The organism is Nocardia sp. NPDC020380 (genome assembly GCF_044386975.1).
Taxonomy (GTDB): Bacteria; Actinomycetota; Actinomycetes; order Mycobacteriales; family Mycobacteriaceae; genus Nocardia.
Genome location: NZ_JBIRVQ010000007.1, coordinates 515947 through 630290, shown reverse-complemented (window position 1 = coordinate 630290; position 114344 = coordinate 515947). Strand labels below are relative to the sequence as shown.

Genomic DNA, 114344 nt, shown 5'->3' with positions numbered 1-114344 from the left:
GTCGTATTCGAGTGCCTCGCAGTGCTCTTCGATCAGAGCATCGAGGCCTAGGATTCCCCCAGGCTGATCCCCGAGTGCGCGCGCCAGGCTTCCAGCATGTCGTGGTAGCCGTCCGGATCCATATCGTCCAGGGCCGCGAGCGCTTCGGGAGTCAGAGAGAGTTCCAGCAAGGTGTACATCGCGTCGACGTCGCCCAGGCGCCGGATCCGGCGGACCAAGCCCGGCTTCAGATAGGTCAGCGACGGCAGCTGGATTTCGACGCCGTTCACGCGGTAGAAGAAGTCGTCCTTCACGGTGATCGGCTTGGCGATCGTGATCGGAGCCTTCGGGGAAGTCATTGTTACGCAGACCCTTTCATAGAGTTGTCGGATGCACAGGCAGATGGAATAGAGGCCCAGCGGCGGCGGGCGGGCCTGCGCATAGGTTGAAAACCCGCCGCCGCTGGGGGCTTAAATGAGCCGCGGGCGGCTCGGATCAGGCAGTCTTGTTGCCGTCGTCGAAGTAGCGGTAGGCCTTGACGCCGAAGTCGTCCTTGAAGGCTTCGACATTGATGGTGAAGCCGGCCAGCTCCTTGGAAACGAACTTCTTCTCCTGAACGGAGGTGATCTTGGCGTTCGGCAGCACGATCCGCAGTTTCTTGCTCTCGTTGACCATGTCGAACACCCACGAACGACGCGGCAGCACCGAACCGGTCTCCTTGACCTGGATCAGGGTGCCGCTGTTGGCGGTTGCGGGGGTCGGGGTCACATTGCTCTGACCGAAGACCTCGTTCAGAACGTCCTGATCCCACACGGCGTACAGCGTCAGACCGAATCGCACCGAGTGCTCAGTCTGCAGCTGCGCGATGATATCGGCGTTCCAGTCCTTGACGGTCTCGATCTTCCGCTCACCGAGCGATTCGATGCCGTCCTCGGAAACGTAACCCAGCGCCTTGAACGCGGGGTCGATAGCGCCGGCCACATCGGTCGGCAGCTTGGTAGCCAGCGGAGCGACCAGAACGCCGCCGGTGACGGCGAGGCTAGGAGTGCCGACGCCGATGTACTTGCTAGAGGGCTGACCCATCTTCAGTTTCTCCCTTAGGGATTGTTGCGCAGGCCCTAGGGATTGGAGCTATTAAGTTGTCACTCCCGCACTTTCGGGGGAGTCAGGCGAGGATCTTCCCCCGCACGATCAAATCGGCGACAATCGAATACCGCGGAGCGGCAGTCACCGGGTCGGTATCGTTCTCTTGGCCGGCATCCTCAACGTGGTCACACCACACGCTGCCGATATACCCCGGCGCAGCACTGTTGACAAAAGACCGCACCAACGAGGCAAGCCCCGCCGCACCCCCACCATCATCAGTACACTCAAAAACCACCCGAGGCCGATCCAAAATCAAATGCGCCCCCCTCCGCCCCTCCCGATCCTCAGCATCAAACCGAGCCTTACGGTCGTTGCGGATCACCCGCACCATCCGCACCGGTCTCGGGTCGGGCACCCTAGCGACAACCTTGGCGTTATCAGACAAAGCCGAAAGCTTCGAAGTCAGGTAATCGACCAGAGCCTTCTCAATATCAGAGAATACAATTTGTTCCAGCATCGCATCGCTACTACCTTTCAATATATCCACACCCCACCGACATATAGTCTCTCACAAAAAGTAAGATGGCTAACCTAATTATCCATGCGAGATACGTATCACGATTATAGGCAATGCGGCAAGCCATCCGCATCAAATATTACACACAGACCTACTGACATCGTCGCAGGTATCGCCCATCAATATGGATTATTCATAACTATGCGATGAGTAGTTTGACTAAGAATCTGCATATGCACATCCGCGTCCACAATCTCTACATGGCTGGGAAGCATTGACCCACCCAGAGCCAGGGTTGGCACGAATCCATACATAGTGTCGGGGCCGACCGGCCCAAGATCCTTTAGAAGCCTTTTGAACAGAGGCTTATTATCATCTCCCGTCGGATCGAATGTGTCCTGATCTTTTGACAGCAGTGACGCAAGGATCTGCAGATCGCGGTCGAAATCATCCGACATCTCACCCGAACCGTCCACTGGAAATATCCATCCACGATAAGGTGTCACCGTAAGGCTGAGCCCCGTTCGCTCACCCCATAGAGTCATGTCACCGAACGCGGAACGCGTCACCGCGACCCATCTATCCTGACCAAATGGTAGATCAATACCCGAAGTCCATTCGTCAACCGCTGGTTGCCACTTCTCTGGGTCGCACAGCCAAAGCATCCCCTTCTGGAATCCTGCAAAACCCAGGTGGCGCCACAGATCCAGAAGGTAATCAGGGACTTGCCCCGCATATTTCCTAAAATGCTGCGGCGGAACAGGTGTCGAATGGCTCGGCTGGCCCCATTTATTAGTTACCTCACTGACCTGAAATGACATTCGTTACCTCAAGCTCCATTCGACATTCAATAGATGATCGCCTTGCCCTGCGCGAACAAGGTCTTCAGCATACCTCCTCAAGTCGTTGGCCAAGCCACGATGTGCCCACTGGCTTCCCAATGACGAGTTTACGTACCTGTCCCCCATCCTGGGCATACCATTAACGTCAAATGGTATGACATCCTTGCCGCCGGCAACTATATCCGGCTCATGCAACGCAGCGAAGCCTTTGGTTCGCTGTTTCATCTGCGCCTCGGCGAATTTCTCTGGAGTCTTGCCACCGAGCTTCGCTGGATCGGTTCGCAAAAGCCGTAGCGCCTTCTTCAATTCCTCTTGCTTAACAGCAGCCTTGAATATCTTGTTCGCATCCTTCTGAGCCTTTCCCTTCCGGGCGACTGTTCTGAGATTGTGTAACAGCTCATTTGCGGTCATTTTATTTATGCCATCGACCTGACCGCTAATCTGGTCAATCGTCTCGGAAACGTTGTTCTGCGTGTTTGCAGTTCTACCCATCTTGAAATCTACTTGATGTGAACGATTAGCACGCGGTCGCACAGGCCCGAAAGCTGGATTTGGTGGAGCGACGCGCCCGCTCAGTCTTCGAGGGATCGCACTGACTGCGGCGAATCTAGTCCGCAGAATGTCGGCTAGAGAAATTTCGTCGAGCCCACGGAGGCTTCGATCACCCATAACCAGCTGGGGTAAGTACCCGGATTCACTTCGGGTAAATATCCGTTCATACCCGTCCTGGGTATTGCTTAGAAAGTTCTTGGCCCGCACCTCCACCTGTATTACTGAATCTATTGCCGCATCAATCTTTGCGTCTCTCCATACTTGGAATCGTTCGGGAAAAGTCCGGAGCCCGCCTAAGCTTGCTGCAAGGTTCCCAGGAATGTTTCGCATCGCGTCTATTCCGACGGAGATTCCAGGAAGCGTCTGAAGGGATTCGATTCCATTCGTCGCAAAGCCGGGCATCTTTCGCAGAGCGTCAAAGCTAATACCGCGACTCAATAGCGACGGTACGGATTGCCGAGCGGCTGTGGCGGTTGCAGCTTCACCAAGTGCAATCTCAGTGCTGCGCAGTAAAGTGGTTCCCACGCGGGTCGTTGCACCGCCGACAGGGAGAAATGTTGTAGCGGCGAGGAGCGCTTCCCAGTCAGCTGGAGCCTTGTCCATATATTGCTGAGCTAACTGAAGCTGAGCCCGCCCGTATGGGGTATAAGGGTCGCCAGTCAACCCGTAGAGGGCACCGACTATTCTGTATCTCCACCAGTCGCCCAAAGTCCCTGCGGATGACGCAACTCCATCCACCAGCAGGCGGCCAGGCGCAGCAATCGCATTCGACGTCCGCTCATAGTGATCGGCAGCCGCTGCTTGAGCGGCGGGATTCAATGGGTTGGCAGCGGCCTGTAACCCTGGTGCAAAGTTAAGACTGGAAAGGACATCTACACCCCAGGTCTTCAGGCTGTTTCCAGCTCCCTCTATCCAGTCCCACCCTTTTTGAGCCGCATTGCGGCTATCCGGCGGAGGATTTACCGACTTTATCTTGTTGTCAACTATGACAAGGGAGGTGCCGTCACGATATCTTCTGCTGATCGACTTGTCGGGATTGTAGATATCTGTATATGACTTGTTGGGACCGATACCGTAGAAAGTATCAAATATGACATTTTTATCGTTCATGAAGTACACATGAGTGCCTTCTGCGGTCTGCTCGGAGCGACCCATTGTGACGTGACCTTGTAGATCCTTACCGACCTGCCACGGCTTTCCATCCGGACCTACTTGCCAACCTTCTCCATGTGGATCGAATTGACCTACAAAGACGCTTTCGATACCACCTTTACCGTCGGGTCTGGCAGTCGAGATTGTCAGATTTTGGAACTTGTCATAGTGATAATTGTCGTACAGCCCGTACTCGTTCGGAACTGCGACGTCAACGCCGACCAGGTTTCCGTCCTGGTCATAAGACGGATTTTTGATTCCCTTATAGTCCGGTGTCGAGACGTATGCATGGTCGGGAAGTCCAGACGTAGACGAGCCTGGATTGAAGTTCTGCGCGTACATGTCGGAGTCGACGGCGTACTTCGTTCCATAGAAAGCAGAGCCGTCAGCATTCAGGTTCCACCGCTGCCACCCGCTGTCATCATTGGCTGCGACGCGCGAGTAGGTGATTCCGCCATTGCCGTCGGGAATCCATTGGTCAACTGACTGATTTCCATTTCCGAACGGGATACGGTTATGGACGATTCGCCCGTCAGGCAACGTCGAATCCCATTCATCACCCTCGACCCGACCAGAAGTGTCGGGCAGGGCATAAACATCCGGTTGAGCGCTTTTTTCCGGCTGCGACGGGAGCTGACTTACGGGCTGCTGCCTGTTGTTCGCGAGTTCGGTCTGCGATGTCGGCGGTACGGGAATCCAGTCCGGGGTGAAGGGGACGTCCTGCTGCGCAGGCGCCTGTTGCGGTGCCGGGTTTGTTTGAGAGCTTTGCGCAGGCTGCGGATTCTGCTGAACAGGCACTGGATTCGAAGCCGATGGTTGGTTCTCAGAAGGCGGAGAGTTCTTTTCCCTCTGCCATGTAGGCACGGGTCCCGTACTCGACTGTGGCGGGAGATGATCCGTTTGGTAATACGCTCCTCCCCACCTCGGATCGTCCAGATCTGGATTGCTGATCGGTGAGGCCTTCAGCGGTACATCGCTCACGGCCTTCACGAGGTCCTGTGTCCTCCAGATGCGTTCAAGCCTGGACGCAGAGCTGGCCTCGGTCATCCCGTTGAAGGTGTAGACACGACCGTCGATTTTGCTGGCAGGCTGGCCTGCGATGCCCTGAGGAGTGATGCCCGTGAACCAGGCAGATCGCGGTGCTACCCAAGTCGGGGGCTGGGGCGCAGGGAGAGAAGTGTTGGGCATCGTCAGTCCTTCGGCATGAAAAATCCCGAGTCCTGCATGGACTCGGGATTGATGCATGTGTTGGTTCTGGCGGCCGCCGGGGTGTCAGAGGGCGTTGTAGGCGTCCATTGCGGCCTGGCCCAGGGTGTTCTGGGCTGGGGTGGGCAGGTGGGGGTGGAATTCGTTGGCGGCCATGATGATTTGTTTTTCGCCGTCTTCACTGGTCAGGAAGAAGGTGAAATAGCCGAGCGTGGTACCAGTGTGTTGCCATACCGGGCCGCTGGCGGTGTCTACGCGGAGGATGCCCAGGCCGTAGCCGACTCGGTCCTTGATTGGGACAGTCGTTTTGAGGGCCTGCTGCTGCCTTGCAGGGAGGAGGTCTCCGCGGATCAGAGCGCGTTCGAACTTTGCCAAGTCGTCGAGACTTGAGACCAGGGCGCCAGCTGCACCGTGGGAAGTGACCTGAGAGGCGGTGACCTGGCGGTAGATGCCCCAAGTGATGGAGTGGCCGTCGAGGAAGTTGCCCGACAGTTGGGGGTCTGTGGTCGGGAAGGTGGTGCCGGTCAGGCCGAGTGGGGTGATGATTCGGGTGGTGATCTCGGCGGCAACGGTGTTGCCCGTGACCTTTTCGATGACCATGCCCGCCAGGACGTAGTTGGTGTTGGCGTAGTGGAACTTTTCGCCGGGGGCACCGACTGGTGGTTGCGTGGTAGCGAGGTCTACGAGCTGTTTCGGGGTCCAGGTGTGGGTGGGGTCGAGGTTCAGTTCGTAGGTTGTCGCGAAGTCTTGGGTGGCGGCGTAGTCAGGGAGACCTGAGGTTTGGTTCAGGAGGTGGCGGAGGGTGAATTTGATGCCGTCGTTGCCGTTGGCCGACACTGCGCCTGGAAGATGCTTGTCGAGCGTATCGTCAAGTGACAGTTTGCCTTCTGCCTCAAGCTGGAGCATGACTACTGCCGTGAAGGCTTTGGTGTTGCCGCCGATTCGGAACTTGGAGGTGCGTTCCACGGGGGCGGTGGTTTGGAATTTCTTGCAGCCGACTTCTACGTAGTCGGTGTTCGAGCCTTTGCGGATGAGGCCGATGACACCTGGATAACCGGCGCCTACGCCGGACTGTGCTCCCTTGCACAGGATCTCGACGGGAGTCGGCACGGGGGCCGGCTCTGCGACGATCGGGCCACCGATGCCGGGCACGATCGACGGGGGGCTATCCAGATGGAACATGAAATCTCCTGGGATCGGTCAGTTTTCGATGCGGCAGGTGGCGCAGTGCGCGTCGGGGGAACAGCGCGGATCGGGGAGCAGAGCCTGAACCGGGCAGTCGAGCGTGGCGGCGATGAGGATGAGGTCGGCCGCTTCGAAGGTGGCGGGGGCTGCCATGCGGGCCGCGAACACGAGGCGGGAGATTCCGATTCGGTGAGCGAGCTCCGATTGCCCGACACCCGCCTCGGCCATCGCCTGCTCGATTCGATTGCCGACGCACTTACCCATCCAGTCCACGAGACCGCCTTCCACCCCAGGCCCAGCGGTGACACGCACCCGCTTCGTCGCAGGATGTGGCACCATTTCAGCTAATGTTCGAACGTATGTTCTATTATTCGAGTCGGTGGGGCATTGATTCAACGCTTCGCCTCCGCACAATCCGTGACCCAGATTGAATACAGAACGCAATACAAAAACTTGAAGGAGGCGAGAACGGTTGACGGACAATCCCTTTGGTGACTTCATTCGTCAACGTCGGAGAGATCTGGGGCTGACGCATGCCGAGCTCGCGCGCCGGGCCAATTTCTCGGTCTCACTGATCGAGAAGATCGAGGCCGGCACGCGGCCACCCACCTTCGACACCATCCAGGTGCTGTTCGACCGGCTCGATGTCCCGCAGATGTTTCGCAAACACATCCTCGGGCTGAGTGTGCCCGGCATCTATGGGGCCGGCGCGCCGGGACAGCCGAGCGCCGCGGACCTCACCGACCTCGACAGCCTGCATCATCCGGCCAGCTTCTACGTGGTCCCGACTTTCACCGTTGTGGCTGCCAATGCCGCGTTCCGGCATACGTTTCCGGGGGGCGGGCCCGGGACGAGTTTTGTCGAATGGATGTTCCTGAACCCGGATGCACGCACTGTCGTCGTCGACTGGCAACCCGAGGCTCAACGCCTCATTCAGTGCTTACGCATGTTCGCACCTGCCCCCGCGGCCAACCGGGAGCTCCGCGAACTCATCGGCCGATGCCAGCAGTCCGCAGACTGGGATGGCCTGTGGAACAACGCCTTCCCCATTACCGCGCCGGATACCGGCCGGATTCAGCTGCGTGGCATCGGGAACGGCCGGACGCGAAGCATGGGAATTCGTTTGTACTCTCCGGAGTATCCGGCCCGCCCGTGGTGGATGTGCCGGCTCCTGGCAAGCCCTGCGTAATGGGTGGGTCCCGCCCCCGGATGAGGGGAGTCCGGGGGCGGGACCCGTTGCGCCCCTTGCGCTGCGACCGGTGTCTGCTACCGCGGACCACCTGCGGGAGACGGGCGCGCTGGAAGGGGCGGGCATGCGGCAAGCTCTGAACCCGCTGTCGAACCGATGGGATGGTTTCGGGGGCTGGCCGCATGGGTCGGGACGGCGGGGCGCCGTTAGATTTCTTCCTCCAGGGTGGCGGGGATTTTGTAGGTCGCCGGGGGTGGGTCCTGGCCGGGGACGTGGAGACGGAGGAAGGCCAGGAGTTCGTCTATGTGGCTTTGGAGGGCTCGGATCAGGCGGATCGCGTCTCGGAAGCGGCGTTGATCGGTCAGGGCCTGGTCTTCCAGGGCCGCTACGCGTTCTCGGAGTTTGGCTACCTCGCGGGCCTGCCAGGCGGTCACCGCGCCGATGATGGTGGCGATGGCGACGCCGGTGGCTTGGATGAGTTCGGGGCTGACGGACATGGGATCAGCCCTCACCGGCCGGTTTCGAGAGGGGGGTGACGGCAGGCCTGATCGCGGCGCCGGCGATAACCGGGGTGAAGAGGCCGTAGAGGGTGAGGACGGCCTCGATCCAGTCGGTGTTGACCTGGCGGCCGAGGACGTAGGCCACGATGCCGGTGACTGCGACCAGGATCGAGCGGACTAAAGCAGGTTCAGGAACCTTGGTGATACGCATAGTGTTTCCTTCCAGCGGGAGGCGGGCGCGGTCATTGCGCCGCCTGCGGGCCGGGGTTGGCGAGGTGATTCGCCAGTCCGGCTACGGCATCCACGAGGGTGAGGTTCTCGCCCTGCGGATTCGTGCCGAGTTGGGGCCAGCCGTGGCCGTTCGGGCCGTGCAACTGGGTCCAGATTTCGGTGACCTTGCGGTAGAGGTCGGATTGTTCGGAGTCGGTCAGGGCCATGAGTCCTCCATCGGTGGGGTGCGGCGTGCCCAGCAGGCAGCACAGGTCGTCGAGGGTGCCGCGGAAGGCGTCGGCGTCGACCGAATGGCCTGCCACCAGGGCGGAGTCGGTGAACTGGAGCAGGTCCACGGCCTTGCCGCCGAAGCCGTTCCAGAACGACGAGTCGTCGCCGGGGTAGAGGTCGGTCGCGGCGCCGCGGCCGTCGACGTAACTGGATTGGATGAGGCCGGGGACCTGGGAGAGGTCGGGGCTGCCGATCTGCTGCCAATACCAGCGGGGAATGTAGGACAGGTCCAGGCGGCGGCCGCGGGCGTTCAAGGCCTCGACGAAGGCCCAGAAGGTCGAGATGTCACCGGAATCGGCTTCGAAGTCGACCATGGTGGGGACGTCGCCGACGTGTTCGAGGAACAGCTCGGCCTGGGCCGCGACATCGCAATCGCCGCGCAGATAGTGGTAGCCCGCGATGAAAAGGCCGTTCGCGCAGGCGGCTTCGCGGTAGGCCGGCCAGGTGGCGTCTACGAAGTAGTCGCCCTCGGTGACCTTGGCGAAGACGAAGGCGAAACCCTCGCGGGCCACCTCGGCCATATCGATATCGGGGCCGTTGTTGTTGGAGATGTCGATGCCGAAGATCGTCACTACGGGCCTTTCACGTGGTGGCAGCCGGATCGGTCGGGGAGTCACAGCCCGAACAGCGGGAGCAGCAGCGGAAGCAGATCACCGACCAGCTTCACGATGTCCTGGAGAACTACGAGCATTGCGTCTCACCTCCTCTCGAATGATCGGGAGTCGGGTAGCAAAAAGGCCCGCCGGCAAGCGATTAGCCTGCGGGGCGAGCCTTGAAGGTTTCCCTCAGGGGGGAAGAAGGCGCAACTGTGGCGCTGCAATCAGTCTCACCTAAGCGATCTTGAAAGTCAAGCCCTGGTTGCGGAATTCGCCTTGACCAGCACTGATTCCCGCGAATGAGACTGGGCTACAGACTTTTTCGAGCCGCGCCGCTGACGGGTCGGATAAGCCAGGTGCGCGTCCAGGACCTCGCCGACGACATAGAGTTCCGGCCAATCGATCGCCCACGGGCCCGGGACCGGGCGAATGCGGCCGGCATCGCGCAGCGTCTGGAGCCTTCGGACCGTCACGTTGTGGAACTCCTCCCCCAGCTCCTTCGCCAGGGTGGCGATGCCGGAGATATTCAGGCGCGCGCGACGGGCGGCCGCGAGGCCTGCGGCGTCGACCGTGATGCGTTGCGGTGGCGGGCAGACGATCTGCTCGGCAGCTTCTGCGGCGGAACGGATTTCGTCGGGGGCCGTTTCCGCGCCCTCGGTCAGGGCCAAGGCGATGATGTTGCGCTCGAGCCAGCGGGCCAGGCCGGCTGTGGAGGTGGGGCCCGAATAGTCCAGGGCGCGCTGTTCGCAGATCAGTCGTACCCAGGAGACCAGGACGGCGTGCAGCCGGTCGCGGACGGCGGCGGCCTTCGGGCTGAACGGGAGCGGCTGGTCGCTGGTGCGGGAGTGCAGGCGGTAGTTGGGGTCACCGAGGCGGGCACGACCGGCGACCGCATCCTCCAGATCGGCTGCCAGTTCGGGGATTTCGCGCAGGAGGGCAACGAGGTCGCGGAGGGCGTCGGTGCGCAGGTACAGGTGGTCCGACTCGTCGTACTGCATCACGCGACCTCTCGATTGATGGTTTCGGCGAGCCGGGCGGCATGCCCGGAACGCACGTAGTCGTCGGTGTGGCGGCCGTCGATCAGATAGCCGCGCGCATACGCCAGGGCGCCGGTCCAGGCGCTGACGTTCCTGGGGGTCCACCAGCGCTGGAGTCGCCGGTGGCGGGCGATGTCGATCAGTCTGCGGCCCCACCGCAGTGCGGCGTCGGGGCTGGTGAGGCAGAAGTATTCGGACAGGTCCGCAATCAGGCGGAGGGCATTTCCTGCAGGTAGAGCGGTGATCGGATCCCCTGGGGCCGCAGCCCAGAAGGCGGGGACGTTGCCGATCCAGCGCTGGCCGGCGATGCCGTAGCCGCCGGGGTCGACGCCGACACATTGACCCGCCGGGCGGAGCGGATCCGCGATGAGCGCGCAGGCTTCGATCTCCAGATCCGGCCACAGGCCGCGGCCGATCTCGGCGGCCACATCGCCGGCGATTGCGGCGCCTTGCGAATATCCAGCTATCACAATTCGCCCGGGCGTGGCGGCGATGGCGTCGAGTAGCGCGGCCTTCCCCGCGGCGCTGCTCTCCGAAAAAGACACGGCCCGGCCGTAATCCGCCGGGTAGGGAATCATGCGCGGCGCGAAGCGGGCGAGATCCAAGGTGCGCGCGAAGGTTTCGGTGACCGGATCGCCCTGCGGCGCCCAGGTGCCGCCGAGTATCAGAACCTCGATCATGCGGCGGTGCTCCGCCCGCGGCCGCGGCGCGATCCGGTGTCCTGCGGCAGGAATTCGTCGGGGCTGCGGTTCAGGGCGTACGCGACGATCGCCAGCTCGGTGACCAGGAAGGCGGCCGAGCCGGTGAGCTTCGAGGCCAGGACTGCCGTGGAGAGACCGGTGTGGGCCGAGAGCCGCACGAGGCTCATATCGGCCATGATCATCGCCTGTGACACACGTAGGGCGATATGTCTGTTGAGCAAGTCCATACGGGCCACACTAAGGTCCGTATGGACCTGTCTCAAGTCCGTATGGGACCTTTACCGGATCGTTATGCTTTATAACGATCCGCTGTGAACCTGCTTAGAGGTGTTTGCAAGAATGCCGTTCGGACTTCATGATGGTCCGTATGGAATTGCAGGACCTCCACGACGGCATCAACCGGGCAGTGGGTGATGAGCTCCGGGCCGCGCGCGCACGACGCAGCCTCACTCGACCCCAGCTGGCCGCTGCCTCTGGCGTGGCGGTCAGTACGATTCAGCGCTTCGAAAACGGGGAGCGCTCACCCGATATGCATCAGCTCTTCGCGTTATGCAGTGCACTCGGCGTCTCGCCATTGGAAATCATGAACCGAGCCGTGCAGTTCGTCGAACGAACCCGGTAGCAGATCCCCGAACTCCCAGCCCAGCGCATTCGCCGCCAGGAACAGGTCCGCAATCGTCGCCTCACCGCGCACGATTCGCTGCGCCGTCTCGATTCCCAACCCCTCGGCCACGATCGTCAAGGCCTCGTGATCGAAAATTCGAACGAACCACGCCACCAGAGCGTCTGCGGACACCGTGCAACTCCCCTTCGTAAAGATCCGCCAGCGCGGACTGCCAACCGACCCGATCAAGTCATGAAAAGACCGCCGACGAGTCGATGGTGGCAACCTGGCGCAACGCCGAGCCGGCTCGATCCCCATCGGACAGCAACACCCCACCGCGCGACCTCCCGACAATCGCCACGGCACGCCCACACTCAACGCATACTTCCACCTGTCCGTGATGCCCTGCGGTGCATCACCTTCGGGTAATGCTGCCGGGCGGAAGTATACACAAACGGACATTGAATTCTTGAGTTCCGCTCTTGCGCAACGGATCTAGCCATTCCACCTGCGATAGCAAGTTAACCGCGAGTTATCGCCCGCTGGAATATGCCGGACGGAACCTTCACCAACTGTTTTCCACCTCGGCAAATGGGTTCTTCCGACCGTCAGCAGGCTTTCACCGCGTTTTGACCACGGCGTGATCAGTAGCGGGTGTTGGGCTCGGCGGGTGGGGTGGGCGTCGATGCCGTGCTCGGGGCGACAGTGCCGGGCGGGACCGGCTGGACCGGGACAGCGGGAGACGCCGGGTCCGGAGAGCCCTTGCGGGAACCCAGGATTCGGAAAAGGTTGTTGAGCAACGGGGTCAGGTTGGGGGGTGTCGGGGCAGGGGTGCCGACACGGGTGCGGGGGTTGGGCCTGACGGGAGCTTGGCCCGGAAGGGGAGGAGCGGCCGGATCCACCGTGCCTGGGGAATTCGGAGCGGCGAGGGCGGGATCCGGGGCGGTGCGCGGTGATGCCGGGTTCGCCGGGGCGTTGGGGTCCACCGGGACAGGGGGATTCGCCGGGGCGCTCGGGTCCAGCGGGGCGTTCGGGTCGGCCGGCGCAGCGGGACCCGCGGAGGCGTTGGGGTCGAGTTGGGTGTTGGGGTCCAGGGGGGCGTTCGGGTCCGGTGGGGTGGTGGGGTCGGGTGGGGTGGGGGCGGCGGGGTTTGGCGGGGGTGCGAGGTCCGGAAGGGTTGGGAGGGAGGGCATTCGGGGGGCGGGGAAGTCGGAGATTGCGGGGCCGACTTCCATTGCCGAGGCGGGGGTGGGGGTGCTGCCGTCGGGAGCGGCGGAGTATTCGGTGCGGAGGATGTGGTTGTCGTGCACCAGGACTCGGCCGGTGGTGGCTTGGACGGCGGTGGTGGTGCGGGGGTCTTCCTTGTCGGTGCCGGGGTACATCTGGCAGTCGGTGGTGTCGCAGGTTTCGGCGTAGGGGTAGCGCTTTTCGGCTAGGGCGTAGGAGCGGGCGGCTATGGCTTGGGCTTTCAAGGCTTCGGCGCCGCCTTGGTCGGCCCAGTCGGGGACCATTTCGGCGGGGACCACGCCGCGGAGGTAGTCGTCTATGTCGACGTCGTTGACGGTGCGGGCGGCGCCGTTGTCGAGGGCTACGCCGAGGTCGCCGCGGTAGGCGTTGCCGCCGCAGATTTCGAGTTGTTCGTTCGCGGGGCGGTCGGTGCCGTCGGCGGTGGGGTAGGCCCAGGGGTCGTCGGTGTCGCCTTCCCAGAGGGTGTTGCCGTCGCAGCCCTGGGTGATGGTGACCTTGGCGCCGGTGGCGGTGGGGTCGAGGTGGGCGGCCTGGCCGGGGATGACACGGCGGCCGGCGACGAAGAAGGGGGATTCGGAGATGATGTCGAGGGTTTTGTCGTCCTGGCCCTGCAAGCGGACTCGGATGGTGGCGGCGCCGATGGTGGCGAGGTCGGCGCCGGGGTAGTAGTTCGCGAGGATGCGGTCGACATTCCAGCCCTGACCGGCCAGGTCGAAGGCGCCGTTCTGGCTCATGCCGCGGCCGTGGCCGACGCCCGCGGTGACACGGAAGGCGCCATCCGGCCAGGCCCACAGCAGGCCCGCGGCGCCGCCGGTGAAGGTGACGGCGGTGACGGATAGGACGATCAGGCGGCGCCGTCGGAGGCGCCCCTGTAGGTAGCCGTTCGGCATGTCATACCCGTTCTTTCTGAGGTCAGGGCTACATTCGAGTTACTCACAAACCTAATCCTCAACCATACGTTCAGATTTTGTGACTGTTGGGACTAGTGTGATCGTTGACGCGTCCGGAATCAACATTGACGGCCCGGCGATGTTCATGAGTTTCAGCTGAATGAGGGAGATGCTCGTGCCGTACCGCAGACCGAAACGCCCCTACGTCCTTCCGGTTGTCACCGTGCTGGCCATAACGGCGCCGTTCGGCCTACTGGCCCTGAGTGACACCCGAGATGTCCAGAACGCGGATGAGAGCAATCTGGCAGCTATACCAGCGGAACTCGCCGAGGTGGCATTGGCCTCGGCGCCGGACATCACGCTGCCGTTGCGCGAACTGACCGGGCTGAACCTGCCGGACCTGCACCTGTCCGATCTGCGAATGTTGCCGCTGCCCAAGTCGATTCCCGTACCGCAGGGACTACCCCTGCCACCGGGCGTGCGACTACCCAGCGAGATTCCACTACCCCGACTAGGGCAGAACCAGCCCGGATTCATCGCGGACCCGGCACCGGCCGCCGACTCCCCCGCCGCACCGAGCGATCCCGCCGCACCGCAGGGGCAGGTCGTACCCGGGGATCCGAACGCGCCCGCACTCAACTCCGGGGCCGTGCCGCGCGACCTCGTCGACAAGGTCGGCGCGCAGGTCAAACTGCTCACCCGGGACAAGCCGTTCAGCATGGTCGCGCTGACCGCCAAGGACATGATCGGGACCACCGCCATGATCCGGGCGCAGCGACCCGACGGCACCTGGGGGCCTTGGTATTCCGCCGAACCGGAAGAAGGCCGGGATACGCCGGCCAAGAAATCCGGCACCGAACCGATCTACGTGGGCAACACCAAGGCCGTGCAGGTACTGACCACCCGCAAACCCGCGGCGCCCGTGGACGATGCCGCGCCGCTGGTCGGGCAGTCCGATCCGGCGCAGGTCGATCTGCAGAAGCTGGCCGCGGTCCTCATCGATCCGGGCCGCGGCTCCATCGACGAGAACCTGTCCGCCGTGGCGGCGCCGCTGCCCGGCGGCGGGCCCAAGGTGATCACGCGCGCGCAATGGGGCGCGGACGAATCGCTGCGGTGCGAAGAACCCACTTACGACGATGCCGTCAACGCGATCACGGTGCACCACACCGCGGGTCGCAATGACTACACCAAAGCCGAATCCGCCGGCATCGTGCGCGCGATCTACGCCTATCACGCGAAAACACTGGGCTGGTGCGATATCGGCTACAACGCACTCGTCGACAAGTACGGGCAGATCTTCGAAGGCCGTTACGGCGGAATGGACAAGCCCGTCGAAGGCGCGCACGCGGGCGGATTCAATATCAATACCGCGGGCGTCGCATTCATGGGCGACCACGAGGACGATCCGCCGACCGATATCGCCGTGCAATCCATGACCCAGTACATCGGATGGCGCGCCAAGGTCGCGGGCATCGACCCCGAAGGGTCGACCACCATGTACTCCGAGGGCAGCGACTACACCAAATACCCGCTGGGCCAGGCCGTGAAATTGCCGAACATCTTCGCGCACCGCGACGTCGGCAACACCACCTGCCCGGGCGACGCCGCCTACGCGCTCATGGACAAGATCCGCGCCATGGCCGAGACCGCCGCGGGCGGAGTGTCCGCACCGGCCACCACCCGGCCGCGGCCGGTGCCCGGGCAGAATGCGGGCAACCCCAATCCGCAGACCGCGCCCAGCAGCCCGGACGCCGGCTCCGATCTGGCGGCGCTCGCCGATCTGACGCAGAAGCTGCTCGGCATGCTGGGCCGGAGCTCGGTGGCGCGCTACTGGAACCAGGAAGGCGGCGCGAACGGGCCACTGGGACAACCGAAATCGGAACCAGTGGCCACCGCCGACGGCGGGCAGTACGCGCAATTCGTGAACGGCTACGTGTACTCGACGCCGGACGGGCAGGTGTTCGCGGTGGTCGGCAAGATCCTGGAACGGTTCCTGCAACTCGGCGCGGGCGCGGGCGTGCTCGGCTTGCCGACCAGCAACGAGTACCCGGTGCCGAACGGGGCGCGGACCGACTTCCAGCACGGCGCACTGCTTTTCGACAAGGTCACCGGGATCGTGACGACCGTGCTGCAGAACTTCGGCGCGGTGCAGAACCCGGCCACCCCGGTAGCACCGGTCACTCCGGTGGCGCCGGCCACCTCGACCGTGCCGAGCATCGTCGCCGTACCGCCGGCCGCGGGTACGCAGGCACCGGACAAACTGCCACAGGCTGCCGGGCGCTAAGACCCGGAAAGCACGGCACCTCGGTCCGCCACACGCACGACGCGCCGCATCCGTACCCCGGAGGCGGCGCGTTCTGCTGTAACCGGCTGCGCGGCAGCGGCTCTCACACCCACCAGCGTTCGAGGATGCGAGCGACGCCGTCCTCGTTGTTGGCGGCGGCGATCTCGTCGGCGGCGGCCTTGGCTTCCTCGTGGGCATTGGCCATGGCCACGCCGTGACCGGCCATGCGGAGCATCGGGACGTCATTGGGCATGTCGCCGAAGGCGATCAGGGCGGAGTGCTGGACGCCGAGGCGCTGAGCGACGGTGGCCAGGCCGGTCGCCTTGGAGACGCCGGGGGCGGATAGCTCGATGAGGCCGTTGTCGGTCGAATAGGTGAGGTCGGCGCGGCCGGTCAGATGCGGTTCCAGGACCTCGCGCATGTAGGCGCTGGACGCGCCCGCCAGGCGGATGAGCATCTTGATGGCCGGGGCGGCGATCACCTCGGCGCGGGAGACCTGGGTGTCGTCGGGGTTCAGCCAGGCGTGCTGGTACTCCGGGGAGCTCACGAACTGGGGGGTCGCCGCATCGTGGGCGGTGGCGCCGACGCGTTCGGTGGCCAGGCCGCAGCCGGGGAGCAGGGACTCGGCGAGATCGCCCGCCCAGGCGAGGGTCTCCACGTCGAGGGTGCGGGATTCCAGAATGCGGTCCGAGGCGCTGTCGTAGATGACCGCGCCATTGCCGCACACGCAGAGCGGTGCGTAACCGAGTCCGTCTACGACGGGGTCGATCCATCTCGGGGGTCGGCCGGTGGCGAGCACGAACGGCACGCCGTCCGCGATGAGTGCATCGATCGCGGCCTTGGTGCGCGCGCTCACCTGCTCGCTGTGGTCGATCAGCGTGCCATCGACGTCGGAGGCGACCATCTTGGGTTTCGGCAGGTGGAAGAGTGTCACCCACTCCATGCTATCTGGCCCTCCGCTGCGCTCCGGGCCGGTTCGCGGCCCCGAAGTCTCGATTCTTCCCTCCCTCCGCTCCACTCAGTCCAGAATCGAGCCGGCCGCGAACATAACGGCCGGTGCCCCGCGCGCGTGCTGGGCGGATGCCGCACGCTGTCCCTATGATTTGGGGCTAGTGACTCGACCCGGAAGGGAAAGATGGCCGGATTTCTGCTGCGACGTGCCCTGAACTATGTCGTATTGCTGTGGCTGGCATCGATCCTGGTGTTCACTGTCGCGTCGCTCACGTTCACCCCGCTGGATTATCTGGAGCAGCGGAATCCGCGGCCACCGCAATCGGTGATCGATTCCAAGCGGGCCGAACTGCATCTCGACGATCCGATCCCGCAGCGGTACCTGGCGTGGGCCGGCGGCGTCGTGCACGGGGACTTCGGGAAGACGCTCGCGGGACAGCCGGTGAGCGACGAGCTCGGCCGGCGCATCGGGGTGAGCCTGCGGCTGCTGGTGGTCGGTTCCATCGTGGGCACCGTGCTGGGTGTGCTCATCGGTGCGGCGAATGCCATCCGGCAGTACAAGTTTAGCGACTACTTCAGTACCGTGCTGTCGCTGCTGCTGTTGTCCACACCGGTCTTCCTGCTCGCGACATTGCTGAAATACGGTGCGCTGGAAATCAATCTGGGCACCGGAAGACAGATCTTCCTGTACACGGGCGAGACCTCCGCGACCGCCGTGCAGGGGCTCTGGAATCAGATCGTGGACCGCTTCCAGCACATGGTGATTCCGACGCTCGGCCTGGCGCTGGGCGCGATGGCCGGCTACAGCCGCTATCAGCGCAACGCCATGCTGGACGTGCTGGGCGGCGATTTCATCCGCACCGCCCGCGCCAAGGGCCTCACCCGCAGCCGCGCACTGTACAAGCACGGCCTGCGCACCGCCCTCATTCCGATGGCCACGCTGTTCGCCTACAGCTTCGGCGGTCTCATCACCGGCGCGACCTTCACCGAGAAGATCTTCGGCTGGCACGGCGTGGGTGAGTGGCTGGTCGACGCCATCAATGCGCAGGACATCAATATCGTGCTGACGGTGACCATCTTCACCGGTCTGGTGGTGTTGCTGTCCGGCCTGCTGTCCGACATCGTGTACGCGATCCTCGACCCCCGGGTGCGTGTCTGATGACCGATGTGGAGACCATCGTCCAGGGCGCACCGCAGGTCGCGTCGGGGCGGCGCAAGCTGGTGTGGCGGCGCTTCCTGCGCAACAAGGTCGCGGTCACCTCGCTGGTGATACTGATCCTGCTGTTCGTGGCGGCCTACACGCTGCCGCATTTCCTGCCCTACTCCTACACCGATCTCGATACCGCGAACACCTATCAGCCGCCGGGGCCGAAGCATTGGTTCGGAACCACCTCGATCGGTGAGGACGTGCTGGCGCAGACGCTGCGCGGCCTGCAGAAGTCGCTGGTCATCGGTTTCGGCGCGGCCATCATCTCGGCGCTCATCGCGACCCTCGCGGGATCCATGGCCGGGCTGCTGGGCGGCTGGCCGGACCGGGTCATCATGTGGCTGGTCGACATCCTGCTGGTGGTGCCGAGTTTCATCATGATCGCGCTGTTCGCGCCGAAGACCAAGGGCAACGGCAACGTACTGCTGCTCATGGTGCTCATCGCCGTGTTCGGGTGGATGGTGTCGGCGCGCATCGTGCGCGGGCTCTCGCTGAGCCTGCGGGAACGCGAATTCGTGCGGGCCGCACGGTATATGGGCGCCTCCACCTGGACCATCATCACCACGCACATCGTCCCGAACATCGCCTCCATCCTGATCATCGACACCACGCTGGCGGTCGGATCGGCGGTCATGGCCGAAACCGGGCTGAGCTTCCTGGGTTTCGGCGTGCAGCCGCCGGACGTGTCGCTCGGCTCGCTGATCGGCAAGAACGCGACCTCGCTCAACTATCCGTGGATGTGGGGGTTCGCGGGTCTGTTCCTGGTGACCATCGTGTTGTGCGCCAACCTCATCGGTGACGGACTGCGGGACGCCTTCGACCCGACCGCCAAGCGGGCCCGGGCCAGGCAGACACGAAAGGCCGGGCGCCTGAGCGGTCAAGCCCGAAGGCGCCGCTCCGCCTCCCCGCGCCTGCGAAGCGTATCCACGCAGGGCTCCGGTCAGGCGCGAAAGGGCACAGCATGAGCCAGGATTCGGCCGAGCAGACGCGGACCGAAGAAGCCGTCAAGACCACCGCTCCGCTGCTGGAGGTCTCCGACCTGCGGGTGTCCTTCCCCGGGGAGGAGGGGCGGGTCGACGCCGTCCGCGGGGTGAACTTCACCGTCAACGACGGCGAAGTGCTGGCCATCGTGGGCGAATCCGGGTCCGGCAAGTCGGTGTCGTCCATGGCCGTCATCGGGCTGCTGCCCGAGCAGGCCCGCATCCAGGGCTCGATCCGGCTGCGCGGCCGGGAACTGCTGGGCCTCGGCGACAAGCAGATGTCGAAACTGCGCGGCAGCAAGATCTCCATGGTCTTCCAGGACCCCCTCTCTGCACTCACCCCCGTGTTCCGCATCGGCGACCAGATCGCGGAAGCCCTGCTCGCACACGGGAACATGGGCAAGAAGGAAGCCGCCGCCCGCGCGGTGGAACTGCTCGAACTGGTCGGCATTCCGGATGCGGCGCAGCGCGCCAAGGCTTTTCCGCACGAATTCTCCGGCGGCATGCGTCAGCGCGTGGTCATCGCCATGGCCATCGCCAACGATCCCGAACTCATCATCTGCGACGAACCCACCACCGCGCTCGATGTGACGGTGCAGAAGCAGATCCTGAATCTGCTGCGCAAGGCGCGCGACATCACCGGCGCGGGCGTCATTTTCATCACCCACGACATGGGTATCGCGGCCACCCTCGCCGATCGGGTGGGGGTCATGTACGCCGGGCGTATCGTCGAAACCGCCCCGGCCACAGAGCTTTTCCTGCATCCCCGGATGCCCTACACGGTGGGCCTGCTCGGCTCGATCCCGCGCATGGACGGCCCGCCGCGGGCGCCGCTGATCCCCATCGTCGGCGCACCGCCCGCCATGCACGCGCTGCCGCCCGGCTGCTCGTTCGCGCCGCGCTGCCCGATCGCCATCGACGACTGCCTGGTCGCGGAACCGCCGTTGCAGGGCACCGGTCCCGGGCACAGCGCCGCCTGCATCCGCACCGCCGAGGTCGGCAGCGACGGCCTGTACACCGCCTTCCGCCAGGAGATCGCTACCCCGGACGTGGTCGCGGAGGTCGACACCTCGCAGGTCGTCCTGCAGGTGAGCGAGCTGTGCAAAACCTTCCCGCTCACCAAGGGTGTGGTGTTCCGCCGCGTCGTGGGCGAGGTGAAGGCGGTGGACCACATCAGTTTCCAGGTGCGCGCCGGCCGCACCCTGGCCCTGGTCGGCGAATCCGGATCCGGGAAGTCGACCACACTCACCCAGATCATGGATCTGGTGCGGCCGGAGAGCGGCAACATCGAGATCCTCGGCACCGACGTCACGTCGCTGACCAAACAGCAGCGGCGCGATATCCGCCGCAAGATGCAGATCGTGTTCCAGGACCCCTCGTCCTCACTGGATCCGCGGCTGCCGATCTCGGATGTGCTGGCCGAACCGCTGCGCATCAACGGGCGCTCGCACGAGGAGATCAACCGGCGGGTGCCGGAACTGCTCGAACAGGTCGGCCTGCGACCCGAACACGCCGACCGGTACCCGGCCGACTTCTCCGGCGGGCAGAAGCAGCGCATCAATATCGCCCGCGCGCTCGCGCTGGATCCGCAACTGCTGGTGCTCGACGAACCCGTGTCCTCCCTGGATGTCTCGATCCAGGCGGGCGTGCTCAACCTGCTGCGCGACCTGCAGGCCGAGCGCGGGCTGTCGTATCTGTTCGTCTCCCACGACCTGTCCGTGGTGCGTAACCTGGCGCACGATATCGCGGTCATGTATCGCGGGCAGATCGTGGAATACGGTCCGGCGGAACGCATTTTCGCCGCACCCGAACACGAGTACACCCGCGCACTGATCGACGCGGTGCCGGTTCCGGTGACGACCCGATAGGAGGATGTCGGATGCGCCTCGGACCAACCTGTGCGGCACTGATTCTCGCCGGCGGACTCGCACTCGCCGCCTGTAGCGGCGGCGCGCCCACACCGACCGGGAACGGCTCCCTCGGCAGCACCGCGGACATCAACACGCATCCTCGCGACGACCTCCAGGACGGCGGCAACCTGCGGCTGCCCACCCCCGAAGTCCCCGTCAATTGGAACGCCCTCCAGATCGACGGCAACGACGGCGATTACGCGGAAATCGAATGGTGGATGATGCCGCGCGCCTTCAGCACCGACGCCGCCGGTGACCTCACCATCAACCACGACTACTTCACCGACATCCAACTCACGTCCACCGATCCCCAGGTCGTCACCTACACCATCAACCCGAAAGCGGTGTGGTCCGACGGATCGCCGATCACCTGGCAGGACCTCGCCTCCCAGGCGAACGCGCTGAGCGGCAAGGACAAGACCTTCCAGATCGCCATCGCCAACGGCTTCGACCGGGTGTCGAAAGTGACACGCGGCGTGGACGACCGGCAGGCCGTCATCACCTTCGACAAGCCGTACGCCGACTGGCGCGGCCAATACGCCGGCAACAGCATGCTGTACCCGAAATCGGTCACAGCCACCTCGGATTCGTTCAACAAGTCGCTGGTGAACGGGCTCCCGCTGTCCGCCGGACCGTTCCTGCTGAAATCCGTCGACCGCACCGGCGGCCTGATCACGCTGGCCCGCAACCCGAAATGGTGGGGCAACACCCCCAAACTCGACACCGTCACCTTCCGGGTGCTGGACCGCAGCGCCTGGACCCAGTCGGTGCAGAACAAGGAACTCGACGCCGCACTGCTCAGCACCGTCAACGATCTGCAGAGCCTGCGCGGCATCCCCGGCGTCACCATCCGGCACGCGCCGCTGAACCGGTGGCGGTACTTCGCCTTCAACGGCGCACCCGGCTCCATCCTCGCCGATCCGCAACTGCGCGTGGCCATTTCGAGGGCCATCGACCGGCAGACCATCGCCGACACCATGCAGAAAGGGCTCGTCGACAAGCCACAGGCCCTCGACAACCACGTCTTCCTGCGCGGCCAGCACGGCTACCAGGACAACAGCCTCGGCTTCGATCGGGAGGCCGCCGCCAAGGAACTCGACGCGCTCGGCTGGGTGAAACAGGGCGACAACCGGTTCAAGGACGGCAAGAAGCTGACCATCCGGGACGTCTTCTACAACGACCCCACCTGGGTGCAGATCGCCCAACTCATCCAGCAGGACCTCGCCCAGGTGGGTGTCGAACTGACCATCGACACGCGGCCCGCGCAACGCTTCTTCACCGACGTCATCCAGCCCGGCGACTTCGATGTCTGCCAGTTCGTGCTGTCCGGGGACGCGTTCGTGTTCAGCAGCATTCCGCAGGTGTTCGCGCTGAACCCCAATGACCTGCAACTCAATTACGGTCGCATCGGATCACCGGAGCTGAACACGCTCATCGACCAAACCCTGTCCGAACTGGATCCGGACAAGGCCATTCGGATGGCGAACCAGGTGGACCGCAAGGTCTTCGAAGAAGGCCACTCCCTGCCGCTGATGCAGGACGAGGGCAACTTCGGGGTACGGTCCGACTTGGCCAACTTCGGATCCGCGGGGCTGGCCTCGTACGACTACACCAGCATCGGGTTCCTGAAATAGCCCGAGCGCGAAGCAACGACAGCCGTAGCGGCGGAAGGAGCGGTCCATGCGGATACGTTCGACCACGATTCGATTGGCGATCCCGCTGGTCGCCCTCGGGCTGATCGTGACCGGGTGTAGCTCGAGCAGCGGGCCGACCAGCAGCGGAGTGCTCGGCACCACCAACGACATCAATCCGCATCCGGTCACCGACCTGAAGGACGGCGGCAATCTGCGGATGCCGCTCACCTCCTTCCCGGCATCGTTCAACTTCCTGCAGGTGGACGGCACCGTCGAGGACACCAGCGATGTGATCGCGCCACTGCTCGGATCGCCGTTCGTCACCGACGCGGCCGGGCAGCCCAGCGTCGACCACAACTACTTCACCGACGTGCAACTGACCGGCACCAACCCGGAAGTGGTCACCTACACCATCAATCCCAAGGCGGTGTGGAGCGACGGCAGCCCCATCACCTGGGAGGACATGCGGTCGGAATGGCAGGCGCAGAACGGCACCAACAAGGACTTCCAGGCCTCCTCCACCACCGGCTACGACCACATCTCGAAGGTGGATCGCGGCGTCGACGACCGGCAGGCCGTCGTCACCTTCTCCAGCCCGTACTCGGAATGGAAGGGCCTGTTCGGTCCGCTGTACCCGAAGGCCGCCACCGAATCGCCGCAGGCGTTCAACGATTGGGCGCGCAATACGCTGCCGGTCAGCGCCGGGCCGTTCATAATCACCAACCTGGACCGCACCCAGAACCGGATCACGCTGGGCCGCAACCCGAAATGGTGGGGTGACACCCCGAAGCTGGACTCCATCACCTTCAGCGTGCTCGACTACAGCGCCATCATCCCGGCCATCCAGAACAACGAACTCGACGAGGGACCGGCCTCCGGACTTCAGGCGGTCACCAGCGCCCGCAATACGCCGGGCGTCGAGGTGCGGCACGCGCCCTCACCGGGCTACTCGTTCATCGCCTTCAACGGCGCGCAGGGCTCCTTGCTCGCGGACGTGAAACTGCGGCAGGCGCTGGCCAAGGCGGTCGACCGGCAGACCATCGCCGCCGCCTACCTGCACGGCATCGTCGACAACCCGCAGGCGCTGAACAATCACATCTACGTCGCGGGACAGAAGGGCTACCAGGACAATTCGCAGGTGGTCGCCTTCAACCTGGACCAGGCCGGCAAGGAACTCGACGCGCTCGGCTGGGTGAAGAACGGTGACATCCGCGAAAAGGACGGCAAGAAGCTGGAATTGCGGGATGTCATGTACCAGCAGGACGCCTGGGTCGACATGGCCAAGATCATCCAGTCCGACTTCCAGAAGATCGGCGTCAAGCTCGATATCCAGACCATTCCCGGCCAGGGCCTGTTCACCAATGTGATCGACCCGGGCAATTACGATCTCGCGCAGTGGAGCATCGGCAGCAGCGCCTTCCCGCTCGGCGCGCTCAAGCAGTTCTTCTACTACGACCCCAACAACTGGCTGGACAACAAGACCAAGATCGGGTCGCCCGAACTGAACTCGGTCATCGACCAGGCGCTGTCCGAACTCGACCCCGACAAGGCCATCGAACTCGCCAACAAGGCCGACCAGATGATCTGGGCCGAGGTCTACTCGCTGCCCATCAACCAGCCGCCGGGCATGACCGCCGTCCGCAAGGAGGTCGCCAACTGGGGCTCCTTCGGGCTCGCCACCCCCGACTACACCAAAGTCGGCTTCCTGAAGTGAGTTTCCGGCTGGGTCATCCCCTGGCCTACCCGCTGCTCGTGACGATCGGCGCCCTCGCGGTATGTCTCGCCTGGGCGCCGTTCGGCGATTCGGAGCAGGTGGCCATGCTGGCGGCGGTAGCGGTGGTCATCGTGGGGTACAGCGGGTTCCGGTTCGCGGTTGGGGCGGGGGTGCTGCCTGCGGGACTTTCGGACGCGCGGACTGGGACGCATACGACGGAGGGCGGGCGGGCCGTCGCGGTGCGGCGGGTGCGGCAGCAGCATCGGCTGGTGAGCCGATCGTGGCTGGAGTTCACGCTGGGTGGGAAGAAGCGGTGGCTGCCGGTGTATTTCGAACCGGCCCTGGCCACGCTGGATCAGGGGACCGCCGAATTGAGCGGGCGGACAGTGCGTATCGATGGGTTGCGGGTGTATCCGGCGGGGCGCGTGCGGGATTCGGAGCCGGTGGGGCGGCTGATCGACAATCCCGCGCGGCCCGGGGTACAGGCCGTGACTGCCGCGGCTCGGGCGGCGGGTATCGGGCGGCGGCTGTTGCTGGATGCGCAGTCGGCCATTGCCGGGCCGTTCGCGGGATTGCTGTGGGTTTATGTGGCGGGTGGGGGGCTACCGGCCTTCGCGGGCGCGACCGTCGTCGCAGGCGTCACCGCCACCTGGCTGGCGGCGGTGCGCGGGTCCGACCCGAGCTGAATTGCCGGTCAGCGGATGTCGCCCCTCGCGGGCTGGTGGATACGAGTGTGCGCCCGCGGATGCGGCACCTCGCCGCTAGCGGATGAAGCGCCAGGCGAGCAGGGCCGCCAGCACGTAGCAGCCGGCCATTACGCCGAAATCGTCTGCGGCGCCGCCGTACCAGCCGGCGATGGCGAACAGGGCACCGGCGACGGCCACACCTACCAGGGTGCCCATCTGGCGGTTGGCGTTCAGGGAGGCGCCCGCGATGTTCGCGTGGCTCGGGCCGGCGGCGGACATCAGGCCGGTCGTCATGGCCGGGACACTGATGCCGACGCCGAGGTGCACGACGCCCATCACCACGACGATCAGCCAGTACGGCGTGCCCGGGGACAGGAGGGTCAGCGATACCGCGCCCAGGGCGCCCGCGGGCAGGCCGATCAGCATGACGCGGCGGGCGCTCACCCGATCGCCGATCCGGGCGAAGATCAGATTGCCGATCAGGAATATGCCCATGATCGGCAACAGCTCCAGGCCCGCGGTGAACGGCCGGGCGCCGCGCGCATTCTGGAAGAACAAGCCCAGCAAGAAGATTCCGCCGAAACAACCGAAGTTGATGAGGAAGCCGATCGCGTTCGATGCGGTGAAAACGCGGTCCCGCAGCAATTCCCGCGGAATGATCGGCAGCACCGCGCGACGCTCACGCAGCACGAACACGGTGGCGGCACACAGGGCGAACACCGCCGAGCCGATGATCGGCGCGGAACCCCAGCCGTAGACCGGGCCCTCGATCAGCGTGAAACACACTGCGGCCAAGGTGAGAATGCCGACGGCGTGACTCAGGACCGTCACGCGCACGGGGATCGCGGGCGGCGCACTGACAATGCGCTGCGCCAGCAGGAAACCCGCCAGGCCGATCGGGATATTGACCATGAAGATGCTGCGCCAGCCGAGGGTGTCGACCAGAATGCCGCCCACCACCGGACCCAGCCCGGCCGAAATCGACACGATGGCCGCCCACAGACCCAGCATGCGGGCGCGGCGGCCGGGCTCCGGGAACGAAAAGACCAGCAGGCTCAGGGAACTCGGCATGAACATGCCCGCACCCACGCCCTGCAGCATGCGCGCGCCCACCAGCATGCCGCCGCTGACCGCGAATCCGCAGACCGCCGAGGCGATGGCGAAAACCGCCAGCCCGGCCAGATACATGCGTTTGGCGCCGACCCGATTAGCGAGGGAGCCCGACAGCAACAGCAGCGACGCGAAGGTCAGCGTGTAACCGTCGATGGCCCAGGTCAATCCGGACAACGAGAGATGCAGGCCGGCGCTGATACCCGGGCCCGCGATATTCACCACGGTGGCGTCGAGGGTGGCCATCACGAAGCCCAGCGCCAAGGCGCCCAGTGTGACTCCGGCGGGATGACGCTTACCGGTGCGTTCGACCGAAACCGCTGTCGACGAGCTCATTTCACACACGGTAAGAGCTGGAGCACACTCCAGCTCAACCGTTTTATCAGCATGTGAGATGCCTGTTCAGGGTGTCTTCTCCCGGTGCTGGACACCTGCCCCGAACAGGCTCCGCGCTGTGAGCAATTCCATACGAGCGCCGACCGGAGCCGGCGCTCGACCGGATTATTCGGCGGGCTTCTGCGCGCGGCGCGCGGCCTTCTCCTCCGCTTCGGCGGCATCGAGGGCATTCGCCTCTTCGAGGGTGGGAGCACTACCGCCCAGGCGCGCCGGAACCCAGTAGGCGCCGGGCTCGTGGACGTAGTCCTTCTGCAGGTCGAGGAGCAGTTCCGCCATCGTCGAATGCAGTTCCGCGGTCAGTGCGGACGCGGGCTCGTACGGCTGGATGAGCTTGCCCACCGAGATCGAGATCGGAGTATTGGTGCGGCCCAGGCGCTTCGGATGACCCTTGGTCCACACCCGCTGCGCGCCCCAGATCACCATCGGGATGATCGGGACGTTCGCCTCGATGGCCATGCGGGCCGCGCCCGACTTGAATTCCTTCAACTCGAAACTGCGGCTGATGGTCGCCTCGGGATAGACGCCGACCAATTCGCCGGAACGAAGACGGTTCACCGCCTCGTGATAGGACTCGGCGCCGGCGGCACGGTCCACCGGAATGTGCTTGAGGGCCCGCATGATCGGACCCGACACGGCGGAATCGAACACTTCCTTCTTGGCCATGAAGCGGATGTAGCGCTTCGTCGTACGCGCGGGCAGACCCGCGTACGTGAAGTCCATATAGCCGGTGTGATTGATGGCGACGACTGCGCCACCGGTCGCCGGGATGTTTTCGTCGCCCTTGACGGTGAACTTCAGGCCCTGCGCAGCGAAGATCGTGCGCGCCAGCCCGATGACGGGGAAGTAGACGGGTTCCACAAGTCCGCTAGCGTAGTCGCTGCCCGCGCGGCATCCAGTGATCCAGGCAACACCTGTCAGCAGCAGTGACGTCTCGACACGAAAGAGGTTCGCCCGAGTGGTAAACGACCGGACAGCATTGCGTGAACACCTCCGCACGGGGCTGCTCGGAAGTCTCCTGATCGCCACGGCCTGCCTCGTGAGCGGCTGTGATCACTCCAAGGTCGGATTCCAGGGCACCGATTTCTACGCCACCGAGGAACCGGCGGCCACCGTGGCCGGGACCGCGCCGGCCATGCCCGCGGAGGTGGCGGCGGTCCTCGGGCAACCCGAGGCGGCCGGCGCGGTCGCGCGCTGGGCCACCGACCTGCGCACCCACGGGCTCGACGGGATGACGGATCGCTGCTGGACCATGGCGCCGCGCAATGTGCAGGCCATGTACGCCGATCCGGGACCGATCCTGGACGCGCTCGCACTCGCGGGCACGGCCGACGGCAGCACCGCCAGCTGGCGCAATGACGAGGTCACCGTCGTCGCCGCGGACAGCGATATCGCGTCCGGGTACGCCTGCCCGCGGGTCTTCCCGTCCGGCACCGAGCCCGCCTTCGACGATGCCGACGCGCGGCACACCGTGCGGCGGTTCCTGTCCCGGCTGGCCGGGAAACCGCTCGATCCCGCCGATGTCGAGAGCCGCTATCCGCTGCTGTGCGACGGCTCGGCGCCGGAGCGGTATCCGGCCGCCATCGCGGCGTTCGAGGATCAGGCCATCAAGTCCGATTGGCAGCGCGGGGACTCGATCACCGTGTCGGTACCCGTCACCAGCACCGCCGGAATCCAGAAGAAACAGACATACACCCTGAAGTCGGGCGCGGAGGGTTACTGCATCGGCGACGTCTCGGGCTAGCCAGTACTCTGGGTGGCTGGTAACGGTCAGGGAGGAAGAAGCTCGTGCAGATCACCAGCGTCGGACACGCCGGATTCCACATCCGCACCACGGCCGGCACGATCCTGTGCGATCCGTGGGTCAATCCGGCTTATTTCGGATCGTGGTTCCCGTTCCCCGACAACACCCAGCTGGATTGGGACGAACTCGGCAACTGCGATTTTCTGTACGTCTCGCATCTGCACCGTGACCACTGGGACGCGAAGCACCTCGCCGACAAGATCAACAAGGACACCACCGTCCTGCTCCCCGACTACCCGGTGCCGGACCTCAAGCGCGAGCTGGAGAAGCTCGGCTTCCACAAGTTCGTGGAGACCGAGGACTCGGTCAAGCACACGGTGACCGGTCCCGGCGGCGACCTCGACATCATGATCATCGCGCTGCGCGCGCCCGCCGACGGGCCCATCGGCGACTCCGGACTCGTGGTCTCCGACGGCGAAACCGTCTGCTTCAACATGAACGACGCCCGGCCCGTCGACATGGACGTGCTGCACGACTCCTTCGGGCACGTGGACATCCACCTGCTGCAGTACTCCGGCGCCATCTGGTACCCGATGGTCTACGACATCCCCGCCAAGACCAAGGCCAACTTCGGCAAGCAGAAGCGCCAGCGCGGCATGGACCGCTGCCGCTCCTACATCGAACAGGTCGGCGCCACCTGGGTCGTCCCCTCCGCGGGGCCGCCCGTCTTCCTCGACGACGAACTGCGCTACCTCAACGACGACCGCGGCGACGAAGGCAATATCTTCCCCGACCAGATGGTCTTCCTCGAGCAGATGCGCATCCACGGCAACGAGGGCGGCCTGCTCATGATCCCCGGCTCCACCGCGGATCTGCGTGGCAAGGAACTGAACTCGCTCACCCACCCGGTCGACCCGGACACCATCTACGGGGACAAGGCCGCCTACATCGAGGCCATGGCCCAGCGCATGGCGCCCGTGCTCGCCGCCGAAAAGGCCACCTGGGCCGAGGAAACCGGCGAACCGCTGCTGCCCGCGGTGAAGGCCAAGTTCGAGCCCATCATGGCGCAGAGCGACCTCATCTGCGACGGCATCGGCTACGCCGTCGGACTGGTCATGGGCGACGAGACCGTGGTCCTCGACTTCCCCAAGCGGGTCGTGCGCGAACCCATCGAGGGAGAAGGCAAGTACCGCTACGGATTCCGCATCGACCCGCAGCTGGTGCGCACCGTGCTGCGGGATGACGAACCCGACTGGGTCAACACCATCTTCCTGTCCACCCGCTTCACCACCTGGCGGGTCGGCGGCTACAACGAATTCCTCTACACCTTCTTCAAATGCCTCACCGACGAGCGCATCGCGTACGCCGACGGCTGGTTCAACGAGGCGCACGACGATTCGGCGTCCACCGAACTCGACGGCTGGGAAGTACAGCGGCGGTGCCCGCACCTCAAGGCGGATCTGTCGAAATTCGGTGTGGTGGACGGAAACACGCTGACCTGTAATCTGCACGGCTGGCAGTGGGATCTGGAATCCGGGCGGTGCAAGACCTCCAAGGGCCACGAACTGCGCTCACGGAAGCTCGACGCCCCCGCCTGACAGACGATTCCGGCCGGCGCCCGTGGCGGCGCCGGCCGGAGTTGTCCGCGGTTGGCTAGCCCTGGACGTCGGAATCCTTCAGCTCACGGGTGAGCCGCGAGGACCACGGGCACCACATGCAGCCGGGCAGGAACGCGCCGCACGCCTCGTCGAGATTGTCCTCGAGATATTCGATGCTCGAATCGCAGACTTCGATCGCCATGGTGAAGAACGAGATGGTGTCGGGGATGAGCGAGAAACTCCAGCCCGGGTTGTAAGGCTCCGGCCGTTTCCGGATCCGGCCCATCACATGGGTCGACATCGTTTCTTCACCGGACAGAATGCGGCGCGCTTCATCGATGCGCTGCTGGTTGGTCAGCTGGAAGACGAATTCTTTGCCGGAATAGTCGGTCAATGCGAAGTAGGCCATGATATTTCCCTCGCTTGCGCGGACGGGTGGATAGAGCCTTGCCAATCGATGGTAAGCCTCATAAAACGGCCATATCGCTGAATTCGGTTGCGTAGCAATAGATTTAGAGAACCGACCCGTTTGTTGCGGATTTCGACGGTCCGGCAGTTCGCTTTGTCCGAATTATCAAGTCGCGCACCGCCATAGCGCCGCGCGCCACCGGAGCCGACACCCGGCCCTCCGCATCGATCAGCACACCCGACGGGGTACCACGCACCCGATAGCGCAGGGCCGCCTCGTTACCCTGCTGCACCAGCACCGGAATATCACCCAGGCCCTGCGCCAGGCCCCACTCCGCATGCTCGTCCACATCGCCGTTGCCCAGCACGGCGATGGTCAGCACCTCCGACGTCCGGGCCTGCCAGCGCGGCAGCTCGCGGGCCAGCGCCGCGCACATCTCGCACGCCGGATGCACGAAGACCAGCAGCAAAGCCTTACCCGGCAACAGCAACTCGTCCAGGCCCGCCCGGCCGCCCGCCGTGTTCAGCACCTCGAACTCCGGCGCCACCGCACCCGGCGGCAGCCCTTCGCCGCCCAGCGTCGACAGCACCTGCTCATCCACCTTGCGGCGCAGCGTCCGCAACTCACCCCACAGCGACACCAGCACCGCGCCGAACGCCGCCGCCACCGCCATGGCCACCGCGCGATCCACCGGCAGCTCGCCCGGCACCCGCGGATCCGCCAGCGTCGCAACGACGGTCGAGCCCGCCAGCGCGATCAGCACCACATTGCGCACCACCGTGCCGCGGCCGATCGGCGCCGAACTGGACGCCCCGAAACACGAGCACGACGGCCGCTTGCCCTGCCGCAGCAAACGCACCACCGCGCCCGTGAACATGCCCAGCAGCAGAATCGCCAGAAAGGCTGCCGCGGCGGCGGTCCACGGCGGCAGCAGGGCCACCGCTACCACGGCTTCGACCGCGGGCAAGCCCCACGACACCGCCGGCACCCATGAAATCGGAATCCCGAACTCCCCCACCGCCTTCCGGGTCCCCACCCCATCGGCGAACTTCCCCCAAGCCGAGAGCCCGAACACGACGGCAAGTACCAGACGCGCGCACCACACCCCGTAATCGATAGCCATGACCGCACCATTGCACACTCATATGGACAGCGAATTACGAATCCCCCGACCGGCTTTCGATACCGAACAGCCGGTTGGTTCCATTCACCGGGAATCCCCCGCTAGAACGCGTGCCCACCGAACGGCACCGCCGTACCAGGCATTCGAAACTGGACGGTGCAGAATCGGGCGGTGATGGTGCGGCGATGGCTGGGGTTGGGGTTCGGGGGGTCCATCGGTGCTGCCGTGGCAACGCAGGCCCGGATCAACGGGGAGCTCGGCGAGAAACTCGGGGACGGGATCGCCGCGGCCACCATCAGCTTCGGGTCCGGACTGCTACTGCTCGGCGTGCTCTACGCGGCCGGCGGACGGCTGCGCGCCGGGATCGGACAGGTGCGAGACGCCCTCGCCGCGGGCGAACTGTCCTGGTGGCAGCTGCTCGGCGGACTGTCCGGCGCGTATTTCGTGGCCTGCCAAGGACTTACCGTCGCCACCATCGGGGTCACCGCGTTCACCGTCGCGGCCGTGGCCGGACAGCTGGTCAGCAGCCTGGTCGTCGATCGGATGGGGCTCGGGCCCGGCGGACGGACACCCATCACCGGATGGCGGATCGGCGGCGCATTGCTCGGACTCGCGGCCGTCCTGCTGGCCGTACTGGGACGCGGCGGCAATTCGACCGGAGCCCACGGCGGTTCGGCCGTGCTGCTCATCGTGCTGCCGCTCGCGGCGGGCGTACTGGTCGCCTGGCAGCAGGCGGTGAACGGCCGCATCGGAGCCGTCGGCGGACCGCTCTCGGCGACACTGGCGAACTTCGCGACCGGAACGGCGGCCCTCGTGCTCATCGAGGCGGCGGTGCTGGCCCGGCGGTCACACCTGCCCCACTTTCCCACCGCACCATGGCTGTATCTCGGCGGGCTGATCGGGATCACCTTCGTCTGGCTGGCCGTCCTGGTCGTGCGGTGGATCGGCGTCCTGCTACTCGGACTCAGCTCCGTCGCCGGACAGCTCCTGGCCTCGGTGGTGCTCGACACGATCGCACCGACCGGAACCGGACTGTCCGCCGCGGCCGTCACCGGCTGCGCCCTGACCTTCCTCGCCGTCGCACTGGCCACCCGCTCACGCCACTGAACGCTGACGCGCGCTGCGGCAGCCGATCACCTGGTCATCGCGGCCGCTACCACCTCCAGATAGCCAGTAGTCCACCCGCGAGCAGCAGGGGCAGGCCGAGCAGCGCGACCACGACCGGAATCGGGAGCCATGCCGACACCACGGCCACGAAGGCGAACACCAGGAGCGCGATCACCTCGGTGACGAAGCCCGAGACCGAGGTGATCGTGGCACGAGCCGGACCTTCGATCGCGTCCTGCAAGCGGGCCGAGGCGAGGACATCGGCATTGAAGTCCATGCCGTAGGCGATGCCGACGCAGGAAAAGCCCACGGCCGTCAGGACATACATCGCGGCCGGGTAATGGACGGCCAGTCCTGCCAGTAGCGAACCGCCTATGAACAGGCCACCGGCGACGCACAGTGCCGCCGCCATCGTGCGCGGCCGGACGCCCTCCGTCCGGCCCGCCAGCGCGGCGCCCGCGAGCGCGCCCACCATGGTCAGACCGACCAGCACCGCAGCCAGGGACGGCCTCGCGCCGGCATGGCCCGCCAGCAACGCGAAGTACTCATCGAAAGCGGTGACGCCGTTCAACAACGCCACCAGGATCACCCCGCGGCGAATCACCCGGACCCGCAGCGCTTCCCGAACACCGGCCCGCAGCATGCCGACATACCGCGCCGCACCGGACACCGCGGACTGCGATGAGACAGGCAGCAGCAGTGCGACTTCCGGCCGCGGCTCGTCGATCGATTCGGGAAGCGCGGCATCGGACATTGTCGGTCGTGGTGCGGCCGCATCCGTCCCGGGTTGCGGCGCGGCCGCGGGTGGGTCGTCCTCCAGGCTGTCGACGGCGGCCATGGACACTGCCTTCGGTGCGCTCGGGAGGGTCAGGGCGGTGGTCGTGTGCAGGGCGGCTATGGCGATGCTGGACCAGGAGACGAGGGGGTAGCCGCCCCAGGCGTAGAGCGGGGCCGCCGCGAGAATGCCCAGGAGGGCGGCGAATTCGGAGGCGGCGCGGATATGGCCGAGGAGACCTGGGTAGCGGTCGGTTGCCGATCGGGCGGCCAGGTCGTCGTAGATCAGGGCTTCGAAAGTGCCGGAGCGCAGAGAGCTCGACGCACCCCACAGGACGAAGCCCAAGGCGAACCCGGCGAACGAGGGATAGACGGTCCAGGCGGTGAAGCCGGCGGTGAGCAGGACGCCCGAGAGAACCAGGAGGGCGCGGCGGGAGACCGTGTCGGCCCACGGGCCGGTGGGGATCTCCAGGAGGAAGCCGGTGGCCGACCAGATGGCCAGCAGGGCCGAGATCCCGGCCGTGGACAGGCCGTGCGCCGCGAAGAGCAGCGCGTAGAGGGCGTAGAGGGGGATCAGGTCCGCGGTGAAGGCGAACAGGAGGGTGCGGGCGGTCAGGCCGCGCACCGGGCGGGAAGATCAACAGTTGTAGGTCAGGAGGCGCATGTGATCAATTCTGCGCGCCCGCGGGACCGCCGTCGAGAGGATTGTCGAGGGGGATCCAGCCGTTGGTGTTCGGTTCGTGGTCGGCGATGGCGGCGCCCACCAGGCCGTGACGTTCGTTGAGGTCGTTGATGAGTTCGGCCACCGGGTGCGAGTCGCTGTAGTGGTAGCCCTGGGCCAGCGCGAAACCCAGTTCGGTGAGGACCGCGGCCTGATATTCGGTTTCGACGCCCTCGGCGATCACCTGTAGGTCCAGGGACTTGCTCAGCGCCGCAATCACACCCAGCAGCGGCGGCGCGGGCGAATCGGAGCGGATGGCGGCCACGAAGGACTGGTCCACCTTCAGGATGTCCGAGGGCAGCGTGGCCAGGCGGCTCAGCGAGGAGTAGCCGGTGCCGAAATCGTCGATGGCGATGCGGACGCCGCGCTCGCGCAGCTTGTGCAGGTTCGCGATGGCGGTATCGGATTCGGCGGCCAGTTCGCTCTCCGTCACCTCCAGCACCAACTGATCCGCGGGCCAGCCCGTTTCGCTGAGAATGCCGGAAACCCGGTCCGCGTACTCGGTTTCGGCCAGTTCCAGGCCCGAGACGTTCACGTTCAGGGTCAGGTCGAGTTGCGCGAAGGTCTCCTGCAGGCGGGCCGCATCCGCGCACGCGCGGCGCAGCACCAGCTCGTCCAGATCCGAGATGAGGTCGTACTCCTCCGCGACCCGGATCAGGCCCTCCGTCGTCACCTCCGGCTGCGCGTGAGAAGACCAGCGCAGCAAGGCCTCCACACCCACCGCACGGGTCGCGCCGTCCGACAGCGACACGATCGGCTGATACTGCACGTCCAGGGTGCCGCGGTCGATCGCCTCGCGCAGTTCCACCGCCAGCGGCAGCTGCCGCGACGACTCCAGCACGGTGCGATTGCGGCCCGCCTGCTTCGCCCGATACAGGCCCACATCCGCGCGGCTCACCAGCAGTGATCCGGATTCGCCCGGCTGCCAGGAGGTCACGCCCGCCGAGCAACCCGTGGTCACCGCGGCCCGCAACTGCTCGGTCAGCAGAATCGCGGCCTGCTCGGTGGTACCCGGCAGCAGCAGCGCGAACGCGTCACCGCCGTACCGGGCCAGACGCTGGTCCGGCGCAAGCAGTTTCGACCAGGTGTCCGCCACCCGCTGCAGGACCGCGTCACCGGCCCGATGGCCGAGATGGTCATTGATCTTCTGGAAGCGGTCCAGGTCCACCAGCACCAGCGCCAGGCCCTGATCCGAGCGGGTCGCCTGCGCGATCGCATTGTTCAGCGCGCGATCGAAACCGCGGCGATTCAACAGACCCGTCAGCACATCGATATCGGCATCCGACGCCATCCGCGTCAAAATGCCCACCACGATGCCGATCCCGAACGTGATACCCGCCGGAATCAGACCCGACCACCAGGGCAGACCCCGCGACGGCACCACCCACAGACAGCAGGCGATGGCGAACGCCAGATGCGCGCCCAGCCACCGCCACGAGAAGAAGATGGCCGCATCACAGGCCACGAACACATAGAACGCCGCCAGGCTGATCGCGCCCACCGTATTCGGAAACCAGTGCACCGCAATGGTCACCAGCACGGTCGCCGCCGCCACATACCCGTGATGCACGGAATGCGGCAGCCGCGGACCCCAGATCAGCAGACTCAATCCCAGCAGCAGCGCGACCAGCGCCGCCACTCCGACCAGCGGCCGATTGCCCTCATCACCCGGAGCAACGGCAGTGAGTATGAGACCCAGCACCCCGCCCATGACGTAGAACGCCCCGGTGGTCCGAGCCATGACCATTGCTGTCGCCAGCGCCGATGCCGCCCGCACCCGCGTTCGGGTATCGCCGCGAGACCCGATTCCTCGCACGGGCACCAGCCTAAACAAAAGGTTTGCCGACGGTAGACACAACCGCCGGAAATGACCGCACCGAGCGCGAACGATCGGTTAACACAGGGATTCCGAAGCTCAGCGCGGCGTCAGGACGTCGGTTCCGACGAACGGCACCAGCGCCGCCGGCACCCGCACCGAACCGTCGGCCTGCTGATGGTTCTCCAGAATCGCGACGATCCAGCGTGTGGTGGCCAGCGTGCCGTTCAACGTGGCCGCGGTCTGCGGCTTGTTGTTCTCGTCGCGGTAGCGGACGTTCAAGCGACGCGCCTGGAACGTGGTGCAGTTCGACGTCGAGGTGAGTTCGCGGTAGGTCTGCTGGGTCGGAACCCACGCTTCACAGTCGAACTTCCGGGCCGCCGACGAACCGAGATCACCCGCCGCCACATCGATCACGCGATACGGCACCTCGACCGCGGCGAGCATGTCCCGCTCCCACGCCAGCAGCCGCTGATGCTCGGCATCCGCGTCCTCCGGGCGGGTGTAGACGAACATCTCCACCTTGTCGAACTGGTGCACGCGGATGATGCCGCGAGTGTCCTTGCCGTAGCTGCCCGCCTCCCGGCGGAAGCACGACGACCAGCCCGCATAGCGCTTGGCGCCGTTGCTCAGATCCAGGATCTCGCCCGAGTGATAGCCCGCCAGCGGCACTTCCGAGGTGCCGACCAGATACAGGTCGTCCTCTTCCAGGTGATAGATCTCCGCCGCGTGCTGCCCCAGGAAACCGGTGCCCGCCATGATCTCCGGGCGCACCAGCACCGGCGGGATCATCATGGTGAAACCGTTCGCCATCGCCTTCTGCGCGGCCAGCTGCAGCATGCCGAGCTGCAGCATGGCGCCCAGGCCGGTGAGGAAGTAGAAGCGCGAACCCGAGACCTTCGCGCCGCGTTCCATATCGATGATGCCCAGCGCCTCACCCAATTCCAGGTGATCCTTGGGCTGGAAATCGAAGGCGGGCGGCGTGCCGACGGTCTCCAGCACGATGTAGTCGTCCTCGCCGCCGGCGGGGGCGCCGTCCTGCACCACGTTCGACAGGGCGCGCTGGGCGGCGTCGAGGTCGGCATTACCGGCGTTTTCGGCGGCCTCCGCCTCCTTCACCTTCGCCGACAGCTCCTGGCCCTGCGCCAGCAGCTGCGGGCGCTCCTCCGGGGAAGCCTTGCCGACCTTCTTGCCGAGAGCCTTCTGCTCGGCGCGCAGCGTATCCGCCGTCGCGACCGCGGCGCGACGAGCCGCATCCGCCTCGAGCAGGGCATCCACCAGGGCCGGGTCCTCGCCGCGAGCACGCTGCGACGCACGGACCACATCCGGGTTTTCCCGCAGGAATCGAAGGTCGATCATAGGAGCAAGCCTATCGGCGGCCTCCACTGGATTTCTCACCGGGCGGACGTGCCCGGCCCGCCGCTGCGGACACCTTCGAGTCGGGCCCGATGAACGGTCCGAACGGACAGTTTTGGCCGGATCCCGCTAATTGTCGACTCGTTCATGAAGGTCAGGCCATAGTGATGGGCAGCTGCCGTGGTGAAGTCCGAGGAGTCCCCATGCCCCAATACATGCCGAGCACAGCCGATTTCGTCGTCGTGGGAGCGGGGTCCGCGGGAGCGGCGGTCGCCGCGCGACTGACCGAACGGCCCCGGACCAGCGTCGTTCTGTTCGAAGCCGGGGGCGAGGACAAGGACAAGTTCGCGCATATCCCGGCCGGGTTCAACCAATTGTTCGAGGGCGCCAACGACTGGAACTACCGCACCGAACCGCAGCCCGCGCTGGCCGGACGGCGGATCTACTGGCCGCGCGGCAAGATGCTCGGCGGGTCGTCGTCGATGAACGCCATGATGTGGGTGCGCGGGTTCGCCGCGGACTACGACGAGTGGGCGATGCACGCCGGGCCCGGGTGGTCGTACGAGAGCGTGCTGCCGTACTTCGAGCGCATGGCGACCGTCGAGGGTGGCAGCCAACCCGGCGAGGGCACCGAAGGGCCGCTCCACATTTCCAAGCAGCGCAGCCCGCGGGCGCTGACCCGGGACTTCCTGCAGGCGGCCACCGAGGCGGGGTATGCGGTCGAGCGCGCGAACGGTGAACGGCCGCAAGGGTTCACCGAGACCATGGTGACGCAGAAGCGCGGGGCGCGGTGGAGTACCGCCGATGCGTACCTGCGGCCGGCGTTGCAGCGGCACCGGGATCTGACGGTGGTGACCGATGCGCATGTCACGCGGGTGGTCTTCGACGGGAACCGGGCGGTCGGTGTCGAATACCGGATCGGCGACGAAACCAAGATCATGTACGCCAAGCGCGAGGTCATCCTCTCCGCCGGCGCCATCAACACCCCGCAACTGCTCATGCTCTCCGGCATCGGACACGGCGAAGACCTGCAGGAACTGGGAATCCCGGTGCTGCACCACAATCCGGCCGTCGGCCGCCGGCTGCGCGACCACCTCGCCGCGCCCATCGTCTACCGCACCCGCGGCGGCACCCTCTACGGCGCCGACAAGAACCTGCTCGAACTCGGCAACTACCTGCTGCTGCGGCGCGGGCAGCTCACCTCCAATATCGGTGAGGCCTACGGCTTCGCGCACAGCAAGGCGCAGGCCGGCGAGGATCTCGGACTGCCGGATCTGGAACTGATCTTCGCGCCCGCCCCTTATGTCGGCGAGGGCCTGGCCGAACCCGACGGGCACGCCATCACGCTCGCGGCCGTGCTGCTGAAACCCGAATCGACCGGACTGGTCGCCCTGACCTCCCCCGACCCCTTCACCCCGCCGCGCATCGAACCGCGCTACTGCACCGAGGCCGCCGACCGCGAAGCCCTGCTCGCCGGACTGCAACTGTGCGTGAACATCGCGAATCAGCCTGCGCTCAAAGGACATATCGGCGACATCATGCAGCCGCCCGTCCCCGCCGACACCCCGATGGAAGAAGTCCTGCGCCGCTGCCTCGAAGACCACTCGCACACCCTCTACCATCCGGTCGGCACCTGCCGCATGACCTCCGACGACAGTGGCGTCGTGGATCCCGAACTCCGCGTGCGCGGCGTCGAAGGCCTCCGCATCGCCGACACCTCGGTCATGCCGGTCATCACCCGCGGCCACACCCACGCCCCCGCCGTCCTGATCGGGGAGAAAGCGGCCGACCTGATCGCGCCCTAGGGGTGCGAAGCTGATCAGTTCATGGCGAGGGCTTGATCGCGCTGCAATGATGGGACGCGATGTCAGACGAACAGTTGCCTCCGCCTCCGTTCTCGCAGCCCGGTCCCGGCATGCCCGGCGGGCCTCGCGGCCGCGCCCGGAAGAAGGGCGGCGGGCTGCTGGGTCCCCTGCACACTCTGCGCGGGAAGCTCGACTCCGACGGCCCGCTCTCCGCGCCCACGCTGCGCTGGGGGCTGCTCGCGGTCGCGGTCGGCGCGGTCGTGGCCGCGCTCATCACGCTGCTCATCTCCGGATTCGATTCCGGGCGCGTGGAAGCGCACACACCGGGCGGCGCCCAGCCCACCGGCGCGGTCGCGGGCGCGGCCTTCGGCACGGCGCGGCAGGGCGACTGCCTCAACTGGTCCAAGCCCAATGCCAGCGACCTGAGCAAGGTGGACTGCGGCAGCAAGCATCTGTTCGAGGTGACCGCCGACGTCGACCTGAGCAAATACCCGGGCAAGGAATTCGGGCCCGGCTCACGCTTCCCCGACTCGCTGCGCTTCTCCGAACTGCGAGATGAGCACTGCGTCAGCGCCGCCCAGGTCTACCTCGGCGGAAAGCTCGATCCGCGCGGCAAATTCGCGGTCGGCCTGATCAACCCGGGCGAGGCCGGCTGGAAGGCCGGCGAACGCACCCTGCGCTGCGGGCTGCAGGTCGCCGGCAGCCAGGGCGTCGCCACCCGGCCCATCACCGGCAGCGTGCGCGACAGCAACCAGTCCAAGGTCTACGACGTCGGCACCTGCATCGGCATCAAGGGCAACCTGCCCACCGACCCCGTCGACTGCACCCAGCCGCACGCCTACGAGATCGTGTCCACCGTCGACCTCGGCAAGCAGTTCCAGGGCGGGCCGCCGTCCAAGGACGACCAGGACAAGTTCATGGAAGACCAGTGCGGCAAGGACGCCGGCGACTACCTCGGCGCGCCCGACGCACTGCGCAACAAGACACTGACGCTGTTCTGGGACTTCCTCGACGCCCGCAGCTGGCTGGCCGGCAGCCGCAGCCTCAACTGCATGGTCGGCAAGGGCGCGGACCAGGACGGGTTCGCCAGCATCACCGGCACCGCGCGCGGCGACATCCAGATCGACGGGCAGGCGCCGGTGCCGCCGCCCAACAACGGGCGCTACACGCCGCCGCCGCTGCCGGGCGCCGCCCCGCCGGTCATCCCGCCGTCGCGGTAGGGCGGGACCCATGCCGGTCCGGATGTCCGACGAGCGCTTCGAAGAGCTCGTCGGGGACGCCCTCGACATGATTCCGAAGGAATTGGCCGAGGCCATCGACAATGTCGTGGTGCTCATCGAGCCGCGCAGTGCCGACGACCCGCATCTGCTGGGGCTGTATCACGGGATTGCGCTCACCAACCGGGACTTCTCCCATTACGGGGGCGCGCTACCCGACACGATCACGATCTATCGCGAGGCCATCCTGGAGATGTGTCACAGCGAAGAAGAAGTGGTCGAAGAGGTGGCAATCACAGTGATTCATGAGATAGCTCACTATTTCGGGATTGACGACGACCGCCTGCATCAGTTGGGATGGGGCTGACGCGTCAGCTGGGAACCGATCAGCAAACCTCTGCGTCCAATCTTCATAACCGGGGGAAACCCAACTCTCGGAACTCGCGGCCCCACCACCCAAGGCCGTGGTCAGCCCCTGAAACCCCGGTGGAGCTGGGAAGTTGAACGTAGAAGGGAGTCTCATCATGGTCGGTCACGTTCTCGTGCAGCCCGAGGTCGTCCTCGCGGCGGCGCTGGAGCTGGATCTGCTGGCCGAACGCCTGACGGCGGCTTCGACTTTCAGCGGACCCACCACGCATGTCATCCCTTCGGGCACGGAGGAAGTTTCCTTTCTAGCCGCCGCCCACTTCAATCAGGCCGCGCTGACCCATGATCGGGCCGTTGCGCAGGGCATTCTCGAACTGCACCACGCAGCAGCGACGCTGCGCATGCAACTCGCGCAGTACCTCGCGCAGGACGCCTTGCGCGCCGCGGGTATCGACGCCATCCAGGTGTAGAGGGGAGATACACGATGACACTGGGGATCACCGGGGTGTTCTGGCTGCCCCGCATGGCCGAACTGAACTCCGTCACGCTGAACGCGGGGGCGCATGCCATTCCGATCTCGGCGGCCGGCACCTCGTGGGGCGTGCTCACCGCCGCCTGGGTGGACGCCACCACGACCGTCGCGCGGGTAATGGCCGAGGTGGGGGTGGGTCTACAGGGGTTGAACGGGCTCAATGTGCTGGCCCGGCTGGGCGGCTTCACCGTATGGGCCGAACAGCAGGCCGTAATGGCGGGAGTGATGGCCGGCAAGGCCTCAGCAAACGTCATTGCGTACACCGTCGCCTCCATCGCCATGCCCAGCCTGCCCGAGATCGCCGCGGTCGAAGCCGCGCGGGTCGCGGCCTATTCCAGCGGTGGCGCGCTCAACGGCAGCGCCGAAGCGGCCGAGGCCGCCAAGCTGGCCCTCGACATCCGGGCCGCGCTGGTCATGGAAACCTACGAGGCCGCAACGACTCTCATGGTCACCACGCCCGGCACCTTCCTCATGCCGCCGCCCATCGCGCTCGGCGCGGGCTCGGCCAACGGCGGGCCCGACGCCTCCAATGCCGGCGACCCGGTGCAGGCGGCCCTGGCGGCCGCGGCGGCGCTCGCCCAGAACCCGGCCGTGACCAGTGCGGTCTCGCAGGCCGCGCAGGTGGCGGGCTCGGTGGTCACCACCGGCGCCAGCAGCGTGGGAAATGTTGCGGGCAGCGCGATCTCGGCCGTCACCCAGCTGACCACCCAGGTCGCCGCGGGCGGCGGGCATCCGATGCCGATGATCGCCGAGGGCGGCCTGGCCGCCGCGGGCGTGGGCGGGGCCGCGCTCAGTACGCAGGCCGTGTCCTTCGGCGGCGGGCTCGGCAGCCTCGGGACCGTGAACATCGGAAACGGCGGCGGCACACTGAAACTCCCCGAGGGCTGGGGTGCCGGGCCCGGATCCGGCGGCGGCGCACCGGCGCCGGCCGCGGCGGTCGCACCGATCGCGGAACCCGTTGCGGTCGCGCCGAATACGTCCACGTCCGGGCCCGTGCGCTCGGGCAACCCGCTGCTCGGCGGTCAGGACGACGAGGACGAGACGCACCGCGGGCACGACTACGGACGTTCGGTCGAGCATTTCGCCGACGGGCGGGCGCTCGCGCCCTCCGTCATCGGCGGCGACCCGCTGGGTGAGCGGTGACCGTACTCGGCACCGGCCGCGGGCCGTCGCTGCTGGGCGCGGTCACGCTGTCCCTCGACGAAATGCAGTGCCTGCTCGAGACATTGGAGATCGACGAGCTGCCCGTGGTGCTGAATGCCATGGGCCGCTACGACAATGCCGACGAGCACGATGCCGCCCTGCGCGCCGCCGCCGGGACCCTCGCCGAACGCGGCCTGCTCGACGACGGGCAGGTGCATCCCGAACTGGCCGAGCGGCTGCGGGTACTGAACCGGCCGCACTGGGTGCTGGCATTGCGCTGGTATGTGCACGGCCAGGTCAACCGCCTCTGCCTCGCCAAGGGCGACGACCTGGAAGTGATCGCGCTGCGCGGCCCCGGCTCCTACGTGGTCGACACGGCCGGCCACGACCTCCCCGGCACCGTCATGGCGGCCATCGGCACCGCCGACCCCCTCGAACTGACCGGCATGAACGCGCCCACCGAAGAACTCACCCCCATCTTCGACGACGCCGGTGATGTCACGACCACCGCGAAAAACCTTGCCCGCGTCGGCAATCCGGACCGCGACGCGGCCGCCCTGGCCTCGGCGCTGATCCAGATCGACGCCCACGCCGAGATCACCGGCATCCGCTACGGCGACGGCAGCCGCGACGTGACCGACAATCACCTCGCCGTCTTCGACACCCGCCACGGCCGCTTCCTGGCCACCACCAGCCGCGCCGACGACGGCACCAAATGGACCTCCCTCGCCACCGGCACCCCCGCCCGCCTCCGCACCGCCCTCCAGGACCTCATCGCATCGCTACCGCTGCGCACCGACTTCCCGGCGACAGCCCACGACTGACGAAACACGGCCGGTCGCGCGAATCAGCCTGTGCCGGGGGCTAACCCATGGGGTCGTCGCCGGTGGGGGCGATGGCGCCGGTGAAGGGGGCCGGGTAGCGGCCCCAGCGGAGGCAGTCCCAGGTGCCGTCGGGGCCGGGGACGAGTTCGATGGTTTCGGTGTTGTCGAGGTGGTTGTTGGCGGCGAAGAGGCGCGGGACGCCGGTCAATTCGCGGGAGACCAGGCGCATGGCGGCGCCGTGGCTGACCAGGATGACATCGGGTGCGTCGGGGGTGGTGAGGAATTCGTCGCGCAGGCGGTACAGGGTGGGGATGTAGCGGTCCAGGACCTCGAGGCCGGATTCGCCGCCGGGGACGCGCGTGGCGAGTTCACCGAAATGCCAGGCGTGGTAGACGTTCTGGAAGGTTTCGTGCGCCGCTCTGGTGTTGAGGCCCTCCAGGTCGCCCAGCTGCACTTCCTGCAGATCGGGGAGCACTTCCAGGCCGATGCCGGTGGCTTCCTCGATGTAGCCGCCGGTCTGTCTGGCGCGCAGGGCCTCCGAGGAGAACAGGCGCTGCGGCGGGGTGGTGAGGTTCGCGCCGAACGATTTCGCTTGCGCCACACCGCGTTCGGTCAGTGGCAGGCCCGGCAGCCGGGTGTCGAGGATCTTCCCGACATTGCCCTCCGTCTCGCCGTGCCGTACCAGGATGAGTTTGCCGGTCACAGGTCGGCTACTCCCTTCTTCAAATCCGCCAGCCAGTCCGCCGCCGGTTCGTCGGGCGGCGGCGGGGTGCCCGTAGCCGCCGTGGCCGGCCAGGATCCGAGGTAACGGATCCGGGCGGCGGTGCGGTGCAGGGCTTTCAGGGCCTCCGCGACCGCGGTGTCGTCGATATGTCCGACGCAGTCCAGGTAGAAGCGGTAGGTGCCCATACCCGTGCGGGTCGGGCGGGATTCGATGCGGGTGAGATCGATACCGCGGGTGGCGAATTCGGCGAACGCCCGCATGAGCGAACCCGGCTCGTTGGCCAGTTCCAGCACGATGGAGGTGCGGTCGGCGCCCGTGCGCGGCGGCGCCGGTCGCGGCGGCGCGACCAGTACGAAACGGGTGATCGCCTGATCGACATCGGCGACGCCGTCGGCCAGCACACTCAGACCGAGGCGCGCGCCGGCGAGGGCCGTGGAGACCGCGGCGTCCGCGTGCCCGGCCGCGACATCCTCGGCGGCGGCGGCGTTCGACGCGGAAACGTACATCCCGGCCTGCGGCAGCCGCTGCGCCAGCCACAACCGCACCTGCGCGGCGGCCACCGGATAGGCGGCCACGCTGCGCACCTCGGCGAGCTCGAGACCCGGCCGGCCGAGGATCGTGAAGGCCACGTCCAGATCGGTCTCGGCGATGATCTGCAGGCGCGGGCCGACGGCCAGCGCGTCCAGGGTGGGTGCGATCGAGCCCTCCACGGAGCTTTCGATCGGCACCACCGCGCCCTCCACCTGGGCGGCTCGGACCAGTTCGATGGTCGCGCCCTGGCTGGGGGCCGGGACACGCTCGACCGGTCCACCGAATACTCCGGCGGATTCGAGTTTTGCGAGGGCCATTTCCGTAAAGGTTCCCGACGGCCCGAAGTAGGCGATGCGCGGCACGGTTACGACATTACTTGCGTGCGCCGGATCACCTTGTCCTTTGTGTGACTGAGCGGTAAACGCTTCCCAGACGGGGCGAGTTATGCATCGAAGACGCGGAGCGAGTGGGTGATCGCGTCGGGATCAGCGGATTCGATGGCGAGCAGGACCTCGTGCAGGGCATCGATCGCCGGTTGCTTGAGACCGGTGAGGAAGGCGATGTCCGGGGCGGCCAGGGCGGCGCGGATGTCCTCGCCCATGAGGGCGGCCACGGTCGCGGCGACGATGGCGACCGCGCGCTCGCCGGAATCGGTGCGGGCGATGAAACCGGTGTCGCCGTGGGCGATTCGGACCAGGAATTCGGAGACGGTCTCGTCGCCGGCGGTCAGCTCGAGGATTTCCGCGGCGCCGGTATCCGCGCTGATGGGACGCACCAGGCCCGCGGTGAGGGCGCGCTGTTCGGACCGGATGGGCACGGACAGCTGCATGAGGACCGGTTCGGACGCGGGGGCGGAATCGTGCGGCACGGGTTTCACCGTATGCGAGTGGCAGGGTTGCGCGAGATCACACCGTCACTTAGCTTAGGTTTACCTAATTCCCCTTGGAGGTGTGTATGCAAGAAGCGGCCCCGCTCGTCGCACCCAATACCGCCGAACGCGTGCACAGCGCCTGCGCTCACGCCGAGAGCGCACAACTCGCACTACCCGGGCTGGACCCGGCGCCCACCTCCGTGCACTTCCTGCGGCAGTGCGGCGACATCGTCATCGCCGTGCCCACGCACTCCGCGGCGGCCGGACTCGTCACCGGGTGCGGCGCACCGGGATCCCCCGCCGTCCTCGAACTCACCGACCACGCACCGCTCCCGCTGCGCGAACCCGTCCGCGCCCTGGTGTGGCTGCGCGGCTGGGTGCACGCCGTACCCGGGCACGCGCAGCGGGCGCTCGCCACCGCGGTCGCCGAGGATCACCCGCATCCCTCGCTGCTCGATGTCGGGCACACCTCGACGCTGCTGCGGCTGGTGATCGACTCGGCCGTGGTCGCCGACAACTCCGGCGCCGACTCCGTCTGCCGCGATCAGTTGCGCGGCGCGCGGCCCGACCCGTTCGTGGCACTCGAAGGCGCGTGGCTGCAGCACCTGCACGCCGATCACGCCGATGTCATCGACCGGCTGGCGCGGCGGCTGCCGCCGACCATGCGGCGCGGGGCGCTCATCCACCCGCTCGCCATCGACCGCTACGGCGTCACGCTGCGGGTCGAAGCCGTGGACGCCGATCATGATGTCCGGATCCCCTTCCCCTGCCCGGCCGACGATATCGAATCGCTGAGCCGCGCCGTACAAGCCTTGGCGCGCAATCCCTTCCGCGGCGGACTCGAACGCATCTGACCGACCTGGTGTGCTGTGCACGGACTCGGCGTGCTCGCCGCGACTTGCCGGGCTGCCGCTACGGCACGCGCCGAACCGGATCACCTGACCACCTCCGCACGCGCACAGTGCGGTAGTTACCGAACCTCATCAGGTCGCGCGCATACATTGGCTGCCATGTGTGCGGCTGCAGAGTCCGGTCCCGTGTGGCCGAAACCCGAATCGTCCGAGCAGGAACGGCGGGGCATCCGGTTCGAGATCGCGGTGGTGCTGGTCGTCACCTTCGGGCTGAGCGGGGCCAGCGCGGCGCTGTCGCTGCTGGAGAGCGCGCTCTCACCCGGGGGCGTGGGCGGGCAGACGGTCGCCTTGAATCCGTCCCGGGCCGCGCAATCCACCATCGACCTGTTCTTCCAGCTGCTGAGTGTGGCGCGGCTGCTGGGGTGGGCGGCACTGGGCCTGTACCTGTTGTGGCGCAGCGGGATCGCGCCGCACGCCATCGGACTGGTGCGGCGGCTGCGCCGGCATGCCGATGTGCTGCCGGGGCTGGTGCTCGCGGCGGTCATCGGAATCCCCGGGCTGGGGCTGTATCTCGTGGCGCACGCGCTGGGTGTGAGCGTGACCATCGTGCCCAGTTCGCTCGAACACTGGTGGCGACTACCCGTACTGGTGTTGTCGGCGTGGGCCAATGCGGCCGCCGAGGAGGTGCTGGTGGTCGGGTACCTGATCACGCGGCTGCGGGCGCTGGGCTGGTCGGAGAATCGGTCGCTGCTGGCGTCGGCGCTGCTGCGCGGCAGCTACCACCTCTACCAGGGGCTCGGCGGGGGTGTCGGAAACCTGGTGATGGGGCTGATCTTCGGGCGCTACTGGCAGCACACCAACCGGCTGTGGCCGCTGCTGCTGGCACACGCCCTCATCGATTCGGTGGCCTACATCGGGTACACCTTCCTGCACGGGCACGTCTCCTGGCTGCCGTGATACCCGTCTCCTACCGGGCCGTCATGCGATCGGAATGAACCACACCGCCACTCGGATAAGTACAGTTTCCAGTGATGAACGGCGACGACCCGCGGCACGACGGACCGATGCGCCGGGAGCCGCCGCCGGACCGGCCGGGCGGGCCCCCGGCGGCCCGAGCTAACCCCGGGCGACCGAATCCCCCAGCGCGCGGCCAGGACCCCGAACCGGACTGGTTCGGCCGCGACGGCCAACCCGACATCGAACCGACCAGCATCATCCACCGCAAGGACCACACCCCCGAACTCGCCTGGTCCCGCGAACCCGAACCCTGGGAACAGGGCGGCGGCCCCCGCCGCCCCGACCGCCCCCGCAATCCCCTCCCCCCACAAAGAAACCCACAGGCCGACAGGCCACCCCTCGGCAACAGACCACCCCCGCAAGCCAATCCGGGGCCCGGCGGCAACGGCGGCCCCATCCGGGGCATACCAAGGCCCACGCCGGGTAGTCCGCCCGATAGCAATCGCGGCCCCGCACGAGGCGGAGCCGCCTATCCGGGCGCTGCGCAGCACAATCCGCTGGACGGGAACCGACGTCCCGCAGCGGGCGACCCTGCAGGCGGCAATCGGCGCCCCGCTCAGGATGATCCAGCGGGCGGTAACAGGGGCGTCATGCAAGGCAATCCGGCAGGCGGGAATCGCGGCCCGGTGCAGGGTAATCAGGCCGGCGGGCATGGCGGGGCGGCGTACGGGAGTCCGGCGGGTGATCGGGTGCCGACGAATGCGACTCGGCGGTATGTGGCCGGGGAGTACGCGGCTGAGGGGGCCGGGCAGCGGGCCGGGGGGAATCAGGGTGGGGCGCCGCCGTTGTCGCCGCCGCGGGTCAAGCGGGCGCGGGTGGCGCGGAAGCCGCGGGGGCGGCGTAGGTGGCGGTTTCGGTGGGGGCGGGTGTTGCTGGCGTTGGTGTTGTTCGTTTTGATTCTGCCGATCGGGGCGGGGATCTATGTGGATACGCATCTGACGCGGACCGATGCGCTGGCCGGCTATCCGGGGCGGATCGGCGACACGCCCGGGACGAATTGGCTTCTGGTGGGTTCGGACAGCCGGACGGGGCTGAGTAAGGCGCAGGAGCAGCAGCTGTCGACCGGTGATGCGTCCGATGTGGAAGGGGCGCGGACGGACACCATCATCCTGGTGCATATTCCGAAGTCGGGGCGGCCGACTTTGGTGAGCCTGCCGCGGGATTCGTATGTGAGCATTCCCGGCAATGGCACGGACAAGCTGAATGCGGCCTTCGCCATCGGCGGCGCGAATCTGCTGGTGCAGACCGTCGAAGGCGCGACCGGGTTGCATATCGATCATTACGCGGAAATCGGATTCGGCGGATTCGCGAATGTGGTCGATGCGGTCGGCGGTATCGATATGTGCCTGGATCAGCCGATGAACGATCCGCTCGCCGGTATCGATCTGCCTGCGGGGTGCCAGAAACTCAATGGCGCGGAAGCGCTGGGATTCGTGCGGTCACGCGCCACGCCACTCGCGGATCTGGATCGCATGCAGAATCAGCGCAAGTTCTTGAATGCGCTGCTGAAGAAGTCGACCAGCCCGTGGACGCTCATCGATCCATTCCGTTTCTGGCCGCTGCTGACCGGCGCCACGAACGCCTTGCAGGTGGACAAGGGCGCGCACGTCTGGAATCTCGCGACCCTGGGCCGGGCACTGGACAGTAACCCCGTGGCGACCACGGTGCCGGTGGGCGGCTTCGAGGACACCGCGAGCGGAAACGTGCTGCTCTGGGACAAGGACAAGGCGTCCCGGTTCTTCGACGCCCTCGCCAAGGATCAGCAGGTACCCGCCGATCTGGTGACCACAGTCGGCACCTAGCTAAAATTAGGCAATACTTGCCTCATTTAGGCTGCACTCAATAAGGCTGCACTTGGATGACACGCGTTGTGACCAGGGCTAATGTCTTCCGCATGTCCACCCGAACCCAAACCAAGAGCAGCAAGTTCCACGCCCTGCTGCAGGACCAGATCCGCAACGAATTCAATGCCGAACACCAGTACCGCGCGATCGCGGTGTGGTTCGACAATGCGGACCTTCCGGTGCTGGCCAAGTATTTCTACAAGCAGGCCGTCGAAGAGCGCAATCACGCGATGATGATCGCGCAGTACCTGGTCGATCAGGACCTGGGCGTCGAGTTCACCGATATCGACGCCGCGAAATCGCAATTCGCGAACGCCAAGGAGCCGATCGCGCTCGCGCTGGCCCAGGAACAGACGGTCACCGAGCAGATCATCCAGCTCGCCAAGACCGCTCGCGAAGAAGGCGACTACCAGGGCGAGCAGTTCATGCAGTGGTTCCTCAAGGAGCAGGTCGAGGAAGTCGCGACCATGAAGACGCTGCTCACCGTCGCCGAGCGCGCCAGCAGCAATATGTTCGACCTGGAGAACTTCGTCTCCCGCGAAATGAGCGGCCCCAAGGATGCCTCGGGCGCGCCGCACGCCGCCGGCGGTTCACTGTAATTCGGCACGGCGCTCGGCGCGGATTCCGAGCGCTCGGTTGGATATTCAGAACTCGACAGGCCCGAGTCCACACGGTGGACCGGGCCTGTCGAGTTTCGTGCACACCGAAATCGGTGCAGTGCCAATGCGACTCAGCGCAAGGTGCAGCGGCGACTCGGCGCAGTAGCGGTGGCGGGACTCAGCGCAGGGTGACCTGGCGCGAGCGCAGGCCGTCGCGGGAACGCCGCTCCTCGGAGGTCAGCGGGGCATCCACCTTCAGCGCGTCCGCCAGGCGGGCGCCGAATTCGCGTGCGCCAGCTTCCCATTCGGTGGCGTGCCGTTCCGGGTCCAGGTCGAAGACCGGCACCAGCAGGCCGTGCGTGCGGAACGAGCCCGCGAAACGCGAACCCTCACCGAGGTTCAGGTTGCCGGCCGCGTGCAGGCGGGCCAGCGCCAGCATGAGCTGATCCTCGTCCTCCGGGCGGACCCAGCGCACATGCGCCTTCTCGCCGGCATCCACCCACCAGGCCGCGCCGACCGCGTCCGCGCCCAGTTCCAGGCGGGCGGACGGCATGATCGCCTGGTTGGCCTGCTCGATGGTGGCGGCCACCTGCGGATCCGGGGTCACGCCCTCCGGCACCCACCAGTCGAAGTTCTGGTGCACGGTCAGGTCCAGTGCGGCGCCGGGATCCAGCACGTCCGAAAGACGCGGCGCGGCATCCACATCCGCGGTGGTCAGCGACTCGCCCGGGGTGGCGGACTGGGTCCACAGGATGGCGGCGGCCAGATCCACGGACGGATCGGCGGACTGGAACTGCACCTGCGTGCCGACGAAACCGGTCGGCTCGTCCCCGGCCCGCACCAGCGCGGCGACCGCACCCGGCAGCACGGTGGCGAGCGTGACCGGACGCTCGGCGGCCACATTCGACGACAGCTTCAGCGTCGCGGTCGCGGACGGCACGAACTCTCGTAGCGCGACCAGATCGCACTCGGCGGCCAAGCCCTCGAACGGCCGCGTGACGGTCTGGGCCGCCTGCTCCTGTGCGGCGCGGCGGGCGGCCAGCTTCTGCGCGCGGTTGCTGTCCGGCTTGGGACTGTTGCGCTTGCTCTTACCCATAGCTGGCAAACCTACCGTGCCTTTGGCCCTCCGCTTCGCTACGGGCTTGTTCGCGGCCCTGCTAGCTCGGTCTTCCCTCCCTCCGCTCCCCCGCTGCGCTCCTCCGCTCCACTCAGTCCAGACCGAGCCGGGCCGCGAACTTGAAGGTAATTGGCTTATGCCGGTGGAAGTTTCGCAGTTCAGGCCGGGGTGAGCAGGCTCTTGGTGCGGCCGGGGAGGTTGGTGGCGACCCAGTCGACGCCGAGGTCGTCGCAGAGGCGGACGTCGTCGGGTTCGTCGACGGTCCAGACGTAGGTGGCGCGGCCGGCGGCGGCGGCCTTGTCGACCAGGTCGGGGTGTTCGCGGAGGGTGCGGACCGAGGGGCCTACGGCGGTCGCGCCGACGGTGTGGGCGGCGCCTCCTGCCAGGTAGAGAGAGGATTCGCCGAGGAGGACCGTCGGGAGCAAGGGGGCCGCGCGGCGGATGCGCCAGACGGCGGTGGCCGCGAAGGACATCACCACGGCGCGGGAGTGGTCCGCGGAGGCGGGGGCCGCGATTCCGTAGCGCTGCAACTCGTTCAGGAGGGTGGTCTCGACCAGGGCGCCGTAGCGGACCGGGTGCTTGGTCTCGATGAAGAGTTTGGTGGGGCGGCTCTTCCAGTCCAGGACCAGTTCGATCAACGCCGCCAGCGTGAGGACGCCCTCCGGCTGCTCCGCGGTGCCGAAGTTGACGGCGTTCAACTCGTCCAGGGTCAGTTCGCTGACGGCGCCCGATCCGGTGGAGGTGCGGTCGATGGTGCGGTCGTGCACGCAGACGAGATGCCCGTCCTTGGTCAACCGGATATCGCATTCGACACCGTCGGCGCCCTCCTGCAGGGCGAGTTCGTATGCGGCGAGGGTGTGTTCGGGTCGCGCCGCCGACGCCCCCCGGTGCGCTACCACGAACGGCGCACGACTGGCCCGGCTCACTTCGCCAATACCTCCTCTTGCTCGGCTTGCGGCGCGCCGTCGGCGACGGCGGGGCCGTCGTCCGGAATCGGTGCGGTGAGCTCATCATTCCCGACGGCGGCCGCGGGCGCGCGCCCGGTGGAACCGGATTCGTTCCGGGCCGCCCCGGCCTGCACCGGTTCGATGACCGGACGAGCCGGTCCCGTCGACATCAGCCAGCGGTGCACGACCCGCGGGCGGCCGCGCAGATCCAGGCCGGCGAAGGCGCGCACCAGGGCCAGCGACAGCACCGCGACACCCGCCGCGACCAGGTTCGTCAGGATGGTGACCTCGACGCCGTTGGCCTGCGCCTGCAGCGTGTTCGTCAGCCGGAACAGCGAGGCGATCACCACCAGGACCGCGTTCAGTACCCAGACGGCCCACCAGATCCGGACCGCGCGCAATAGTCGCGGATCGCCGAGCAGCGCGTAATCGCCCGTGGCACCGGCTGATCCGGCCGCGGGCGATCCGGCGGCGGCTACGCGGCGCTTGCCCATGACGGCCCGGCGGGCGGCGGCACGCTCCCCCACCTGCACGATCTCGGTGAGGAAGACGCCCGGCCACACCAGATTCACCACGGGCACCACGCAACCCAGCACCAGCATGCGCAGGGATCGCGGATCCTCTTCACCCGCAGCCGCATACGCGCCCTGACGGGTTTCGGCGAGCCAGCCCACCAGCGCGACGGCCGTCACCAGCGCGAGCACCAGCGACAACGCGGACGTAATGATCACGGAGACATCGGAAGTCCACAGCACCGCGGGTTCGACGAGCCGGGACCGGTTGTACAGCAACACCCCGTAGCGCCCGAATTCGGCCAGCGCGGCCAGGCCGAACATGATCGCGGTGGCGATCAGCAGGCGCGGCATGCGCGTGGTCAGCGGCGCCAGCGGCCGCCGCGGTGCGGGTGCCGCGGCCGGCGGGCGATCCTGCAGGCCCCAGCGCGGTGTCTGCGTGTAGCGGGGCATGCCCGGATCGGGCTGCGGCCGTGCGCCATTGCGGTCGGCGGTGCGGCGGCCCGGCGGGCGCGCGACCCAGCGGTAGTTGCGCCGTTGCGGTGGCGCGTCCACGGGTGCGGGCGAGAGCAGGACACCGTGGCAGCGGGGGCACCAGTGCAGCGGTTTGTTCTGTACCGCCCAGCGGGCGCCGCAGCGGGCACACGGCTGTACCACCGTGGTGCGCGAGTCGCGTACCCCAGCCATCGGCTCCATCTCCCTGCGTCAGTAGATCTTCGGTGCGTCACCGTCGCCGGTGAGCGGCCGGCCGGTTTGCTGCCAGGCCACCATGCCACCCGTCACATTGACGGCCTCGAAGCCGACATTGTTCAGGTACTGCACGACCTGGATGGAACGGCCGCCCTGCCGGCAGATCACGTAGACCTGGGCGTCGATATCGATCTCGTCGATACGGGCGGGCACATCGGTCATCGGGATGTGGATCGCGCCGGGCGCGTGACCGAGCCGCCATTCGTCGTCCTCGCGGACGTCCAGGAGCTGGGCGGGTGCGGGCTCGTCGGCAGCCCAGGGCTCGGGGGCATCGAATTCCGCAGGCACGGCGTCGATGGGTACCGAGGGGATATGCGGGCTAGTCACGGTTTCGATCCTGCCACGGGCTTCGCGCGGGCGTGGTGTGCTGGGCCACCGCAGCGGAGTTATCCACATAATCCACAACCTGATCCACAGGTCCGGACCGGTCCGGATCGGCCGATCCGGAAGTCCCCTCCAGGTTCCGGAGCGGCCGGCCGACAGGGCCCTGCGGAGTGGCCCTACCAACTCTGACGCCGCAGGTGAGCGCACGGTTCCGGGGCACCCGAAAAAAGACGACAACACTACCGAAAAAAGGAAATACTGGGTCCTGCCGGGCAAGATCGGTAGCCTGGCGCTATGACAGTGAGCAGGGGGCTACTCGACGGACTGGACATCACCGGACTCAACACCGCGTTGTCGGAGGCAACATGCCTCGGCATCGACGTCGATACGGCAGCGGGCACACTCCGGCTGGAACTCGACGTACTGACGCTGCCGGTCGACGGCCCGCCGCCGGACGACTGCGATATCTACCTGACCCTCACCGGGATCAGCCGCGTCGCCGCCTCGCTACGGCGCCAGGCCTGGGACGATCTGGAGCCGGTCGTGCTCCCCCTCGCCCTCGACGGCCTGCACGACGCCGTGAACAGTTTCGGCGGCGGCGGCCTGCACGGCTGGGAGTTCTTCGACCTCGACGACATCGCCTGGGAGCAGTGGAAGAAACTGCTCAGCTTCGACACCGTGATCAGCGAAACCCCCGCCGCCCACATGCTGGAGATCTCCCAGGAGGAGGGCGTCGACCCGCGCGAACTCGACGTCCGGGTCTGGTTCGAGGGCGTCGTCGTCACCGACAAGCAGGGCAACGAGATTCCCGTCGAGCAGTTCATCGCGGGCGGGGTGCGCTGGTGGCAGGCGCACGACGCGGGCGACCCGCGCACCATGCGGCCGAATATCGTTCCGCCGCTGTAGCAGCAGACATCGGGGGGCCGGCGCCCCCCGATCCCGGATCCGGAAGGCTCAGGCGCCCAGCCCGATCGGGCAGGCCACCCCCGTACCGTGATCCGGGCAATAGCCGCCGGGATTCTTGGCCAGATATTGCTGGTGGTAGCTCTCCGCGTAGTAGAAGGCGGAAAGGTCCGGCAGCGGCGCGATTTCGGTGGTGATCTCGCCGAATCCGGCCGCTGTCAAGCGTTCCTGATACGCCGTCCGCGACTCCGCCAGCAGCTTCGCCTGCTCGTCGTCGAATGTGAAGACGGCGGACCGATATTGGGTGCCGCGGTCATTGCCCTGCCGCATGCCCTGCGTCGGATCGTGGTTCTCCCAGAACTGCCGCAGAATTCCGGCGTAGTCGACGACCTGCGGATCGAACACCACCAGCACCGATTCCGTGTGCCCGGTGCGGCCCGAGCACGTCTCCTCGTAAGTGGGGTTCGGCGTGAATCCGCCCGCATAGCCGACGGCCGTGCTGTAGACGCCGTCCAACTGCCAATAGCCCTGTTCGGCGCCCCAGAAACAGCCCATGGCCAGCACCGCGAGCTGCATTCCGGCCGGGAACGGCGGTTGCAGCGGATGGCCGTTCACGAAATGTTTCTCCGGCACGAGCAGCGCTTCGGCCCGGCCGGGCAGGGCTTGGTCCCGTTTCACCATGGTCGGCTCGGGTAGTCGTAAACGGCCGACGAACTCGTCGAAGAACGACATGAATTCGATGCTACGGGACGGCATACCGCGGGCGACGATGTTGCGATCACCGCGGGTCCAACAGGTGAGAAAGATATACATCCGCCGGAATATGGGGGCACGCAGCCCGGTTGCCGGGAAGCGGGTGTACGAATGATGGTTGGGTGACTCTCGGAACACCGAGGGCGCACGGCCCCGACACTGAGGAAGGGACATCGTGGCTGTTTACACGCTGCCGGAACTTGATTACGACTACAGCGCTCTGGAACCGTTCATCTCCGGGCAGATCAACGAACTCCACCACTCGAAGCACCACGCCGCCTACGTCGCCGGCGCGAATGCCGCGCTCGAGAAGCTGGAAGAGGCCCGCGACAAGGGCGATCACGCCGCCATCTTCCTGAACGAGAAGAACCTGGCGTTCCACCTGGGTGGCCACGTCAACCACTCCATCTGGTGGAAGACGCTGTCCAAGGACGGCGGCGACAAGCCGACCGGCGACCTGGCGGCCGCCATCGACGACCAGTTCGGCTCGTTCGACAAGTTCGTCGCGCAGTTCTCCGCCGCCGCCAACGGCCTGCAGGGCTCCGGCTGGGCGTGGCTGGGCCTGGACACCCTGTCCGGCAAGCTGCTCACCTTCCAGCTGACCGATCAGCAGGGCAACGTGCCGCTGGGCATCATCCCGCTGCTGGGCCTGGACATGTGGGAGCACGCGTTCTACCTGCAGTACAAGAACGTGAAGGCCGACTACGTGAAGGCGTTCTGGAACGTCGTCAACTGGGCCGAGATCGAGCAGCGGCACGCCAAGGCCGTCAGCCAGGGCAAGGGCCTGATCTTCGGCTGATGCCGCCGGGGGCGCACGCCCCCGCACGGGACGGACGGGGACGCAGCCCCCGAAAACCCCGAGATGGACGGTGAACCCGGCGACACGCCCGGGTTTCCGGGCCCGCGAACCCATGGAGGTTCGCGGGCCCTTTGTCGTTTCCGGGGCCGGAGCGGCGCGTTGTGCGTCGTGCAACGCGGCTGCTAGCACTCTCTGGTACTTGTGTGCCAGTTCTGTTCGGGCGCATCTTGGTGTTCCCAGCAGCAGGACGGGCAAAGCCGCCCCGGGTTCGATTTTCGGGAGGCACACGATGAGTGAGCAGATCGGCGTCATGCCGTTCCACGCACACGGATCATTGCGGGGATTCGTGATCTCCGGCCGCTGGCCGGATTCCACCAAGGAATGGGCACAAGTGCTGGTCCTCGCCGTGCGCGTGGCCGGCCTGCCGGGCCTGCTACCGACCACCACGGTGTTCGGGGCACGCGAGGAACTGCCCGACGAACCACAACCGGGCATGGTCGGCCTGGTCATCGCCGAAGGCACCATCCTCGGCCAGGAAGGGTTGCAGCCCGGGAAGTTTGCCGGACATGTGCCACCCGCCCTGATCATGCTGCATCCGCCGCGCGAGACCCGGCCCTCACTCCCCGAATGCTCCGGCGCGGCCTCCGGCTGCCTGCTGCTGCCGGGGCTGCCGCACCTCGGGCTGGAACATCGGGCGGCGTGGGTGGAAACGGACAGTGACGGCACGGTGACCTCGATGGTTTCGCGGGTCGGGGTCGACCCGATCAGTGACCCCGACACCGCGGTTCTGGCCATGCTGCTGGCCGCGTAAGGGTTCCCGAACTCTCACCGGCAGTACATCCAAACTTATTGCGCGCATTGTGATTTCGACGCGCCGCGTTTGCATGCGCCCGGTTTGCCGGAGTAGCATGGCGGCGAGCGAAGGGGAGTAGCCCCCAATCGTGCAGTCGACATACTGGTCCCGCCCGGGATCCGGCTGTACGAACCGGACATCCGGTGGGCGAGACCTTCGGCCGAAGAAAAACCAAACCGTTTTACCGGTGCGGTGTCGGCTGAAGCGCCCCGCATTCAGTCGACAGGCCGGAGACCTGGAGAGCTGACCCACATGATCACCACGATTTTGCTGACATTCGGCGTGCTGTTCGTCGCCGAACTCGGTGACAAATCGCAACTCATGGCATTGACCTTCGCGCTGCGCTACCACTGGGCCACCGTGCTCAGCGCTATCACCGTCGCCAGCTTCGCCGTCAACCTCATCGCCGTCGGTGTCGGGCACTTCCTCGGGGCGGCACTGCCCACCACCGTCATCGCGCTCTTCGCCGCCGCCACCCTGCTCATCGTCGGCCTGTTCACACTGCGCGAAACCCTGCAGCCCGAAACCGGCGAGGACACCGAAAAGGCTGCGCCGCAAGCCAAGACCCGCAACGCCTTCCTGGTGGTGCTGTCCGCCTTCCTGCTCGCCGAACTCGGCGACCGGACCATGTTCGCCGCCATGGCGCTCGCCACCAAGAACGGCTGGCTGGGCGTCTGGATCGGGTCCAGCCTGGGCATGGTCGCGGCGGGCGGGCTCGCCATCCTCATCGGCGTCACCGTCGGGAAGCACATTCCGGAACGGTTCATCGCGATCTGCTCCGGGCTGCTGTTCCTGTACTTCGCGGCCATGACCCTGCTCGACGCCTACGCCGAGCACCTCGGCACGGTCGTGATCGCCCTGGCCTCCGCCGTGCTGCCCGCACTCGCGGGGCTGGTGATCGTGCTGCTGCGCCGGCGGGAGAACACGACGGTCGCTACGGGCGGGATCGACAGCGGCAGCATTCCGGGCACGAGGCCCGCGCCGGAACACACCGCCTGAAGCGTCAGTCCCCGAACGGCAGGCCGAACAATTCGCCGCTGCGGCGGATCAGGGCCAGCAGGGGTTCGCGCAGGGCACGCAAGCCGTCCAGGTCGCCCACCGCGATCCGGGCGGTGACCATGGAACTCAGTGCGGCGACCAGCATCTGGCAGGCGAAGAACTGTTCATCGGTGTCCGCGCCGAGAATATCGGCGACCATCGCCACGAAGGTTTCCTGCAACTGACTGCGGCGGGCGATCGCCTCGGTGCCGACCGCGTACACCTCCACCAGGAACAGGCGGGCGTAGGCGGGTTCCGCGGAGAGAGCGTCCAAGTAGGCGGTGAGCAGGCGTTCGATGCGGTGGGCATGCGTCTCGTCCTCGAACTCCTCACCGGTCGCGGCGAGGATACCGGTCAGCATGAGTTCCGCGGCCCGCTCGTAGGCGGCCTCGAAACAGTCCTCCTTGGAACGGAATTGCTCATAGAACGTCTCGCGGGAGACACCCGCGCGTTTGATGACCGCGGCCACCGGCGTTCCGACATAACCGTTCTCGGTCATCGCCTCGGCCATGGCCAGCAGAATGCGGTCACGCTGCGCCGCGACCACGGTCTCGCGGGGCAACCCGTGGCGGCCACGGGGCAGCTGACGGGCGGTGACGGCCGAATCGGTCATGCGATGGACTCCGTTGTGCCGGGGTGGTCAGGCGAGCTTCCTCATTCTGCGGGGACGAGCGGGCTGATCGGTGGTGAACGACGCCGGTTCGGTACGGGCGATATCCAATCCGGACGCGACGCCGCCCCGCAACGCATAGTCGATCACACGTTGCGCCAGCGGTCGACACCAGAGCACCGCACCCACCCAATACGGGGACACGATGCGGCGGGAACGCCGGGCCAGGGCCTGCTCCATGGCATCGATGGCCGGGCCCAGCGGGGCGATACCGGAAACCGTGGAACGGCCCAGGATGTCGCGCGCGGCCGCCGTGCCGAAACCGCGGCTCGTCATCTCCGTGTCGAGTTCCGCGAAATAGGCCATGCCGACGCGAGCGCCGGTGTGCCGCAGTTCTATTCGCAAGGTGTTGCCGAGCGCTTCGACCGCGGCCTTGGAGGCGCTGTACGCGCCCGCCAACGGCAGGTGCACGGCCGCGGCGAGCGAAGTCACCAGCAGCACATAGCCGTTCGGGTGCGCGATGTGCGGGCCCGCGGCGCGCAGCGTGTAGTAGGCGCCGAGGACATTGACGGCGAGCGTCTCCTCCATGATCGTCGGATCGCCGCCCAGCAACGAGAGCTGCCGGGCGATGCCGGCATTCGCGACCACCGCGTCCAGACCGCCCAATTCGGCTGCGAGAGAATTGATCACGCGCTCCACCTGCGCCGGATCACCGATATCGCAATAGCGCCACGGGGCATCACCGCATTCGGCGGCCACCTCCGCGAGCAGGTCCTGCTCGATACCGAGCAGGGCGACATGCGCGCCGTGCGCGTGCAACTGGCGGGCCAGGGCCGCGCCGATACCGCGGGCCGCTCCCGTGACCAGAATGCGTTTCCCGGCCACCTGCGGAGCCGGTCGTAGGAGACCACGGCGCGGACGTCGGGCCGTGCGGGCGTTCATGGAAGTCACCGTACCACTAGACGAACACACATGTTCGCAGAAATTCGACCCATGAGCGGGCGAATGCTCGCCGAGTTCGCATGAGCCGCACGCCCGGAGCGATCTTGTGAAAGGTGCACAACCGCAGCTCAGGAGTCATCGCCAGTACTCCTACATGGCCCGCGACACAACCCGGCCCCCGAATGTCCGTATCGGCAGGCCCGTTATGGTGCTGTTGACGGAAGGCCAGTGAGAGGGCCGTCCACGTCAGAGAGGACCAATCACCGTGGAGATTTCGGGCTCCGCCGCCATCATCACCGGAGGCGCATCCGGGCTGGGCGCGGCCACCGCCAAGCGGTTCGCCGATGCGGGCGCGACCGTGTTCGGACTGGACCTGCCGCAGTCCATCGAACGCGCCGGCGACAGCGTCCCGGCCGGCGTCACGCTGATCCCGACCGATGTCACCAGCGGTGACGAGGTGGCGGCCGCCGTCGCCACGGTCGTGGAATCCGGTGTGCCGCTGCGCATCGTCGTCAACTGCGCCGGCGTGGGCTGGGCGGGACGCATCCTGTCCAAGAACGGACCGCACGACCTCGAGCTGTTCCGCACCGTCATCACCGTGAACCTGCTCGGGTCCTTCAATGTCATGCGGCTCGCCGCCGACGCCATCTCCAAGACCGACCCGGTCGACGAGTACGGGCAGCGTGGCGTGGTCATCAACACCGCCTCCGTGGCGGCGTTCGAAGGCCAGATCGGGCAGATCGCCTACTCCGCCTCCAAGGGCGGCGTCGCCGGCATGACCATCCCGGCCGCGCGTGACCTGGCGCAGTTCGGCATCCGCGTGAACACCATCGCGCCCGGCATCATCGACACCCCGATGCTCGCGGGCGTCACCGAGGAATACCGCAAGGGCCTCGAGGCCGGCGTGCCGTTCCCGTCCCGCCTGGGCCGGCCGGACGAGTACGCGCAGCTCGCGCAGTACATCACCGAGCACGACTACCTCAACGGCGAAACCATCCGCATGGACGGCGCCCTCCGCATGGCGCCGCGCTGACGCTGGGTCCCGGGGGCTTCGCCCCCGAACCCCCCGTAAGGGAAGGGGAATGTGGGGGCCAAGCCCCCACACCCCCATAGAGGAGGGTGGGACCCCCAACCCCGGCGGCGTAAGGGTGAGCCCCAACCTCCACGCGGGGCGGGATCCCCAATCCCCCTGGCCCACAAGGCAATGCCCCGCTGAGGTCGGTGGGTTACAGACCTGAATCCTCTGGAACGAGCAAAGCCCGCACCGAATCCCGGTGCGGGCTTTGTTGTTTCGAAGCGGGGCGGCGCTCGCTAGGCGGGCGTCCGGACCGAATCAGTGAGGGCGAGGGGCCTCTTGTCAGTGAGGACGCACTGCGGCGGCCTGCGGGCCCTTCTTGCCTTCGGTGATCTCGAAGGAGACCGCCTGGCCTTCCTCGAGCTGACGGTATCCGTTGCCCTCGATCTCCGAGTAGTGAACGAAAACGTCGGGGCCGTCCTCGCGGGCGATGAAGCCGTAGCCCTTCTCCGCGTTGAACCACTTGACGGTGCCCTGAACCATTACCTTCTCCTGACGAGGTGTTTCTCTTTTGTTGCGTGGCGGCCGCGGTAGCGGCAGCCGGGTCGAATCAGAAGGCGGCTGACAACTTGACTTGCAAGGTGTAGCGACGCCCGCACAATGTTCCGCGCGAGCAGTTGAACACAAACACGAAAACGTACGACCAAGACGTACAACGTACGCGCGGGCGTGAAGTTCCCGAGATCCACTGGTCATAACCGGCATCACAGTTGTGATTTTCCAAGCATGACCAATTCCCGCTTGCTATGAGCCGGGCCCCCGCGGTGACACCGCGAGGGCCCGGACAAGCGTCCAGCTCAGAGCGGGTTCGTCAGGCGTTCCGCAGGGTGCTCGTCAGGCGCTCCGCGAGGATGCGCGCGAACTGCGCGGGATCCTTCAACTCGCCGCCCTCCGCGAGAACCGCTGTGCCGTACAACAGTTCGGCCGTCTCGGCCAGACCGGTGGTGTCGCCGTCCTTGCGTTCGGCGTACGCGTCGCGCAGTCCGGTGACCAACGGATGGGCCGGGTTCAGCTCCAGAATCCGCTTGCTGTCGGGCAATTCCTGCCCCGAGGCGCGGTACATGCGCTCCAGCATCGGAGTGAAATCGAACACATCGCCCACGATGCAGGCCGGGGAAGTGGTGAGCCGTGCGGTCAATCGCACTTCCTTCACCGAGGCGTCGAGGGCCTGCTGCATCCAGGTGAGCAACTCGGAGAAATCCTTCTCCTGCTGCTCCCGCAACGCCTCCGACGCCTTCTTCTCATCCTCGGACTCCAGATCGATCTCGCCCTTGGCGATGGACTGGATCGGCTTGCCGTCGAACTCCGGCACCGAACCCACCCACATCTCGTCGACCGGGTCGGTCAGCACCAGCACCTCCAGGCCCTTGGCCCGGAACGCCTCCATATGCGGCGAATTCTCGATCTGCTGACGGGATTCGCCGGTCAGGTAGTAGATGGACTGCTGGCTCTCCGGCATCCGCTCGACATACTCGGCGAGGGTGGTCTGCTCGGTCTCCGAATGGGTCGACGCGAAAGACGAGACCGCCAGGATGGTTTCGCGGTTGTCGGTGTCGGAGAGCATGCCCTCCTTGAGCACCCGGCCGAACTCGCGCCAGAAGGTCTTGTACTTCTCCTGGTCCTCGGCGTTCTTCAGATCCTTGACGGTGGACAGCACCTTCTTCACCAGGCGCTTGCGGATCGCCCGGATCTGCCGGTCCTGCTGCAGGATCTCGCGGGAGACATTGAGCGACAGGTCCTGTGCGTCGACCACGCCCTTCACGAAGCGCAGGTACTCCGGCATCAGCTCTTCGCAGTTGTCCATGATGAACACCCGCCGCACATACAACTGCACACCGCGCTTGTGCTCGCGGGTGAACAGGTCGAACGGGGCGGTCTGCGGCAGGAACAGCAGCGCCTGATACTCGAAGGTGCCCTCCGCCTTCATCGGGATGATCTCCAGCGGATCGTCCCAGGCGTGCGAGACGTGCTTGTAGAACTCCTTGTACTCCTCGTCCGAGACCTCGCTCTTCGGGCGCGTCCACAACGCCTTCTGCGAGTTCAGGGTCTGGGTCTCGGTGAGTTCCTTCTCGACCTTGTCCTCGCCCTCACCGTCCATGACGGTGCGGGTGACATCCATGCGGATCGGCCAGGCGATGAAATCCGAGTACTTCTTGACGATTTCGCGGAGCTTCCACTCCTGCGTGTAGTCGAAGAGGTGATCGTCCTCGTCGGCCGGCTTCAGGTGCAGTTCGACGGTGGTGCCCTGCGGGGCGTCCGCCAGCTCCTCGATGCTGTAGGTCGGGCTGCCGGCCGCGGATTCCCAACGCGTACCGGTCGTTTCACCGGCCTTGCGGGTGCTCAGCGTGACCTTGTCGGCCACCATGAAGGTCGAGTAGAAGCCGATACCGAACTGGCCGATCAACTCCTCGGCCGCGGTGTCCGGCTTGGTCTCCAGCAACTGCTTGCGCAACTGCGCGGTCCCCGACTTGGCCAGGGTGCCGATCAGATCCACGACCTCGGCGCGGGACATGCCGATGCCGTTGTCGCGCACCGTGAGTACGCGCGCCTCCCGGTCGGTGGCCAGCTCGATGTGCAGATCCGAGATATCGGCCTGCAGGTCCTTGTCACGGAAGGACTCCATGCGCAGCTTGTCCAGCGCGTCCGAGGAGTTCGAGATCAACTCGCGAAGAAAGGTGTCCTTGTTCGAATAGACCGAGTGAATCATCAGCTCGAGCAGCTGATGGGTTTCGGCCTGAAACTCCAGGTGTTCGACGTGTTCGGTCACGACGCGATATTACTGTCCGCTCCCGACGCCGCGGGGCGGCGGGCGAAATCCGCGATGGCCGGCACCTCCGCGTCGGCCCGATCGGTCATCCAATCCCGCAGCGTCTTGGTGGCCAGCACATCGTCCTCGTTGTATTCGAGGATGCGAGTGCGCTGCGACATGTCCGGCTCGCCGCCGTCGTAACCGACCGCCAGCCGATACCAGGACATGGACGCCTCACCGCCCGCCTCCGGATCCCGCCACGCGAAACCCGCCACCGGCGCGATCTTCTTGAGGCCCTTGCCGTTCGGGCAGATGAACTGCTCCGACACCGCCTGGAACATGTCCACCCACTGCGGGCCGTCCACGAACTTCTGCACCTCGCGCTCGGTGGGCACGCCCGGCCGGCCCGCGAAACGCCGCGCCGACTCGTACAGCCACTTGTCCTCGGCGGTACGCGAATAGCAGTAGGCGGCAAAGGTTCTGCCCGTCGCCGCCGCGTCCGCGCGCACTTCCATGAGCCAGGTCCAGAACTCGGCGAAGGAGCGGCCCTCGTCCTCGGTGGGCAGCGGATCCCAGGTGACGAACGGGCGGTACACGCCGTCGAGCAGGGTGCCCCACAGGTAGGCGCCGTGCTCCTGGAAACTCTCCAGGTCCACATCCACCTCGACATCGGCGCGCGTCACCCGGACCCGGTCCACCCGCCGCACCAGCGGGGCGCCGGTGGCCCAGGCGCGGGCCGTGACAATGGTTTCCGTGAACGGCTCGTACTGCCAGTCGTCCGGATCGTCGCCCGTCCAGGCCGCCAGATCGTCGATGGTCTCCACACCGTGCCGGCGCAGCACCTCCGCGCGCGAACCCGGCGCCACCAGGCTCACATCCCGATGCTCGGACAGCCACTTCTCACAACTGAGACCGCCCTCCTCGGGAGCGCGTGTCCACCACGGGCATTGACGGCACTCGGGCACCTTCGACGGGACCGTCGGCAGTTCCCCGCGCACCACCGCGATGCGCTCCGCGTAGCGGCGGTCGTAATCGTCGAGGACCGGGCCCAGATCGTGCACCAGGATCCGGTCGAAGTGATAGCCGATCGCGCCGCCCGCCAGCGACGGACTGGCCTGCCCGTGCCGCTGCAGCATCCGATACAGATGCGCGAGCCGCTGCTGGTCCCGTGGCTGCGGGCGGGTACGGACATGCTTGTCCGGCTGCGGATTCCAGCGGTACAGGTCGCTGGTCAGCGGATGATGATCGGCCGGATCCGGCTGCCGCGGATCGGTCACCTTGTGGTTCACCACGATGACCGGGATATAGCCGCCCCGATCCGTATCCCGCCACAGGATCTCGCACCCGCCACGCCGGCCCGTATCGGTCTCCTGCGGCAGCAGGCCACCCCAGATGCGTTCCGCCCCGGCCTCGATCGCGGCCATGGTGGCCGCCGCCCGCTGCCCCGCCGGCTGCCCCGGCTCGACGATCGTCCAGCGCTCCGGATCGGCCGCGACCAGCGTGTCCCGCACCTGTAACCGATGCTGGGCCGCCGCCTCCCGCCGCTGTTGCACGCCGGCGTCCTCGGCCACTCCGGTCAGCACCCCTGGGTGGTGGGCGTCCAGGAAAAGCCGGTGCCGGCACCCGATCAACGCGCGCGCGTCCAGAAACGCGGCCCGCTCGCCATGGTCACCGATGCCCGAATACACGCCTAGAAGTATGGCCTCAACCCCCGACATACCCCGTCCCCCGCCCCCAACCGGTGCACTGATGAGTCGAATTCGCGACCTCGAACAGGGGTGTGCCGGTGTAACCGCCACCCGTACCGTTAGGGTGATTCGCACACTGTGTTTCATGGGCGGACAGGCATTTCCCCCGGCCCTGTGCTGCCATGGCGAACCAGCATGACGGAGGCCACCAATGGGGTTGTTCACCAAGCGCAAGAAGCGGGTCAGCCGCCGAGCCGAGGCGAAAGCCCTCAAGCACAAGGCCTCGGTGGAGGCCAAGCTCGGGGCTCGCAACGAGCGGAAGAAGAATCGCGCCAGCGCCCGCACCGAGCGCCAGGTCGCCAAGGCCGAGATCGCCAAGCTCAACGCCGAGGAGAAGGCCGCGCTGAAACTCGCCGCCAAGGCCGAACGGGATCTGTTCAGCGTGGCGTCGGTCCGCAAGTACCTCGGCGTGGCGCGCCTGCTGCTGCCGGTGCTCGCACCCCTCGCCTACCGCGGCGCCACCCTGCTGCGCGGGCAGCTCGACACCCGCCGCGCCCAGCAGCTCGGCGTCGGCCTCGACCAGCTCGGCGAATTCTCCGGGCCCGGCGCCAAACTGCAGGCCCGGCTGGCCGGCATCGAATCCACGCTGAACGATCTGGAACGCAAGAACTCCGACGTGGAGACGAAGAAGTTCACCGCCGCCACCCGCGACCGCCTGGACAGCCTGGCCGCCGCCATCCGCACCGCCGCCCAGATGCCGGTGCCGCGCCGCCGCGCCGTGCACGCCTCCATCTCCAACGAGCTCTCCGGCATCGAAGCCGACGTGCTCGCACGCCTCGGCGTGAACTGAGCTCGTCCCCCGATGCACCACCGCGCACCCACGACCGGCCAGGCCTCACCGCCGCGCCCGGTCGGCGTACGCGGAAACGGTCACACCGCGAAGCCGATCTCAGCCCGCTGGGCAAGGCACTCGGGCGCGGCCGACGCGCACGAAGTCCGGGCGGTGCGCGGCGGGCTGACAGGGCTTGCCATGGCGGCCCTCGCGGTCGCGGCGCACGGGCTCGCGGGCGGCGGGTATCCCGACACGTCCGGGCTCACGCTGCTGGCGCTGGCTGCCCTCGCGCTCGGGGCGGGCGCGGGGACACTGCGGTCGGCGTGGACGCTGCCCGCGCTGATGACGCTCGGGCAGCCCGCCTGCCACACCGTGCTGAGCGGCTCCATGTCGCACGAGCACGGCGCGGGGACGATGGGTTTCGGCGCAACGGGATTCGCGATGGACGGGATGATGGCGGCCGCACACGCCGCCGCGGCGGTTGCCTGCGCGCTGCTGATCCTCATCGCCGAACGGCTGTATGCGCTTGTGTCGCAGGCGGTCCGGGTTGTGCTGACCCGGCCGCGGGCGCAAGCGGCGGGCGGAGTGCGGGCGCCGTGGACGCGGTCGGCCGGTACCCCGAAAACCCTTCTCGGACTGGGCGCGATCGGGCCGCGCGCGCCACCGGTTACGGCGTGAACCCTGCTCACTCCCCGTAACCTTTCGTCAGAGAAGGCAATTCATTCATGCACACCTCCCTTTCGCGCGCGCTCGTCACCGGCGGCGCAGTCACCGGTCTCACCCTGTTCGGGGCGGGCATCGCGTCCGCGCACGTCGTCGTGGACGCGCCCGGTGCGACACAGGGCGGCTACGCGGTCGCCACCTTCCGGGTGCCGGACGAGTCGGCGACGGCCACCACCACCAAGGTCACCATCGCGCTGCCCAGCCTGAAGAGCGCTCGCACCGAACCGATTCCGGGCTGGACCGCCGCACTGGAGAAGAGCCCGCAGGGCGACATCACCGGCGTCACCTGGACCGCCAACCCCGGCAACCCGGGCATCGCGCCGGATCAGTTCCAGCGCTTCGCCATCGCCGTCGGGCCGCTGCCCAAACAGGACAAGGTCACCTTCAACGCCGTCCAGACCTACAGCGACGGCAAGATCGTGAACTGGAACGAGCCCATGGGCAAGGACGGCAGCGAACCCGAGAACCCCGCGCCCCTGCTGACCCTCGCCGCGAGCAAGGGCGGTGACGACGACGGCGGGCCCGCCCCCGAAGCCGCCGCCGACAGCAAGAGCACCGACGACACCGCTCGCTGGCTCGGCGGCATCGGCCTCGCGCTCGGTGCGCTGGGCGCGGCGCTCGGACTGGGCACCGTCATCCGAAGCCGCCGGTCGTGAACATGCGGAGACTGCTCGCCGGATTGGTGACCGGGCTGCTGGCGCTCGGCTTCGCATTGCTGGGCGGCGGTGTGGCGAACGCGCATTCGGTGCCGGTGAGCTCCAGCCCCGACAACGGCGCGCAGATCGACGCCTCGCCGGCGCAGGCGAGCATCACGTTCAACGAGAACCTGCAGACCGCGTTCCCGTCCATGACGGTCAGCGGGCCGGACGGCAACCTGTGGTCGAAGGGTGAACCCACCATCACCGGGCCGACCATCAGCATCCAGGTCGGCGAGCTCGGGCCCGTCGGTGAATACAAGGTCGCCTACCGGGTCACTTCCGCGGACGGGCATCCGGTCAGCGGCGTGCGCACCTTCACGCTGACCAAGGCGGGCAACGGCACTCCGGGCCCGAAGGCCGACAGCGCGGCCAAGTCCGAGGGCGGCTCGAGCGGCGGCGGCGTGCCGCTGTGGGTGTTCATCGTGGGCGCGGTCGTGCTGTTCGGCGGCGGCCTGGCCTTCGCGCTGTTCGGCGGGCGGGGCAAGCAGGCCAAGTGAACCGGTCCGACCGCACCGATCGCCGCCGGGAGCGCGGGACGACCGGCGGCAGCAGCTCACTGCGGTGGACGCTGCTCCTGGTCGTCCCGCTCGGCCTCGCCGGTGCGGCGGTGGGCTGGGCACTCGCCGGTAATGATCCGGTGCAGGACGAGGCGGCGGTGCGGGCCGGCGCCGACCTGGCGGGCGCGATCGTGCTCGGCCTGGCCGCGCTGCCCCGGCTGTCCGTGCGACTGCAGCCGCGCTGGCGGTTGCTCACGGTGATCGCGGCCCTGTGGACGGCACTGGAATTCACCATGCTGGTGCTGGAAGCCGCTGAAGTGCAAGGCATTCCGGCGCATCGGCTGAGCGCGCCGCAGCTCGGGGACTACCTCTCGACCGCGAGCGGCGGGCAGATCGGGATCGCACTGCTCATCGGGTGCGGCGCGGTCACGGCGTACAGCGCCTTCGGTTTCCGCAGTCCCGACCGGGCGACTCCCGATCTGGTGCTGGTCTTCACGGCGGTGACGCTGGCGCTGCGGCCCATCACCGGGCACATGTCGCAGCAGACCTTCGGGTCGGTGCTGGGGGCCGTGCACGCGCTGGCCGCGGCCGCCTGGTTCGGGCTGCTGCTGGCACTCGCGCTGACCGTGCGCACCCGCGGCGAATGGGCGGTGCTGCTGCCGCGGTTCTCGCAGTGGGCGCTGCCGCTGGCCGCCACCGTGACGGTGACCGGGGTGATCAACGCGCTGGTGCACGAGCACGGACTGACCCCGTTCGTGACCACCGGGTACGGGCGGATCCTGCTCGCCAAGACTGTGATTCTCGCCGCACTGCTGGGGCTCGGCTGGTGGTTGCGGCGCCGCTGGGTGCCGATCGCCGAGGACCATCGGATGAGCGCCGAATCGTCGTTGCGCCGTGCGATTTTCGAGGTGCTGGTGATGGCCGTGGCCTTCGGGCTGGCGGGCACCCTGGCCGTCACCGCCTGACCGTGAACCGGCCGGTCGGGCGCACAGTGGCCTCCACCACGTCGTCTGCGGGTGGAATTGGAACCCGTTACTGTCTCTGCCATGACCGAAGTCAAGATCGTCGCGGATTGCGCCGCCTCGGCCGAATCGGCCTTCGCCTACGTCAACGATTACCGGCACCTGCCGAAATTCATCAATGAGATCAGCGCCTTCACGCCGCTCACCGAACAGACCGAAGGCGTGGACGCCACCTTCGACGGCACCATCTCGCTCGGGCCCGTCACCCTGCACTCCACCATCAAGATCGTGCGGCACGAACCCGGCTACGCCATCGCCGTGAAATCCATCAAGGGCTTCGAGATCGAATCCACCTTCCTCTTCCACGACAAGGGCGAGGAATCCTGCACCATCGACGCCATCGTCGACTACCGGGTGCCGGGCGGCTTCGCGGGCAAGATCCTCGGCAAGACCATCGAACCCTTCGTCAAGCTCGCCGTGAAGGGCTCCACCCACAACCTGGTCACCCAGGTCAGCGCCTACCACGCCGAACGCACCAACGCCTGACCACCGGCACCCTCCCTTGCCCTCCGGGCGGGGCCGCCAGAGCCGCCGGCCCCGAGGTTGTCCGCCCCGACCCGCACCAGGGATCCTGGACGCATGCCCGAACGCAGTGCTCCGACACCCCTCCAGCGGCTGGGCTACATCTGCGGCCGCACCCTGCCGCCCTCCCTCTCCGCCTGGGTACTCGACGACATCACCGGCCCCGGCGCCACCCGCCGCTACATGCTGCGCATCCTGCTGCCGATCATTCCGGTGCTGTGCCTGTTCCTGCTCATCCCCGGGCCACTCTGGATGGGCCTCGCCATGATGGCGCTGCTCTACATTCCGCTCATCTACTTCACCGCCGCACTCACCTATGTGTTCCGGCGCAACCGGCTCATCAAGCACGGGCTCGATCCGGCCCTCGCCGACCTCGACCGCCGGCAACGCGAAGCCGCCGCCCGCGCCGCCTACCGGCAACAGCATCCACCCAGCGGAAACCTGTAATCCGCATCTCGATTCGAGCGTCGCACCCGCGCAAAGGAATACGCTGGGGCAAAGCAATTCCGGCCTCGGTTCGACGGAGAACCATGATGGAACCTCACTGGGCGAGCGGGCATTTCTACGCGGGCGACGCGGATCGGGAACGCGCGATCGAAGCACTCAAACAGAATTTCCAAGCCGGGCGCATCAATGCGGACGAATTGTCCGAACGCATCGGATACGCGCTCAATGCCCGCACCTTCGCCGACCTCGACGCGGTCATGACCGGATTACCGTGGCAGCGCGCGGTTTCCCCGACGTTCTACCAACCGGCCGCTCCGCGCACGCACGGTATGGGGATCACCGCCTTCGTGCTCGGGGTACTCGGCTTCCTCTGCGGACTCACGGCAGTCCCGGCCGTGGTGCTCGGGCTCATCGCCCTCACCGTCGACCCGGATCGCCGCGACGACAAGGGATTCGCCATCGCCGGACTCGCGGTCGGCGCCATGTGGATGCTCATCTTCGGCTGGCTCTACATCAAAGGCGCCGGCGTCTTCCGATGAACCGGCGCCGACACCGCGCGCTCGAAGGCCCGTAGATCCGCCTCCGTCTGCCGGAACAACCAGTAGTCGCCGAGGAAACCCAGCGCGCCCACCACGCACAACCATTTGATCGGCGTCAGCTCCAGCGCACCCTCCAGCCCGGTCAGCGACATCAGCCCGGTCACCACGCCGAGCAGCGGAATCGCCACCGCCACCGCCAGATACAGCGTGCACCGGCGGCCCAGCGCCCGCAGCGCCTCATGATCACTGGCCGTCTCCCCGTGCCGCAGCAACCGCGGATAGAAACAGCGCACCACGAAGAAATTCACCACGAAGAACGGGTACGCCACCGCGATCGCCCCCGAAACCAGCAGCGTCACGGCCAGATTCGCGATCCGGGCCGGAGCCAGATCGGTCCAGCCCACCAGCGCGACCGCGGCGACCACCGCCGAGACCACCCACCAACCGAACGCCATCAGCGCCACCCGATCGCCGTCGATCAAGGTGTCCCGGCGCGCCGCGGCCAGCGTCGCCGGATCGTAGTCCCGGCCGCGCCGCACACCCCGCCACACCAGGAACGCGCGGCGGCACAGCACATTCGTGATCACCATGGCCGCCGGCGTCGTCACCAACGCCAGCGACAGACCCACCGCCTGCATGCTCGCCCGCTCCCCCGGCGTGAACCAGAGCTGGAACAGCGGATGATTGTGCAGATTGCTGTACAGCATGCCGAGCAGGTCACCGAAGACACTGGCCGCCGTGATGAGCAGCACCAGCGCCCACGGACCCACCCTGGCGCGCAGGCTCCCCGGCGGTGGATCCACCAGATCCCGTGCCCGCGCGTCCAGGGACAGCTCCAGCTGCTGGGCCAGCGCCGCACCCGACGGCCAGCGGTCCGCCCGGCGCGGCGCCAGGCATTTCAGCAGCACCCGGCGCAGGGTGGGCGGGCAATCCGGCGGCAGCTCACCGGGATCGACGGCATGCTGCCGCAAGCGCAGCATGCGCTCCAGGGAGGATTCGGAATCCCCGGCCCGCGCCTCGTCGTCGAACGGGCGGTGGCCGGTGAGCAGCTCCCACAGCACCACACCCAGCGCGTACGTATCACTACGGCCGTCGAGATCGGCTGCGGTGTCCGGTAATTGCGGGTGACAGGCGGCCAGCTGCTCCGGCGACATGTAGGCCAGGGAACCGCCGAAATACGCGAGCGGACTCGTCCCGGCCACCTGCTGACTGAAACTGATATTGAAATCGGCCAGTTTCGGTGCGCCGTCCGCGGTGAGCAGCACATTCGCCGGTTTGATATCGCGATGCAGCACCCCGTTCGCGGACGCGTAATCCAGCGCCCGCGCCAACCGGCTGCCCAGCCACGCAACGGTTTCCGGCCAGCTCCGGGCCGCGAGCTCGCTGCGCGTCGCGGATTCGCTCGGCACCAGGCCCCCGCGATCCCGCATGGACGCGTCCACCGCCTCCAGCAGCAGCCCGCCGTCCCGCTGCGCCGGCGGCCGAGCGCGTACCAGGCTCAGCACCTTCGACAACGTGCCGCCCGGAAGATATTGCATGTACAGCAGTTTCAGTTCGTTGTCCGCCAGCAGCCGCTGATCGAACACGCGCACGATGTGCTCGTGATCCAGCTGCGCCAGCGTCTCCGACTCGGTGCCGTGATCCTGCGAGATCTTCACCGCCACCAGACGCTGCATGGACCGCTGCCGGGCCAGGAACACACGTGCGAAAGCGCCGCTGCCCAATTCCACCAGCAGATCGAAATCGTCCACCCGATCACCGACTTCGATGCCCGCCAAGGACTCCCGCGTCCCCTGGCTCGCGATCAGCGTGCTGCGGTGGTCGGCATCCTCTGCGGGATCCCGATCGATCGCCGGTTCCACAGTCCTGCCCTCCCCGAAATGCCCAGCGGGTGCCGCAAGTATGCGCCCGCCCGGCGTCCGGCACCCGCCGATTACGGTGCGGTGAGGGCGCGCGTTTACGGCTAAGGTCCGAGCCATGACCGATCAGTTCCCCGAAAGCATCTGGGGCTCGCGCACGAATCTGCTGTCGCGCATCGCCAGTCCGTTCGCCGCCACCAAGCTCGGGTCACTGGTGATCCGGAAGCTCACCCCGCTGGACCGGAAGGTGCTGGAACGCACCGCCGGCAAGTACACGATCCTCGGGCCCATCGGCGCGCCCGTCATCCTGCTCACCACCATCGGCCGCAAATCCGGCGAACCTCGCACCACGCCACTGCTGTACGTGCACGACGGGGACACGCTCTACGTCATCGGCTCCAACTTCGGGCAGGAACACCACCCCGCGTGGACCGGCAACCTGCTCGCCAATCCGGCCGCCGAGGTCGCCATCGCCGGACACCACATTCCGGTCACCGCCACCCTCGTCACCGACGAGGACCGCAAGCAGGGCGTCTTCGACCGGTTCGCCGAGACCACCGAGGCGTACACCGCCTACCGCAACCGCACCACACGCGACTTGCGCATTTTCGCCCTGACAAGATAGGCACGTGACCGAATCAGCTAACGCGGTGGCCACCGCGGACCTGGCCGACGAGATCGGCCCCGAGATCCGCAGCTGTGACACCCAGTTCATCCAGTTCGGCGGCCACGACACGTTCGCGGGCCGCATCGTGACGATTCGCTGCTTCCAGGACAACCTCCTGGTCAAGCAGACGCTCGGCGAACCGGGCGCAGGCCGGGTGCTGGTCGTCGACGGCGGCGCGAGCGTGCACACCGCGCTCGTCGGCGACATCATCGCGGGCCGCGGCGTCGACAACGGCTGGGCCGGGGTCGTCGTCAACGGCGCCGTCCGCGACTCGGCGATCCTGCGCACGCTGCCCATCGGGCTCAAGGCCCTCGGCACCAACCCGCGCAAGAGCACCCAGACCGGATCCGGCGACAAGGACATTCCCGTCGAATTCGGCGGCGTCACTTTCGTTCCCGGCGACATGCTCTACAGCGACCCCGACGGCGTCGTCGTCCGCGCCGAAGCCTGATCCAGCGTTTTACCGCAGTTCAGAGGCCCCCGTGAAGCTTTCAGGGAGCCAACTCTACGGAAACTCACAGGGGGTTTCCCCGCCTTTACCCGCCAAGATCGACTCCGGCGGGCGAAGTCCCCGGCGCAGGGTGGTGGAAGCCGTGTTTTCCGAGAGCGAAATGGAGGCTGTGTGCCCGCGTGGAGTGGTGATCAGGCGCTGGTGACCCGAACCTTGTGGCCGGCGAGGACGACGACATCACCGGCATGTAGCTGCCGGCCGCGCCTGAACTCGACCTCGTCGTTCACCCGGACCAGACCCTCCGCAATGACGGTCTTGGCTTCCGCACCGGAATCGATGAGGTTCGCCAGTTTCAGGAACTGGCCGAGCCGAATGACATCGTCCTCGATCGGGACATCGACTGGATCCGACATGGGGTACATCCTCACCCGCGGCATCCGGGACTCCAAACCCAGCCCCCGCGACCCTCGCGTACCGGGCGGCTCCGAGACACGAACCGGGTTCTGAGTGCACATGGGCAACGGCAACATACACACTGGTGCGGTGACTTCGACGCAGGACCGGAAACACCAGGACAGCGACCACAGACCCGACACCCGGTCGATCGAGGTGCCGCACCGCGGGCACGGCCGCTTCCGCGAAGTACCGCACATCGCCGGACTCGTGCTCGGCATCTTCGCCGTGCTGTGCTTCTGGTGGAGCATCTCCCCCGGCGTCCGCTACATCACCGCCGACCTGCGGCACTACATCGACTCCTATTACTTCGACGCCCCCGACACCTCACTGGTGTGGGCGCTGGTCGTCGGCCTGCTCGCCGGTGCGACCGCCAGCCGGAAACGCATCGCCTGGTGGCTGCTCGTCGGATACATGGCGGCCTTCGCGCTCGCCAACGCCCTCGACTTCGCCGGCGGTGACGGCGGCATCAACGCGCTCGTCGCCATGTTCGTGCACCTCGCCGTCATCGGCGTGCTGATCGCCGCCTGGTCCGAGTTCTATACGCACGTGCAGCGCGCCGCGGTGTGGCGCGCGGGCGGCGTGCTCGCCGGCGGGATCGCCCTCGGCTGCCTGGTCGGCTGGGGACTCGTCGAACTGTTCCCGGGCAGCCTGCCGGATCACGCCGAACGCGCCCTGTGGGCGGTCTCCCGCGTCACCGCCACCATCCTGGTCAGCAACGACAACTTCGACGGCCATCCGCCGCACCTGGTGAACCTGCTGCTCGGCCTGTTCGGCGCGGTCGCGCTGCTGGCCGCCATCATGGTGCTGTTCCGGTCGCAGCGCGCCTCCAACGCGCTCACCGGGCTCGACGAATCCGCCCTCCGCGGCCTGATCGAACGCTCCGACGTCGAGGACTCGCTCGGCTACTTCGCCACCCGCCGCGACAAGGCGGTCGTCTTCGCGCCCAGCGGCAAGGCCGCCGTCACCTACCGCGTCGAAATGGGCGTCTGCCTCGCCTCCGGCGACCCCATCGGCCTGAAGGAGTCCTGGCCGCACGCCATCGACGCCTGGCTGCGCCTCGCCGACCAGTACGGCTGGGCGCCGGCCGTCATGGGCGCCAGCGAGCTCGGCGCCACCGCCTACCGCCGCGCCGGCCTCACCGCCCTGCGCCTCGGCGACGAAGCCATCCTCGAAACCCGCACCTTCTCGCTCGCCGGCCCGGACATGAAACAGGTCCGGCAGGCCGCGAATCGTCTTGCGAAGCAAGGCATCACGGTCCGCGTGCGCCGGCACAAGGAGGTCTCCACCGAGGAGATGCGCGAGGTCATGAAGCGCGCCGACTCCTGGCGCGACTCCGAGACCGAACGCGGTTTCTCCATGGCCCTGGACCGGCTCGGCGACCCGCTCGACGGCGACTGCCTGCTCGTCGAGGCCGTCGCGCCCGCCCGTCGGCCCACCACCACCCTCAACGGACAGCCTTCGGCCGACTCCGCTGAACCCGACCGCGTGCTCGGCATGCTGTCCCTGGTCCCGTGGGGCCGCACCGGCGTCTCCCTCGACCTCATGCGACGGGACCGCAGCGGCCCCAACGGGCTCATGGAACTCATGATCTCGCGGCTCGCGCTCAGCTCCGAGCAGTACGGCATCACCAAGATCTCGCTGAACTTCGCGGTCTTCCGCGCCGTCTTCGAAGAGGGCGGCCGCATCGGCGCGGGACCCGTGCTGCGCCTGTGGCGTTCGGTGCTCATGTTCTTCTCCCGCTGGTATCAGCTGGAGGCGCTGTACCGCTCCAACGTGAAATACCAGCCGGTCTGGGTGCCGCGCTTCTCCATGTTCGAGGAACGCCGCCAGCTGGTGCGCGTCGCCCTCGCCAGCGCCCTCGCGGAGGGCTTCCTGCCGCGCATCGGCCGCGAGCACGACGCCTCCGCGCACACCGGTCTGCGCCCGTCGGTGCCGCCCACCATGACCGGCCTGCACGCCGACGGCAGCCCGCCGGACCTGCCGCCGGAGGAGCTCGCCGAAGCCGGTCCGCGCCGCCCCGAACAGGTGCGGGTGCGCATGGACAAGCTCGACCGGCTCAACGAGCGCGGCATCGACGCCTACCCGATCGCCTACCCGCCCACCCACACGGTGACCGCGGCCCGGCAGTCGCCGCTGGGCACCACGGTGCGAGTTGCCGGGCGGCTCTTGCGAATTCGTGATTACGGTGGCGTCCTCTTCGCGCTGCTGCGCGACTGGTCCGGCGATATCCAGCTGGTCATCGACCGCGGCCGGGTCGGCGCGGACCGCAGCGACGAATTCGGCCAGTACTTCGACCTCGGCGACCTGGTCGAGGTGAGCGGCCAGATCGGCCACAGCCGCAACGGCGAGCTCTCCCTGCTCGCCCAGGACTGGCGGATGATCGGCAAATGCCTGCACCCGCTGCCCGACAAGTGGCGCGGCCTCTCCGATCCGGAGGCCCGGGTCCGGCAGCGGTACGTGGACATGGCCATCAACACCGATATCCGCGAGGTGATGGCCAAGCGCAGCGCCGTGGTGCGCTCGCTGCGGGACACGTTGCACGGCTGGGGATTCCTCGAGGTCGAGACCCCCGTGCTGCAGCAGGTGCACGGCGGCGCCAACGCCACCCCGTTCACCACCCACATCAATGCCTACGATCTCGACCTGTACCTGCGCATCGCCCCCGAGCTGTACCTGAAGAAACTGTGCGTGGGCGGCATGGAGAAGGTGTTCGAACTGGGCCGCGTCTTCCGCAACGAGGGCGTCGACTACAGCCACAACCCCGAGTTCACGATCCTGGAAGCCTATGAGGCGCACAGTGATTACGAGCGCATGATGCACGCCTGCCGCCAGCTCATCCAGGAGGCCGCGCTGGCCGCCAACGGCAAGATGGTGGCGCTGCGCCCGCAGGCCGACGGCACCCTCGCCGAGGTCGACATCTCCGGCGACTGGCCGGTGAAGACCGTGCACGGCGCCGTCTCCGAGAAGATCGGCGAGGTCATCACGCCCGACACCGACGAGGAGAAGCTCCGCCTGCTCTGCGATCAGGCCGAGGTCCCCTACCAGCTGGGCTGGGACGCCGGGCAGATCGTGCTGGAGATGTACGAGCACCTGGTGGAATCCGAGACCCAGGAACCCACCTTCTACATCGACTTCCCCACCTCCGTCTCCCCGCTGACCCGGGCGCACCGCAGCATCGCGGGCGTCACCGAACGCTGGGACCTGGTGGCCTGGGGCGTCGAACTCGGTACGGCCTACAGCGAATTGACCGATCCGGTCGAGCAGCGCCGCCGCCTCACCGATCAGTCGATGCTCGCCGCGGGCGGCGACCCGGAGGCCATGGAACTGGACGAGGACTTCCTGCAGGCCCTCGAGCACGCCATGCCGCCCACCGGTGGCCTGGGCGTGGGCGTGGACCGCGTGATCATGCTGATCACCGGCCGCAGCATCCGCGAGACCCTGCCGTTCCCGCTGGTGAAACCGCGTACCTCGGCCTGAGTCGGCACGAAACTGGGTGTGCGCGGGGAAGTGTCCGTGCACACCCAGGGAAGACCCTGATTCGCCGGGCGTATTCGCTGGCTAGTGTGGGATTCGGCCCCGGGAGGAGGGCCACCGACCGACGATTGGGGTTCCCATGTACCTAGATGTGCTGCATCAGGCCGCGCTGCTCGATCATTCGACCTGGGCGCATCCCGATACCTGGAATGCCGCGCTGGAGAATGTCGCGTCCCGGCGCAGCAGCCGGCGCGGCGGCAGTTTCTGGATGTTCTCCGCGGTCTGCTGCATCGGCGTGATCGTGCTGGTCCTCGGGCTGGTGTACCTGATGACGGGCCGTCGCCGCCGGTAATGGCACAGTGGTGGGGTGCAGTTGATCCTTGTCCGGCATGCCCAGCCGCAGCGCGTCACCGAGGTTGCGGGGGCAGCCGATCCGGATCTCACCGAGATCGGGCGTGAGCAGGCCGCGCGGGTGCCGGCCGCGCTCGCGTCGCACCGGATTGCGCGGGTGGTGAGCAGCCCGCAGTTGCGGGCGCGCGAAACCGCCCGGCCCACAGCCGAAAAGCTGGGGCTGGAGATCGAAATCGTGGACGGGCTGGCCGAATACGATCGGGAACTGCCCGCCTATATTCCGATCGAGGACGCGCAACGCGATTTCGCCGAAGTCTACGAACGGATCAAGGCCGGATATCTGCCCGAGCAGATCGACGGACCGGCATTTCAGCGGCGAGTTTTCGCCGCTGTCGACGCGATCGTCGCCGCGGCGGGCCATGACGAGACCGTGCTGGCGTTCGCGCACGGCGGCGTGGTGAATGTGCTGCTACAGGACGTGCTCGGCCTGGCGCGGCCGTTGACATTTCCCATCGACTATTGCTCGATCACGCGTGTCCTGTATTCGCGGAGTGGCAAGCGAACAGCGGCCACCATCAATGAAAACGGGCATGTATGGGACTTGTTACCGCGAAATCGGACCGCTCGGCCTGACTCTGACAGCTGACTCGCAGCTCGATCCAACGGCGCTCCCAGCGCCGGGCCGTGAGATAGGTATTCGTGAGGCACTGAAAGTGGCTCCGAATTACCACAGAAAGAAGGCTCTGCGATGAACGCTTCTCCGAAGCCCCGCCGCCGTCTGGCTCTCCGGATCGCCGCCGCCGGCGCCCTGGCGGCCGTCCCGCTCGCTTTCGTTGCCATTCCGGCCACGGCCGCCACCCCGGACAATACGAGCGCCCCGGCTCCGGTGGCCACGCAGCCGGCGGCCGCGCCGACGCAGGCCACGCTGGTGGACTGGAACGATCACCACGACTGGCACCACCACGACCACGACGGTGGCTGGAACAACAACGGCGGGGACAACGGCGGTGGCTGGAACAACCCCGGCGGCCCGCTGCAGGGTCTGCTGCCGGACACCGGTTCCGCCGGCCTCTAGATCGATCGGCTCGGATACGGCGAAGGCCGCTCCCCCTCATCGGGGAGCGGCCTTCCACATTTCCGGGACGTGCTAGACGCTGCCGGCGATGTAGTTGTGCATCCAGGTGATGGCGGTCTGGCCGCCGCCCACCGGGTAGGTGCCGTAGCTGGTGTGCTTGCCGGTGCCGTAGAACTCTTCCAGCTGGTGCGCGTATTCGCTGTCGGGGCCGTCGGCCAGCTGCGCCTGCAGCATGGGCAGGCCGCCCTGTGCCATCAGCTGGCTGACCAGCGGGCCGACCTGCAGCATGCCCTGCCAGACGCCGGCCGGGGTGGGTTCCACCCGGGTGAGGAAGCCCGCGAAGCGGGTGACGAAGTCGGTTTCCTCGGTGGAGCAGTACAGGTCGCCGATGGCGCAGACGGTGCGCACCCGGTCGCTGACCCAGCCGAAGCCGCCGGCCCGGGCGCCGCCCGCACCCGCGCCGGGTGCGGGGGGACCGACCTGGGCGTCGCTGGGCGACCGTTCCGGATCGGAGATGAGCGCGACGGCGGAGATGCGGTCCGGCGGAACGACTCCCATGCCGGTGCCGATCTCGGCGGCGAGATCGCCTGCGGCGTCGGCGCCCTGGCTGTAGCCGGTGATGGCGATCTTGGTGCCGGGGCAGCGGGCCGCGAACTGCTGGATCAGGCCGCGCGCGTTTCGGGTGGCTTCCTTGCGGGACTGGGCGTAAACGTCACCCTCCCAAGGGAATGCGGTCGCCGCGTAGGACACGTAGTCGACTTCGCCGGGCAGGCCGTCGGTGACCCCGGCCAGCATGCCGGGCTTGGGATCGGTTTCGTCCTTGCCGGTTTCCCAGGTGCCGGGAATGGCGACCGTGTAGAGGACGGGGCAACCGGATCCGGGATCCGCTGTAGCGGGACCGGTGCCGAGGACGATACCCGACATGAGCACACTCGCCGCTGCCCCCGCAGCCGCGACAATATTCTTCAACCGCATACTGCTCCAGTTCACGCCTTGGTCGAGACATCTTGCCCGTCTCGATTCCCGATCATGGTGTCTTCGCCGCATGACGATCCGGTGCACTCTCGGTTAACCCAGGTAACCGACCTGTGTGAGATGCGCAAAACAGACCGCGTGACTAGATTGGCAACACACCGCCGCCCAGCATAAAGGGGGCTTTCCGCCCCCGCCAGACGAGATCACCAATCCGCCCGATTTATCGCGTTTCGCGTATCCGATCGCAGACCTCGTCGTCCCCGATCCATCCGGGCCGGACCGCAATTCGCCCCGATGGCGGCCCCAGTCAACCACGTGGCGCAAATACCCGCCAACCCGGCACCCGAATCGAATACGGAAAAGGGAGAAGGCCCCGGCGGACGAGAGTCCATCGGGGCCTTCCCTTTTCAGTTCGGAACGACGATCGGTCCGGCTGCGCTCAGCGCTGCGCGACCATGGTCGGGGTGATCGGCGCCGGCAGCGCGGTCTCACCCTCCAGGTAGCGGTCCACCGCGGAAGCGGCGGCCCGGCCCTCGGCGATGGCCCACACGATCAGCGACTGACCGCGGCCCATATCGCCCGCCGCGAAGACGCCCGGCACCGTGGTGGCCCAGCCGTTGTCGCGCTTGACGTTGCCGCGCTGGTCGTAGCCGACGCCCAGATCCTCGAGCAGACCGTTCTTCTGCGGTCCGACGAAGCCCATGGCCAGCAGCACCAGATCGGCCTCCAGGGTGAAGTCGGTGCCCTCGACCTTCTCGAAGCGGCCGTTCACCATCTTCACCTCGTGCGCCTGCAGGCCGGTGACCTTGCCGTCCGCACCCACGAAACGCTCGGTGTTGACGGAGAACACGCGCTCGCCGCCCTCCTCGTGCGCCGAGGACACCCGGTACATGAGCGGGTAGGTCGGCCACGGGGTGGAACCGGCACGCTCCTCCGGCGGCCGCGGCATGATCTCGAACTGGTGCACCGATTCGGCGCCCTGACGGTGCGAGGTGCCGAGGCAGTCGGCGCCGGTGTCACCGCCACCGATGATGACGACCTTCTTGCCGCGCGCGTTGATGCGCGGCAGCCCGTCCTCGTCGGCGATCTGGTCACCGAGCTGCACGCGGTTGGCGAGCGGCAGGAACTCCATGGCCTGGTGGATGCCGTCCAGGTCGCGGCCCGGGATCGGCAGGTCACGCGCGATGGTGGCGCCACCGGCCAGCACGACCGCGTCGAACCGCTCGCGCAGTTCGGCGGCGGTGATGTCGACGCCCACGTTCACGCCGGCCTTGAAGATGGTGCCCTCGGCCTCCATCTGCGCGAGCCGGCGGTCGATGAACCGCTTCTCCATCTTGAATTCCGGTATGCCGTAGCGCATCAGGCCGCCGATGCGGTCGTCACGCTCGAACACGGTCACGGTGTGACCGGCCCGGGTCAGCTGCTGCGCGGCGGCCAGTCCGGCGGGGCCGGAGCCCACGACGGCGACGCGCTTGCCGGTGAGGCGGGTCGGGTACACCGGGGTGACCCAGCCCTCGTCGAAGGCGTTCTCGATGAGCTCGACCTCGACCTGCTTGATGGTGACCGGATCCTGGTTGATGCCGAGCACGCAGGACGCCTCGCACGGAGCCGGGCACAGGCGGCCGGTGAACTCCGGGAAGTTGTTGGTGGCGTGCAGGCGATCGATGCCCTCGCGCCACTGTCCCTTGTACACCAGGTCGTTCCACTCGGGGATCAGGTTCCCGAGCGGACAACCGTTGTGGCAGAACGGGATTCCGCAGTCCATGCAGCGGCTGGCCTGGGTCTGCAGGGTCTCGTGCGAGAACTTCGCCTCGTAGACCTCTTTCCAGTCCATGAGGCGCAGCGGAACGGGACGGCGCTTCGGCAGTTCCCGGGAAGTGTGCTTCAGGAAGCCTTGTGCGTCACCCATTTACGTTCTCCTGACAAAACAAATACTGCATGGTCATGTCAGCCACGAGCGGCCTCCATGATCGCGTCGTCGACGTTCCGGCCCGACTTCTCGGCCTCGGAAATGGCGAGCAGGACCTTCTTGTAGTCGCGCGGCATGATCTTCACGAACTTGGTCACCTGCTGCGACCATTCGCCCAGGATGCGTTCCGCGACAGCCGAACCGGTGGTGTCGCGGTGCGCGGCGATGGTGTCGTGCAGCCACTGCGCGTCCTCCGAGGACAGCTGTTCGGGGTCGACCATCTCGGTGTTGAGGTGGGCCTCGAAGGTGCCGTTCGGGTTGTAGACGAACGCGATACCGCCCGACATGCCGGCGCCGAAGTTGCGGCCGGTCTCGCCGAGGATGACCACGCGGCCACCGGTCATGTACTCGCAGGCGTGGTCGCCCACGCCCTCGACCACGGCGGTGGCGCCCGAGTTGCGGACGGCGAAGCGCTCGCCGGCCACACCGCGGATGAAGGCCTGGCCCGAGGTGGCGCCGAACAGGATCACGTTGCCCGCGATGATGTTCTGCTCCGCCACGAACTGCTCGGAGGCGTCGGCCGATGGGCGCACGATCAGGCGTCCGCCCGAAAGTCCCTTGCCCACATAGTCGTTGGCGTCACCGAAGACGCGCAGCGTGATACCGGCCGGGACGAACGCACCGAACGAGTTACCGGCGGAACCGGTGAACGTGATGTCGATGGTGTCGTCGGGCAGGCCGACGCCGCCGTACAGCTTGGTCACTTCGTGGCCGAGCATGGTGCCGACGGTGCGGTTCACGTTGCTGATCTTGGTTTCGATCTTGACCGGCTTGCCGCGCTCGAGCGCGTCCGCGGCCTGCGCGATCAGCTCGTTGTCCAGGGCCTTGTCCAGGCCGTGGTCCTGGCCCTTGGTGTTGCGGCGGTCCTGCAGCATGAACGCCGTCTCGACGTCGTCGAGGATCGGCGACAGGTCGAGCTTGGCGGCCTTCCAGTGCGACTTGGCGGCGGTGGTGTCGAGCAGGTCGACCCGGCCGATGGCCTCGTCCAGGGTGCGCAGGCCCAGCGAGGCCAGCAGCTCCCGCACCTCTTCGGCGATGAACAGCATGAAGTTCTCGACGAATTCGGGCTTACCGGTGAAACGCTCACGCAGCACGGGGTTCTGGGTGGCGACGCCGACCGGGCAGGTGTCGAGGTGGCAGACCCGCATCATGATGCAGCCCGAGACCACCAGCGGCGCGGTCGCGAAGCCGTATTCCTCGGCGCCCAGCAGGGCGGCGATCATGACGTCGCGGCCGGTCTTCATCTGACCGTCCACCTGCACCACGATGCGGTCGCGCAGGCCGTTGAGCAGCAGCGTCTGCTGAGTCTCGGCGAGGCCGAGCTCCCAGGGACCGCCCGCGTGCTTCAGCGAGGTGAGCGGGGACGCACCGGTGCCACCGTCGTGACCGGAGATGAGCACCACGTCCGCGTGCGCCTTGGAGACACCTGCGGCGACGGTGCCGACGCCCGGCTCCGCGACCAGTTTCACGTGAATCCGCGCCTGCGGGTTCGCGTTCTTCAGGTCGTGGATCAGCTGCGCCAGATCCTCGATCGAGTAGATGTCGTGGTGCGGCGGCGGCGAGATGAGGCCGACGCCCGGCGTCGAGTGCCGCACCTCGGCGACCCACGAGTACACCTTGTGGGCCGGCAGCTGGCCGCCCTCACCGGGCTTCGCGCCCTGCGCCATCTTGATCTGGATATCGGTGCAGTTGGTGAGGTAGTGCGAGGTCACGCCGAAGCGGCCGGAGGCCACCTGCTTGATGGCGGACCGGCGCCAGTCGCCGTTCTCCTCCGGCTCGAAGCGGGCCGGATGTTCGCCGCCCTCACCGGAATTCGAGCGACCGCCCAGCCGGTTCATGGCAATGGCGAGCGTCTCGTGCGCCTCGGCCGAGATGGAGCCGTAGCTCATCGCACCGGTCGAGAAGCGCTTCACGATCTCCGACGCGGACTCGACCTCGTCGATCGAAATCGGGTGGCGCGCTTCGGACTTGAACTTGAACAGGCCACGCAGCGAGGCCAGCCGCTCGGACTGGTCGTCGACCAGCTTGGTGTACTCCTTGAAGATCGAGTACTGACCCGTGCGGGTGGCGTGCTGCAGCTTGAACACCGTGTCCGGGTTGAACAGGTGGTACTCGCCCTCACGACGCCACTGGTACTCGCCGCCGATCTCCAGCTCGCGGTGCGCGCGCTCGTTGCGGTTCTCCAGGTACGCGACGCGGTGCCGCTGCGCGACCTCGCCCGCGATGTCGTCCAGGCCGATACCGTTCAGCGGCGAGTTCAGGCCGGTGAAGTACTCGTCCACCAGTTCCTGCGACAGGCCGACGACCTGGAACAGCTGCGCACCCCGGTAGGAGGCGATGGTGGAGATGCCCATCTTGGACATCACCTTCAGCACACCCTTGCCGGCGGCCTTGTTGTAGTTGTAGACGGCCTTGTCGTAGTCGGCCACGATGTCGCCGGTGCTGCCGGGCATCTTCAGCGCGCCGCGCTCCAGCATGTCCTCGATGGACTCGAAGGCCATGTACGGGTTGATGGCCGCCGCGCCGAAACCGACCAGCATGGCCATGTGGTGCACCTCGCGGGCGTCACCGGCCTCGATGACCAGGCCCACCTTGGTGCGGGTGCGTTCCCGGACCAGGTGATGGTGCACCGCGGCGGTCAGCAGCAGCGACGGGATCGGGGCGAGCTTCTCGTTGGACTCGCGGTCGGACAGCACGATGATCCGCGCGCCGCCGTCGATGGCCGCCGAGATCTGCATCTGCACGGCCTCGATGGCCTTGCGCAGGCCCTTGCCGCCCTTCTTGACCGGGTACAGGCCGTGCACGACCACCGAGCGCAGCTCGGGCCGCGAACCGTCGTCGTTGATGTGGATGAGCTTGTTGAGCTCGTCGTTGTCCAGGATCGGCTGGGTCAGCGTGATCTGATGACAGGAGTCCTGGTTGGGGTGCAGCAGGTCGGCCTCCGGGCCCACCATGCTGCGCAGCGAGGTGACGACCTCTTCGCGGATGGCATCCAGCGGCGGGTTGGTGACCTGCGCGAACAGCTGCGAGAAGTAGTCGAACAGCAGCCGCGGACGCGACGACAGCACCGCGATCGGGGTGTCGGTGCCCATCGAGCCGAGGGCCTCGCCGCCGGTCTGCGCCATGGGCGAGATCAGCAGGTTCAGTTCCTCGATGCTGTATCCGAAGATCTGCTGGCGGATGAGCACGCGGTCGTGCGACATGTGCACGTGCGGGCGGTCCGGCAGATCGTTCAGCTTGATCGGCCCGTTGTCCAGCCACTCCTGGTACGGGTGCTCGTTGGCGAGCTGGGTCTTGACCTCGTCGTCGCCGATGATGCGGCCCTGCGAGGTGTCGACCAGGAACATGCGGCCGGGCTGCAGGCGGGCCTTCTTGACGATCTTGGCCGGGTCGATGTCGAGCACGCCGACCTCGGAGGCCATGACGACGAGCCCGTCGTCGGTGACCCAGATGCGGCTCGGGCGCAGACCGTTGCGGTCCAGCACCGCGCCGACCACGGTGCCGTCGGTGAAGCACACCGAGGCCGGGCCGTCCCACGCTTCCATCAGGAAGGAGTGGTAGCGGTAGAAGGCGCGGCGGGCCGGGTCCATGGACTCGGCGCGCTCCCAGGCCTCCGGGATCATCATGAGCACGGCGTGCGGCAGGCTGCGTCCGCCGAGGTGCAGCAGTTCCAGCACCTCGTCGAAGCGCGCGGTGTCGGAGGCGCCGGGGGTGCAGACCGGGAAGATCTTGTCCAGGCGGTTGTTGCCCTCGTGGTCCGTCCCGAAGGCGTCGGACTTCAGCAGCGCCTCGCGGGCCCGCATCCAGTTCTCGTTGCCGGTGACGGTGTTGATCTCACCGTTGTGGGCGACGCGGCGGAACGGGTGCGCGAGCGGCCAGGACGGGAAGGTGTTGGTGGAGAAGCGGGAGTGCACGATGCCGAGCGCGGATTCCACGCGCTCGTCCTGCAGGTCCAGGTAGAACGCGCGCAGCTGGGGCGTGGTGAACATGCCCTTGTAGACGAAGGTCTGGCCGGACAGGCTCGGGAAGTAGACCGATTCCTTGCCCAGGTTGCCCTCGCCGGCGCCCGCCTTGCCGAGCTCGTGCTCGACGCGCTTGCGGATGACGTAGGCGCGGCGCTCCAGGTCCATGCCGGAGAGCTGCTCGGCAGCGCCGCCGGGGCGGCCATCGGCAACAGCCTTCGGGGAGGCGATGAAGATCTGCCGGAAGGTCGGCATCGCGTCGCGGGACAGCGCGCCCAGCGACGATTCGTCGATGGGAACCTCACGCCAGCCGAGGACCTCGAGGCCCTCCTCGCGAACGATCTTCTCGACTCCGTAGCCGGCGCGGGCTGCCTCACGGCGGGCCTGCGGCAGGAAGGCGATACCGGTGGCGTACGAACCTTCGGCGGGAAGCTCGAAGTCGACGACAGCACGGAAGAACTTGTCCGGGAGCTGGATGAGGATGCCTGCGCCGTCGCCCGAGTTGGGCTCGGCTCCGGCTGCGCCTCGGTGCTCCAGGTTCAGCAATGCCGTAATAGCCTTGTCGACGATGTCGCGGCTGCGGCGGCCGTGCATGTCGACGACGAATGCGACACCACAGGAGTCGTGTTCGTTCGCCGGGTCATAGAGCCCGCGGGGTCCGTGCCCATAGCCGGCACCGCCGGCGGGGGACCTGTGGCCAGGAAGTTGCGTCATGCCTCTGCCTTCACAAAAAACAGGCCTTCGAAGAATGCGGCCTTCGTCGAATGCCTCCGTCTAGACTGCGCCCGGACGTTTCGGAGACCAGCGGCGCTGATGGCCATCCCGTGCAGTCAACTCTCCAGTTGTCCACCCGCTTCGGTGACGTAGTCGGGTGCTCGGCGGTAACTCAGTGCTTACGTGCTGGCTACCTTCCGCGCCGTGCTCGCCCACTAGGCTGAGCGCCGGTGGGCCTCTGACCGATATGGGGAGATATGCCGAGCTTGTGTAGTTCGGCGTAAGAGCAAACGATAAGTCAGGACTGGAGCCCAACCAACTTAGGTTTCACTAATTACAGTGTCTAGCTGGGCTTCTTCATCGATCCTCCACTACATGCGCGTTCTCCAGTGTAAAGCAGGGGAGCAGCGGGTTTTCAGTTGGATTCCCCACTGAATACGCGCGCGCGAGGGTGGGCTCCGAATCTCGCCGGCGCAGCTCCGGCGCATCCCTCACCTGCAATGGAACAGATTTCCCCACAAGTGGATCCGGCAAACCGCCTTTTCGACGGCTAACTTTCCGGACATATCCGGCGGGCGTGTCGCGGGTCGGGGCGACGTGCCCCGGCAACGTTCCGACCGGACGGAATTTTTAGTTGATGTGTCCTCGAGCACATGGTCAGCAAACAGTGAGCAGGACTCGAGTCACTTTCCTGAGCGGCGGCACCCGGTTCCAGCCGTGATCATCACCACGTCACGCGCGGGAAACAAGCCGATGTGAGGCTGGCCACATCCCAGCCGCCACGCTCGGCCGAACAGCCGAACGCCTGTCACGCTGAGACAACGAATCAGCGACGGTTTCGCGCACCGAAACAGCCTGGGACTTTGAGGATGTGAGCTCCCATGACCGTTCACCATGTCCCTGAGAAGAACATCTCCGCTGCTCCGGGGCTGCTGATCCGGCTGAGCGGCGCGCTCCTCTGGCTCGGCGGTGGACAGGCCCGATTGACGGGATCCCACGATCGCGGTGGCTATTCCCTCACCGGCGCCGTGGTCGCCCTGTTCGCCGTCACCGCGGGCATCATCACCGCGCTCGCCACCGCCGCCGCGCAATGGCCGGTGTACGCCGTGATCGTCGTGGCGCTCATCGCAACCTTGCTGGTGGGAGCCATCTCCCGGGCCCTGGCCACGGCGTCGACGCCCGCCCGCGGTGAAAACGGCCGCGCCCGAGCCGAATTCGCGGGCCGCATCGCGGTCGCCGTGGTGGCGGGGCTGGTGGTCGCCGAACTGGCCATGACGGTGCTCTTCGGCGGCAGCGTGAACCGGATCCTCGACGAAAACGCCCAGCGCGGAGTCGAATCCACGCCGGCCGTGGTCACCGCGCGCACCCAGCTGGATCAGGCGCACACCGACCGGACGGCACTGGATCAGCAGATCACCAAGGCGCAGAACGATGTCACCACCGCGGTCGAGATCGCGCGCTGCGAATTGAACCCGGCGCCGGAGTGCCCGCAGACCATGATCACGCGCATCCCGGGCCGCGGTCCCGAGGAACGCACCGCCAACCAGATGGTCGACGATGCCCGCGCGCAGCTGAAAACCTTGCAGGACAAGGCGCCCACGCTGGACGCCGCGATCACCGACAAGGACAAGGCCCTCACCGCCGCCCGCGCCGCCGCCTACACCGACGGCGATCGTGGGCTCGGCGCCCGCTGGGTCGCCATGAACGACTACACCACCGGGCATGCCGGGCCGCTCGTGCTGCGGCTGGCGGTGGCGGTGCTGATGATCGTGCTCGCGCTGCTGCCGTTGCTGCTGCGCCTGTGGCGCGGCGAGACCTCCTTCGATCGGGAAGTGGCCGCCCGCACCGAAACCGACCGGGTGGACCAGGCCGCCGGTGCGGCCATCGCCGTCACGCAGGCGCAGGTGCGGGTCGAGACCGCGAAACTGCAGGCCGAACAACAGCTCACCGCGGCGCGGCTGGCCGCGCACGCGGATACCGCCATCGACCGGGAGCGGCAGCGCACCCGGATCATCGCGGCCATCGGCAATTTCGAGATCGGTATCACCGAACCCGCGCAGCGGGCGCTGAACGAATTCGACCGGGCCGCACAGCATGAGCTCCCGGCCGCCGCGCCGGCCGGGGACCGAGACTCTCAGGAGGGGAACTTGACTCAGTCGCCGAATCTGCCCGCCCAGCTGACGCCGGGGGTGGTGGCGCCGCTGGGCGCCGGAGGCGCACTGGCACCGGCCGGGCAGGCGCCCGTGCCCGCGTCGGCGCCGAAGGGTGGCGGTCTGGAACTTCCGATCATCGGCACCGTGCCCTTCACCGATACGGCGGCCCGCTGGATCCGGCCGCTGGTGCCGTCGTTCGTGGCCAATGCGATCGATACCGCGACGCATCCGCTGCGTACCGTGCGGCAGGCGTTCGAGGAGGCGGAGGAGATCACCTTCACGCTGCGCCGCACCCGCAAGGTGACCGTCGATTCGTCGGATTCCGGTCAGGCGCAACAGCAGCAGGTGTACGCGCCGCAGCAGCAGTACAACTATCAGCTCCCGGGCGCACCGCAGCATGTGCACGCGCAGCGGGTGGCGTCGGCGGTCGTGGATCAGCCCTACGCGCAGTACCAGGGTTACGGTGCGCTGCCGCAGGGTCAGGTCGTGGAGCCCGGGTATCCGCTGCCCGCTCCCCCGCAGCAGGATGCGCTGTCGGGCCGCCGGAATCCGGAGCTGGAATACCGTGGTCCGCATCAGCTTCCGCCCGCCAAGGGCGACCGCTGACGGGTACCTGGAGCAGGGCTGTGGCCCGGCATGTTTCACGTAGAACACGGAAACTGCCGGGCCACAGCTTTTTTCGGGGCCGGTTACGCGGCCGGCTGGGCCGTGCGGCTCTTGGTCGCGGCCCGGTAGGCGATCGCGGCCGTGACCACCAGGATGACCGCGGTCGAGGTCGCCGCCAGGTGGATACCGCTCACGAACGCCGAGTGCGCCGAGTCCAGCAGGGCGGTACCGGCGGATCCCGGTAGCTCGCGGGCGGTTTCGACCGCGCCGCCCAGGGATTCGCGGGCCGCGTCCGCCTTGTCGGACGGGACCGTGCTGAGGTCCAGCCCGTGCCGGAAGGCGGCCATGACGGCGCTGCCCAGCACCGCCACGCCCAGGGCGATACCCATTTCCATCGCGGTCTCCGAGATGGCGGCGGCATTGCCGGCGCGCGCCTCGGGCGCGGTGCTGACGATCATGTCGGACGACACCGTCAGGGCCACACCCTCACCCAGGCCGATGAGCAGGAAGCCCACGATGAACGGCGTCACCGAACCCGAGGGATCGGTCGGCAGCAGCCAGTACAGTCCGGCGCCGATCGCGACCGCGATCAGCGAACCGGCCAGCACGGTGGCCTGCCGCCACCAGCGCACCAGCCAGGCCGCGGCGAGTGCGCCCAGCATCGAGCCGATGGTGCCCGGGATCAGCAGCAGGCCCGCCTCCAGCGGTGACCGGTTCAGTACCAGCTGCAGGTACTGCGAGCCGAAGAACAGCATTCCGGCCAGCGCGAACACCGACAGCAGGTTGGTGAACACGGCCGCGCGGAAGGCCGGGATGCGGAACAGGTCCAGGTCGATCAGCGGGGTTTTCAGCCCGCGCTGACGGCGGATGAACATCACGCCTGAGGCCACGCCGATCATGGCCGCGATCAGCAGGTTCAGGCTCGGGCCGTGGGCCGCGAACTCCTTGACCGCGTACACGATCGGGATCAGCGCGAGCATCGACAGTCCGGCGCTGAGTAGGTCGAAGCGGCCCGGGTTCGGGTCCTTCGATTCCGGCACCAGGATCGGGGCCAGCACCAGCAGCAGCGCCATGACCGGCAGGTTCACCAGGAACACCGAACCCCACCAGAAGTGCTCGAGCATCCAGCCGCCCAGCAGGGGGCCGAAGGCCGCGCCGGAGGCCGCCATCGCACCCCAGACCGAGATGGCGAGCGTGCGCTGGCGGGCGTCGGCGAACATGGATCGGATCAGGCCGAGGGTCGCGGGCATGAGGGTGGCGCCGGCGACGCCCTGCAGGACGCGGGCGGCGATGAGCATTTCGGGGTTGACCGCGAAGGCGGCGAGGGCCGAGGCGGCGGCGAAGCCGGCGGCGCCGATCAGCAGCAGTCGCCGGCGGCCGATGCGGTCGCCGAGGGTGCCCATGGTGACCAGCAGTCCGGCCAGCACGAACGAGTAGACGTCGATGATCCACAGCAGTTCCGGTGTGGTCGGTTCGAGGTCGGCGGTGATGGCCGGGACGGCCAGGTCGAGCACGGTGGCGTCGACGGCGATGAGCAGCAGGGCGAGGGCGAGGACGCCGAGGCCGGCCCAGTCGCGGGCGCGGGCCTTGGGTGGGGTGGTCGGGACGAGGGTTTCCGCGGTGGATCCGGTCCCGGACCGGCTGGTTGCGGAGTGGGTGGTCATCAGTCTTCTCTTTCGGAGTTATCAACCGTCCAGCCGGTACAGTAGCACAATTAACCGTCCAGACGGTACAGTTGAGGCTTGTGACCACCACCCGAGACAGGTCCGGCACCCGCGACCGGATCCTCGACGCCCTCGAAAACCTGCTCCTCGACAAGGGCCTGTCACAGGTCACCCTGGAGAACGTCGCCAATGCCGCGGGCGTCTCCAAGGGCGGGCTGCTCTACCACTTCAGAAGCAAGGACGCGCTGATCGCCGGACTGCTGCGCCGCGTCGGTGAACGCACCGACACCCAGGTCCGCGTCGCCGTCGAGGAGGGCCGCTCCGTCGCCGAGTGGTACCTGCAGGCCCCGCACCCCGAAAACGACGCCGACGCCGTCGAACTCGCGCTCTACCGGTCCATGCTGGCCGCCATGCGCACCGTCGACGGGCCCGGCGACACCCAGCACGAGACCGACCGCGCCCTCGGCGAGGTCCTCGACGGCTGGAAGACGGCCCTGGACAACGAGATCCCCGATCCGGTGCAGGCCGAGATCGTGCGGCTGGTCGGCGACGGCGTCTACCTGCGCGCCCTGCTCGGCCTGCCGCCCACCGATCCCGAGCTGTACAAGCAGCTCGTCACCCGCCTGCTCGGCCCCGCCACGCCACCCGCCTAGGGCCGCCGCGAGCATCGGACAATTCTCCCGCCGGGCAGCGGATGACGCCGCCGCCGAAATCGGACACCGCCGCGCGAAAACACAGGACCACCGGAAGCGTTCGTGCAGCTAGACTCGGGCGCGTGTTGCCAGCCGCCGCCGACCAGGTCGGACCGACGGCCGGCGCGGTGGGGGAAGGAACGGCCACCGGGCCGGCCCCTGTGCCCATCCGCCCGCTGCAGTTCCGCGAACTGCTGGATCTGCCGTTCGCGCTGATCCAGACCCCGATCCGGACCCTCGCCGCGCTGTACGCCGTCGCGGTCGCGGTGGCCACCGGGGTGGCCGTCGGCATGACCGCGGTCGTCTCGATCGCCACCGGCGGCTCCGACAGCGGCACCTTCTGGGGCGCGCTGGTGGTCACCCTGATCTGTGCGTGGACGCTGCGAATGTTCGTGCGCGGCACCACCGTTCCGCTCGGCCTGGCCGTGGTGCACGGGAAGCCCGCGAGCTGGCGCGGAGCATTGCAGCAGCTGGCCGCGGAAGCCGGTGCGCTGCTGGGCTATCAGGTCATGTACACGCTGGTCGGTGTCGGCGTGCTGCTGCTGGGCACGCCACTGATCATCACGCTGCCGCTGGCCGCGATCTGGCTGTTGTGGCTGCGGGCGCGGAAGTTCACGCTGCTGCCCGTGGTCTTCGACGAATCCGCCACCTACCGGCCGGCCGCGCTGCGCGCGAAAATCCTTGCCGCCGGGTCGGAATGGCAGCTGGTCGGGCTGCTGCTCTACCTGCGCGGACTGCTGGTGGTGCTGATCGTGCCGTTGCTGGCGCTGTGGCAGACCGTGTCCGGGGTCTCCGGCACCCACCGCTGGACGGTGACCGTCCTGGTCATCGCGTTCGCGCTGTTCGTCATCGCGCTCGGCGAAATGGTGGAGTCCGCCACCCAGGTCGTCGTCTACGTCGACAAGCGCTGCCGCCGCGAGGCCTGGGACATCACGGTGCCCGGCGAGGTGACGCGATGAACCGGCCCCCGAAGCCCGAGGACCGGCAGCCGATTCCGCCGGAGCCCGCGCTCGGGCCCGCCGCCGTGCACCTGGCGGCCGCGGAACAGGCCGCGCTGCACGCCGATTACCGGACCGCGCTGCGCGAACGGTATCGAGCCGTCACCCGCGGACTGGAACAACGCGGCATCCTCGAGGAGCAGCGGGCACGCACCGCGCGGGAGACCGCACAGGCCGCCACCACGGTGTCGCCCGAGGCGGCCGGACTGCCCTCGGCGGCACACAGTTTCGACGAGGTCGTGTACGGCGGCCGGCCCGCCGCCGAGGCCGAGTACCGGCTGCTGGAGCAGGCCGACCGGTTCTCCGTGGCGCCACCACCGGTCGACGCACCGGCCGAGATCACCGAACAACGCAAACCGCGCAAGTCCCGCAAGCCCGCCCGGGAGCGCGGTAACCGCGAACTCCCGGCCTGGCTCGGGGATTGGCGGCTGTGGGCCGCCATCGCGGGCATTCTCGCGGTCCTGGTGCTCGCGTACGTGCTGACTCATCTCGGGTCGCCGACGCCTCCCACGCCGCCGGCGCCGACCACGCCACCGCACGCACCCGTCACCACGCCGCCGCCCGCCGCGCCGCCGCCGAACACGCCGCCCCCGAATTTCGGTGCGGGCCAGGACTCCTTGTTCCAGCAGCTGCCCGGCTGGCTGGCCTTCGGCGGGCTGCAGTTCCTCATCGCCTGGGTGATCGTGCTGTGGTGGCGGGGCCGGCGACGCGGTGCGGTGGTCGGCGAACCCCTGCCCGTCGAGGCGCCCGCCGGTGAACTGCTCGCCGGGCAGGCCGGCCTGTACCGGAAGTCCCGCGACCACAACCATGTCGCGGACACCCTGCGGGCCGCCGCCCTGCGGCGGTTGCGGCCCGGGCTCGGCACCACCGCCGATACCCCGGCCGATGCGGTCACCGCGGTGATCGCGGCTCGCACCGGCGCGGACCCGGGCACCGTCCGGTCCGCCCTCTACGACCCGGTCGACGATCGGGGCAGCCTGGAACTCGTGGCCGCACAACTCGAATGGATCGAAGCGGAGGTCTTGTGACCGATCTTTCCCAGAACGTCGTGGACAGCAACCACACCCCGACCGCGCAGGACGCGCAGCAGGCGCTGCTCGCCCTGCGGGCGGAGATCGGGAAGGCGGTCATCGGCAACGATCACGCCGTCATGTTCCTGGTGCTGGCGCTGCTGTGCCGCGGGCATGTGCTGCTGGAAGGCGTTCCGGGCGTGGCCAAGACGCTGCTGGTGCGGGCCCTGGCCACCGCCCTGGATCTGGAGCATTCGCGCATCCAGTTCACGCCCGACCTGATGCCCGGCGATGTCACCGGCTCGCAGATCTACGACCCGCACACCACCGAGTTCACCTTCCGGCGCGGGCCCGTGTTCACCAATCTGCTGCTCGCCGACGAAATCAACCGCACGCCACCGAAAACGCAGTCCGCGCTGCTGGAATCCATGGAGGAGCGGCAGGTTTCGGTGGATGGCGTGCCGCAGCCGCTGCCCGATCCGTTCGTGGTGATCGCGACCCAGAACCCGATCGAGCAGGAGGGCACCTATCCGCTGCCGGAGGCGCAGCTGGACCGGTTCCTGTTCAAGGTCGACGTCCAATTGCCGGGCCGCGACGACGAATTCCGGATCCTGCAACGGCATGCCGCCGGCTTCGACCCGCGCGACCTGGCCGGCGCCGGGCTGCGGCCGGTCGCCGGGCCCGCGCACATCGCGGCCGCCCGCGCCGCGGTCGCGCAGGTGACGATCAGTCCCGAGGTGCTGGCGTACACGGTCGACCTGTGCCGGGCCACCCGCACCTCCCCCGCCGTCGCGCACGGCGCGTCCACCCGTGGCGCCACCGCGCTGATGGCCGCCGCCCGCGCCTTCGCGTGGCTCAACGGGCGCGCGTATGTGACACCCGATGATGTGAAAGCCGTTGCGACGGTGGTGCTCCGGCATCGGCTGCACCTGCGGCCCGAACACGAGGTGGAGGGCGTCACCGCCGAGGGCGTGCTGGCCTCGCTGCTGATGTCCGTCCCCGTGCCGGTGTAGCGGTGGTCGTCACCGGGCGGCTCGCCCTCGTGGCCGCGGTCGCGGCCCTGTTCGTCACGCTGGTGCTGCCGTCCTGGCCGGGCGTGGTGCTGGCCACGCTGCTGCTCGCGGCACTGATCGGGGTCGATCTGTCGTTGCTCGGATCGCCTGCGGCACTGGAGTTCTCGCGGGCGCCGATCACCACGGTCCGCACCGGGCGCAGCATCGACATCGAACTCGGCGTGCTCAATACCGGCGGCCGCACCCTGCGCGGCACGCTGTGGGACGACTGGCCGCCCAGCGCGCACGCCCGGCACCGCACCCATGCGCTGGCGCTGCCGCCCAATACCCGGTTGCGGCTGCACACCGAACTCACGCCGTCGTATCGCGGCGACCGCGAGGCCGGACCGGTGACCTTGCGCCTGCTGGGACCGCTCGGCCTGGCCGGGCGGCAGGTGCGGCGCGAGGTGCCCGCGCGGCTGCGGGCGCTGCCGCCGTTCCGCAGCGAGAAGATCCTCGCCTCCAAGGTGCGGCAGTTGCAGCATCTGGAAGGCCGCAACACCACCACGATTCGCGGGCAGGGCACCGAATTCGATTCCTTCCGTGAGTATGTGGCGGGCGACGATGTGCGCACCATCGACTGGCGGGCCACCGCCCGCGCCCAGGATGTGCTCGTCCGCACCTGGCGGCCGGAACGGAATCGGCACGTGGTCATGCTGCTCGACACCGGGCGGGTCAGTGCGGCCCGCATCGGCGACGGCACCCGCCTCGACGCGGGCATCGAGGCCGCGCTGCTGCTGGGCGGGCTGGCTGCCGCGGGTGGCGATTCGGTGGATCTGCTCGCCTTCGACCGAAGTGTGCGGACCGAGGTGCGCGGGGTCGGCGGAAAACGGCTGCAGCTCAAGCTCATGCACGCGCTGGCCGGGGTTGTGCCCGCGCTGGTCGACACCGACTATCAGGGCCTGCTGCGTACGACGCTGCAGCGGGCCCGGCGGCGCAGCCTGGTCGTCTGGTTCACGCATCTCGATGCCGCGACCATGCAGGAGGGGCTGCTGCCCGTGCTGCCGGTCCTCACCGAACGGCATCGCGTACTGGTCGTTTCGGTCACCGATCCCGAGGTGGCGGCCGCCGCGATCCGGCGGTCCGGCCTCGACGACCTCTACACGGCGGCGGCCGCTGAGAACGTCCTCGCTGAGCACGCGGTGGCGCGGGAGACCTTGCGCCGCATGGGTGTTCGCGTCATCACCGAAGCCCCTGATCGGCTGCCCGAGGCCCTGGCCGACGAGTACCTGGAACTCAAGCAGACAGGCGCGCTGTAGCCAGGAAGACGTCGGTCGGCGACTGCGGCACCACCATGGGCGGCGGCGGGATCGCCCGCCGCTGCCGCTCGGAGAGCACCGCGCCCAGAATGTGCAGCGGCGGATAGCCATTGAGCGGGGCCACACCGAGCTTGGCGCAGGTGGTGATGACCAGTGCCCGGCCCAGCCGGTCCCGCACCTCGGGTGTCAGGGTCCGCCAGCGCAACAGGTACTGGCGGATGGACAGCGCGAGTTCGTCGGGCAGCCCGGACAGGTCGAGTTGCCGCGCCCACCCCGTCAGCCACGGCGGCGGCGCGGCCAGGGCGGCGTACGGCAGGCGGCTGCGATCGTGCACGACGACCGTCCCCGCCAGGGCGTCCCCGATGCGCCGGCCCTGTGGCGAGCACATCGACACCACCACGGCGATCAATCCCGTACCCAGCATCCAGAAGTCGACGATGCCCGACAGCCCGCGAGTGACCGCGTGCCGGAAGTCGATCGGCCCGCCGTCGGCCCGCACCACCCGCAGCCCCATGGCCATCTTCCCGGCCGACCGCCCCCGCGTGAACGTCTCGAACAGCACCGGATATCCGATCAGCGCGCTCACCAGCGTCACCAGCATCGCCGCGTCCTGCCACGCCGAATCCGCGTCCAGCCAATTCAGCAGCGCCATCAGCACGAGCAGCAACAGCAGCCCGATCACGACCTGCACGATCAGATCGAGCAGGAACGCCGCGGCCCGCGTAGGGATCCGCGCGATCGGCAGTTCGACGGCGACAGCCTCGCCCGTGGTGAAAAGCGCCATGTCACCGTCATTCTTCCCAGCCGTGGCAGCGAATGGCAACCGTCCGATCGCGTGGGCCAGTGATTGTCGGCCTGCTCGAATAGCATTCGAGCGAGCCCGGTAGGAGGGGACCCGATGGATCTGGACGCGTACACGTTCGTGCACCGGCCGACGTGGGATCGGCTGGATCGGCTGGCTTCACAGCGGCAGCGCCTCGATGGGGCGGAGGCGGATGAACTGGTCCGTCTGTATCGGCTGGCGTCGCAGCAGCTGGCGCGATTGCAGACGCGGTCGGCGGATCCGGAGTTGCTGGCGGGGCTTTCGGCGGTGCTGACCCGGGCGCGGGGGCGGATTCTGGGGGCGCGGATCGATACGGTCCGGGAGATCGGGCGGTTCTTCACGCATCGTTTCCCGGAGGCGGTGTACCGCGCGGCGCCCTGGTGGGTGTCGGTGGCGGCGATCTTCCTGCTCGGGACGACGGCGCTGGCGGCGTGGGTCGCGAATTCGGAGGCGGCGCGCCGGCATCTGGGCCTGGATACCGACACCGACCGGCTGACCCGGCCCGGCGGCGAGTTCGAGACCTATTACTACGAGCACTCGCACGACGCGTTCGCCGCCAAGGTGTGGACGAACAATGCGTGGGTGGCGGCGATGGCCTTGTTCACCGGGATTCTCATTCTGCCCGCGGTGTGGCTGATCCTGATGAACGCGGTGAATCTCGGGATCAGCGCCGGGCTGATGGCGGAGGCCGGCCGGATGGATTCCTTCTTCGGCTACATCCTCCCGCACGGCATGCTGGAGCTCACCGCCATCTTCGTGGCGGGCGGCGCGGGCCTGAAACTGGGCTGGACCCTGATCGATCCGGGCCGGGAGAGTCGCGCCCGGGCGCTGGCCCGGCAGGGGCGGGCGACCGCGGTGATCGCGCTCGGATTGACCGGTGTACTGCTGGTTTCCGGTTTCATCGAGGGTTTCGTGACCCCGAGCGGCTTGCCGACCGCGCTGCGCATCACCACCGGCGCGGCGGCGGAACTCGGTTTCCTCTTCTATGTTTTCGCTCGTGGCCGAACCGTTGTGGCGGCGCAGCGGGCCCTTGACGCGGGGGTGGAAGAGGCGGAGCACATGCCGGGTTACCCGGCGGGGAGGTCCCCGGAAGTGATTGCGGGAGTGGCGACTTCGTAGTCGCGCAACAGGCTCGGAGAGGCGGAGCCGTGCCGGAATTGATATCCACTGGCCGCAGCGAGTCCGGCTCAGCTGCGGCCAGCGTTGCCGATGACTCTACACAATCGTTATGGCTACGCAACCTCCAACGCGGACCGAAAGCGTATATACGACCAGGCGAAACACGCCGTCCCCGTGGGGAACCCGGCAAGATCGCTAATTCCCGGCATACGCTTTGCGGACGGTCTGCGGAGGACTCCGGAACCGGCCTCCCGGTCGACTTTCCAGTCCGGTTTCGACCCCCGGTGTGCAACTTCCAGCAACCCTCGTCCAACGGTTTGCCGAAATCTCTCCCGTTTACCACTTACCACCGGTTCTACCCGCGTTAACCTGGTGTTTCGCCGCAGCTCAGCCCCTTTGCCCACTGATCGCCAGCAGATAAACATACTGAAAGTTTGTTTACCCCGGTTAAGTCCAAATCGACGTCAGGCATAACTCGAGTGAAATCGGGCGCATACCCCACACGAAACCTTCCGGCAAACGAATTACAGCCCTCCGGAACCCCTTCCGGGACCCCCGGCAACCCGCTGCGCGGGCCCCTGCCCGCCACCCCTGCGATCTTCGTCACACAAGCCTTCGACCTGGGGATTTCATGAAGGATCGAGCAACCGCCGAGCGGAGTCTCCCGGACAACGGAAAAGGCCCGCTTCGAATCCGAAGCGGGCCTTCTCTACTGGTGGGCGAGGGGGGACTTGAACCCCCACGTCCTTACGGACACTGGCACCTGAAGCCAGCGCGTCTGCCATTCCGCCACTCGCCCGAGCGACGAGAGAAAAACTATCACGGGGTATGCGCTAAAACGAAATCGCCTGGTTACCGGCGGTACCGACCTCTCATAGCACCCCGGGAACCTTGGCGCGTTTCCAAGAGTTACAGGTGTGGACGATCGTGGATATCATGCAATCACCGTGTCCCTGCGGCGACACGCCATGCCTGCGTGTCGCTGATGTCGGACGCACCGCGACGCGCCACGGCGTCAACGGACCACGACACGAAGAACGCTTCACTCGAGGGAGCGTCCTGACCCGAGAGGAGGGGCCATGGGGATCGTTTCCCGCTTCGAACGCCGCCTCCAGGACGCGGTCGGGGATGTCTTCGCGCGAGCCTTCGGCGGTAGCGTGGTCCCCCAGGAGGTCGAAACGGCGCTGCAGCGTGAGGCCGCCGACCATATCCAGGATGTCGGCGGCGGACATCTGCTCGCACCGAACAGCTATGTCATCACCGTCAACGAATCCGATCTGGGGAAGCTCGTCCAGGGTGAGGGACAGGCGGATCAAGGCCTCACACTGCGGGCCTTCGCAAAACATCTACAGGACTACATCCGCGAACAAGGGTGGCAGACCTACGGTGAAGTGCACGTGGAGTTCGAGGCATCCCCTACGCTGCACACCGGACAGTTCAGGACGCACGGCCGGGTGGATCCGGACGTGGGGCGGCGGGCAGGCCCGTCACCGGGTGCTGAACGCCCACAACGAACCGACCCGCAACCAGGAGCTGGCCCCATGACGCAGAACTCAGGCTACGACCCGAGCCGTGAGCCCGCGGAGTCCGATCCACGAGGCCGCGGGTACGCGCCCCCGCCCGCGGGCCGTAACCCGCAGGGCTACGGCGAATACGGTCGGGGAGGTGCGCAGCAGTACCCGGAACAGGGCGGCTACAGCGGCCAGCCCGAACAACAGGGCTACAGCGAATACCAGAACGGCTACGACTACCAGCAGGGCGCCGGCTACGGCCAGCAGGGCGGGTACGCCGAGCAGGGCTACGGCCAGCAGCAGGGCTACGGTCAGGCCGATCAGGCGTACGGCCAGCAGGGCTACGAGCAGGGCTACGGCCAGCAGGGTGGTTACGCCGAGCCCGGGTACGCGGAGCCGGGGTACGGCCAGCAGCAGGGCTATGCCGAGCAGGGGTACGGGCAGCAGCAGCACGGTTACGGGCAGCAGCAGCCGGGTTACGCCGAGCAGGGCTATGCGCAGCAGCCGGGCTATGGCGAGCAGGGCTACGCGCAGCAGCCGGGTTACGCCGAGCAGGGCGGGTACGCCGAGCCGGGTTACGCGGACCAGGGGTACGGCCAGCAGCAGGGCTATGCCGACCAGGGCTACGGCCAGCAGGGCGGCGGTTACGGCGCGGCGGCGCCGGCGCGCGGCGGTTCGGGCTATTCGGCCACGCTGCAGCTGGACGACGGCTCCGGCCGCACGTACCAGTTGCGCGAGGGCAGCAACATCATCGGACGCGGCCAGGACGCGCACTTCCGCCTGCCGGATACGGGAGTTTCCCGGCGGCACATCGAGGTTCGCTGGGACGGTCAGACCGCGATGCTGTCGGACCTCGGTTCGACCAATGGCACGCTGGTCAACGGGTCGCCCGTGCAGGACTGGCAGCTCGCCGACGGCGATGTGATCCGCGCCGGACATTCCGAGATCCTGATCCGGATCGTCTGATCCCGTAAGCTCGCGATGCAGGTCACGATATGGCGCGATTTTCCTCGGTCGTATCGTGATCGCAACCGGTCTACGGCCCTATGATGCTGCCAACACTCGCGGTGGTAGTAGGTCGTGCTGACCAGCAACACACCGGTTGGGGGTCGACGAACCGTACCTACGACACGGTCCGAACAGGAGGTGGAGACCCGTGCAGGGATTGATCCTGCAATTGACCCGGGCGGGGTTCCTGCTGCTGTTGTGGTTGTTCGTATGGGCGGTGCTGAGGACCCTGCGCAGCGATATCTACGCGGCATCCGGCCTGCGGGTCGCGCCTCGGGCCGCAGGCGGTTCCGCGGTGCTCCCATCGTTCCGCCGGGGCCAGAAGGGCGCCAAATATCTCGTGGTGACTCAGGGTTCACTCGCCGGCACTCGGATCTCACTCGGCACACAGCCGGTGCTGATCGGGCGCGCGGACGACTCCACGCTGGTTCTCACCGACGACTACGCCTCCACCCGTCATGCGCGACTGTCACCGCGCGGCGAGGATTGGTACGTCGAGGATCTCGGTTCCACCAACGGCACCTACCTCGACCGGTCGAAGGTCACCACTCCGGTCCGAGTTCCACTCGGTACCCCTGTCCGTGTCGGTAAGACAGTGATCGAGCTGCGATCGTGACACTTGTTCTCCGCTACGCAGCGCGCAGCGACCGTGGTCTCGTACGGGCCAACAACGAGGATTCCGTGTACGCCGGGGCGCGTCTGCTCGCGCTCGCGGACGGTATGGGTGGTCATGCGGCCGGTGAGGTCGCCTCACAGCTGATGATCGCCGCGCTGGCGCACCTCGACGACGACGAGCCAGGCGACGATCTGCTCGGCAAGCTGGATCGTGCTGTGCACGAAGGCAATGCGGCGATCGCCGATCAGGTCGAGGAGGAACCGGAACTCGACGGCATGGGCACCACGCTCACCGCCATCCTGTTCGCGGGCCGCAAACTCGGGCTGGCGCATATCGGTGACTCGCGCGCCTACATGCTCAGAAACGGTGAGCTGGCACAGATCACCCGCGACGACACCTTCGTGCAGTCGCTGGTGGACGAGGGCCGGATCACGCCGGAGCAGGCGCACACCCATCCGCAGCGTTCGCTGATCATGCGCGCGCTCACCGGCAACGAGATCGAGCCGACCCTGGTGATGCGCGAGGCGCGTGCCGGGGATCGCTATCTCCTGTGCTCGGACGGTCTGTCCGATGTGGTGAGCGACGAGACCATCCAGAACACCATGCGGGAGGGCGGCACCGACGAGGCCGCCGACCGGCTCATCGAATTGGCTTTGCGCAGTGGCGGTCCGGACAACGTGACCGTGGTGGTCGCGGATGTCATCGATCTGGACTACGGCCAGTCGCATCCGATCGTGGCGGGCGCCGCGTCGGGTGAGGACGAGGACACGCCGCCGCCGAACACCGCCGCCGGGCGGGCCGCCGCCATGCGGCCGCCGCGCGCGGTGCCGCGGCGCGCGGTGCAGCTGCCGGAGCCGGAGCCGCCGAAGAAGAGTCACAAGCTGCGCTGGATCGCCTTGTCGATCGCGCTGCTGGTGGCCATCGGCGCCGGTCTCACGGTGGGCTACAACATGATTCGCAGCAACTACTACATCGGCACGGACGGTGAGAAGGTGGTCGTGCTGCGCGGCCTGCCCGGTTCCGTGCTGGGTTATTCGATTCGCGATGTGGATCAGATCGCGTGTGTCACGCGCACGGGTGAGATGAAGCTGGCCGCGCCCGGCGACAACTTCCCGGACGGCTGCCGTGCCCTGACCCGCTCGGATCTGCGCCCCAGTGGCCGGGATTCGGTGGACAAGGGTCTGCCGCCGGGTTCGCGCGAGGATGCCGTCAAGCAGATCCAGACGCTGGTGGCCGGGGAACTGCTGCCGCCGTGCGAGAAGCCGCAGCCGGTGGCTCCCCCGGTGACGCCGCCCGCGCCCGATCCGAATCAGGCCAATCAGCCGGCCGCCACCACGACTCCGGTGCCGCCGACGACGCCCGCCGTTCCGTCGGGTGAGCAGCACGCGCCGGTCACCCCGACCGTTCCCACCACTTCGACCGCGCCGCAGACTCCGGGGCAGAACTGCAGAGTGGCGGACTGATGTCCGCACCGGCACCGCCGTCCACTGGGGCTTTCCCCAGTCCACCCGGCGGATTCGCGCCTGCGCCGCCACCTTCGACTCGGCGGAATGTCGAGTTGTTGCTGCTCGGGTGTGCGGCGGTCATCACCACGGTGTCGCTGATCCTGGTGGAAGCCAGCCAGGAGCAGGAGATCACCTGGGAGATCGCGAAACTGGGTGCCGCGTATCTGGCCTTGTTCGGGGTGGCGCATCTGGCGGTGCGGCGGTTCGCACCCTTCGCGGATCCGCTCCTACTACCGATCGTGGCCCTGCTGAACGGTCTGGGGCTGGTGCTGATTCACCGCCTGGACCTAGCCGAGGCGCAGGACGCCGCATTCGCCTCCCTGCCCATCCCCTCCCCCGACGCCAACCAGCAGGTGCTGTGGACGGGGTTGGGGATGGTGGTTTTCATGGGTCTGTTGATCGTGCTGCGTGACTACCGGTCGCTGGCGCGGTACGCGTACACGCTGGGGCTGATCGGTCTGGTCGCGCTGGCGGTTCCGGCGTTCCTGCCGGATCGGTACTCGCAGGTGAACGGCGCCAAGATCTGGATTCGCCTGACCGGCTTCAGTATTCAGCCGGGTGAGTTCGCGAAGATCCTGCTGATCATCTTCTTCGCGGGCATCCTGGTGGCGAAGCGGGACATGTTCACCGGTGCGGGCAAGCATGTGTTCGGCATGGAGTTGCCGCGCATGCGGGACATGGGCCCGATCCTGGTGGTGTGGGCCGTGTCGGTGGGCGTGCTGGTGGTGGAGAAGGATCTCGGCACCTCGCTGCTCATCTACTGCACCGTGCTGTGCATGCTCTACATCGCGACCGAGCGGGTGGGCTGGGTGGCGGTGGGTGTGGTGCTGCTCGGCATCGGATTCGTGTTCGCGTACAACTTCTTCGCGGTGGTGCGGGTGCGGACCTCGACGTGGCTGCATCCGTTCGCCGATTACAGCAATACCGGCTACCAGATTTCGCAGTCGCTGTTCGGGCTGGCCACGGGTGGCTTGGCCGGGACGGGGCTGGGTAGCGGGCGGCCCTCGCAGGTGCCGTTCGCCAAGACCGACTTCATCGTGTCCGCCATCGGCGAGGAGCTGGGCCTGATCGGGCTGGCCGCGCTGCTGATGTTGTTCTGCGTGTTCGTGATTCGCGGTATCCGTACCGCGCTGGCGATCCGGGACAGTTTCGGCAAGCTGCTGGCCGCCGGTCTCGCGTTCACCGTCGCGATCCAGGTGTTCGTGGTGGTGGGCGGTGTCACCAAGCTGATTCCGCTGACCGGACTGACCACGCCGTTCATGTCGTACGGCGGTTCCTCGCTGCTGGCCAACTATGCGCTGGTGGCGTTGCTGATTCGGGTGTCCGATGCGGCCCGCGCGCCCGCTCCGGTGCGCAAGCGGGCGCCGGAGCCGATCGTGGACGCCCCCACCGAGTTGCTGAGCAAGGCGACCGAGGTGACGCGCAAACTCGAGCCGGCCGATCTGTTGCGTAAGACATTGCGTAAGACCAAGGGGGGCGCCGCGTGAACACACCTCTGCGCCGGGTGGCGCTGGCGGTCATGGTCATGATCGTGGCGCTGCTCGCGAATGCCACCTACGTCCAGGTGATCAAGGCCGACAGCCTGCGCAACGATCCACGGAACGTGCGGGTGCTGCTGGACGAGTACGCCCGCCAGCGCGGGCAGATCTCCGCGTCGGGCACCGTGCTGGCGTCGTCGGTGGCCACCGACGACCGGTACAAGTACCTGCGCACCTATCCGACGGATCCGCAGGCGTACGCGCCCGTCACCGGCTTCTACTCGATGCAGTACGGCAGCACCGGCCTGGAGCACGCCGAGGATTCGGTGCTGAACGGTTCGGACAATCAGTTGTTCGGGCGCCGACTCATCGACATGATCTCCGGCCGGGATCCGCGCGGCGGCAATGTGATCACCACGATCAACCCGGTCATGCAGAAGGTCGCCTACGACCAGCTGACCGCCAAGGGCTACACCGGTTCGGTGGTGGCGATCGAGCCGAGCACCGGCCGCATCCTCACCATGGTGTCCACGCCGTCCTACGATCCGAACCTGTTGTCCGGGCACGACGGCGCCCGCACCCAGCAGACCTGGCAGCAGCTGCAGCAGGATCCGAAGCAGCCGATGCTGAATCGCGCTGTCTCGCAGACCTATCCGCCGGGTTCCACGTTCAAGGTGGTGGTGTCCGCGGCGGCGCTGTCCAACAATGTGGCGCAGCCGAGCGACCTGTTCACCGCGGACCCGCGAATCACCTTGCCGGACACCACGACCACGCTGGAGAACTACGACGGCGAGCACTGCGGGCCCGGCAATTCGCCGACCGCGTCCATGATGGACGCGTTCCGTTTCTCCTGTAATACCGCGTATGCGCAGATCGGCATGAAGGTCGGCGCGGCGAAGCTCAAGGACGAGGCCAACGCGTTCGGCATCGGCGGCGGCCAGCACCCGAACATTCCGATTCCGTGGGCGGACAGCACCGTCGGGACCATCCCCGATCAGGCCGCGCTCGCGCAGAGCAGCATCGGGCAGCGCGATGTGGCCCTCACCCCGCTGGACAATGCGGTGGTCGCGGCGACCATCGCCAACGGCGGCGTGCGGATGCAACCGCATCTGGTGGACACCCTGCAGGCGCCGGATCTGACCACCCTGGACACCTTCAAGCCAACCTCGGTCGGGCAGGCGGTGTCCGCGCCGGTGGCCAGCACGATCACCAACATGATGATCGAATCGGAGAAGGCCACGACGGGCGGCACGGATCCCCGGCCGTACCAGATCGCGTCCAAGACCGGTACCGCCGAACACGGCAACGATCCGCGCAACACCCCGCCGCACGCCTGGTACATCGCCTTCGCGCCGGCGCAGAACCCGAAGATCGCCATCGCGGTGATCGTGGAGAACGGTGGTGACCGGGCGCTGGCCGCGACCGGTGGTTCCGTCGCCGCACCCATCGCCCGCGCGGTGCTGGACGCCGGGTTGCAGGGGAGCTGAACCATATGAAGGTGCAAGGTAGACGGGGTATCGAATGCTGAACAACGGTGCTCTGATCGCGGACCGGTACCGGCTGCAGCGACTGATCGCCACCGGCGGCATGGGCCAGGTCTGGGAGGCCCTCGACACCCGGCTGGATCGCCGGGTGGCGGTGAAGGTGCTGAAGGCGGAGTTCTCCACCGATCCCACCTTCCGGCACCGGTTCCGGACCGAGGCGCAGACCACGGCGCGGCTGAATCATCCCGGTATCGCGGGCATCTACGACTACGGCGAGACCGCGGACCCGTCGGGCGGTGAGATCGCCTATCTGGTCATGGAATACGTGCAGGGCGAACCGTTGAACGCGGTGCTGAGCCGGCTGGGCCGGCTGTCCGTCGCGCAGGCCCTGGACATGCTGGAGCAGACCGGCCGCGCGCTGCAGGTGGCGCACGCGGCGAGCGTGGTGCACCGGGATGTGAAGCCCGGCAACATACTCGTGACGCCGACCGGGCAGGTGAAGATCACCGACTTCGGTATCGCCAAGGTCGTGGACGCGTCGCCGGTCACCAAGACCGGCATGGTCATGGGCACCGCGCAGTACATCGCGCCGGAGCAGGCCACCGGTGAGGACGCCACCTCCGCGTCCGACGTGTATTCGCTGGGCGTGGTCGGTTACGAAGCACTCGCGGGCGCAAGGCCTTTCGCGGGTGACGGCGCCCTGACCGTCGCCATGAAGCATGTGCGGGAGACCCCGCCGCCGCTGCCCGCCGATCTGCCGCCGAACGTGCGCGAGCTGATCGAGATCACCATGGCCAAGGATCCGCATCAGCGGTACACCAGCGGCGGCGAGTTCGCCGACGCGGTGGCCGCGGTGCGTTCCGGGAGACGGCCGCCGCCGACCGGCGGGATCCCGATTCCCACGGGTGCGACGCGGGTGCTGCCGCCCGGCCCGACCATGATCATTCCGGGGGCGCCGCGCGCCGACCAGCCGACCACCCGGTACCCCACGCCGCCGCCCGCGCGGCCGCAGCCGCCCACCGGCGCGGCCACCGCGACCACCCTGCTGGCCGGCCCCAACCGGGCCGGCGGACCGCCCACCGGTCCCGGCGGCGGCAACGGCACGGGCACCGGCGGTGGCGGGCGTTTCAGCAACAATCAGAAGGCGGTCGCCGGATTCGGCGTCGGCGCACTGATTCTCGGCGGCCTGGCCGCCTGGGTGCTGCTCGGTGACACCTCGAACGACACCACCCCGGCGACCAAGACCAGTGCCGTGGTCGCGCCCCCGGTGGTGCCGCCCACCACGACCACCACCGACGACGCGCCCACCACGACCACCCGGACGCACCGGCAGCAGCCGCCGCCCACCTACGACCAGAGCACGGATCCGCCGGTCACGACCACGACGGCGCCGCCCACCACCACGACGACGGTGCCGCCGACCACGACCACCACGGTCCCGCCGACCACCACGACGACCACCACGCCCAACCCGTGGCAGACCCCCACGCGCTTCCCGCGTCCGACCTTCGGCGAATTACCATGGCCAGGAGTTCCCGGAGCGCGGGGATACGACGGATACATGGGCACCACGGACCCGGACAGCTCGCCCCCTGCCATCCCACAAGGACTGCCATGACGACCCCGAAGAACCTGTCCTCTCGCTACGAGCTGGGCGAGATCATCGGGTTCGGCGGCATGTCCGAGGTACACAAGGCCCGGGATCTGCGTCTCGGCCGGGACGTAGCCATCAAGGTGCTGCGCGCCGATCTGGCCCGCGACCCCACTTTCTACCTGCGGTTCAAGCGGGAGGCGCAGAACGCGGCCGCGCTGAACCATCCCGCCATCGTCGCGGTGTACGACACCGGCGAGGCCGAGATCGACGGCGGTCCGCTGCCCTACATCGTCATGGAGTACGTCGACGGTGACACGCTGCGCGACCTCGTGCGCGGCAAGGGACCGCTGCCGCCGCGACGGGCCATGGAGGTCATCGCGGATGTGTGTGCGGCACTGGACTTCTCGCACCGCAACGGCATCGTGCACCGGGACATGAAGCCCGCCAACATCATGATCAACCGCGCGGGCGCGGTGAAGGTGATGGACTTCGGCATCGCGCGCGCCATCGCGGACAGCTCCAACCCCATGACGCAGACCGCCGCCGTCATCGGCACCGCCCAGTACCTGTCGCCCGAGCAGGCCCGCGGCGAGCAGGTGGACGCCCGCTCCGACGTGTACTCGGTCGGCTGTGTGCTGTACGAAATCCTCACCGGCGAACCGCCTTTCACCGGCGACTCCCCGGTCGCGGTCGCCTACCAGCACGTGCGGGAGGATCCGCGGCTGCCCTCGCAGGTGTACGCGGGTGTGCCGCGCGAACTCGACTCGGTCGTGCTCAAGGCCATGAGCAAGAACCCGGCCAACCGGTACCAGACCGCCGCCGAGATGCGCGCCGACCTCATCCGCGTGCTCGGCGGCCAGAAGCCCACCGCGCCCATGGTCATGACCGACGAGGACCGCACCGGCTTCCTCGACGACGACCTGCCGCCGCCGCGCAGCTACCGCACCGTCGAACGCCGCGACGGCGACGACACCACCGAACAGGAGATCGTCGAGGCCTCCCCGCGCCGCCGCACCGCGCTCATCGCGGTGCTCAGCGTCGCCATCGTCGCGGTGGTCGCGGCCCTCGCGTGGGTGCTCATCGGTCCCGGCTCGCATCCGGATCAGGTCTCGGTGCCCGACTACGCGAACCAGAACTCCGCACTGGCGCAACGAGATCTGGAGCGGCTCGGATTCACCGTCGCCATCCAGCAGAAGCCGGATCAGAAGGTGGCGCAGGGCAATGTCATCTCCACCCAGCCATTGGGTGGTTCGCGGGTCGACAAGGGCAGCACCATCACGCTGCAGGTATCGACCGGTCCCGCCCAGGTCGCCGTGCCGAAACTGGCCGGACTCAGCCAATCGCAGGCCGAGCAACAGCTGAATTCGCAGGGGCTGCAGCTGAATCCGGATGTGAAGCGGGACGCGTCGAGCATCGACGACAAGGACAAGGTGATCGCCCAGAGCCCCGACGCCGGTCAGCGCACCGACTCGGGCGGGCAGGTCACCATCACCCTCGGCAAGGGCCCGGACAAGGTGCAGGTGCCCGATGTCGTCGGCCAGTCCATCGACGTGGCGCAGTCCACGCTGTCCGACACCGCCGGCTTCAAGGTGACCATCCAGCAGGTGCCGAACAACCAGCCCAAGGGCACCGTCATCGCCACCACCCCGTCCGCGGGCACCCAGGCCGACAAGGGCTCCACGGTCACCGTGCAGGTGTCCACCGGCGATCAGCTCACCATGCCCGACCTGCGTGGCCTCACCCCGGCGCAGGCCGTGGGCGCCCTGCAGCAGCAGGGCTGGAACGGGCAGATCGCGCAGAACACCATGAACACGGTGAACCCGGGCGAGGTCGGACGGGTGCTGGCGCAGCAGCCGAGCGCGGGATCCTCACTGGGCAAGTCGCAGACGGTGACCATCACTACCGGCGTGCTGTCCCTGGGCCCACCGTGATGTCCGGTCCCCTCGAATGACGAAGCGCCCCCGGTCTGTTGGCCGGGGGCGCTTTTCCGTCTGCGACGTCAGAGCTGCAGGTGCCGGTTCATCGACATGGCTTCGTCTGCGAGATCAGGCAATTCGACCACTTCGACGCCGTGCTCGCGCAGTTTCTCCACACCCACACAGTTATCCACAAAAGTCCCGGGTTCCCGCCAGGCGATGACCACCCGCCGGATACCCGCCGCCAGAATCCGGTCGGTGCAGGGCAGCCGGTCCTTGCTCGCACGCACCGAACAGGGTTCCAGGGTGCTGTAGACGGTCGCGTGCGGCAGCCGCGGATCGCCGGGTTCCAGCTTGTTCAAGGCGGATTCCTCCGCGTGCACCTTCTCGTCGGTCTCCCGGGACCAGCCGTGCGTGATCTCCACGCCGTCCGCCCCGACGATGACCGCGCCCACCGAGAACGCGGTCCCGCTCTGCGGGCACAGGCGCGCCAGGCCGATGGCGTGCCGCATCCAGCCGCGGTCCGAGCGTGCTTCATCGGACACCGGAATCCTCCTTCGGCAGATAACGCAGCAGGGCGATATCGCCGAGCCGGGCGACATCGGCCAGCTGCATGCGGTGATGCGGGCCGCCGGGGAAATCGGCGGGCCCGAGGAAACGCGGGGCAGTCGGATCGCCGACCACGATCGGAGCCACGGCCATGTGGATCTCGTCCACCAGGCCGGCCGACAGGAAAGCGGTGTGGATCGCGCCGCCGCCCTCCACCATGAGCCGCTCGACACCGCGTTTACCGAGGTCGTCGAGCAGATCCGCGAAATCGACCGTGCCGCCGAGGGATACGATCTCGGCACGCCCGTGCAGCCGATCACCGATCCGATCGGCGCCGGATCCGGTTGTGTAGACGACTCTTTCACCGCCCGACCGCCAGAACTTCCCGGCTGGGTCGAGTTCGCCTGCGGCCGTGACGATCACGCGCAGCGGATATTCGGGCTTACCCGCCGCCACCCGGTGTAGCCGCCGATCGGTGTTGTCGACCAGCAGCCGGGGATTGTCCCGGCGCAAGGTCTCCGCGCCGATGAGGATCGCGTCCGATTCGGCGCGCAGGGCGTCGACGCGGTCGAAGTCGGCCGCATTGGACAGCAGCAGCCGGTCCGGGCTCGCATCGTCGATGTAGCCGTCGATGCTCACCGCCACCGACAGCAGGACGTGCGGCCGGCCGGTCATGCCGCGCTCGCGGGGCTGCTCATACGAGTGCCGCGACCTCCGCCTCGAGGGTTTTCACCAGGCCCTCGGCGGGCCGCTCGCCACACACGCCCAGCCAGTTCGCGAGCATGCGGTGCCCGCCCTGGGTGAGCACCGATTCGGGGTGGAACTGCACCCCGTGGATGGGCAGTTCGCGATGCCGCAGGGCCATGACGATGCCGGATTCGGTGCGGCCCAGCACCTCCAGCTCCGGCGGCATGGTGTCCTCGACCACGGTCAGCGAGTGGTAGCGGGTGGCGGTGAAGGGATCCGGCAGGCCGGCCAGCACGCCCGCGCCGATATGGAAGACGTCCGAGGTCTTCCCGTGCAGCAGCTCGGGGGCACGGGTCACGGTCGCGCCGAAGGCGGAACCGATGGCCTGATGCCCGAGGCACACGCCGAGCAGCGGGGTGGCGTGCCGCGCGGCGGCGTGCACGAGCTCTATGCTCTTCCCGGCCCGTTCGGGGGTGCCGGGACCGGGGCTGATCAACACTCCGTCGAAGTTCTGCACAACCGAGTCCACATCCTCGAGCTGTGGATCGTCATTGCGCCGGACGACGGCCTCCGCGCCCAGCTGCCCGAGATACTGGACCAGGTTGAACACGAAGCTGTCGTAGTTGTCGACGACCAGAACACGCATGACACCGAGCGTAGTGGGCGGGAGCGCTCGCGTCGCACGCAATACCGCCGCTCATCCACCCCGGATCCATCCACAGGCTGTTCAACGGCTGTTGCCAGCGGACGGCCCGGATATTCCCTGGGATAATCTCTAGCAGACAGCACCCCGAAACCGAGGACGTCATGCCCAAGTCGAAGGTCCGTAAGAAGACCGATTACACGATCAACCCTGCCAGCCGCACGCCTGTGCGCGTCAAGAGCGCGGGCCCGTCTCCGGTCTGGTACGTCGCCATCATGCTTGGCTTCATGCTCGCCGGCCTGGCCTGGCTGCTGGTCTACTACCTGGCCAACGAGCAGATCGGCTGGATGAGCGATCTCGGCGCCTGGAACTTCCTGATCGGGTTCGGCCTCATGGTCGTCGGCCTGATCATGACCATGCGCTGGCGATGAACTCCTTACACAGGTGTTATTCATACACATCTGTGGATGACCTTGTGGACAACTCGAGGAGGGAGTGGGGACAGTGACGACCGCCGATCCCTCCTCCCGACTCGCCTGGTCCACCCCGCCCGCCGCGCTCGCCGTCTGCGGGCTCGGCGGCGTCGTCCTGGCCGGGGCCGCGTACCTGTCGAACGACAATGCCGCACGCCTGCTCATCGGGCTCGCCGCGCTGGGCCTGCTGTTCCTGTGTTTCATGGGAGTCCGGCAGCGTCCCCGCCTGGAGATCGAACCCGGTGACCCGGTGCACGTGGTGGTGCGCGGGATGGCCGGGCCGCAGCGCTACTCCCCCGACCGGATCCTGCGCGTCCGCGTGGTCGGCTACCGGCGGCTCGGCCGCCGCATGCCCATGCTGGAGATGGACGTGGATCACCACGGCGAGGAGAAGCTCATCATCTTCGGCCGCTGGGATCTCGGCGCGCACCCCGAGGACGTCCTCGAAGTGCTGCGCATCCACCTCGCGCGCTAGTAGTAGGTCGGCGCGGCCAGCGCCGTGACCAGGATCGCCGCGATCGCGACGGCGGCGACCGCACCCCAGCCGATCCCGTAGGCCGTCTTCTGGTTGCGGGCGCCCAGCCAGCGCGGCAGGTAGATGAACCCGACCGCCGCCACCGTTCCCGCCAGCAGACCGCCCAGGTGCGCCCACACCGAGATGCCCGGCACCGAGAACGTGATGATCAGGTTGATCACCAGCAGCATCAGGATCTGCGTCAGGTTCTGCCGCGTCCGCAGCATGACGATCGCGACCGCGCCGAACAATCCGAAGATCGCGCCCGACGCACCCGCCGACGCCGTCATCGGACCCGACAGCGCGGTCACCGCCGCCGAACCGCCCAGCAGCGCGGCCATGTACAGGCTCAGATAGCGGGCACGCCCGAAGGCCGCCTCACAGTAGGGCCCGATCACGTACAGCGCGAACATATTGGCCAGCAGGTGAATCGGGCCGATGTGCAGGAACCCGGAACCGATCACCCGCACCCAGTCGCCATTGCCGACCGCGGCCGGCACCAGCACCCAGTCCAGGAACAGGCTGGAGTACTTGTTGTTCATGACGCTGTGCGCCTGGAACGCGGTCGCCGCGAACACCAGCACATTGATCCCGATGAGCGCGTAGGTCACCAGCGGCCGCGGCACCTGCGCGGTCTGCGTGGCGCCGGCCACCGTGCGCGCGGCACGAGTGTCCTTGCGGCCCTGCTGGACACACTCCACACAGTGCTGGCCGACGGCGGCCGGGGTGAGGCATTCCGGGCAGGCGGGCCGCCCGCACCGGGTGCAGCCCAGACCGGTGGCCCGGTCGGGGTGGCGGAAGCAGGTCGGTGCGGGCGGTTGCGGGTTCATGCGAATTCTTTTCGGAGATGCCGGTTTTCGGGAGTGCCGGTCAGGAGATGGTGATGCTGTCGATCACGACCTCGTCCTTGGGACGGTCGTTGCGGTCGGTCGCCGCGGTGGCGATGGCGTCGACCACCTTGCGCGAATCCGGGTCCACCACTTCACCGAAGATGGTGTGGCGGCGGTTCAGATGCGACTGCGCGCCGACCGTGATGAAGAACTGGGAACCATTGGTGCCCGGCCCGGCATTCGCCATGGCCAGCAGATAGCCGCGATCGAAACGCAGCTCCGGGTGGAATTCGTCCTTGAACTCGTAGCCGGGGCCGCCGCGCCCGGTGCCGGTCGGGTCGCCGCCCTGAATCATGAAGCCGTCGATCACGCGGTGGAAGACGGCGCCGTCGTAGAACGGGCCGGAGTCGGTGCCCTGGGCGTTCTTCGTGGTGTACGGGGCGGAACCGTCGGCCAGGCCGAGGAAATTGCGCACCGTGGCCGGGGCGTGGTTACCGAAAAGCGAGATCTTGATGTCGCCGAGGTTGGTGTGCAGAGTGGCGACGGCGGTCTGATTCGGTGAGGTCACGCGCCCAGGATATGTGCTGCACCGCCCGTTGCTCCGCCGCCTCCCCGCAACTTCAGCGCACAACTGAGTGCCGTCGGCGCCGGGCAGGCGGCCTGCGGTATAGCGACGTACCCGATTCGGCCCGTACCCGATGAGTTACCCACACCCGCCCGAAATCAGTTGTCACCTTAATTTCTGCCCGAAATCGGGCAGGAAGTTGGCGCAACGCCCGCCCGTATGGCAGGTTCGGACGAGTGAATGACGGGGTCCCGGTCGAGCTGGTGCGTCACGTGGCAGCCTCCACGGGCCTGCCGCCCGCCGTCGCGGCCCGCGTGGTCGCCGACGTCGTCGGCTACTTCGACGAGACCGCCGAACAGTTCGTGCGCCGCAGGCATGCCGAACTGCAACGCCGGCAACTGCGCAATGCCGATATCTGGCAGCAGCTCGCCGCCGAACTGGCCGCCCGGCCGGTCGCGGCCCCCGACTTCACCGAACGGCAACTGCGCCGCATCGTCTACGGGTAGAGGAGTCCGCCGCGCAATGTGTGGAATCGTCGGATACATCGGGCATCGGGATGCCGTGCCGGTTCTGGTGGAAGGACTGCACCGGCTGGAATACCGGGGCTACGACTCCGCCGGCCTGGCCGTGCCGCACCGCGGCCGGCTGCGCATCACCAAGACCCAGGGCCGGGTCCAGGACCTGCGCAACCGGGTCGACGCCGAGGGCGCGCGGCTGCGCGGCACCGTCGGCATCGCCCACACCCGCTGGGCCACCCACGGTGAACCCAGCGACGTGAACGCCCACCCGCACACCGACGGCTCCGGCCGCATCGCCGTCGTGCACAACGGCATCGTCGAGAACGCCGAGCAACTCCGCGCCGCACTCACCGCCGACGGCGTGCAGTTCGTGTCCGACACCGACACCGAGGCCATCGCCCACCTCATCGCCGCCGCCCTCGACGACGCCGGCAGCCTCGAGGACGCGGTCCGCGCCGCCCTGCACCGGGTCGAGGGCACCTATGGACTGCTCGTGCTGGACGCGCGGCGACCCGACGAACTGGTGGTGGCCCGCAACGGCAGCCCCATCGTGCTCGGCGTCGGCGACGGCGAAATGTTCGTCGCCTCCGATGTGGCCGCGCTCGTGCACCACACCCAGCGCGTGGTGTTCCTCGACGACGGCGAACTCGCCACCGTGCGCGCGGGCGAATTCCGCACCAGCACACTCGGACTCGACGCACAGCACACCGACAAGATCCCGACCACCATCGATATGGCGGCCGAGGACTACGCGCTCGGCGGCTACCCCGACTTCATGCGCAAGGAAATGGCGGAACAGCCCGACGCGGTCCGCCGCGCGCTGCGCGGCCGGCTCGACGAACGCTTCTCCACCGCGATACTCGGCGGACTCAATATGGACGCGCGGGAACTGCGCGGCATCCGCAAGGTCGTGTTCCTCGGTTGCGGCTCCGCCTATTACGCGGGCCAGATCGGCGCCCAGCTGGTCGAGGAACTCGCCCGCATCCCCGCCACCGCCGAACCCGCCTCCGAATTCCGCTACCGCAATCCGGTCGTCGACCCCGACGCCCTCTACATCGCCATCAGCCAGTCCGGCGAAACCCTGGATACCCTTGCGGCCGTTCAAGAATTGCAGCGCAAGGGCGGCCGCGTCATCGGCGCGGTGAACGTGGTCGGCAG

At 67.4% G+C, this 114344-nt stretch carries 107 protein-coding genes and 1 tRNA gene (1 of these 108 running past the window's edge); 59 read left to right on the top strand and 49 right to left on the bottom strand.

The genetic code is table 11. The features are described 5' to 3' along the window. Positions 1–47: 47 nt before the first annotated feature. The 7 genes from ACH438_RS22540 to ACH438_RS22510 form a co-directional block, all read right to left on the bottom strand. Positions 48–338: a hypothetical protein gene (locus ACH438_RS22540; protein WP_397008170.1), complete on the bottom strand. Its 291-nt coding sequence runs from the start codon at positions 336–338 to the stop codon at positions 48–50. Positions 339–474: 136 nt separating this feature from the next. Continuing rightward, on the bottom strand, positions 475–1062 hold the full coding sequence (locus ACH438_RS22535; protein WP_397008168.1) for a hypothetical protein: 588 nt from the start codon (positions 1060–1062) through the stop codon (positions 475–477). Positions 1063–1144: 82 nt separating this feature from the next. Further along, a complete protein-coding gene (locus ACH438_RS22530) occupies positions 1145–1612 on the bottom strand; it encodes a hypothetical protein (protein WP_397008166.1) in 468 nt (155 codons plus the stop codon). 149 nt (positions 1613–1761) lie between these two features. Beyond that, the gene (locus tag ACH438_RS22525) at positions 1762–2403 is read right to left on the bottom strand and encodes a GAD-like domain-containing protein (RefSeq protein WP_397008164.1); all 642 of its coding nucleotides are present in this window, start codon (positions 2401–2403) and stop codon (positions 1762–1764) included. A 3-nt stretch (positions 2404–2406) separates the two neighbouring features. Continuing rightward, positions 2407–5175 carry a polymorphic toxin type 15 domain-containing protein gene (locus tag ACH438_RS22520; RefSeq protein ID WP_397008162.1) on the bottom strand — a complete coding sequence of 923 codons (2769 nt, stop codon included), beginning with the start codon at positions 5173–5175 and terminating at the stop codon, positions 2407–2409. 225 nt (positions 5176–5400) lie between these two features. Next, positions 5401–6516: a serine hydrolase domain-containing protein gene (locus ACH438_RS22515; RefSeq protein ID WP_397008160.1), complete on the bottom strand. Its 1116-nt coding sequence runs from the start codon at positions 6514–6516 to the stop codon at positions 5401–5403. An 18-nt stretch (positions 6517–6534) separates the two neighbouring features. Continuing rightward, a complete protein-coding gene (locus ACH438_RS22510) occupies positions 6535–6792 on the bottom strand; it encodes a hypothetical protein (RefSeq protein ID WP_397008158.1) in 258 nt (85 codons plus the stop codon). Positions 6793–6991: 199 nt separating this feature from the next. Between ACH438_RS22510 and ACH438_RS22505 the strand changes: the two genes are divergently transcribed. After that, on the top strand, positions 6992–7708 hold the full coding sequence (locus tag ACH438_RS22505) for a helix-turn-helix domain-containing protein (RefSeq protein ID WP_397008156.1): 717 nt from the start codon (positions 6992–6994) through the stop codon (positions 7706–7708). A 206-nt stretch (positions 7709–7914) separates the two neighbouring features. On the opposite strand, the gene ACH438_RS22500 is transcribed toward ACH438_RS22505, so the two are convergent. From ACH438_RS22500 to ACH438_RS22475, 6 genes are all read right to left on the bottom strand, one after another. Then, entirely contained in the window at positions 7915–8205 is a 291-nt protein-coding gene (locus tag ACH438_RS22500; protein ID WP_397008154.1) for a hypothetical protein, read from the bottom strand. A gap of 4 nt (positions 8206–8209) precedes the next feature. Next, positions 8210–8419 (bottom strand): hypothetical protein, encoded by a 210-nt coding sequence (locus ACH438_RS22495; RefSeq protein ID WP_397008152.1) that lies wholly within the window; start codon positions 8417–8419, stop codon positions 8210–8212. A gap of 31 nt (positions 8420–8450) precedes the next feature. Further along, positions 8451–9281 carry a glycoside hydrolase family 25 protein gene (locus ACH438_RS22490; RefSeq protein ID WP_397008150.1) on the bottom strand — a complete coding sequence of 277 codons (831 nt, stop codon included), beginning with the start codon at positions 9279–9281 and terminating at the stop codon, positions 8451–8453. A gap of 275 nt (positions 9282–9556) precedes the next feature. Further along, positions 9557–10303 (bottom strand): hypothetical protein, encoded by a 747-nt coding sequence (locus tag ACH438_RS22485; protein WP_397008148.1) that lies wholly within the window; start codon positions 10301–10303, stop codon positions 9557–9559. After that, on the bottom strand, positions 10303–11022 hold the full coding sequence (locus tag ACH438_RS22480; protein WP_397008146.1) for an alpha/beta fold hydrolase: 720 nt from the start codon (positions 11020–11022) through the stop codon (positions 10303–10305). Before ACH438_RS22480 ends, ACH438_RS22485 begins: the two co-directional genes overlap by 1 nt. Next, the gene (locus ACH438_RS22475; protein WP_397008144.1) at positions 11019–11270 is read right to left on the bottom strand and encodes a hypothetical protein; all 252 of its coding nucleotides are present in this window, start codon (positions 11268–11270) and stop codon (positions 11019–11021) included. Before ACH438_RS22475 ends, ACH438_RS22480 begins: the two co-directional genes overlap by 4 nt. A 128-nt stretch (positions 11271–11398) precedes the next feature. On the opposite strand from ACH438_RS22475, the gene ACH438_RS22470 reads away from it, so the two are divergent. Beyond that, a complete protein-coding gene (locus ACH438_RS22470; protein ID WP_397008142.1) occupies positions 11399–11665 on the top strand; it encodes a helix-turn-helix domain-containing protein in 267 nt (88 codons plus the stop codon). Here the strand turns inward: ACH438_RS22470 and ACH438_RS22465 are convergent. Beyond that, positions 11591–11839, bottom strand: a complete 249-nt coding sequence (locus ACH438_RS22465) for a hypothetical protein (RefSeq protein WP_397008254.1) — start codon at positions 11837–11839, stop codon at positions 11591–11593. The genes ACH438_RS22470 and ACH438_RS22465 overlap by 75 nt on opposite strands. A gap of 452 nt (positions 11840–12291) precedes the next feature. Continuing rightward, positions 12292–13785, bottom strand: coding sequence for a SpoIID/LytB domain-containing protein (locus ACH438_RS22460; protein WP_397008140.1), 1494 nt, complete (start codon positions 13783–13785; stop codon positions 12292–12294). Between the two features lie 169 nt (positions 13786–13954). Between ACH438_RS22460 and ACH438_RS22455 the strand changes: the two genes are divergently transcribed. Beyond that, positions 13955–16069 carry an N-acetylmuramoyl-L-alanine amidase gene (locus tag ACH438_RS22455; protein WP_397008252.1) on the top strand — a complete coding sequence of 705 codons (2115 nt, stop codon included), beginning with the start codon at positions 13955–13957 and terminating at the stop codon, positions 16067–16069. A 103-nt stretch (positions 16070–16172) separates the two neighbouring features. Here the strand turns inward: ACH438_RS22455 and ACH438_RS22450 are convergent, their stop codons facing one another. Further along, positions 16173–17012, bottom strand: a complete 840-nt coding sequence (locus tag ACH438_RS22450; protein ID WP_397008138.1) for an HAD family hydrolase — start codon at positions 17010–17012, stop codon at positions 16173–16175. Positions 17013–17204: 192 nt separating this feature from the next. Here ACH438_RS22450 and ACH438_RS22445 point away from each other — a divergent pair, with 192 nt between their 5' ends. The 6 genes from ACH438_RS22445 to ACH438_RS22420 are packed head-to-tail and all read left to right on the top strand — an operon-like array spanning position 17205 to position 25151. Beyond that, a complete protein-coding gene (locus ACH438_RS22445; protein WP_397008136.1) occupies positions 17205–18179 on the top strand; it encodes an ABC transporter permease in 975 nt (324 codons plus the stop codon). Beyond that, positions 18179–19192 carry an ABC transporter permease gene (locus ACH438_RS22440; RefSeq protein ID WP_397008134.1) on the top strand — a complete coding sequence of 338 codons (1014 nt, stop codon included), beginning with the start codon at positions 18179–18181 and terminating at the stop codon, positions 19190–19192. Before ACH438_RS22445 ends, ACH438_RS22440 begins: the two co-directional genes overlap by 1 nt. Next, positions 19189–21075, top strand: a complete 1887-nt coding sequence (locus ACH438_RS22435) for an ABC transporter ATP-binding protein (RefSeq protein ID WP_397008132.1) — start codon at positions 19189–19191, stop codon at positions 21073–21075. Before ACH438_RS22440 ends, ACH438_RS22435 begins: the two co-directional genes overlap by 4 nt. 11 nt (positions 21076–21086) lie before the next feature. After that, positions 21087–22751, top strand: coding sequence for an ABC transporter family substrate-binding protein (locus ACH438_RS22430; protein ID WP_397008131.1), 1665 nt, complete (start codon positions 21087–21089; stop codon positions 22749–22751). Positions 22752–22797: 46 nt separating this feature from the next. After that, entirely contained in the window at positions 22798–24465 is a 1668-nt protein-coding gene (locus ACH438_RS22425) for an ABC transporter family substrate-binding protein (RefSeq protein WP_397008129.1), read from the top strand. After that, positions 24462–25151: a hypothetical protein gene (locus ACH438_RS22420; protein ID WP_397008127.1), complete on the top strand. Its 690-nt coding sequence runs from the start codon at positions 24462–24464 to the stop codon at positions 25149–25151. Before ACH438_RS22425 ends, ACH438_RS22420 begins: the two co-directional genes overlap by 4 nt. A 75-nt stretch (positions 25152–25226) precedes the next feature. Here the strand turns inward: ACH438_RS22420 and ACH438_RS22415 are convergent, their stop codons facing one another. Together ACH438_RS22415 and ACH438_RS22410 are read right to left on the bottom strand one after the other, a co-directional pair. Further along, complete coding sequence (locus tag ACH438_RS22415; RefSeq protein WP_397008125.1) at positions 25227–26597, bottom strand: MFS transporter; 1371 nt, start codon at positions 26595–26597, stop codon at positions 25227–25229. A gap of 165 nt (positions 26598–26762) precedes the next feature. Beyond that, a complete protein-coding gene (locus tag ACH438_RS22410) occupies positions 26763–27515 on the bottom strand; it encodes a lysophospholipid acyltransferase family protein (protein ID WP_397008123.1) in 753 nt (250 codons plus the stop codon). Positions 27516–27612: 97 nt separating this feature from the next. On the opposite strand from ACH438_RS22410, the gene ACH438_RS22405 reads away from it, so the two are divergent. Both ACH438_RS22405 and ACH438_RS22400 read left to right on the top strand, forming a co-directional pair. Then, entirely contained in the window at positions 27613–28398 is a 786-nt protein-coding gene (locus ACH438_RS22405) for a hypothetical protein (RefSeq protein WP_397008121.1), read from the top strand. A gap of 44 nt (positions 28399–28442) precedes the next feature. Continuing rightward, entirely contained in the window at positions 28443–29996 is a 1554-nt protein-coding gene (locus tag ACH438_RS22400; RefSeq protein ID WP_397008119.1) for a Rieske 2Fe-2S domain-containing protein, read from the top strand. A gap of 55 nt (positions 29997–30051) precedes the next feature. Here ACH438_RS22400 and ACH438_RS22395 read toward each other — a convergent pair whose 3' ends face one another. Both ACH438_RS22395 and ACH438_RS22390 read right to left on the bottom strand, forming a co-directional pair. Next, positions 30052–30405 carry a calmodulin gene (locus tag ACH438_RS22395; protein ID WP_397008117.1) on the bottom strand — a complete coding sequence of 118 codons (354 nt, stop codon included), beginning with the start codon at positions 30403–30405 and terminating at the stop codon, positions 30052–30054. A gap of 103 nt (positions 30406–30508) precedes the next feature. Then, positions 30509–31528: a MauE/DoxX family redox-associated membrane protein gene (locus ACH438_RS22390; protein WP_397008115.1), complete on the bottom strand. Its 1020-nt coding sequence runs from the start codon at positions 31526–31528 to the stop codon at positions 30509–30511. A 225-nt stretch (positions 31529–31753) separates the two neighbouring features. Between ACH438_RS22390 and ACH438_RS22385 the strand changes: the two genes are divergently transcribed. After that, complete coding sequence (locus tag ACH438_RS22385; RefSeq protein WP_397008113.1) at positions 31754–32635, top strand: DMT family transporter; 882 nt, start codon at positions 31754–31756, stop codon at positions 32633–32635. Between the two features lie 46 nt (positions 32636–32681). Here ACH438_RS22385 and ACH438_RS22380 read toward each other — a convergent pair whose 3' ends face one another. The 3 genes from ACH438_RS22380 to serS form a co-directional block, all read right to left on the bottom strand. Beyond that, the gene (locus tag ACH438_RS22380; RefSeq protein WP_397008111.1) at positions 32682–34034 is read right to left on the bottom strand and encodes an MFS transporter; all 1353 of its coding nucleotides are present in this window, start codon (positions 34032–34034) and stop codon (positions 32682–32684) included. 43 nt (positions 34035–34077) lie between these two features. After that, the gene (locus ACH438_RS22375; RefSeq protein WP_397008109.1) at positions 34078–35871 is read right to left on the bottom strand and encodes a putative bifunctional diguanylate cyclase/phosphodiesterase; all 1794 of its coding nucleotides are present in this window, start codon (positions 35869–35871) and stop codon (positions 34078–34080) included. Between the two features lie 174 nt (positions 35872–36045). Next, positions 36046–37305 carry a serine--tRNA ligase gene (serS, locus tag ACH438_RS22370; RefSeq protein WP_397008107.1) on the bottom strand — a complete coding sequence of 420 codons (1260 nt, stop codon included), beginning with the start codon at positions 37303–37305 and terminating at the stop codon, positions 36046–36048. Positions 37306–37505: 200 nt separating this feature from the next. Here serS and ACH438_RS22365 point away from each other — a divergent pair, with 200 nt between their 5' ends. The 6 genes from ACH438_RS22365 to ACH438_RS22340 all read left to right on the top strand — a co-directional run bounded on the left by ACH438_RS22365 (position 37506) and on the right by ACH438_RS22340 (position 43189). Further along, complete coding sequence (locus ACH438_RS22365; protein ID WP_397008105.1) at positions 37506–39107, top strand: GMC family oxidoreductase; 1602 nt, start codon at positions 37506–37508, stop codon at positions 39105–39107. A 59-nt stretch (positions 39108–39166) separates the two neighbouring features. Next, complete coding sequence (locus ACH438_RS22360; RefSeq protein ID WP_397008103.1) at positions 39167–40327, top strand: septum formation family protein; 1161 nt, start codon at positions 39167–39169, stop codon at positions 40325–40327. Positions 40328–40337: 10 nt separating this feature from the next. Beyond that, on the top strand, positions 40338–40691 hold the full coding sequence (locus ACH438_RS22355) for a metallopeptidase family protein (protein ID WP_397008101.1): 354 nt from the start codon (positions 40338–40340) through the stop codon (positions 40689–40691). A gap of 157 nt (positions 40692–40848) precedes the next feature. Then, positions 40849–41160, top strand: a complete 312-nt coding sequence (locus ACH438_RS22350; RefSeq protein WP_397008099.1) for a PE family protein — start codon at positions 40849–40851, stop codon at positions 41158–41160. Between the two features lie 14 nt (positions 41161–41174). Beyond that, positions 41175–42365 carry a PPE domain-containing protein gene (locus ACH438_RS22345; protein WP_397008097.1) on the top strand — a complete coding sequence of 397 codons (1191 nt, stop codon included), beginning with the start codon at positions 41175–41177 and terminating at the stop codon, positions 42363–42365. Beyond that, on the top strand, positions 42362–43189 hold the full coding sequence (locus ACH438_RS22340; protein WP_397008095.1) for an ESX secretion-associated protein EspG: 828 nt from the start codon (positions 42362–42364) through the stop codon (positions 43187–43189). The genes ACH438_RS22345 and ACH438_RS22340 overlap by 4 nt, the downstream gene beginning before the upstream one ends. A 40-nt stretch (positions 43190–43229) precedes the next feature. Here ACH438_RS22340 and ACH438_RS22335 read toward each other — a convergent pair whose 3' ends face one another. The 3 genes from ACH438_RS22335 to ACH438_RS22325 all read right to left on the bottom strand — a co-directional run bounded on the left by ACH438_RS22335 (position 43230) and on the right by ACH438_RS22325 (position 45312). Beyond that, entirely contained in the window at positions 43230–43892 is a 663-nt protein-coding gene (locus tag ACH438_RS22335; RefSeq protein WP_397008093.1) for a histidine phosphatase family protein, read from the bottom strand. After that, positions 43889–44806, bottom strand: a complete 918-nt coding sequence (gene pheA / locus ACH438_RS22330) for a prephenate dehydratase (RefSeq protein WP_397008091.1) — start codon at positions 44804–44806, stop codon at positions 43889–43891. Before pheA ends, ACH438_RS22335 begins: the two co-directional genes overlap by 4 nt. Before the next feature lie 80 nt (positions 44807–44886). After that, entirely contained in the window at positions 44887–45312 is a 426-nt protein-coding gene (locus tag ACH438_RS22325; RefSeq protein WP_397008089.1) for a hypothetical protein, read from the bottom strand. Between the two features lie 86 nt (positions 45313–45398). Between ACH438_RS22325 and ACH438_RS22320 the strand changes: the two genes are divergently transcribed. The 4 genes from ACH438_RS22320 (at position 45399) to ACH438_RS22305 (ending at position 49626) form a co-directional block, all read left to right on the top strand. Further along, a complete protein-coding gene (locus ACH438_RS22320; protein WP_397008087.1) occupies positions 45399–46169 on the top strand; it encodes a DUF2470 domain-containing protein in 771 nt (256 codons plus the stop codon). A 156-nt stretch (positions 46170–46325) separates the two neighbouring features. Further along, positions 46326–47123 carry a CPBP family intramembrane glutamic endopeptidase gene (locus tag ACH438_RS22315; RefSeq protein WP_397008085.1) on the top strand — a complete coding sequence of 266 codons (798 nt, stop codon included), beginning with the start codon at positions 46326–46328 and terminating at the stop codon, positions 47121–47123. A gap of 650 nt (positions 47124–47773) precedes the next feature. Next, positions 47774–48985 carry an LCP family protein gene (locus ACH438_RS22310; RefSeq protein ID WP_397008083.1) on the top strand — a complete coding sequence of 404 codons (1212 nt, stop codon included), beginning with the start codon at positions 47774–47776 and terminating at the stop codon, positions 48983–48985. A 92-nt stretch (positions 48986–49077) separates the two neighbouring features. After that, complete coding sequence (locus tag ACH438_RS22305; RefSeq protein WP_397008081.1) at positions 49078–49626, top strand: ferritin; 549 nt, start codon at positions 49078–49080, stop codon at positions 49624–49626. 178 nt (positions 49627–49804) lie between these two features. Here the strand turns inward: ACH438_RS22305 and ACH438_RS22300 are convergent, their stop codons facing one another. The 4 genes from ACH438_RS22300 to ACH438_RS22285 all read right to left on the bottom strand — a co-directional run bounded on the left by ACH438_RS22300 (position 49805) and on the right by ACH438_RS22285 (position 53240). Further along, positions 49805–50722, bottom strand: coding sequence for a DUF5926 family protein (locus ACH438_RS22300; RefSeq protein ID WP_397008079.1), 918 nt, complete (start codon positions 50720–50722; stop codon positions 49805–49807). Between the two features lie 179 nt (positions 50723–50901). Continuing rightward, positions 50902–51669 (bottom strand): glycerophosphodiester phosphodiesterase, encoded by a 768-nt coding sequence (locus ACH438_RS22295; RefSeq protein WP_397008077.1) that lies wholly within the window; start codon positions 51667–51669, stop codon positions 50902–50904. Further along, positions 51666–52889 (bottom strand): DUF4328 domain-containing protein, encoded by a 1224-nt coding sequence (locus tag ACH438_RS22290; protein ID WP_397008075.1) that lies wholly within the window; start codon positions 52887–52889, stop codon positions 51666–51668. The genes ACH438_RS22295 and ACH438_RS22290 overlap by 4 nt, the downstream gene beginning before the upstream one ends. An 18-nt stretch (positions 52890–52907) precedes the next feature. Beyond that, entirely contained in the window at positions 52908–53240 is a 333-nt protein-coding gene (locus ACH438_RS22285; protein WP_397008250.1) for a rhodanese-like domain-containing protein, read from the bottom strand. Between the two features lie 330 nt (positions 53241–53570). On the opposite strand from ACH438_RS22285, the gene ACH438_RS22280 reads away from it, so the two are divergent. Then, a complete protein-coding gene (locus tag ACH438_RS22280; RefSeq protein WP_397008073.1) occupies positions 53571–54182 on the top strand; it encodes a hypothetical protein in 612 nt (203 codons plus the stop codon). Between the two features lie 48 nt (positions 54183–54230). Here ACH438_RS22280 and msrA read toward each other — a convergent pair whose 3' ends face one another. After that, the gene (gene msrA, locus ACH438_RS22275; RefSeq protein WP_397008071.1) at positions 54231–54911 is read right to left on the bottom strand and encodes a peptide-methionine (S)-S-oxide reductase MsrA; all 681 of its coding nucleotides are present in this window, start codon (positions 54909–54911) and stop codon (positions 54231–54233) included. Between the two features lie 196 nt (positions 54912–55107). Here msrA and ACH438_RS22270 point away from each other — a divergent pair, with 196 nt between their 5' ends. The 3 genes from ACH438_RS22270 (at position 55108) to ACH438_RS22260 (ending at position 57583) form a co-directional block, all read left to right on the top strand. Then, complete coding sequence (locus tag ACH438_RS22270; protein ID WP_397008069.1) at positions 55108–55731, top strand: superoxide dismutase; 624 nt, start codon at positions 55108–55110, stop codon at positions 55729–55731. A gap of 289 nt (positions 55732–56020) precedes the next feature. Continuing rightward, positions 56021–56542: a peptidase gene (locus tag ACH438_RS22265; protein WP_397008067.1), complete on the top strand. Its 522-nt coding sequence runs from the start codon at positions 56021–56023 to the stop codon at positions 56540–56542. Between the two features lie 294 nt (positions 56543–56836). Next, a complete protein-coding gene (locus tag ACH438_RS22260; protein ID WP_397008065.1) occupies positions 56837–57583 on the top strand; it encodes a TMEM165/GDT1 family protein in 747 nt (248 codons plus the stop codon). A gap of 4 nt (positions 57584–57587) precedes the next feature. Here ACH438_RS22260 and ACH438_RS22255 read toward each other — a convergent pair whose 3' ends face one another. Together ACH438_RS22255 and ACH438_RS22250 are read right to left on the bottom strand one after the other, a co-directional pair. Further along, complete coding sequence (locus ACH438_RS22255) at positions 57588–58235, bottom strand: TetR/AcrR family transcriptional regulator (protein WP_397008063.1); 648 nt, start codon at positions 58233–58235, stop codon at positions 57588–57590. Positions 58236–58262: 27 nt separating this feature from the next. Further along, positions 58263–59174 (bottom strand): SDR family NAD(P)-dependent oxidoreductase, encoded by a 912-nt coding sequence (locus ACH438_RS22250; protein WP_397008061.1) that lies wholly within the window; start codon positions 59172–59174, stop codon positions 58263–58265. 265 nt (positions 59175–59439) lie between these two features. Here ACH438_RS22250 and ACH438_RS22245 point away from each other — a divergent pair, with 265 nt between their 5' ends. After that, positions 59440–60207 (top strand): SDR family NAD(P)-dependent oxidoreductase, encoded by a 768-nt coding sequence (locus ACH438_RS22245; protein ID WP_397008059.1) that lies wholly within the window; start codon positions 59440–59442, stop codon positions 60205–60207. Positions 60208–60531: 324 nt separating this feature from the next. On the opposite strand, the gene ACH438_RS22240 is transcribed toward ACH438_RS22245, so the two are convergent. The 3 genes from ACH438_RS22240 to ACH438_RS22230 all read right to left on the bottom strand — a co-directional run bounded on the left by ACH438_RS22240 (position 60532) and on the right by ACH438_RS22230 (position 64716). After that, on the bottom strand, positions 60532–60732 hold the full coding sequence (locus tag ACH438_RS22240; protein ID WP_033085228.1) for a cold-shock protein: 201 nt from the start codon (positions 60730–60732) through the stop codon (positions 60532–60534). Between the two features lie 328 nt (positions 60733–61060). Further along, positions 61061–63016, bottom strand: coding sequence for a molecular chaperone HtpG (gene htpG / locus ACH438_RS22235; RefSeq protein ID WP_397008057.1), 1956 nt, complete (start codon positions 63014–63016; stop codon positions 61061–61063). Next, positions 63013–64716 (bottom strand): TM0106 family RecB-like putative nuclease, encoded by a 1704-nt coding sequence (locus tag ACH438_RS22230; RefSeq protein ID WP_397008055.1) that lies wholly within the window; start codon positions 64714–64716, stop codon positions 63013–63015. Before ACH438_RS22230 ends, htpG begins: the two co-directional genes overlap by 4 nt. A gap of 181 nt (positions 64717–64897) precedes the next feature. Here ACH438_RS22230 and ACH438_RS22225 point away from each other — a divergent pair, with 181 nt between their 5' ends. The 8 genes from ACH438_RS22225 to ACH438_RS22190 all read left to right on the top strand — a co-directional run bounded on the left by ACH438_RS22225 (position 64898) and on the right by ACH438_RS22190 (position 69966). Then, on the top strand, positions 64898–65536 hold the full coding sequence (locus tag ACH438_RS22225) for a DUF6474 family protein (protein ID WP_397008053.1): 639 nt from the start codon (positions 64898–64900) through the stop codon (positions 65534–65536). A gap of 12 nt (positions 65537–65548) precedes the next feature. Next, on the top strand, positions 65549–66196 hold the full coding sequence (locus tag ACH438_RS22220) for a hypothetical protein (protein ID WP_397008051.1): 648 nt from the start codon (positions 65549–65551) through the stop codon (positions 66194–66196). A gap of 47 nt (positions 66197–66243) precedes the next feature. Beyond that, positions 66244–66897: a YcnI family protein gene (locus ACH438_RS22215; RefSeq protein WP_397008049.1), complete on the top strand. Its 654-nt coding sequence runs from the start codon at positions 66244–66246 to the stop codon at positions 66895–66897. A gap of 2 nt (positions 66898–66899) precedes the next feature. Next, complete coding sequence (locus ACH438_RS22210; RefSeq protein ID WP_397008248.1) at positions 66900–67436, top strand: copper resistance protein CopC; 537 nt, start codon at positions 66900–66902, stop codon at positions 67434–67436. Next, complete coding sequence (locus ACH438_RS22205) at positions 67433–68401, top strand: copper resistance D family protein (protein WP_397008047.1); 969 nt, start codon at positions 67433–67435, stop codon at positions 68399–68401. The genes ACH438_RS22210 and ACH438_RS22205 overlap by 4 nt, the downstream gene beginning before the upstream one ends. 81 nt (positions 68402–68482) lie before the next feature. Next, complete coding sequence (locus ACH438_RS22200) at positions 68483–68944, top strand: SRPBCC family protein (protein ID WP_397008045.1); 462 nt, start codon at positions 68483–68485, stop codon at positions 68942–68944. A 93-nt stretch (positions 68945–69037) separates the two neighbouring features. Continuing rightward, positions 69038–69427 (top strand): DUF5313 family protein, encoded by a 390-nt coding sequence (locus tag ACH438_RS22195; RefSeq protein ID WP_397008043.1) that lies wholly within the window; start codon positions 69038–69040, stop codon positions 69425–69427. Between the two features lie 83 nt (positions 69428–69510). Further along, complete coding sequence (locus tag ACH438_RS22190) at positions 69511–69966, top strand: DUF1707 and DUF4190 domain-containing protein (RefSeq protein ID WP_397008041.1); 456 nt, start codon at positions 69511–69513, stop codon at positions 69964–69966. Here ACH438_RS22190 and ACH438_RS22185 read toward each other — a convergent pair. After that, positions 69936–71828: a serine/threonine-protein kinase gene (locus ACH438_RS22185; protein ID WP_397008039.1), complete on the bottom strand. Its 1893-nt coding sequence runs from the start codon at positions 71826–71828 to the stop codon at positions 69936–69938. The genes ACH438_RS22190 and ACH438_RS22185 overlap by 31 nt on opposite strands. Positions 71829–71943: 115 nt before the next feature. Here ACH438_RS22185 and ACH438_RS22180 point away from each other — a divergent pair, with 115 nt between their 5' ends. Both ACH438_RS22180 and rraA read left to right on the top strand, forming a co-directional pair. Beyond that, positions 71944–72450: a nitroreductase family deazaflavin-dependent oxidoreductase gene (locus ACH438_RS22180; protein WP_397008037.1), complete on the top strand. Its 507-nt coding sequence runs from the start codon at positions 71944–71946 to the stop codon at positions 72448–72450. Between the two features lie 4 nt (positions 72451–72454). Beyond that, positions 72455–72943, top strand: a complete 489-nt coding sequence (rraA, locus tag ACH438_RS22175; protein WP_397008035.1) for a ribonuclease E activity regulator RraA — start codon at positions 72455–72457, stop codon at positions 72941–72943. 191 nt (positions 72944–73134) lie between these two features. Here the strand turns inward: rraA and ACH438_RS22170 are convergent, their stop codons facing one another. Then, positions 73135–73356 (bottom strand): RNA-binding S4 domain-containing protein, encoded by a 222-nt coding sequence (locus ACH438_RS22170; RefSeq protein ID WP_397008033.1) that lies wholly within the window; start codon positions 73354–73356, stop codon positions 73135–73137. A 130-nt stretch (positions 73357–73486) separates the two neighbouring features. On the opposite strand from ACH438_RS22170, the gene lysX reads away from it, so the two are divergent. From lysX to ACH438_RS22150, 4 genes are all read left to right on the top strand, one after another. Then, entirely contained in the window at positions 73487–76876 is a 3390-nt protein-coding gene (gene lysX / locus ACH438_RS22165) for a bifunctional lysylphosphatidylglycerol synthetase/lysine--tRNA ligase LysX (RefSeq protein WP_397008031.1), read from the top strand. A gap of 136 nt (positions 76877–77012) precedes the next feature. Continuing rightward, the gene (locus tag ACH438_RS22160; protein ID WP_397008029.1) at positions 77013–77225 is read left to right on the top strand and encodes a hypothetical protein; all 213 of its coding nucleotides are present in this window, start codon (positions 77013–77015) and stop codon (positions 77223–77225) included. A gap of 15 nt (positions 77226–77240) precedes the next feature. Beyond that, complete coding sequence (locus ACH438_RS22155; RefSeq protein ID WP_397008027.1) at positions 77241–77870, top strand: histidine phosphatase family protein; 630 nt, start codon at positions 77241–77243, stop codon at positions 77868–77870. Positions 77871–77972: 102 nt separating this feature from the next. Further along, complete coding sequence (locus ACH438_RS22150; protein ID WP_397008025.1) at positions 77973–78299, top strand: hypothetical protein; 327 nt, start codon at positions 77973–77975, stop codon at positions 78297–78299. 72 nt (positions 78300–78371) lie between these two features. Here ACH438_RS22150 and ACH438_RS22145 read toward each other — a convergent pair whose 3' ends face one another. The 3 genes from ACH438_RS22145 to gltB all read right to left on the bottom strand — a co-directional run bounded on the left by ACH438_RS22145 (position 78372) and on the right by gltB (position 85919). Continuing rightward, positions 78372–79274, bottom strand: a complete 903-nt coding sequence (locus tag ACH438_RS22145; RefSeq protein WP_397008023.1) for a cutinase family protein — start codon at positions 79272–79274, stop codon at positions 78372–78374. Positions 79275–79713: 439 nt separating this feature from the next. Continuing rightward, entirely contained in the window at positions 79714–81183 is a 1470-nt protein-coding gene (locus tag ACH438_RS22140) for a glutamate synthase subunit beta (RefSeq protein WP_397008021.1), read from the bottom strand. 38 nt (positions 81184–81221) lie between these two features. Continuing rightward, the gene (gltB, locus tag ACH438_RS22135; RefSeq protein WP_397008019.1) at positions 81222–85919 is read right to left on the bottom strand and encodes a glutamate synthase large subunit; all 4698 of its coding nucleotides are present in this window, start codon (positions 85917–85919) and stop codon (positions 81222–81224) included. 881 nt (positions 85920–86800) lie between these two features. Here gltB and ACH438_RS22130 point away from each other — a divergent pair. Next, the gene (locus tag ACH438_RS22130; RefSeq protein ID WP_397008017.1) at positions 86801–88678 is read left to right on the top strand and encodes a DUF4407 domain-containing protein; all 1878 of its coding nucleotides are present in this window, start codon (positions 86801–86803) and stop codon (positions 88676–88678) included. An 83-nt stretch (positions 88679–88761) separates the two neighbouring features. On the opposite strand, the gene ACH438_RS22125 is transcribed toward ACH438_RS22130, so the two are convergent. After that, a complete protein-coding gene (locus ACH438_RS22125; protein WP_397008015.1) occupies positions 88762–90342 on the bottom strand; it encodes an MFS transporter in 1581 nt (526 codons plus the stop codon). Positions 90343–90422: 80 nt separating this feature from the next. On the opposite strand from ACH438_RS22125, the gene ACH438_RS22120 reads away from it, so the two are divergent. From ACH438_RS22120 to ACH438_RS22100, 5 genes are all read left to right on the top strand, one after another. After that, positions 90423–90995, top strand: a complete 573-nt coding sequence (locus ACH438_RS22120) for a TetR/AcrR family transcriptional regulator (protein ID WP_397008013.1) — start codon at positions 90423–90425, stop codon at positions 90993–90995. Positions 90996–91117: 122 nt separating this feature from the next. Then, the gene (locus ACH438_RS22115) at positions 91118–91993 is read left to right on the top strand and encodes a hypothetical protein (RefSeq protein WP_397008011.1); all 876 of its coding nucleotides are present in this window, start codon (positions 91118–91120) and stop codon (positions 91991–91993) included. Continuing rightward, on the top strand, positions 91990–93060 hold the full coding sequence (locus tag ACH438_RS22110; RefSeq protein ID WP_397008009.1) for a DUF4129 domain-containing protein: 1071 nt from the start codon (positions 91990–91992) through the stop codon (positions 93058–93060). Before ACH438_RS22115 ends, ACH438_RS22110 begins: the two co-directional genes overlap by 4 nt. Continuing rightward, the gene (locus ACH438_RS22105; RefSeq protein ID WP_397008007.1) at positions 93036–94055 is read left to right on the top strand and encodes an AAA family ATPase; all 1020 of its coding nucleotides are present in this window, start codon (positions 93036–93038) and stop codon (positions 94053–94055) included. The genes ACH438_RS22110 and ACH438_RS22105 overlap by 25 nt, the downstream gene beginning before the upstream one ends. 2 nt (positions 94056–94057) lie before the next feature. After that, complete coding sequence (locus tag ACH438_RS22100) at positions 94058–95353, top strand: DUF58 domain-containing protein (protein WP_397008005.1); 1296 nt, start codon at positions 94058–94060, stop codon at positions 95351–95353. On the opposite strand, the gene ACH438_RS22095 is transcribed toward ACH438_RS22100, so the two are convergent. Continuing rightward, positions 95331–96137: an RDD family protein gene (locus ACH438_RS22095; protein ID WP_397008003.1), complete on the bottom strand. Its 807-nt coding sequence runs from the start codon at positions 96135–96137 to the stop codon at positions 95331–95333. The two genes, ACH438_RS22100 and ACH438_RS22095, sit on opposite strands and share 23 nt — an antisense overlap. A gap of 114 nt (positions 96138–96251) precedes the next feature. Between ACH438_RS22095 and ACH438_RS22090 the strand changes: the two genes are divergently transcribed. Continuing rightward, positions 96252–97295, top strand: coding sequence for a stage II sporulation protein M (locus ACH438_RS22090; protein ID WP_397008001.1), 1044 nt, complete (start codon positions 96252–96254; stop codon positions 97293–97295). 713 nt (positions 97296–98008) lie between these two features. On the opposite strand, the gene ACH438_RS22085 is transcribed toward ACH438_RS22090, so the two are convergent. Then, a tRNA-Leu gene (locus ACH438_RS22085) sits at positions 98009–98094 on the bottom strand. Between the two features lie 280 nt (positions 98095–98374). On the opposite strand from ACH438_RS22085, the gene ACH438_RS22080 reads away from it, so the two are divergent. The 7 genes from ACH438_RS22080 to pknB all read left to right on the top strand — a co-directional run bounded on the left by ACH438_RS22080 (position 98375) and on the right by pknB (position 108422). Further along, positions 98375–99772 carry a DUF3662 and FHA domain-containing protein gene (locus ACH438_RS22080; protein WP_397007999.1) on the top strand — a complete coding sequence of 466 codons (1398 nt, stop codon included), beginning with the start codon at positions 98375–98377 and terminating at the stop codon, positions 99770–99772. A 190-nt stretch (positions 99773–99962) separates the two neighbouring features. After that, positions 99963–100430 carry an FHA domain-containing protein gene (locus ACH438_RS22075; RefSeq protein WP_040862589.1) on the top strand — a complete coding sequence of 156 codons (468 nt, stop codon included), beginning with the start codon at positions 99963–99965 and terminating at the stop codon, positions 100428–100430. Continuing rightward, the gene (locus tag ACH438_RS22070; RefSeq protein WP_397007997.1) at positions 100427–101893 is read left to right on the top strand and encodes a protein phosphatase 2C domain-containing protein; all 1467 of its coding nucleotides are present in this window, start codon (positions 100427–100429) and stop codon (positions 101891–101893) included. The genes ACH438_RS22075 and ACH438_RS22070 overlap by 4 nt, the downstream gene beginning before the upstream one ends. Continuing rightward, a complete protein-coding gene (locus ACH438_RS22065; protein WP_397007995.1) occupies positions 101893–103422 on the top strand; it encodes an FtsW/RodA/SpoVE family cell cycle protein in 1530 nt (509 codons plus the stop codon). Before ACH438_RS22070 ends, ACH438_RS22065 begins: the two co-directional genes overlap by 1 nt. Then, entirely contained in the window at positions 103419–104900 is a 1482-nt protein-coding gene (locus ACH438_RS22060; RefSeq protein WP_397007993.1) for a peptidoglycan D,D-transpeptidase FtsI family protein, read from the top strand. The genes ACH438_RS22065 and ACH438_RS22060 overlap by 4 nt, the downstream gene beginning before the upstream one ends. Before the next feature lie 34 nt (positions 104901–104934). After that, positions 104935–106515: a protein kinase gene (locus ACH438_RS22055; RefSeq protein ID WP_397007991.1), complete on the top strand. Its 1581-nt coding sequence runs from the start codon at positions 104935–104937 to the stop codon at positions 106513–106515. Further along, entirely contained in the window at positions 106512–108422 is a 1911-nt protein-coding gene (gene pknB, locus ACH438_RS22050; RefSeq protein WP_397007989.1) for a Stk1 family PASTA domain-containing Ser/Thr kinase, read from the top strand. Before ACH438_RS22055 ends, pknB begins: the two co-directional genes overlap by 4 nt. 68 nt (positions 108423–108490) lie before the next feature. On the opposite strand, the gene ACH438_RS22045 is transcribed toward pknB, so the two are convergent. Genes ACH438_RS22045 through ACH438_RS22035 form a run of 3 tightly spaced genes read right to left on the bottom strand, consistent with a single transcriptional unit; the run spans position 108491 to position 110289 of the window. Further along, positions 108491–108952 carry a dCMP deaminase gene (locus ACH438_RS22045; RefSeq protein WP_397007987.1) on the bottom strand — a complete coding sequence of 154 codons (462 nt, stop codon included), beginning with the start codon at positions 108950–108952 and terminating at the stop codon, positions 108491–108493. After that, on the bottom strand, positions 108942–109631 hold the full coding sequence (locus ACH438_RS22040) for a RibD family protein (RefSeq protein ID WP_397007985.1): 690 nt from the start codon (positions 109629–109631) through the stop codon (positions 108942–108944). Before ACH438_RS22040 ends, ACH438_RS22045 begins: the two co-directional genes overlap by 11 nt. 19 nt (positions 109632–109650) lie before the next feature. After that, positions 109651–110289, bottom strand: coding sequence for an aminodeoxychorismate/anthranilate synthase component II (locus ACH438_RS22035; RefSeq protein ID WP_397007983.1), 639 nt, complete (start codon positions 110287–110289; stop codon positions 109651–109653). Between the two features lie 161 nt (positions 110290–110450). Here ACH438_RS22035 and crgA point away from each other — a divergent pair, with 161 nt between their 5' ends. Next, positions 110451–110717, top strand: a complete 267-nt coding sequence (gene crgA / locus ACH438_RS22030; RefSeq protein WP_397007981.1) for a cell division protein CrgA — start codon at positions 110451–110453, stop codon at positions 110715–110717. A gap of 73 nt (positions 110718–110790) precedes the next feature. Then, a complete protein-coding gene (locus ACH438_RS22025) occupies positions 110791–111234 on the top strand; it encodes a PH domain-containing protein (protein WP_397007979.1) in 444 nt (147 codons plus the stop codon). Here ACH438_RS22025 and ACH438_RS22020 read toward each other — a convergent pair. Both ACH438_RS22020 and ACH438_RS22015 read right to left on the bottom strand, forming a co-directional pair. Next, a complete protein-coding gene (locus tag ACH438_RS22020) occupies positions 111231–112103 on the bottom strand; it encodes a rhomboid family intramembrane serine protease (RefSeq protein ID WP_397007977.1) in 873 nt (290 codons plus the stop codon). The two genes, ACH438_RS22025 and ACH438_RS22020, sit on opposite strands and share 4 nt — an antisense overlap. A 40-nt stretch (positions 112104–112143) precedes the next feature. Next, positions 112144–112671, bottom strand: coding sequence for a peptidylprolyl isomerase (locus tag ACH438_RS22015; protein WP_397007975.1), 528 nt, complete (start codon positions 112669–112671; stop codon positions 112144–112146). Positions 112672–112904: 233 nt separating this feature from the next. Between ACH438_RS22015 and ACH438_RS22010 the strand changes: the two genes are divergently transcribed. Together ACH438_RS22010 and glmS are read left to right on the top strand one after the other, a co-directional pair. Continuing rightward, positions 112905–113174: a hypothetical protein gene (locus ACH438_RS22010; RefSeq protein ID WP_397007973.1), complete on the top strand. Its 270-nt coding sequence runs from the start codon at positions 112905–112907 to the stop codon at positions 113172–113174. Positions 113175–113190: 16 nt separating this feature from the next. Next, a protein-coding gene (gene glmS / locus ACH438_RS22005; protein WP_397007971.1) for a glutamine--fructose-6-phosphate transaminase (isomerizing) crosses the window boundary here: on the top strand, positions 113191–114344 show its 5' portion. 685 nt of this gene lie beyond the right edge of the window; only the first 1154 of its 1839 coding nucleotides appear in the window; the start codon lies at positions 113191–113193; its stop codon lies off the right edge, out of view.

What these genes read in the sequence shown, in the direction of transcription:
- ACH438_RS22540 (WP_397008170.1), bottom strand. Translation starts at nt 338, where the DNA reads ATGACTTCCCCGAAGGCTCCGATCACGATCGCCAAGCCGATCACCGTG.
- ACH438_RS22535 (WP_397008168.1), bottom strand. Translation starts at nt 1,062, where the DNA reads ATGGGTCAGCCCTCTAGCAAGTACATCGGCGTCGGCACTCCTAGCCTC.
- ACH438_RS22525 (WP_397008164.1), bottom strand. Translation starts at nt 2,403, where the DNA reads ATGTCATTTCAGGTCAGTGAGGTAACTAATAAATGGGGCCAGCCGAGC.
- ACH438_RS22520 (WP_397008162.1), bottom strand. Translation starts at nt 5,175, where the DNA reads ATGACCGAGGCCAGCTCTGCGTCCAGGCTTGAACGCATCTGGAGGACA.
- ACH438_RS22515 (WP_397008160.1), bottom strand. Translation starts at nt 6,516, where the DNA reads ATGTTCCATCTGGATAGCCCCCCGTCGATCGTGCCCGGCATCGGTGGC.
- ACH438_RS22500 (WP_397008154.1), bottom strand. Translation starts at nt 8,205, where the DNA reads ATGTCCGTCAGCCCCGAACTCATCCAAGCCACCGGCGTCGCCATCGCC.
- ACH438_RS22495 (WP_397008152.1), bottom strand. Translation starts at nt 8,419, where the DNA reads ATGCGTATCACCAAGGTTCCTGAACCTGCTTTAGTCCGCTCGATCCTG.
- ACH438_RS22485 (WP_397008148.1), bottom strand. Translation starts at nt 10,303, where the DNA reads ATGCAGTACGACGAGTCGGACCACCTGTACCTGCGCACCGACGCCCTC.
- ACH438_RS22480 (WP_397008146.1), bottom strand. Translation starts at nt 11,022, where the DNA reads ATGATCGAGGTTCTGATACTCGGCGGCACCTGGGCGCCGCAGGGCGAT.
- ACH438_RS22475 (WP_397008144.1), bottom strand. Translation starts at nt 11,270, where the DNA reads ATGGACTTGCTCAACAGACATATCGCCCTACGTGTGTCACAGGCGATG.
- ACH438_RS22470 (WP_397008142.1), top strand. Translation starts at nt 11,399, where the DNA reads ATGATGGTCCGTATGGAATTGCAGGACCTCCACGACGGCATCAACCGG.
- ACH438_RS22460 (WP_397008140.1), bottom strand. Translation starts at nt 13,785, where the DNA reads ATGCCGAACGGCTACCTACAGGGGCGCCTCCGACGGCGCCGCCTGATC.
- ACH438_RS22455 (WP_397008252.1), top strand. Translation starts at nt 13,955, where the DNA reads ATGCTCGTGCCGTACCGCAGACCGAAACGCCCCTACGTCCTTCCGGTT.
- ACH438_RS22450 (WP_397008138.1), bottom strand. Translation starts at nt 17,012, where the DNA reads ATGGAGTGGGTGACACTCTTCCACCTGCCGAAACCCAAGATGGTCGCC.
- ACH438_RS22445 (WP_397008136.1), top strand. Translation starts at nt 17,205, where the DNA reads ATGGCCGGATTTCTGCTGCGACGTGCCCTGAACTATGTCGTATTGCTG.
- ACH438_RS22440 (WP_397008134.1), top strand. Translation starts at nt 18,179, where the DNA reads ATGACCGATGTGGAGACCATCGTCCAGGGCGCACCGCAGGTCGCGTCG.
- ACH438_RS22435 (WP_397008132.1), top strand. Translation starts at nt 19,189, where the DNA reads ATGAGCCAGGATTCGGCCGAGCAGACGCGGACCGAAGAAGCCGTCAAG.
- ACH438_RS22430 (WP_397008131.1), top strand. Translation starts at nt 21,087, where the DNA reads ATGCGCCTCGGACCAACCTGTGCGGCACTGATTCTCGCCGGCGGACTC.
- ACH438_RS22425 (WP_397008129.1), top strand. Translation starts at nt 22,798, where the DNA reads ATGCGGATACGTTCGACCACGATTCGATTGGCGATCCCGCTGGTCGCC.
- ACH438_RS22415 (WP_397008125.1), bottom strand. Translation starts at nt 26,597, where the DNA reads ATGAGCTCGTCGACAGCGGTTTCGGTCGAACGCACCGGTAAGCGTCAT.
- ACH438_RS22395 (WP_397008117.1), bottom strand. Translation starts at nt 30,405, where the DNA reads ATGGCCTACTTCGCATTGACCGACTATTCCGGCAAAGAATTCGTCTTC.
- ACH438_RS22390 (WP_397008115.1), bottom strand. Translation starts at nt 31,528, where the DNA reads ATGGCTATCGATTACGGGGTGTGGTGCGCGCGTCTGGTACTTGCCGTC.
- ACH438_RS22375 (WP_397008109.1), bottom strand. Translation starts at nt 35,871, where the DNA reads ATGGCTCGGACCACCGGGGCGTTCTACGTCATGGGCGGGGTGCTGGGT.
- serS (WP_397008107.1), bottom strand. Translation starts at nt 37,305, where the DNA reads ATGATCGACCTTCGATTCCTGCGGGAAAACCCGGATGTGGTCCGTGCG.
- ACH438_RS22365 (WP_397008105.1), top strand. Translation starts at nt 37,506, where the DNA reads ATGCCCCAATACATGCCGAGCACAGCCGATTTCGTCGTCGTGGGAGCG.
- ACH438_RS22360 (WP_397008103.1), top strand. Translation starts at nt 39,167, where the DNA reads ATGTCAGACGAACAGTTGCCTCCGCCTCCGTTCTCGCAGCCCGGTCCC.
- ACH438_RS22355 (WP_397008101.1), top strand. Translation starts at nt 40,338, where the DNA reads ATGCCGGTCCGGATGTCCGACGAGCGCTTCGAAGAGCTCGTCGGGGAC.
- ACH438_RS22350 (WP_397008099.1), top strand. Translation starts at nt 40,849, where the DNA reads ATGGTCGGTCACGTTCTCGTGCAGCCCGAGGTCGTCCTCGCGGCGGCG.
- ACH438_RS22345 (WP_397008097.1), top strand. Translation starts at nt 41,175, where the DNA reads ATGACACTGGGGATCACCGGGGTGTTCTGGCTGCCCCGCATGGCCGAA.
- ACH438_RS22320 (WP_397008087.1), top strand. Translation starts at nt 45,399, where the DNA reads ATGCAAGAAGCGGCCCCGCTCGTCGCACCCAATACCGCCGAACGCGTG.
- ACH438_RS22315 (WP_397008085.1), top strand. Translation starts at nt 46,326, where the DNA reads ATGTGTGCGGCTGCAGAGTCCGGTCCCGTGTGGCCGAAACCCGAATCG.
- ACH438_RS22310 (WP_397008083.1), top strand. Translation starts at nt 47,774, where the DNA reads ATGCAAGGCAATCCGGCAGGCGGGAATCGCGGCCCGGTGCAGGGTAAT.
- ACH438_RS22305 (WP_397008081.1), top strand. Translation starts at nt 49,078, where the DNA reads ATGTCCACCCGAACCCAAACCAAGAGCAGCAAGTTCCACGCCCTGCTG.
- ACH438_RS22300 (WP_397008079.1), bottom strand. Translation starts at nt 50,722, where the DNA reads ATGGGTAAGAGCAAGCGCAACAGTCCCAAGCCGGACAGCAACCGCGCG.
- ACH438_RS22290 (WP_397008075.1), bottom strand. Translation starts at nt 52,889, where the DNA reads ATGGCTGGGGTACGCGACTCGCGCACCACGGTGGTACAGCCGTGTGCC.
- ACH438_RS22280 (WP_397008073.1), top strand. Translation starts at nt 53,571, where the DNA reads ATGACAGTGAGCAGGGGGCTACTCGACGGACTGGACATCACCGGACTC.
- msrA (WP_397008071.1), bottom strand. Translation starts at nt 54,911, where the DNA reads ATGTCGTTCTTCGACGAGTTCGTCGGCCGTTTACGACTACCCGAGCCG.
- ACH438_RS22265 (WP_397008067.1), top strand. Translation starts at nt 56,021, where the DNA reads ATGAGTGAGCAGATCGGCGTCATGCCGTTCCACGCACACGGATCATTG.
- ACH438_RS22260 (WP_397008065.1), top strand. Translation starts at nt 56,837, where the DNA reads ATGATCACCACGATTTTGCTGACATTCGGCGTGCTGTTCGTCGCCGAA.
- ACH438_RS22255 (WP_397008063.1), bottom strand. Translation starts at nt 58,235, where the DNA reads ATGACCGATTCGGCCGTCACCGCCCGTCAGCTGCCCCGTGGCCGCCAC.
- ACH438_RS22250 (WP_397008061.1), bottom strand. Translation starts at nt 59,174, where the DNA reads ATGAACGCCCGCACGGCCCGACGTCCGCGCCGTGGTCTCCTACGACCG.
- ACH438_RS22240 (WP_033085228.1), bottom strand. Translation starts at nt 60,732, where the DNA reads ATGGTTCAGGGCACCGTCAAGTGGTTCAACGCGGAGAAGGGCTACGGC.
- ACH438_RS22230 (WP_397008055.1), bottom strand. Translation starts at nt 64,716, where the DNA reads ATGTCGGGGGTTGAGGCCATACTTCTAGGCGTGTATTCGGGCATCGGT.
- ACH438_RS22225 (WP_397008053.1), top strand. Translation starts at nt 64,898, where the DNA reads ATGGGGTTGTTCACCAAGCGCAAGAAGCGGGTCAGCCGCCGAGCCGAG.
- ACH438_RS22220 (WP_397008051.1), top strand. Translation starts at nt 65,549, where the DNA reads ATGCACCACCGCGCACCCACGACCGGCCAGGCCTCACCGCCGCGCCCG.
- ACH438_RS22215 (WP_397008049.1), top strand. Translation starts at nt 66,244, where the DNA reads ATGCACACCTCCCTTTCGCGCGCGCTCGTCACCGGCGGCGCAGTCACC.
- ACH438_RS22210 (WP_397008248.1), top strand. Translation starts at nt 66,900, where the DNA reads ATGCGGAGACTGCTCGCCGGATTGGTGACCGGGCTGCTGGCGCTCGGC.
- ACH438_RS22200 (WP_397008045.1), top strand. Translation starts at nt 68,483, where the DNA reads ATGACCGAAGTCAAGATCGTCGCGGATTGCGCCGCCTCGGCCGAATCG.
- ACH438_RS22195 (WP_397008043.1), top strand. Translation starts at nt 69,038, where the DNA reads ATGCCCGAACGCAGTGCTCCGACACCCCTCCAGCGGCTGGGCTACATC.
- ACH438_RS22190 (WP_397008041.1), top strand. Translation starts at nt 69,511, where the DNA reads ATGATGGAACCTCACTGGGCGAGCGGGCATTTCTACGCGGGCGACGCG.
- ACH438_RS22180 (WP_397008037.1), top strand. Translation starts at nt 71,944, where the DNA reads ATGACCGATCAGTTCCCCGAAAGCATCTGGGGCTCGCGCACGAATCTG.
- ACH438_RS22170 (WP_397008033.1), bottom strand. Translation starts at nt 73,356, where the DNA reads ATGTCGGATCCAGTCGATGTCCCGATCGAGGACGATGTCATTCGGCTC.
- ACH438_RS22160 (WP_397008029.1), top strand. Translation starts at nt 77,013, where the DNA reads ATGTACCTAGATGTGCTGCATCAGGCCGCGCTGCTCGATCATTCGACC.
- ACH438_RS22150 (WP_397008025.1), top strand. Translation starts at nt 77,973, where the DNA reads ATGAACGCTTCTCCGAAGCCCCGCCGCCGTCTGGCTCTCCGGATCGCC.
- ACH438_RS22145 (WP_397008023.1), bottom strand. Translation starts at nt 79,274, where the DNA reads ATGCGGTTGAAGAATATTGTCGCGGCTGCGGGGGCAGCGGCGAGTGTG.
- ACH438_RS22140 (WP_397008021.1), bottom strand. Translation starts at nt 81,183, where the DNA reads ATGGGTGACGCACAAGGCTTCCTGAAGCACACTTCCCGGGAACTGCCG.
- gltB (WP_397008019.1), bottom strand. Translation starts at nt 85,919, where the DNA reads ATGACGCAACTTCCTGGCCACAGGTCCCCCGCCGGCGGTGCCGGCTAT.
- ACH438_RS22130 (WP_397008017.1), top strand. Translation starts at nt 86,801, where the DNA reads ATGACCGTTCACCATGTCCCTGAGAAGAACATCTCCGCTGCTCCGGGG.
- ACH438_RS22125 (WP_397008015.1), bottom strand. Translation starts at nt 90,342, where the DNA reads ATGACCACCCACTCCGCAACCAGCCGGTCCGGGACCGGATCCACCGCG.
- ACH438_RS22110 (WP_397008009.1), top strand. Translation starts at nt 91,990, where the DNA reads ATGAACCGGCCCCCGAAGCCCGAGGACCGGCAGCCGATTCCGCCGGAG.
- ACH438_RS22105 (WP_397008007.1), top strand. Translation starts at nt 93,036, where the DNA reads ATGGATCGAAGCGGAGGTCTTGTGACCGATCTTTCCCAGAACGTCGTG.
- ACH438_RS22095 (WP_397008003.1), bottom strand. Translation starts at nt 96,137, where the DNA reads ATGGCGCTTTTCACCACGGGCGAGGCTGTCGCCGTCGAACTGCCGATC.
- ACH438_RS22090 (WP_397008001.1), top strand. Translation starts at nt 96,252, where the DNA reads ATGGATCTGGACGCGTACACGTTCGTGCACCGGCCGACGTGGGATCGG.
- ACH438_RS22080 (WP_397007999.1), top strand. Translation starts at nt 98,375, where the DNA reads ATGGGGATCGTTTCCCGCTTCGAACGCCGCCTCCAGGACGCGGTCGGG.
- ACH438_RS22065 (WP_397007995.1), top strand. Translation starts at nt 101,893, where the DNA reads ATGTCCGCACCGGCACCGCCGTCCACTGGGGCTTTCCCCAGTCCACCC.
- ACH438_RS22055 (WP_397007991.1), top strand. Translation starts at nt 104,935, where the DNA reads ATGCTGAACAACGGTGCTCTGATCGCGGACCGGTACCGGCTGCAGCGA.
- pknB (WP_397007989.1), top strand. Translation starts at nt 106,512, where the DNA reads ATGACGACCCCGAAGAACCTGTCCTCTCGCTACGAGCTGGGCGAGATC.
- ACH438_RS22040 (WP_397007985.1), bottom strand. Translation starts at nt 109,631, where the DNA reads ATGACCGGCCGGCCGCACGTCCTGCTGTCGGTGGCGGTGAGCATCGAC.
- ACH438_RS22035 (WP_397007983.1), bottom strand. Translation starts at nt 110,289, where the DNA reads ATGCGTGTTCTGGTCGTCGACAACTACGACAGCTTCGTGTTCAACCTG.
- crgA (WP_397007981.1), top strand. Translation starts at nt 110,451, where the DNA reads ATGCCCAAGTCGAAGGTCCGTAAGAAGACCGATTACACGATCAACCCT.
- ACH438_RS22020 (WP_397007977.1), bottom strand. Translation starts at nt 112,103, where the DNA reads ATGAACCCGCAACCGCCCGCACCGACCTGCTTCCGCCACCCCGACCGG.